Annotated in this window: 106 protein-coding genes, 3 tRNA genes and 2 pseudogenes (1 of these 111 cut by a window edge); 68 read left to right on the top strand and 43 right to left on the bottom strand. The window is 70.8% G+C overall.

Annotated elements, in window-relative coordinates:
- The 3 genes from DVK07_RS07475 to DVK07_RS07485 all read left to right on the top strand — a co-directional run.
- Positions 1-573, top strand: the final stretch of a protein-coding gene (locus DVK07_RS07475) for a heme o synthase (protein WP_121596469.1). It extends 849 nt beyond the left edge of the window; the window shows 573 of its 1,422 coding nt (coding positions 850-1,422); its start codon lies off the left edge, out of view; it ends in the stop codon at positions 571-573.
- 78 nt (positions 574-651) lie between these two features.
- A complete protein-coding gene (locus DVK07_RS07480) occupies positions 652-894 on the top strand; it encodes a SelT/SelW/SelH family protein (protein ID WP_121596470.1) in 243 nt (80 codons plus the stop codon).
- Between the two features lie 106 nt (positions 895-1,000).
- Entirely contained in the window at positions 1,001-1,594 is a 594-nt protein-coding gene (locus DVK07_RS07485; protein ID WP_121596471.1) for a hypothetical protein, read from the top strand.
- 53 nt (positions 1,595-1,647) lie between these two features.
- On the opposite strand, the gene DVK07_RS07490 is transcribed toward DVK07_RS07485, so the two are convergent.
- On the bottom strand, positions 1,648-4,080 hold the full coding sequence (locus DVK07_RS07490) for a cation-translocating P-type ATPase (protein WP_121596472.1): 2,433 nt from the start codon (positions 4,078-4,080) through the stop codon (positions 1,648-1,650).
- Between the two features lie 97 nt (positions 4,081-4,177).
- A complete protein-coding gene (locus tag DVK07_RS07495) occupies positions 4,178-4,378 on the bottom strand; it encodes a hypothetical protein (RefSeq protein ID WP_121596473.1) in 201 nt (66 codons plus the stop codon).
- 97 nt (positions 4,379-4,475) lie between these two features.
- Here DVK07_RS07495 and DVK07_RS23245 point away from each other — a divergent pair, with 97 nt between their 5' ends.
- From DVK07_RS23245 to DVK07_RS07525, 7 genes are all read left to right on the top strand, one after another.
- Positions 4,476-4,652: a hypothetical protein gene (locus DVK07_RS23245; RefSeq protein ID WP_199719435.1), complete on the top strand. Its 177-nt coding sequence runs from the start codon at positions 4,476-4,478 to the stop codon at positions 4,650-4,652.
- Between the two features lie 6 nt (positions 4,653-4,658).
- A complete protein-coding gene (locus tag DVK07_RS07500; RefSeq protein ID WP_121596474.1) occupies positions 4,659-5,168 on the top strand; it encodes a cytochrome c oxidase subunit II in 510 nt (169 codons plus the stop codon).
- Positions 5,165-6,955: a b(o/a)3-type cytochrome-c oxidase subunit 1 gene (locus DVK07_RS07505; RefSeq protein WP_121596475.1), complete on the top strand. Its 1,791-nt coding sequence runs from the start codon at positions 5,165-5,167 to the stop codon at positions 6,953-6,955. The genes DVK07_RS07500 and DVK07_RS07505 overlap by 4 nt, the downstream gene beginning before the upstream one ends.
- The gene (locus DVK07_RS07510; protein WP_086220076.1) at positions 6,952-7,167 is read left to right on the top strand and encodes a CbaC protein; all 216 of its coding nucleotides are present in this window, start codon (positions 6,952-6,954) and stop codon (positions 7,165-7,167) included. Before DVK07_RS07505 ends, DVK07_RS07510 begins: the two co-directional genes overlap by 4 nt.
- 102 nt (positions 7,168-7,269) lie before the next feature.
- Positions 7,270-7,656 (top strand): co-chaperone YbbN, encoded by a 387-nt coding sequence (locus DVK07_RS07515; RefSeq protein ID WP_121596476.1) that lies wholly within the window; start codon positions 7,270-7,272, stop codon positions 7,654-7,656.
- Positions 7,657-8,428: 772 nt separating this feature from the next.
- Entirely contained in the window at positions 8,429-8,854 is a 426-nt protein-coding gene (gene sufU, locus DVK07_RS07520) for a Fe-S cluster assembly sulfur transfer protein SufU (protein ID WP_121596477.1), read from the top strand.
- Positions 8,855-8,964: 110 nt separating this feature from the next.
- Complete coding sequence (locus DVK07_RS07525) at positions 8,965-9,630, top strand: Sjogren's syndrome/scleroderma autoantigen 1 family protein (RefSeq protein ID WP_121596478.1); 666 nt, start codon at positions 8,965-8,967, stop codon at positions 9,628-9,630.
- A gap of 88 nt (positions 9,631-9,718) precedes the next feature.
- Here the strand turns inward: DVK07_RS07525 and DVK07_RS07530 are convergent, their stop codons facing one another.
- Together DVK07_RS07530 and glmM are read right to left on the bottom strand one after the other, a co-directional pair.
- On the bottom strand, positions 9,719-10,006 hold the full coding sequence (locus tag DVK07_RS07530; protein ID WP_121596479.1) for a hypothetical protein: 288 nt from the start codon (positions 10,004-10,006) through the stop codon (positions 9,719-9,721).
- A 542-nt stretch (positions 10,007-10,548) separates the two neighbouring features.
- Positions 10,549-11,913 (bottom strand): phosphoglucosamine mutase, encoded by a 1,365-nt coding sequence (gene glmM / locus DVK07_RS07540; protein ID WP_121596481.1) that lies wholly within the window; start codon positions 11,911-11,913, stop codon positions 10,549-10,551.
- A 129-nt stretch (positions 11,914-12,042) separates the two neighbouring features.
- On the opposite strand from glmM, the gene DVK07_RS07545 reads away from it, so the two are divergent.
- On the top strand, positions 12,043-12,633 hold the full coding sequence (locus DVK07_RS07545; RefSeq protein ID WP_121596482.1) for a DUF6517 family protein: 591 nt from the start codon (positions 12,043-12,045) through the stop codon (positions 12,631-12,633).
- A gap of 28 nt (positions 12,634-12,661) precedes the next feature.
- Here the strand turns inward: DVK07_RS07545 and DVK07_RS07550 are convergent, their stop codons facing one another.
- The 4 genes from DVK07_RS07550 to DVK07_RS07565 form a co-directional block, all read right to left on the bottom strand.
- Entirely contained in the window at positions 12,662-13,270 is a 609-nt protein-coding gene (locus DVK07_RS07550; protein WP_121596483.1) for a hypothetical protein, read from the bottom strand.
- Positions 13,271-13,313: 43 nt separating this feature from the next.
- Positions 13,314-13,706 carry a hypothetical protein gene (locus DVK07_RS07555; RefSeq protein WP_121596484.1) on the bottom strand — a complete coding sequence of 131 codons (393 nt, stop codon included), beginning with the start codon at positions 13,704-13,706 and terminating at the stop codon, positions 13,314-13,316.
- A complete protein-coding gene (locus DVK07_RS07560) occupies positions 13,706-14,401 on the bottom strand; it encodes an RAD55 family ATPase (RefSeq protein ID WP_017343945.1) in 696 nt (231 codons plus the stop codon). The genes DVK07_RS07555 and DVK07_RS07560 overlap by 1 nt, the downstream gene beginning before the upstream one ends.
- Positions 14,402-14,514: 113 nt before the next feature.
- Positions 14,515-14,988, bottom strand: a complete 474-nt coding sequence (locus tag DVK07_RS07565; RefSeq protein ID WP_121596485.1) for a chemotaxis protein CheW — start codon at positions 14,986-14,988, stop codon at positions 14,515-14,517.
- Between the two features lie 102 nt (positions 14,989-15,090).
- On the opposite strand from DVK07_RS07565, the gene cheB reads away from it, so the two are divergent.
- From cheB to DVK07_RS07610, 9 genes are all read left to right on the top strand, one after another.
- Positions 15,091-16,197, top strand: coding sequence for a chemotaxis-specific protein-glutamate methyltransferase CheB (gene cheB / locus DVK07_RS07570; protein WP_121596486.1), 1,107 nt, complete (start codon positions 15,091-15,093; stop codon positions 16,195-16,197).
- Positions 16,197-18,527: a chemotaxis protein CheA gene (locus tag DVK07_RS07575; RefSeq protein WP_121596487.1), complete on the top strand. Its 2,331-nt coding sequence runs from the start codon at positions 16,197-16,199 to the stop codon at positions 18,525-18,527. The genes cheB and DVK07_RS07575 overlap by 1 nt, the downstream gene beginning before the upstream one ends.
- Positions 18,524-19,342, top strand: a complete 819-nt coding sequence (locus DVK07_RS07580) for a protein-glutamate O-methyltransferase CheR (protein ID WP_121596488.1) — start codon at positions 18,524-18,526, stop codon at positions 19,340-19,342. Before DVK07_RS07575 ends, DVK07_RS07580 begins: the two co-directional genes overlap by 4 nt.
- The gene (locus DVK07_RS07585) at positions 19,342-20,556 is read left to right on the top strand and encodes a HEAT repeat domain-containing protein (RefSeq protein ID WP_121596489.1); all 1,215 of its coding nucleotides are present in this window, start codon (positions 19,342-19,344) and stop codon (positions 20,554-20,556) included. Before DVK07_RS07580 ends, DVK07_RS07585 begins: the two co-directional genes overlap by 1 nt.
- On the top strand, positions 20,557-21,429 hold the full coding sequence (locus tag DVK07_RS07590; protein ID WP_121596490.1) for a CheF family chemotaxis protein: 873 nt from the start codon (positions 20,557-20,559) through the stop codon (positions 21,427-21,429).
- Between the two features lie 84 nt (positions 21,430-21,513).
- Positions 21,514-22,227, top strand: coding sequence for an HAD family hydrolase (locus tag DVK07_RS07595; RefSeq protein ID WP_121596491.1), 714 nt, complete (start codon positions 21,514-21,516; stop codon positions 22,225-22,227).
- A complete protein-coding gene (locus tag DVK07_RS07600) occupies positions 22,224-22,919 on the top strand; it encodes a class II aldolase/adducin family protein (protein WP_121596492.1) in 696 nt (231 codons plus the stop codon). Before DVK07_RS07595 ends, DVK07_RS07600 begins: the two co-directional genes overlap by 4 nt.
- 60 nt (positions 22,920-22,979) lie before the next feature.
- On the top strand, positions 22,980-23,951 hold the full coding sequence (locus DVK07_RS07605) for a ribose 1,5-bisphosphate isomerase (protein WP_121596493.1): 972 nt from the start codon (positions 22,980-22,982) through the stop codon (positions 23,949-23,951).
- Positions 23,948-25,228, top strand: coding sequence for a carbohydrate kinase family protein (locus tag DVK07_RS07610; RefSeq protein ID WP_121596494.1), 1,281 nt, complete (start codon positions 23,948-23,950; stop codon positions 25,226-25,228). Before DVK07_RS07605 ends, DVK07_RS07610 begins: the two co-directional genes overlap by 4 nt.
- On the opposite strand, the pseudogene DVK07_RS07615 reads toward DVK07_RS07610, so the two are convergent.
- Together DVK07_RS07615 and DVK07_RS07620 are read right to left on the bottom strand one after the other, a co-directional pair.
- Positions 25,205-25,962: pseudogene (locus DVK07_RS07615) on the bottom strand (hypothetical protein); the annotation flags it as partial. The gene DVK07_RS07610 and the pseudogene DVK07_RS07615 overlap by 24 nt on opposite strands.
- A gap of 107 nt (positions 25,963-26,069) precedes the next feature.
- A complete protein-coding gene (locus DVK07_RS07620) occupies positions 26,070-27,167 on the bottom strand; it encodes an asparaginase (protein WP_121596496.1) in 1,098 nt (365 codons plus the stop codon).
- Positions 27,168-27,481: 314 nt separating this feature from the next.
- Between DVK07_RS07620 and DVK07_RS07625 the strand changes: the two genes are divergently transcribed.
- The 3 genes from DVK07_RS07625 to DVK07_RS07635 all read left to right on the top strand — a co-directional run bounded on the left by DVK07_RS07625 (position 27,482) and on the right by DVK07_RS07635 (position 30,570).
- Complete coding sequence (locus DVK07_RS07625; protein WP_121596566.1) at positions 27,482-27,703, top strand: hypothetical protein; 222 nt, start codon at positions 27,482-27,484, stop codon at positions 27,701-27,703.
- Positions 27,704-27,903: 200 nt separating this feature from the next.
- Positions 27,904-29,562 carry a DUF255 domain-containing protein gene (locus tag DVK07_RS07630; protein ID WP_121596497.1) on the top strand — a complete coding sequence of 553 codons (1,659 nt, stop codon included), beginning with the start codon at positions 27,904-27,906 and terminating at the stop codon, positions 29,560-29,562.
- Between the two features lie 201 nt (positions 29,563-29,763).
- Positions 29,764-30,570: a TrmB family transcriptional regulator gene (locus DVK07_RS07635; RefSeq protein ID WP_121596498.1), complete on the top strand. Its 807-nt coding sequence runs from the start codon at positions 29,764-29,766 to the stop codon at positions 30,568-30,570.
- A 489-nt stretch (positions 30,571-31,059) separates the two neighbouring features.
- Here DVK07_RS07635 and mptA read toward each other — a convergent pair whose 3' ends face one another.
- Positions 31,060-31,986: a GTP cyclohydrolase MptA gene (gene mptA, locus DVK07_RS07640; RefSeq protein ID WP_121596499.1), complete on the bottom strand. Its 927-nt coding sequence runs from the start codon at positions 31,984-31,986 to the stop codon at positions 31,060-31,062.
- 194 nt (positions 31,987-32,180) lie between these two features.
- On the opposite strand from mptA, the gene DVK07_RS07645 reads away from it, so the two are divergent.
- The 9 genes from DVK07_RS07645 to DVK07_RS07690 all read left to right on the top strand — a co-directional run bounded on the left by DVK07_RS07645 (position 32,181) and on the right by DVK07_RS07690 (position 39,934).
- Entirely contained in the window at positions 32,181-32,474 is a 294-nt protein-coding gene (locus DVK07_RS07645) for a 50S ribosomal protein L21e (RefSeq protein ID WP_004597168.1), read from the top strand.
- A gap of 1 nt (position 32,475) precedes the next feature.
- Positions 32,476-32,832: an RNA polymerase Rpb4 family protein gene (locus DVK07_RS07650; protein ID WP_121596500.1), complete on the top strand. Its 357-nt coding sequence runs from the start codon at positions 32,476-32,478 to the stop codon at positions 32,830-32,832.
- Positions 32,833-32,981: 149 nt separating this feature from the next.
- A complete protein-coding gene (locus DVK07_RS07655; RefSeq protein WP_121596501.1) occupies positions 32,982-33,605 on the top strand; it encodes a DUF655 domain-containing protein in 624 nt (207 codons plus the stop codon).
- 77 nt (positions 33,606-33,682) lie between these two features.
- Positions 33,683-34,570: a 16S ribosomal RNA methyltransferase A gene (locus DVK07_RS07660; RefSeq protein WP_121596502.1), complete on the top strand. Its 888-nt coding sequence runs from the start codon at positions 33,683-33,685 to the stop codon at positions 34,568-34,570.
- A gap of 2 nt (positions 34,571-34,572) precedes the next feature.
- Entirely contained in the window at positions 34,573-35,772 is a 1,200-nt protein-coding gene (locus DVK07_RS07665; protein ID WP_199719436.1) for a mechanosensitive ion channel family protein, read from the top strand.
- A complete protein-coding gene (locus tag DVK07_RS07670; RefSeq protein WP_121596504.1) occupies positions 35,772-36,365 on the top strand; it encodes a HemK2/MTQ2 family protein methyltransferase in 594 nt (197 codons plus the stop codon). Before DVK07_RS07665 ends, DVK07_RS07670 begins: the two co-directional genes overlap by 1 nt.
- 94 nt (positions 36,366-36,459) lie before the next feature.
- The gene (locus tag DVK07_RS07675; protein ID WP_121596505.1) at positions 36,460-37,476 is read left to right on the top strand and encodes a 5-methyltetrahydropteroyltriglutamate--homocysteine methyltransferase; all 1,017 of its coding nucleotides are present in this window, start codon (positions 36,460-36,462) and stop codon (positions 37,474-37,476) included.
- A complete protein-coding gene (locus tag DVK07_RS07680) occupies positions 37,476-38,546 on the top strand; it encodes a methionine synthase (protein WP_121596506.1) in 1,071 nt (356 codons plus the stop codon). Before DVK07_RS07675 ends, DVK07_RS07680 begins: the two co-directional genes overlap by 1 nt.
- A 638-nt stretch (positions 38,547-39,184) precedes the next feature.
- Complete coding sequence (locus tag DVK07_RS07690; RefSeq protein ID WP_121596508.1) at positions 39,185-39,934, top strand: sugar phosphate isomerase/epimerase; 750 nt, start codon at positions 39,185-39,187, stop codon at positions 39,932-39,934.
- A 13-nt stretch (positions 39,935-39,947) separates the two neighbouring features.
- Here the strand turns inward: DVK07_RS07690 and DVK07_RS07695 are convergent, their stop codons facing one another.
- The 3 genes from DVK07_RS07695 to DVK07_RS07705 form a co-directional block, all read right to left on the bottom strand.
- Positions 39,948-40,805 (bottom strand): hypothetical protein, encoded by an 858-nt coding sequence (locus DVK07_RS07695; protein WP_121596509.1) that lies wholly within the window; start codon positions 40,803-40,805, stop codon positions 39,948-39,950.
- Positions 40,806-40,878: 73 nt separating this feature from the next.
- Complete coding sequence (gene eis / locus DVK07_RS07700; protein ID WP_121596510.1) at positions 40,879-42,144, bottom strand: enhanced intracellular survival protein Eis; 1,266 nt, start codon at positions 42,142-42,144, stop codon at positions 40,879-40,881.
- A gap of 92 nt (positions 42,145-42,236) precedes the next feature.
- Positions 42,237-43,337, bottom strand: a complete 1,101-nt coding sequence (locus DVK07_RS07705; protein ID WP_121596511.1) for an NADH:flavin oxidoreductase/NADH oxidase — start codon at positions 43,335-43,337, stop codon at positions 42,237-42,239.
- Between the two features lie 113 nt (positions 43,338-43,450).
- Here DVK07_RS07705 and DVK07_RS23250 point away from each other — a divergent pair, with 113 nt between their 5' ends.
- The gene (locus DVK07_RS23250) at positions 43,451-43,618 is read left to right on the top strand and encodes a hypothetical protein (protein ID WP_017343975.1); all 168 of its coding nucleotides are present in this window, start codon (positions 43,451-43,453) and stop codon (positions 43,616-43,618) included.
- A 67-nt stretch (positions 43,619-43,685) separates the two neighbouring features.
- Here the strand turns inward: DVK07_RS23250 and DVK07_RS07710 are convergent, their stop codons facing one another.
- The 5 genes from DVK07_RS07710 to tbsP form a co-directional block, all read right to left on the bottom strand.
- Positions 43,686-44,276 (bottom strand): response regulator, encoded by a 591-nt coding sequence (locus DVK07_RS07710; RefSeq protein WP_121596512.1) that lies wholly within the window; start codon positions 44,274-44,276, stop codon positions 43,686-43,688.
- A gap of 234 nt (positions 44,277-44,510) precedes the next feature.
- Positions 44,511-45,788 carry an aminotransferase class V-fold PLP-dependent enzyme gene (locus DVK07_RS07715; protein ID WP_121596513.1) on the bottom strand — a complete coding sequence of 426 codons (1,278 nt, stop codon included), beginning with the start codon at positions 45,786-45,788 and terminating at the stop codon, positions 44,511-44,513.
- Positions 45,789-45,930: 142 nt separating this feature from the next.
- A complete protein-coding gene (locus DVK07_RS07720) occupies positions 45,931-46,269 on the bottom strand; it encodes a cupin domain-containing protein (protein WP_121596514.1) in 339 nt (112 codons plus the stop codon).
- Between the two features lie 99 nt (positions 46,270-46,368).
- The gene (locus DVK07_RS07725) at positions 46,369-48,060 is read right to left on the bottom strand and encodes a YcaO-like family protein (protein ID WP_121596515.1); all 1,692 of its coding nucleotides are present in this window, start codon (positions 48,058-48,060) and stop codon (positions 46,369-46,371) included.
- Positions 48,061-48,165: 105 nt separating this feature from the next.
- Complete coding sequence (gene tbsP / locus DVK07_RS07730) at positions 48,166-48,987, bottom strand: transcriptional regulator TbsP (protein WP_121596516.1); 822 nt, start codon at positions 48,985-48,987, stop codon at positions 48,166-48,168.
- Positions 48,988-49,227: 240 nt separating this feature from the next.
- Here tbsP and glyA point away from each other — a divergent pair, with 240 nt between their 5' ends.
- The 8 genes from glyA (at position 49,228) to DVK07_RS07770 (ending at position 56,059) form a co-directional block, all read left to right on the top strand.
- A complete protein-coding gene (gene glyA, locus DVK07_RS07735; RefSeq protein WP_121596517.1) occupies positions 49,228-50,475 on the top strand; it encodes a serine hydroxymethyltransferase in 1,248 nt (415 codons plus the stop codon).
- Between the two features lie 92 nt (positions 50,476-50,567).
- Positions 50,568-50,978 carry a DUF3054 domain-containing protein gene (locus DVK07_RS07740; protein ID WP_121596518.1) on the top strand — a complete coding sequence of 137 codons (411 nt, stop codon included), beginning with the start codon at positions 50,568-50,570 and terminating at the stop codon, positions 50,976-50,978.
- Between the two features lie 192 nt (positions 50,979-51,170).
- The gene (locus DVK07_RS07745; RefSeq protein WP_121596567.1) at positions 51,171-51,410 is read left to right on the top strand and encodes a hypothetical protein; all 240 of its coding nucleotides are present in this window, start codon (positions 51,171-51,173) and stop codon (positions 51,408-51,410) included.
- A gap of 58 nt (positions 51,411-51,468) precedes the next feature.
- A complete protein-coding gene (locus DVK07_RS07750) occupies positions 51,469-52,470 on the top strand; it encodes an ornithine cyclodeaminase family protein (RefSeq protein WP_121596519.1) in 1,002 nt (333 codons plus the stop codon).
- Between the two features lie 60 nt (positions 52,471-52,530).
- Positions 52,531-53,058: a metallophosphoesterase gene (locus DVK07_RS07755; RefSeq protein ID WP_121596520.1), complete on the top strand. Its 528-nt coding sequence runs from the start codon at positions 52,531-52,533 to the stop codon at positions 53,056-53,058.
- A 92-nt stretch (positions 53,059-53,150) separates the two neighbouring features.
- Positions 53,151-53,396, top strand: coding sequence for an AbrB/MazE/SpoVT family DNA-binding domain-containing protein (locus DVK07_RS07760; protein ID WP_121596521.1), 246 nt, complete (start codon positions 53,151-53,153; stop codon positions 53,394-53,396).
- The gene (locus tag DVK07_RS07765) at positions 53,396-53,824 is read left to right on the top strand and encodes a type II toxin-antitoxin system VapC family toxin (protein ID WP_121596522.1); all 429 of its coding nucleotides are present in this window, start codon (positions 53,396-53,398) and stop codon (positions 53,822-53,824) included. The genes DVK07_RS07760 and DVK07_RS07765 overlap by 1 nt, the downstream gene beginning before the upstream one ends.
- Positions 53,825-54,337: 513 nt before the next feature.
- Positions 54,338-56,059 (top strand): aldehyde ferredoxin oxidoreductase family protein, encoded by a 1,722-nt coding sequence (locus DVK07_RS07770; protein WP_121596523.1) that lies wholly within the window; start codon positions 54,338-54,340, stop codon positions 56,057-56,059.
- Positions 56,060-56,083: 24 nt separating this feature from the next.
- On the opposite strand, the gene DVK07_RS07775 is transcribed toward DVK07_RS07770, so the two are convergent.
- Both DVK07_RS07775 and DVK07_RS07780 read right to left on the bottom strand, forming a co-directional pair.
- Positions 56,084-57,730 (bottom strand): ATP-binding protein, encoded by a 1,647-nt coding sequence (locus DVK07_RS07775; RefSeq protein WP_394338879.1) that lies wholly within the window; start codon positions 57,728-57,730, stop codon positions 56,084-56,086.
- 2 nt (positions 57,731-57,732) lie between these two features.
- Entirely contained in the window at positions 57,733-58,509 is a 777-nt protein-coding gene (locus DVK07_RS07780) for a DUF5806 family protein (RefSeq protein WP_121596525.1), read from the bottom strand.
- Between the two features lie 90 nt (positions 58,510-58,599).
- Between DVK07_RS07780 and DVK07_RS07785 the strand changes: the two genes are divergently transcribed.
- The 4 genes from DVK07_RS07785 (at position 58,600) to DVK07_RS07800 (ending at position 61,227) form a co-directional block, all read left to right on the top strand.
- Positions 58,600-58,968 (top strand): universal stress protein, encoded by a 369-nt coding sequence (locus DVK07_RS07785; RefSeq protein ID WP_017343991.1) that lies wholly within the window; start codon positions 58,600-58,602, stop codon positions 58,966-58,968.
- The gene (locus tag DVK07_RS07790) at positions 58,965-59,543 is read left to right on the top strand and encodes a GNAT family N-acetyltransferase (protein WP_121596526.1); all 579 of its coding nucleotides are present in this window, start codon (positions 58,965-58,967) and stop codon (positions 59,541-59,543) included. Before DVK07_RS07785 ends, DVK07_RS07790 begins: the two co-directional genes overlap by 4 nt.
- Before the next feature lie 50 nt (positions 59,544-59,593).
- Entirely contained in the window at positions 59,594-60,217 is a 624-nt protein-coding gene (locus DVK07_RS07795) for an adenylate kinase (protein WP_121596527.1), read from the top strand.
- Positions 60,218-60,318: 101 nt separating this feature from the next.
- Positions 60,319-61,227 (top strand): DUF106 domain-containing protein, encoded by a 909-nt coding sequence (locus DVK07_RS07800; RefSeq protein ID WP_121596528.1) that lies wholly within the window; start codon positions 60,319-60,321, stop codon positions 61,225-61,227.
- Positions 61,228-61,261: 34 nt separating this feature from the next.
- Here the strand turns inward: DVK07_RS07800 and DVK07_RS07805 are convergent, their stop codons facing one another.
- The 3 genes from DVK07_RS07805 to DVK07_RS07815 form a co-directional block, all read right to left on the bottom strand.
- Positions 61,262-62,521 (bottom strand): DHH family phosphoesterase, encoded by a 1,260-nt coding sequence (locus tag DVK07_RS07805; RefSeq protein ID WP_121596529.1) that lies wholly within the window; start codon positions 62,519-62,521, stop codon positions 61,262-61,264.
- A gap of 91 nt (positions 62,522-62,612) precedes the next feature.
- Positions 62,613-63,077: a universal stress protein gene (locus tag DVK07_RS07810; RefSeq protein ID WP_121596530.1), complete on the bottom strand. Its 465-nt coding sequence runs from the start codon at positions 63,075-63,077 to the stop codon at positions 62,613-62,615.
- 469 nt (positions 63,078-63,546) lie between these two features.
- Positions 63,547-65,157, bottom strand: a complete 1,611-nt coding sequence (locus tag DVK07_RS07815; RefSeq protein WP_121596531.1) for a heme-binding protein — start codon at positions 65,155-65,157, stop codon at positions 63,547-63,549.
- Between the two features lie 160 nt (positions 65,158-65,317).
- On the opposite strand from DVK07_RS07815, the gene DVK07_RS07820 reads away from it, so the two are divergent.
- The 3 genes from DVK07_RS07820 to DVK07_RS07830 all read left to right on the top strand — a co-directional run bounded on the left by DVK07_RS07820 (position 65,318) and on the right by DVK07_RS07830 (position 67,854).
- On the top strand, positions 65,318-66,328 hold the full coding sequence (locus tag DVK07_RS07820; RefSeq protein ID WP_121596532.1) for an ABC transporter ATP-binding protein: 1,011 nt from the start codon (positions 65,318-65,320) through the stop codon (positions 66,326-66,328).
- A complete protein-coding gene (locus DVK07_RS07825) occupies positions 66,325-67,164 on the top strand; it encodes an ABC transporter permease subunit (protein WP_121596533.1) in 840 nt (279 codons plus the stop codon). Before DVK07_RS07820 ends, DVK07_RS07825 begins: the two co-directional genes overlap by 4 nt.
- Before the next feature lie 105 nt (positions 67,165-67,269).
- Complete coding sequence (locus DVK07_RS07830; protein WP_121596568.1) at positions 67,270-67,854, top strand: PadR family transcriptional regulator; 585 nt, start codon at positions 67,270-67,272, stop codon at positions 67,852-67,854.
- A gap of 34 nt (positions 67,855-67,888) precedes the next feature.
- On the opposite strand, the gene DVK07_RS07835 is transcribed toward DVK07_RS07830, so the two are convergent.
- Entirely contained in the window at positions 67,889-68,707 is an 819-nt protein-coding gene (locus DVK07_RS07835) for an SDR family oxidoreductase (RefSeq protein WP_199719437.1), read from the bottom strand.
- Positions 68,708-68,867: 160 nt separating this feature from the next.
- Between DVK07_RS07835 and DVK07_RS07840 the strand changes: the two genes are divergently transcribed.
- The 4 genes from DVK07_RS07840 to DVK07_RS07855 all read left to right on the top strand — a co-directional run bounded on the left by DVK07_RS07840 (position 68,868) and on the right by DVK07_RS07855 (position 71,958).
- A complete protein-coding gene (locus tag DVK07_RS07840) occupies positions 68,868-69,089 on the top strand; it encodes a hypothetical protein (RefSeq protein ID WP_017344002.1) in 222 nt (73 codons plus the stop codon).
- 258 nt (positions 69,090-69,347) lie between these two features.
- Positions 69,348-70,373 (top strand): ABC transporter substrate-binding protein, encoded by a 1,026-nt coding sequence (locus DVK07_RS07845; protein WP_121596534.1) that lies wholly within the window; start codon positions 69,348-69,350, stop codon positions 70,371-70,373.
- Positions 70,373-71,176 carry an ABC transporter permease gene (locus DVK07_RS07850; protein ID WP_121596535.1) on the top strand — a complete coding sequence of 268 codons (804 nt, stop codon included), beginning with the start codon at positions 70,373-70,375 and terminating at the stop codon, positions 71,174-71,176. Before DVK07_RS07845 ends, DVK07_RS07850 begins: the two co-directional genes overlap by 1 nt.
- Positions 71,164-71,958 carry an ABC transporter ATP-binding protein gene (locus DVK07_RS07855; RefSeq protein ID WP_121596536.1) on the top strand — a complete coding sequence of 265 codons (795 nt, stop codon included), beginning with the start codon at positions 71,164-71,166 and terminating at the stop codon, positions 71,956-71,958. Before DVK07_RS07850 ends, DVK07_RS07855 begins: the two co-directional genes overlap by 13 nt.
- Positions 71,959-71,992: 34 nt before the next feature.
- Here DVK07_RS07855 and DVK07_RS23255 read toward each other — a convergent pair whose 3' ends face one another.
- The 3 genes from DVK07_RS23255 to deoC form a co-directional block, all read right to left on the bottom strand.
- The gene (locus DVK07_RS23255) at positions 71,993-72,169 is read right to left on the bottom strand and encodes a hypothetical protein (protein ID WP_199719438.1); all 177 of its coding nucleotides are present in this window, start codon (positions 72,167-72,169) and stop codon (positions 71,993-71,995) included.
- Between the two features lie 71 nt (positions 72,170-72,240).
- On the bottom strand, positions 72,241-72,468 hold the full coding sequence (locus tag DVK07_RS07860; protein WP_121596537.1) for a hypothetical protein: 228 nt from the start codon (positions 72,466-72,468) through the stop codon (positions 72,241-72,243).
- A gap of 74 nt (positions 72,469-72,542) precedes the next feature.
- On the bottom strand, positions 72,543-73,181 hold the full coding sequence (gene deoC / locus DVK07_RS07865; RefSeq protein ID WP_121596538.1) for a deoxyribose-phosphate aldolase: 639 nt from the start codon (positions 73,179-73,181) through the stop codon (positions 72,543-72,545).
- A 188-nt stretch (positions 73,182-73,369) separates the two neighbouring features.
- Between deoC and DVK07_RS07870 the strand changes: the two genes are divergently transcribed.
- Positions 73,370-74,710 (top strand): aminotransferase class III-fold pyridoxal phosphate-dependent enzyme, encoded by a 1,341-nt coding sequence (locus DVK07_RS07870; protein WP_121596539.1) that lies wholly within the window; start codon positions 73,370-73,372, stop codon positions 74,708-74,710.
- 18 nt (positions 74,711-74,728) lie between these two features.
- On the opposite strand, the gene DVK07_RS07875 is transcribed toward DVK07_RS07870, so the two are convergent.
- Entirely contained in the window at positions 74,729-75,367 is a 639-nt protein-coding gene (locus DVK07_RS07875) for a non-canonical purine NTP pyrophosphatase (RefSeq protein ID WP_121596540.1), read from the bottom strand.
- A gap of 108 nt (positions 75,368-75,475) precedes the next feature.
- Between DVK07_RS07875 and DVK07_RS07880 the strand changes: the two genes are divergently transcribed.
- Complete coding sequence (locus DVK07_RS07880; protein ID WP_121596541.1) at positions 75,476-75,883, top strand: SHOCT domain-containing protein; 408 nt, start codon at positions 75,476-75,478, stop codon at positions 75,881-75,883.
- A 22-nt stretch (positions 75,884-75,905) separates the two neighbouring features.
- Here the strand turns inward: DVK07_RS07880 and DVK07_RS07885 are convergent, their stop codons facing one another.
- On the bottom strand, positions 75,906-77,024 hold the full coding sequence (locus DVK07_RS07885; protein WP_121596542.1) for a zinc-dependent metalloprotease: 1,119 nt from the start codon (positions 77,022-77,024) through the stop codon (positions 75,906-75,908).
- Between the two features lie 130 nt (positions 77,025-77,154).
- Here DVK07_RS07885 and DVK07_RS07890 point away from each other — a divergent pair, with 130 nt between their 5' ends.
- From DVK07_RS07890 to DVK07_RS07905, 4 genes are all read left to right on the top strand, one after another.
- On the top strand, positions 77,155-78,231 hold the full coding sequence (locus tag DVK07_RS07890; RefSeq protein ID WP_121596543.1) for a M20/M25/M40 family metallo-hydrolase: 1,077 nt from the start codon (positions 77,155-77,157) through the stop codon (positions 78,229-78,231).
- A gap of 94 nt (positions 78,232-78,325) precedes the next feature.
- Positions 78,326-78,400, top strand: a tRNA-Glu gene (locus DVK07_RS07895).
- A gap of 137 nt (positions 78,401-78,537) precedes the next feature.
- Positions 78,538-79,962 carry an APC family permease gene (locus DVK07_RS07900; protein WP_121596544.1) on the top strand — a complete coding sequence of 475 codons (1,425 nt, stop codon included), beginning with the start codon at positions 78,538-78,540 and terminating at the stop codon, positions 79,960-79,962.
- Positions 79,962-80,777, top strand: coding sequence for a universal stress protein (locus tag DVK07_RS07905; RefSeq protein WP_121596545.1), 816 nt, complete (start codon positions 79,962-79,964; stop codon positions 80,775-80,777). The genes DVK07_RS07900 and DVK07_RS07905 overlap by 1 nt, the downstream gene beginning before the upstream one ends.
- A 30-nt stretch (positions 80,778-80,807) precedes the next feature.
- On the opposite strand, the gene DVK07_RS07910 is transcribed toward DVK07_RS07905, so the two are convergent.
- Together DVK07_RS07910 and DVK07_RS07915 are read right to left on the bottom strand one after the other, a co-directional pair.
- On the bottom strand, positions 80,808-81,236 hold the full coding sequence (locus DVK07_RS07910; RefSeq protein WP_121596546.1) for a desampylase: 429 nt from the start codon (positions 81,234-81,236) through the stop codon (positions 80,808-80,810).
- 124 nt (positions 81,237-81,360) lie between these two features.
- A complete protein-coding gene (locus tag DVK07_RS07915; protein ID WP_121596547.1) occupies positions 81,361-81,591 on the bottom strand; it encodes a hypothetical protein in 231 nt (76 codons plus the stop codon).
- A 92-nt stretch (positions 81,592-81,683) separates the two neighbouring features.
- Between DVK07_RS07915 and DVK07_RS07920 the strand changes: the two genes are divergently transcribed.
- Positions 81,684-83,588, top strand: coding sequence for a helicase C-terminal domain-containing protein (locus tag DVK07_RS07920; protein ID WP_121596548.1), 1,905 nt, complete (start codon positions 81,684-81,686; stop codon positions 83,586-83,588).
- Between the two features lie 275 nt (positions 83,589-83,863).
- The gene (locus tag DVK07_RS07925) at positions 83,864-84,055 is read left to right on the top strand and encodes a UPF0175 family protein (RefSeq protein ID WP_017344020.1); all 192 of its coding nucleotides are present in this window, start codon (positions 83,864-83,866) and stop codon (positions 84,053-84,055) included.
- Between the two features lie 101 nt (positions 84,056-84,156).
- Here the strand turns inward: DVK07_RS07925 and DVK07_RS07930 are convergent, their stop codons facing one another.
- On the bottom strand, positions 84,157-85,302 hold the full coding sequence (locus tag DVK07_RS07930) for a 60S ribosomal export protein NMD3 (protein ID WP_121596549.1): 1,146 nt from the start codon (positions 85,300-85,302) through the stop codon (positions 84,157-84,159).
- Positions 85,303-85,443: 141 nt separating this feature from the next.
- On the opposite strand from DVK07_RS07930, the gene DVK07_RS07935 reads away from it, so the two are divergent.
- The 5 genes from DVK07_RS07935 to DVK07_RS07955 all read left to right on the top strand — a co-directional run bounded on the left by DVK07_RS07935 (position 85,444) and on the right by DVK07_RS07955 (position 89,503).
- A complete protein-coding gene (locus DVK07_RS07935) occupies positions 85,444-85,797 on the top strand; it encodes a DNA-binding protein (protein WP_121596550.1) in 354 nt (117 codons plus the stop codon).
- A complete protein-coding gene (locus tag DVK07_RS07940; RefSeq protein ID WP_121596551.1) occupies positions 85,798-86,391 on the top strand; it encodes an asparagine synthase-related protein in 594 nt (197 codons plus the stop codon).
- Between the two features lie 93 nt (positions 86,392-86,484).
- Positions 86,485-86,940, top strand: coding sequence for a DUF892 family protein (locus tag DVK07_RS07945; RefSeq protein WP_121596552.1), 456 nt, complete (start codon positions 86,485-86,487; stop codon positions 86,938-86,940).
- A 104-nt stretch (positions 86,941-87,044) separates the two neighbouring features.
- On the top strand, positions 87,045-88,367 hold the full coding sequence (gene hisS / locus DVK07_RS07950) for a histidine--tRNA ligase (RefSeq protein WP_121596553.1): 1,323 nt from the start codon (positions 87,045-87,047) through the stop codon (positions 88,365-88,367).
- Positions 88,368-88,426: 59 nt separating this feature from the next.
- Positions 88,427-89,503 (top strand): CNNM domain-containing protein, encoded by a 1,077-nt coding sequence (locus tag DVK07_RS07955; RefSeq protein WP_121596554.1) that lies wholly within the window; start codon positions 88,427-88,429, stop codon positions 89,501-89,503.
- A 33-nt stretch (positions 89,504-89,536) separates the two neighbouring features.
- On the opposite strand, the gene DVK07_RS07960 is transcribed toward DVK07_RS07955, so the two are convergent.
- From DVK07_RS07960 to DVK07_RS07985, 6 genes are all read right to left on the bottom strand, one after another.
- Positions 89,537-90,379: an ABC transporter ATP-binding protein gene (locus DVK07_RS07960; protein WP_233565389.1), complete on the bottom strand. Its 843-nt coding sequence runs from the start codon at positions 90,377-90,379 to the stop codon at positions 89,537-89,539.
- Complete coding sequence (locus DVK07_RS07965) at positions 90,376-91,287, bottom strand: ABC transporter ATP-binding protein (protein ID WP_121596555.1); 912 nt, start codon at positions 91,285-91,287, stop codon at positions 90,376-90,378. Before DVK07_RS07965 ends, DVK07_RS07960 begins: the two co-directional genes overlap by 4 nt.
- Positions 91,280-92,629, bottom strand: coding sequence for a branched-chain amino acid ABC transporter permease (locus DVK07_RS07970; RefSeq protein WP_121596556.1), 1,350 nt, complete (start codon positions 92,627-92,629; stop codon positions 91,280-91,282). Before DVK07_RS07970 ends, DVK07_RS07965 begins: the two co-directional genes overlap by 8 nt.
- Positions 92,626-93,747, bottom strand: coding sequence for a branched-chain amino acid ABC transporter permease (locus DVK07_RS07975; protein ID WP_121596557.1), 1,122 nt, complete (start codon positions 93,745-93,747; stop codon positions 92,626-92,628). Before DVK07_RS07975 ends, DVK07_RS07970 begins: the two co-directional genes overlap by 4 nt.
- Before the next feature lie 144 nt (positions 93,748-93,891).
- Positions 93,892-94,830, bottom strand: a complete 939-nt coding sequence (lipA, locus tag DVK07_RS07980) for a lipoyl synthase (protein ID WP_121596558.1) — start codon at positions 94,828-94,830, stop codon at positions 93,892-93,894.
- A gap of 78 nt (positions 94,831-94,908) precedes the next feature.
- Complete coding sequence (locus DVK07_RS07985) at positions 94,909-95,913, bottom strand: hypothetical protein (protein WP_121596559.1); 1,005 nt, start codon at positions 95,911-95,913, stop codon at positions 94,909-94,911.
- 135 nt (positions 95,914-96,048) lie between these two features.
- Between DVK07_RS07985 and DVK07_RS07990 the strand changes: the two genes are divergently transcribed.
- Entirely contained in the window at positions 96,049-96,465 is a 417-nt protein-coding gene (locus DVK07_RS07990; protein WP_121596560.1) for a dual specificity protein phosphatase, read from the top strand.
- Between the two features lie 57 nt (positions 96,466-96,522).
- Here the strand turns inward: DVK07_RS07990 and DVK07_RS07995 are convergent.
- From DVK07_RS07995 to DVK07_RS08010, 4 genes and pseudogenes are all read right to left on the bottom strand, one after another.
- A pseudogene (locus tag DVK07_RS07995) lies at positions 96,523-96,606 on the bottom strand (type II toxin-antitoxin system RelE/ParE family toxin); the annotation flags it as partial.
- Between the two features lie 21 nt (positions 96,607-96,627).
- Positions 96,628-96,909, bottom strand: a complete 282-nt coding sequence (locus tag DVK07_RS08000; protein ID WP_008307424.1) for a ribbon-helix-helix domain-containing protein — start codon at positions 96,907-96,909, stop codon at positions 96,628-96,630.
- A gap of 355 nt (positions 96,910-97,264) precedes the next feature.
- Positions 97,265-97,336 (bottom strand) — tRNA-Thr (locus DVK07_RS08005).
- 98 nt (positions 97,337-97,434) lie between these two features.
- Positions 97,435-98,100 (bottom strand): hypothetical protein, encoded by a 666-nt coding sequence (locus DVK07_RS08010; protein ID WP_121596561.1) that lies wholly within the window; start codon positions 98,098-98,100, stop codon positions 97,435-97,437.
- A 59-nt stretch (positions 98,101-98,159) separates the two neighbouring features.
- On the opposite strand from DVK07_RS08010, the gene DVK07_RS08015 reads away from it, so the two are divergent.
- Both DVK07_RS08015 and DVK07_RS08020 read left to right on the top strand, forming a co-directional pair.
- On the top strand, positions 98,160-98,867 hold the full coding sequence (locus DVK07_RS08015; protein ID WP_121596562.1) for an enoyl-CoA hydratase/isomerase family protein: 708 nt from the start codon (positions 98,160-98,162) through the stop codon (positions 98,865-98,867).
- A gap of 89 nt (positions 98,868-98,956) precedes the next feature.
- Positions 98,957-99,027, top strand: a tRNA-Gly gene (locus DVK07_RS08020).
- Positions 99,028-99,802 lie beyond the last annotated feature (775 nt).

The following is a 99,802-nucleotide window of genomic DNA, read 5'->3' on the forward strand; positions in this document are numbered from 1 at the left end:
GTCTCGCTCGCGCTGTTCTGGACGGTGAACCCGCTGACGGCGGCGCTCGGGCTGGTGGCGATCCTGTTTTACAGCGTCGTGTACACGCTCGTCCTCAAGCCGAACACGGTCCAGAACACCGTTATCGGCGGCGCGGCCGGCGCGCTCCCGGCGCTCATCGGCTGGGCCGCGGTCACGGGCGAGGTCGGCGGCGGCGGGCTGCTGCTCGCCCTCGTCATCTTCCTGTGGACGCCCGCGCACTTCTACAACCTCGCGTTGGCGTACAAGGACGACTACGAGCGCGGCGGCTTCCCGATGATGCCAGTCGTGCGCGGCGAGACGACGACCCGCCGCCACATCCTCTGGTACCTCGGCGCGACGCTGGTCGCCGCGGTCGCGCTCGCGGCGGCCGCCGACCCGCTCGGCGCGCTGTACGCCGTCGTCGGCGTCGGCGTCGGCGCCGTCTTCCTCTGGGCGGTCGTCCGGCTCCACTACGAGCAGACGGAGAGCGCGGCGTTCCGCGCGTTCCACGCCTCGAACGCCTACCTCGGGCTGCTGCTGTTCGCCGTCGTCTTCGACGCGCTGGTGGTGTGAGGGGGTCGGCGGCGTCGCGGTTCGTCGCGACCGCCCGCGACCCGCCCTTTTAATCCGGTTCGCGTCCTACCTCGCGGTATGACACGCGTCGAAGTCGAGTACTGCGTTCCCTGTGGCATGTTGAACCGCGCGCAGGACGTCTCGGAGGCGATCCTCAAACAGTTCGGCGAGGGAATCGACGAGGTCGCGCTGGTAACCGGTGACGACGGCGTGTTCGTCGTCCGGGTCGGCGACGAGACCGTCTTCGACAAGACGGAAGACGAGTACGACGTCGACGCCATCGTCCGCGCGGTCAGGCCGCACGTCGGCGCGACGGCGTAGCCGCCGGCTCCGGCGTCGCCCCCTTCCTCGGCGAACGCCCCGCGATTCCTGACTCTCGTTCACACGGCACAAGCTAATTGTCCCTCGGCCGCGAACCGCCCCGACGATGTCGGACTCATCGAAACGGGCGCGAGGCGGGCCTCCGGCCGACGATCCGACGCGTGAGTCGGACGATCCGACGTTCGGCGGCGACGCCGCGCCCGCCGCTGACGACCGGCCGCAGCTCGCGCGGACCTGGTATCGGTCCCGGCTCGGGACCGCCGTCGTCGCCGTCGACGTCCTCCTCACCGCCGTCCTCGCGGCCGCGGCGTCCGTGGCGATCGACGCGCCGTTCGCCGGGATCGCCGGTCTCGCTCCGGGGGTCGTCCCGCCGTTCGTTCCGCTGTTCAGCCTGCTCGGCGCGCTGGGGTTCGTGTTCACGGCCTTAGTCGAGCGCTTCGACGCGTCGGTCGGCACGCTGGTCCGGTACAACCTCCGGCTGCCGGCCGCGCTCCCGCTCGGGGTCGGGGTCTACCTGCTCTCGGACCTCGTCCTCGGGCAGGGCGTCGACGAGGTGCCGCTCGTCGTCGGGACCGTCTTCCTCTCGGGGCTGTACGTGAACCTCGCGTACAAGCGCAAGCGCCTCGGCGCGCTGGCGCGCCGGCTCCTCCCCCCGGGCCGCGGCGGGAGCGAGGACCGCTCGGGACGCGGCGGGAACTGACGGAGCGCGTGAGCGTCGGTCGCTCGCGTGAGCGTCGGTCGCTCGCGTGAGCGTCAGTCGGGGTCGAACACCGCGCGCGCGGAGTTCGTCACCACGAGGATGCTGCTCGACGCCATCGCGAGCGCGGCCAACAGGGGGTTGAGGAGGCCGGACAGGGCCAACGGGATCGCGACCGCGTTGTAGACGAACGCCCAGCCGAGGTTCTGCTTCAGCCGCCGGTTCGTCCCACGCGTGACCGCGAACAGCTCCGGGACCGCCGAGAGCCGGTCCTCGAGGAGGACCGCGTCCGCGGCGTCCGCCGCGAGGTCCGTCCCGGAGGCGATCGAGATACCCAGGTCGGCCGCGGCGAGCGCGGGCGCGTCGTTGCTCCCGTCGCCCACCATCGCGACCGACCGGTCGGCGCCGAGCCGCCGGACCGTCTCGGCCTTCGCCTCCGGCGGCACCTCGGCGAACACCTCGTCGATCGCGGGGTGCTCCGCGAACCGCGTCGCGGCCGCGGGCGCGTCGCCGGTGAGTACGACCACGCGCCGCCCGTCCGCGTCGAGGTCGCTGACGACCGCCTCCCACCCGTCGCGCACCTCGTCGCCGACGGTCAGGACCCCGCGCACGCGGCCGTCCCAGCCGACGTAGACGGGAACGTTCCCGCGGTCGCGGGCGGCCGCCCCCGCCTCGCGGAGCCGGTCTGCGACCGGCCAGCCGCGCTCGGCGAACAGGTCGGGGTGGCCGACGACGACCTCCTCGCCGTCGACGCGCCCCGCCACCCCGCGGTCGAAGACGTCGACGTCGGTCGCGGCGGGGGCGTCGAGCGCGTCGACCTCGGCCGGCGGGCCGTCGCTCGGGTCCGCGGCGGCCGCGGCGCCGCCGTCGGTGGCCGGTCGCTCGCCCGCCGTCTCTCCGGCATCTCCCAGCACACCCGCGACGATCGCCTCGGCGACCGGGTGGATCGAGGCGCGCTCGACGGCCGCCGCCCGTTCGCGGACGCGGTCGACCGAGGTTCCGTCCTCGACGGTCGCGTCGAGCAGCCGCATCTCGCCGTCGGTGAGCGTCCCGGTCTTGTCGAAGACGACCGTGTCGACGTCGGCGGCCGCCTCGAAGACGGCGTCCGAGACGACGACGATGCCGCGCTTCGCCGCGTCGCGGATCCCGGCGGCGACCGCGAGCGGGGTGGCGAGCCCGAGCGCGCACGGACACGAGACGATCAGCACCGTCAGCCCGACGAGCGCGGCGTCGATCGGCGCCGAGCCGAGGGCGAGGGTGGCGGCGGCGCCGACGGTCGCGACCGCGACGACGAGGGGGACGAACACCGTCGCCAGCCGGTCGACGAGGCGCTGGATCCCGGACCGCGAGCTCTGGATCTCCCAGAGCAGTCGCACGAGGGTGTCGAGCGTGTTCGCCGCGTCCTCGCCGACCTCGATCACGACGGGCGAGTCGGTGACGACGGTGCCCCCGCGGACCGGGTCGCCCTCGCGTTTCGTCGCCGGCAGCGACTCGCCGGTGACGAGGGCCTCGTCGACCGCGGCGGTCCCCTCCGCGACGGTCCCGTCGAACGGCACGCGCTCGCCGGGGCGCACGAGGAGGCGCTCGCCGGGGGCGACCGCGTCGGCCGCGACGGTCTCGCCGGCCTCGGTCCGCACCGTGCGGTCATCGGCCGTCGTCAGGTCGGCCAGCATTCCGGTCGCCCGGCGCTTGATTATCGACTCGTAGTGGTTGCCCGCGGTGACGACCAGGATGACCGCGATGGTCACGTCGAAGTAGAGATCGGTCCGGCCGACGAGCAGCGCGAGCGTGCTGTACGCGTACGAGCTCGTCGCCGCGAGCGACACGAGCAGGTCCATGTTCGGCTGTCGCGCCCGGAGGCTCACGTACGCGCCGCGCAAGATTGGGTAGCCGGTGTAAAACAGCACAATTGAGGCGAACAGCCAGATCTGCGCGAAGAGGTAGGTCCCGGAGACGCCGCCGAGGTCGACTATCGGCTCGTACCCGAAGTAGGTCGGATACAAGAAGAGGACGTACCACAGCATCGCCATCATCCCGAAGAAGCCGCCGCCGATGAGGAACCGCACGACGGCGTCGTCGTCATCCGCGTCCGGGTCCGCGCGGTCGCTCGCCGAGTACCCCGCGACCGAGAGCCGGTCGGGCAGCTCGTCCGCGTCCACCGCGTCCGGGTCGTAGTCGACCCGGATCGTGTCGGTGGCGTAGCTCGCCTCGGCGGCCGCGACCCCGTCCTGCTCGCCCGCAGTCATCTCGAGGAACGACTCGCAGGTCGCGCAGTGCATCCCATCGACGTGGAGGAACGTCGTCTCGCCGTCGAACTCCTCGCCCGGCGTCGCGTTCGGACGCCGCGCGTCGAGGTCGTCGAGGTCCTCGACGTCGTCGAGCGAGCGCGCGACGGTCAGACAGCCCCGACAGCAGAACTCGCCGTCGACGTCGGGGGCCGTGTGCGGGTCGTCCCCGGTCGGGAGGTCACAGAGTGTACAGCCTGTCATGCGTGGTCCGTTCGGATTCTCTCCGGGCGGTCAGTTCGGGTTCCCTCCGGGTGGCCAGTCGGCCGCATCTGGCGGTCCAGCGGTGCGTTCGGGCCGGTTACGCGTGGTCCGGCTCGTCTGCGTCACCGGTGAATCCCGGCAGGCTCCCGCCGGTCGCGATCCGGAGGCTCCCCCAGATGAGCAGGACGTTCACAAGCGTGACCGCCACGACGAACTCCGCCCGGTCGGCGATGAACACCACCGCGGGGACGAGCCCGCCGAGGACGAGGAGCACGGCCTGTTGGATCGAGAAGTTCATACCCGACACAAGGCTTCCCTGAGCATATATAATGCCCGTGTTTTCACGGTTCGAGAACGGGTAGGTGTTATATGTTCCCCTGACCATAACCGGACCTATGGGCCAAAATGAGGCCGTACACGCCGGCACGGAGGACGGGGGCGGCGACGCCGAGGAGTTCGACCCGATCGGCACGCTCACGCTGATCGGGATCTACTTCGTGATACTGGTGCTCGCATGGGTGTATATATACTTCGTGGAGTTCCTCGGGCGAGACCTCGTCATCGTGGGGTGATCAGACATGCACATCCACGCGTACGAAAAACTCTGGCTCGCGCTTTCGATCGTGTTGATCCTCGCCCTTATCGGGACCGTGACGTACGGCGCCGTCGGTCCGGGGGTGGCGATGGTCGCCGACTCGCAGTCGACGATCGATGCGGGGGGGATCGACGAGGACGAGCGGTTCTCGGAACCCCGGGTCGAGCAGGTCGGTGAAAACGAGTACGAGGCGTACGTCGTCGCCTACCAGTTCGGCTTCGAACCGACCCCGATCGTCGTGCCGGCGAACAGCACCGTGACGTTACAGGTGACTTCTCGGGACGTGATCCACGGCTTCGAGGTGGCCGGCACGAGCGCGAACACGATGGTCGTTCCCGGCGAGGTCTCGGAGATCACGGTCGAGACCGACGAGCCCACCGAGTACGGGATCGTCTGTAACGAGTACTGCGGCGCGGGCCACCACGTCATGGAGGGGAAGCTCCACGTCGTCAGCCAGTCGGAGTTCGAGAACCGAGGAGGTGACTCGGAGTGAGCACTGCCCTCGAGTCCGAGCGGACGTTCGTCGACAAGTTCCCGGACGAGGCGCGCGTCGTCCGCGCGGCCTTCCTGAGCTCCTTCTTCGCGCTGTTCCTCGGCGCGGTGTTCGGGATCATCCAGACGCTCCACCGGACCGACGTCGCGCGGATCATCCCTTCGACGGACTACTACACCGTCCTCACGGCCCACGGCGTCTTCATGGTGATCAGCTTCACGATCTTCTTCCTCGTCGGGCTGTTCACCTGGGCGCTGACGCGGAGCCTTGACCGGCCGCTGTTGAACATCAAGATCACGTGGACGTGGTACGGGCTGATGGCGACCGGCATGACGCTCACCGGCATCTCGATTCTCGCCGGGTTCGTCGACTCCATCGACATGAGCGCGGACGTACTGTACACCTTCTACGCGCCGCTTCAGGCCCACCCGCTGTTCTACGCCGGACTCGCGGTGTTCATCGTCGGCACGTGGATCGCGGGCGCGGACTGGTTCCGGACGTTCCTCGCGTGGCGGCGCGACCACCCCGACGAGCGGATCCCGCTCCAGACGTTCATGGTGTTGACGACGATGACGATGTGGTACATCGCCTCGTCCGCCGTCGCGGCCTCCGTGCTGCTGTTCCTCCTGCCGTGGTCGCTCGGCTTCATCGAGCAGGTGAACCCGACGCTCACCCGGACGCTGTTCTGGTTCTTCGGCCACCCGGTCGTCTACTTCTGGCTCATGCCGGCGTACATGCTCTGGTACACCGTCCTCCCGAAGATCGCCGGCGGACGGCTGTTCAGCGACCCGCTCGCTCGGGTCGTGTTCGTGCTGTTCGTCCTCCTCTCGACGCCGGTCGGGATCCACCACCAGTACCTCGACCCCGGCATCGCGGAGGGGTTCAAGTTCATCTCCATGACGAACACGATGTTCCTGCTGTTGCCCAGCCTGCTCACCGCGTTCACCGTCGTCGCGAGCGTCGAGTACGGCGCTCGGAAGAACGGCGGCAGCGGACTGCTCGGCTGGCTCACGAACCTCCCGTGGCGGAAGCCGGAGTTCACCGGCATGATGCTCGCCGGGCTGATGTTCGCGGCCGGCGGCTTCTCCGGGATGGTCAACGCGGGGATGAACATCAACTACCTCATCCACAACACGCTGTGGGTGCCCGGGCACTTCCACCTCACCGTCGGGACCGCGGTGGCGCTGACGATGATGGCCGGAATCTACTGGCTCTGGCCGCAGATCAGCAACAAGCCGATCTACAGCAGTCAGATCGGGCTGTTCCAGGTCGTGCTCTGGTTCATCGGCATGGCGCTGATGTCGAACGCGATGCACGCGCAGGGCCTGCTCGGCGTGCCGCGGCGGACCGCCGAACCGGAGTACTCCGGCTTCGACTACCCGACGATGTTCGGCGGCTTCGAGGAGCTGAACATCCAGATCGCGATCGGCGGGACGCTGCTTTTCGTCTCGACGATCCTGTTCCTCGGGAACCTCGCGTTGACGATGGGGAACCCGAAGGTCTCCGGGCTCGCGGAGCCGCTTCCGAGCCCGGTCTCCGGCGCGGAGGACGCCCCGAAGGTACTCGATAACCTCCGCCTGTGGGTGAGCATCGCGCTCGTCCTCGTCGTCCTCGCGTACGCGCTGCCGATCGCGGCGATCATCCAGCGCGGCGGGCTGCTCGGGCCCGGAGTCGGCACGTACCCGGTGTGGCTCGCGCCGCTGCTCGACGCGCTGGCCGACGCCGCCGCGCCGCTCGTCGGCGCGGTCACCGACGCGTCGGGCTCGCTCGCCGAGGTGGTCCGATGACTGTCGACGTGAGCCGCGGCGGCCTGCTCGTGACGCTCGCCATCTTCGGCGTGATCGTCTACGAGCTCCGGACCGTGCTCGACTTCGTCGGGGTCGAGCTGCCGATCATCCCGTACATGGCGGCCGTCTTCGTCCTCGCCGGCCTCTCGATCTGGTTCGTCACGCTGAAGGGCGGGTGGCGCACCGAGCCCGAGGGCGACGAGCCGGCGTAGCGGCGCGATATCCGACACGCGGAGTTTTTATTCGTCTCTCGCCTTCCGTCGTGGCCGACACCCGACAGAAGCAGTTATTACCCTTCGGCGACAATAATGCGTATGAATTCCAATACTGTATCGAGCGAGGCCGAGACGGCAGACGGCGGATCGTCCGGCGCGAACCGTCCAGTCTCGCTGTCGGACGAGGACGACCTCGACGCCTTCGTCGCGGACGCCGACGCCGCGCTCGTGGAGTTCTACACCGACGGCTGCGGCATCTGCGCGAGCATGGAACCGGTGATCGGCAACGTGGCCCGCGGCGCCGACGCCGATCTGGCGGTCGGCATGGTGAACCCCCGCGACGACCCGCCGCTGGTCGAGCGGTTCGACGTGCGGAGCGTCCCGCTGTTCGTCCTCTTCGTCGACGGCGAGCCGGTCGCGCGGCGCGCCGAGGGGTTCATCCCGGGCGACGAGCTGACGGCGTGGGTCGACGAACACGCGGCCTGAGCGAGAGCGATACGTCGGTCTGAACTCGTTTCGGCAAGTCACCGCGACGGCGATCACCACCGGAGCCCCAGCCGCTCGGCTGTACGCATCTGCTTATAAATCGTCGATCGGCACGACCACCACCGAAGCCCCAGCCGCTCGGCTGTACGCATCTGCTTATAAATCGTCGATCGGCACGACCACCACCGAAGCCCCAGCCGCTCGGCTGTACGCATCTGCTTATAAATCGTCGATCGGCACGACCACCACCGAAGCCCCAGCCGCTCGGCTGTACGCATCTGCTTATAAATCGTCGATCGGCACGACCACCACCGAAGCCCCAGCCGCTCGGCTGTACGCATCTGCTTATAAATCGTCGATCGGCACGACCACCACCGAAGCCCCAGCCGCTCGGCTGTACGCATCTGCTTATAAATCGTCGATCGGCACGACCACCACCGAAGCCCCAGCCGCGAGGCCGCAGTACGCTCGCTGCGCTCCTCGGTCGCTCACTCCGTTCGCTCCCTGCGGTGCTTACGTCGCCTACGACGCCCTCACGGTTGCCCCTTTGAGTCCCGCCCACACAGCGACCGCACCTCACGCCTCCCCAGCCTCGGCGGACGGCCCGGCGCGGGCAGAGCCGCCCCGGACCGCCGCCTCCCTCGCGCGTGCTCCTCGCGGCCGCCGGTGGCGGCCGCTCGCAGGCACGCGCCACCGCAGTGCCGCTGTTCATTTATAAGTGGCTGCGCTCGACGGAACCCTTTTGAGCCGGAGCGGCGTACCTGTGTCCGATATGGGACTGGGCTCGGACATGTACCGACAGCAGATCCTCGACCACTACAAGAACCCGCGCAACTACGGGGAACTCGAGGATCCGGACTTCACGCACGTCGGCGAGAACCCCTCCTGCGGCGACACGATCCGGATGGACGTCGACCTCGACGACGACGGGGAGACGATCGAGGCGGTGCGGTTCACCGGCGACGGCTGCGCCATCTCGATGGCCTCCGCGAGCATGCTCTCCGAGCGGCTCCACGGGATGCCCGTCGACGAGCTCGACGCGCTCGACACCGACGACGTCACGGAGATGCTCGGCGTCGACATCTCACCGATGCGCGTCAAGTGCGCGGTGCTGGGCCGGCAGGTCGCACAGGACGGCGCGAAGATCCACCGCGGCGAGCTCGACCCGGACGAGGACCGCACGGTCACCGAGGAGTAGCCGCTCGGCTCTCGTTGCGGCCGCGTTCCCGCGCCGCGGCCGGCTCGCACCGCGGACGCGCCCGTCCCGAGCCCACCGGACTTTTGCCCGCGAACCACGTTCGTCCGCCCATGAGCGACGGCTTCGACAAGGAGGCGGAACGAGAGAAGCTCCGCGAGAAGTTCGCGGAAGACGAGGAGAAGCGCGAGCATACCCAGCAGATGTCCGAACTCCTCCTGAAGGGCGCGACGATGACGAACCGCCACTGCGGGGAGTGCGGTGACCCCATCTTCCGGTACGACGGCCGCGAGTTCTGTCCCACCTGCGGGAACGAGGCCGGGGGCGCGGCCGAGGCGAACGAGGCTCCGGCCGAGGTAAGTCGGAATTCGGCCGAGGCGGACGGGGCTTCGGCCGACTCGGGCGACGCTCCCGCCGTCGAGTCCGGAACGTCGGCCGACGCGGACGCCGAGAGCGTCGACGGCGCGGTCGACGCCGGCGCGAACGAATCGGTCCGGTCGCAGTCGTCCCCGCCGACCGCGGCCCCGCAGGGATCGACACCGTCGCAGGAGTCGGCGTCGCCACGGAGGTCGTCGTCGCAGCGGTCCGGGTCGCAGCAGTCGGTCCCGTCGCGGTCGGCCGACGACGCCGAGGGCGTCGACGTCGCTCACGCGTCGCTCACGCGGACGCTGACGCGCTTCGCCCGCGCCGCCGAGGAGACGGACGACCCGCGGCGCGCCCGTGACCACCTCGAAGCGGCCCGCGAGGCGGCCGAGGCGCTCGCGGCGCTGAATCGGTAATCGGCGGCGGGGCGGCGCCTGGAACATAATCGGGAGACGGAAAAGACAGAAAACGAGAGACGGCAGACTCGCTTCGGTCGCGGCGGCGTCAGGCCCGAACCGGCGAGCCGGCCGGCTCCATGTTCGCCCAGCTCGGCTCGTCGCGTAACAGCGCGTGGACGATCCGGACGACCGCGTCGAGGTTCGCCTCGCTGTCGATCTCGCCGCGCTCCGCGCGCCGGACGAACTGATCGACTTCCTCCAGCGTCACGGTCCCGGCGGCGATAGCGCCGGTGACCGTCTCCGTATCGCTTTCGAGCGCGTTCAGGAGTTCGGGCGACGGGTCCGGATCGGTCTGGGCGAGGGACGACGAGCGGTCAGGCTTCGCGGTGGTCACGATGACAGTTACTACATATCGAGTTAATATATTAGTATCGGTACGTATAAATTTCCTGTCAGTCTCGTGCTGCCCGCCGAGCGAGGTGAACTGATCCGTCGGCACACGAACCGGACACGCCGAGAGAATGATCGAATTCTCAACTGATTGCTTATAAACGACTGAGTCGGATCGCCGGTGAACGCCGCCAAAGCCACAGCCACTCGCTTATAAACGGCTAACTGTGGATCGACAGAGAACACCGCCAAAGCCCCAGCCGGGAGGCGGGCGCACGCTCGCTGCGCTCCTCGGTCGCTCACTTCGTTCGCTCCCTGCGGTGCTTGCGTCGCCTGCGCCCGCCTCCCGGCTGCCCCTTTGAGCCCCGCCCGACCGCGACCGCACCGCAGCCTCACGCCTCCCCAGCCTCGTCGGGCGCGTCCTTCGGGCTCCCTTCGGTCGCCCTCGGAGCGCCCGACTCCCTCGCGCGTGCTGACTCGCGGCCGCCGAAGGCGGCCGCTCGCAGGCACGCGCCACCGCACCGGTTATTTATAAATAGGTCGGCGCTATCGTCCGCTCTCGACGGCGACGCGCATGTCTTGGGCGAGCCGCTCGGCGCGCTCGGCGTCGGCGGACTCGGCGTAGATCCGGATCTTCGGCTCGGTGCCGGAGGGGCGGACGAGCACCCACGCGTCGCCGTAGTCGAGGCGGTAGCCGTCGGTCGTGTTCGGCTCCGCGTCGGCGGTCTCGACGTAGGCGCGGGCCGCCGAGAGCATCTCGTCGCGCTCGTCGTCGTCCGCGTACTCCACGTTCGCCCGCACGAAGTGGTAGTCGCTGTACGGCGCGACGACCTCGCTGACGGGCGCGCCGCCGGCGTCGGCGAGCAGTTCGAGGAACCGCGCGCCGATGTACGCGCCGTCGCGCGAGAGCCGGTACGGCGGGAAGAAGACGCCGCCGTTGCCCTCGCCCGCGACCGGGACGTTGACTCCCTCCTCGTGGAACTCGCGGGTGCGGGTGATGATGTTCGTCGCGCCGATGGGCGTCAGTTCGAGGTCGGCGTCGTTGGCGGCGCAGACGTCGACGAGCCGCTGGGAGACGTTGACCGCGCTGACGACCGCGTCGCCCGGTTCGAGGCAGGCGTCGGCCATCGCGGCGAAGGAGGTGTCGCCGTCGACGAACTCGCCGTCCTCGTCGACGAAGACCGCGCGGTCGGCGTCGCCGTCGTGCGCGATCCCCACGTCGGCGTCGGAGGTCGCGACGAGCCGCCGGAGGTCCGCGAGGTTCTCCGGGACCGGCTCCGAGTCGCGGCCGGGGAAGTGGCCGTCCGGCGTCGCGTTCACCGTCAGCACCTCGCAGCCGAGTTCGCGGTAGATCCGGGGGGACGCGACCGAGGCCGCGCCGTGGCCGGGGTCGACCGCGACCGTGAGGTCGGCGTCGGCGATCGCCCCGCGGTCGACCGCGGCGATCAGCTGGTCGACGTAGTCGTCGACGGCGCCCTCGACGGGCGTCGTCGCGCCGGCCGCCCGCCAGTCGGCGTGGTCGTACTCGTCGTCGAGGACGCGCCGCTCGATCCGCTCCAACACGTCGACGGAGAGTTCCACGCCGTCGTCGCCGACGAGCTTGATCCCGTTGAACTCCGGCGGGTTGTGCGACGCGGTGACGAGGACGGCGGGCACCCCCGCCGACTCGCAGTAGTTTCCGACCGCGGGCGTGGGGACGACGCCGAGTCGGTCGACGTCGCAGCCGACCGCGGCGAGCCCGCTCGCGGCGGCGTTCGCGAACAGCTCGCCGGTCGTTCGCGTGTCGCGAGCGACGGCGACGCGGTCGGCGTCCCACACCGTCCCGGCCGCCTTCGCGATGTCGAGGACGAGCGCGGGCGTGAGGTACCGCAGCGCGACCCCGCGGATGCCGCTCGATCCGAACAGCTCCATGCGAGGCCATCCGCCGGCCGAGGGGAAAGCGGTTCCGAACCGCTCGGCGACGTGTCGGCGGAGGGACACGCCCGCGCCGGGCCCGCGACGACGCGTGCGGTTCATGCCGGTGGCGCCCGTTCGCCCCGTATGGACCACACGCGACGCGACGCGCTCGCCGGGGGCGCGCTCGCCCTCTCGGTCGCGGCGGCGGGCTGCCTCGACTTCGCCGCGGGCGACGGGCCGCAGGGCCCCGAGGGGACGCCGGCGACGCTGACCTGCGAGGACGAGGGGTTCGTCCGCCTCGATCGGCCGTTCGAGGCGTCGGTCACGGAGACCCGCGTCGAGACGGGCGAGACGACCGTGGAGCTCTCCACCGAGGGGACGAGCGAGACGTACGGCCAGTCGCTCCGACTCGTCCTCCGGAACACCGGCGGCGCCCCGACGCCCACGCTCGGGGAGTCCGCCTACTCGCTCCAGCGCGAGACGGGCGAGGGGTGGCTCGACGTCCGCGGGTCGACGACCGGCGAGGCCGTCGAACTCCCCCGGGAAGAGGCGTCGCTCGGCACGAGCTCGGCGTACTCGTGGGACATCACGCTGACCGAGTCGGGGATCGCCGACGCGGTCGACGGCGTCGACCTGTCGGTCTGCCCGCCGCTCGGCGCCGGGACCTACCGGTTCGTCTACTGGGGGCTCGTCGACGCGCCGCCGATCGGCGCGGAGTTCGAACTGGTCGGGTGAGCAGCCGTCTCGCGCCGCGCGCGAGGACTCAGAACGGCTGCCAGTCGGAGGGCTGTCCGACGCGGCCGCGGACCCGGAACTCCCGGTCGTCGTCGTCGACGCGCGTCTCGACGACGACCTCGAACGGCTCGTGGAGCGTGTGGACGACCTGCTCGTCGTGGGCGGTCGAGCCGACGACGCCGACGAACGGCCACCCCTCGCCGGATGTCTGGGAGGTCATCACGCGGGTGAACCGGTAGATGCGCTCGGGGTCCCAGTACATCAGCAGCTGCGAGAGCGAGTAGACGCCGACCGCGCGGTCCCGGCCGGCGGATGACTCGACGATGTCGGTGAACTTGATCCCGATGTCGGTGAGGTTGCCCGCGCTGGCGACGTACTTGGTCGTCGGCGTGTCCTCGCGCTTGTCGCCCTGCTCGTGGGTGACGCAGTCGATGACGACGACGTCGTCGCCGTCGCCGCCCGTCAGCTCCTCGTAGTCGCCGCGGACCTTCTCCGCGGTCCGGCCCGTCGAGATGACGACCGGGCCGTCGGACCACGCCGCGAGCAGCCGGTTGAACAGGTCGTACTTCCCGCTCATCGGGGGACCGCTGATGAGGACGCTGTCGGCACCGCGGACAGCGTCGGGAAGCGCGGTCATGGTGAAAACGTGAGAGGGTGTCGGGTAAAACCCTTCCGAGGGATCACTTTCGGAGCATGGAGGGGAGGTCGAGCGACGACGGCGGCCCCTCCCGCGGCCCGTCGGTCAGTGTCAGTTCGCGTATCGCACCGGGGAGCGCGGCGGGCACCGGGGACTCGCGCGGCTCCCCGGCGCCGTCGACGAGCGAGGACCAGACCTCGTCGTCGTCGGGGTCGTCGCGCTCCGCCTTCGCCTCCAGCGCCTTCGTCCGCCCCTCGTCGTACGCCAGCTCCACGATGCTCCGGTCGTAGCTCCCCGGGAACGCCTCCAGCACGCGGTCGAGCTCATCCGGCCGGGCGCTGTCGACGCCGGCCGCGACGCCGAGCGCGAAGGCGCGCTCGACGGCCTCCTCGCGGGTGAGGTCGTCCCACTCCGTGCCGAACGTGCGGTCGTACATCAGTGCGTCACCGTCGCGGCCGAGCCGACGCGGAGCCCGCCGTCGGTGAACTCCACGTCTTGGATGTCGGTGTCGACGTTCGTCCCCCGCATCTTCAGCACCTGAACCCCGCGCTGCATCCCCTCGTCTTCGAGGTAGTTGTGCATAAAGACGACGCCGTGTGCGAGGTAGTGCTCCTCGGAGTAGGCGCTCGGGTCGGTCATCTCGGAGATCAGGAGCGTCGTGGCGTCGGTCCGCTTCAGCGAGGAGAGCAGCTGGATCATCGTGTCCTCGTCGTCGTCGAGGAGGAACCGCAACAGCATCGTCGAGTCGAAGACGACCCGGTCGATGTCGCGGGAGTTGATGAACCCGGTGAGGCGGTTGGTGACGCCCGAGCGGTCGCGGCGGTCGCCCGGGAGCCCGAAGAAGCGCCGGCCGTCCGACGAGAAGGAGTCGAGGAAGGTGACGCGGTCGGAGTCGAGCGCGCGGTCGAACCCGAAGTCGTAGCCGCTCATGTCCTCGCGGATCCCCTCCTTGGTCTCGTGCATGCTGATGTAGAGGACGTCCTCCCCGTTCCGGGCGCCCTGGGCCGCGAACTGCGAACAGAAGGTCGTTTTGCCGCTCCCGGGCGGACCGCTGACCACGTAGAGGCGGTTCTCGGGGAACCCGCCGTCGACGAGGCCGTCGAACCCCGGGACGCCGCTTGAGACGCGCATACGTGGGAAACCCGTCGGACGGCTGATAAGCGTTGGCACCCGGTTCTCACGGGTGAGAACCGACGCGGTCCGCGAGCGTCCCGCGCCGAACCGGAGGCGGCCCCTCCTCCCGACTACGCCTCCGCGGCCTCGACGTCGTCGAGTTCGGCGGCGAGCGCGTCGTCGACGTCGGGCGAGACCCAGACGACGAACCGGTCGTCGGACTTGACGATGCCGCGGACGCCCTCGTCCTCGACCGTCGTGCCCTGGTCGACGTCCTCGGGCGAGACGTCGCGGACCTGGAACACCTCGTCGACCATCCAGCCGACCGTTCCGCCCTCGTCGATCTCGGCGTCGTCGAAGACGACGATCCGCTCGCGCGGGCCGTCCTCGTCGATGTCGAACACCGTCTTCGGGTCGACGATCGTCGTCGTCCGGCCGCGGAGGTCCATCACGCCCTCGACGTGGTCCGGCGAGTTGGGGATCCGCGTGAGCTCGCCGGCGTCGACGATCTCGTCGATGACGCCGATGTCCAGACAGTACGTCCCGTCGCCCAGCCCGAACTCCAGCACCTTGGTCGGCTCGGCCTCCGCCTCTGTTGCTGCCATGCCCGTAGCTGCGGCGAACCGACAAATAATCGTGTCCCCTGAATTATCAGGGGTGATTACTGGGTCCGTGGATTTATGCTGATTCTGCGCCCGCCGTGAGACATGAGCAGGACGACGGATCGGCGCGGCGGTCGGGACGGGTCGCCGCGGGTGGTGGTCGTCGACGACTCGCCGTTCATGCGGGGACTGATAGGCGACCTCCTGAGCGACGCCGGGGTCACGGTCGTCGGCGAGGCGGGGGACGGGGAGGAGGCGCTCTCGGTGGTCGCCGAGACGCGCCCCGACGTCGTGACGATGGACGTCGAGATGCCCGGGATGGGCGGGCTCGAAGCCGTCGAGCGACTGATGGAGGAGACGCCGACGCCGGTGTTGATGCTGTCGGCGCACACCGACGAGGGCGCGGAGGTCACCTTCGAGGCGCTGGACCGCGGGGCGGTCGACTTCTTCGCGAAGCCCGGCGGCGAGGTGTCGACCGGCGTCTCGCGGGAGTCGGAGCGCCTCGTCGAGGCGGTGCGCTCGGTCGCGGGCGCCGACCTCGACGCCGCGACCCGCGAGCGCGACGACCCGAGCGCCGCGGCGTCGCGGTCGAGCGAGTCCGGCGGCGACCCCGGTGCCGGCGCGGACGCGGCGGACGTCGACGGGCCGCTGACCGTCGTGATCGCGGCGTCGACCGGCGGGCCGAACGCGGTCGAGCGCGTGCTGTCGGCGCTGCCGATGGCGGACTGCCGCGTGGTGGTCGTCCAGCACATGCCGGAGGCGTTCACCTCGCGGTTCGCGGACCGGCTCGACGCCGCCTCCGCGTACGACGTGCGCGAGGCGAGCGACGGCGCGCGGATCGGCGCGGGGGAGGTGCTCGTCGCCCGCGGCGGGAGCCACACGCTGATCGACAGCTACCGTTCGGGGCGGCTCCGGGTGAAGCTCGACGAGGACGACGACTCCCACACGGTCACCCCCGCCGCCGACGTGACGATGCGCTCGGCGGCCGAGGTGATCGACGACCCGCTCGTCGGCGTCGTGTTGACCGGGATGGGCTCGGACGCCGCCGAGGGGATCCGCGCGATGGCCGACGCCGGGGCGCGCACGCTGGCGCAGAGCGAGGACACCTGCGTCATCTACGGGATGCCGAAACGCGCGGTCGAGACCGGCGGGGTCGACGCGGTGTACGACCTCGACGACGTCGCCGGCGCGATAGTGGGGGGTGAGGCCTGATGGACTCCCACCGCGCCGCGTTCGTCGCCGAGGCGGAAGACGGGATCACCGACCTCAACAACGCCCTGCTCGCCTTAGAGGCCGACCCCGAGGACACCGAGGCGATGGACGACGTGTTCCGCGTCGCCCACACCCTGAAGGGGAACGCCGCGGCGATGGGGTACGAGGACGTCTCCGACTTCGGGCACGCGCTCGAAGACCTGCTGGACGCGGTCCGGCAGGGCGACCGGGAAGTGACGCCCGAGCTGATGGACCTCCTCTTCGAGGGGGTCGACACCGTCGAGGCGATGGTCGAGGAGATCGCCGACACCGGCGAGGTGTCGACCGACCCCTCCGATCTGGAATCGCGACTGCGCGAGATGGAGGAGCACGGCACCGTCGGGGGCGACTCCGCGGACGAGGCTGCCGCCGACCCGGACGACGAATCCGCCGACGATAGCCCCGAGGAAGGGGATCGCGACGACGCAGACGCGGACGAGGACGACGTCTCCGTCCCCGAGCCGCCCGCGGCGGCTGCCGACCTCCCGGACCCGGTCGCGTACGCGGACGTGACGATCGGCGACGCGCAGATGCCGGGGGTCGACGCGGCGCTCGTCCTCCAGGCGCTCGACGAGCAGTTCGACGGCCACGCGACCGACCCCGCGCCGGAGGCCTTAGAGGACGGCGAGTACGACGAGTCGTTCGACGCCTTCGTCGGCGGCGCCGACCCCGAGGTCGTCGCCGAGGGGCTCCGGGCGCTCACGCAGGTCGAAGCGGTCTCTGCGGTCGCGGTCGGCGGCGGTGACGACGCCGCGGCCGCGGAACCGAGCGACGAGGGCGCCGAGTCGGGCGATGCGGACGCGGCGTTCGACGACGAGTCCGCCGAACCCGCGGACCCCGAGCGCGCCGAGCCGGAGCCGGCCGACGACGCGGCCGACGCACCCGAGCCGTCGGACGCCGACTCCGACGCCGCCGACTCCGACGGTTCGGACTCGGGGTCGACCGATTCGGACTCGGGGTCGACCGATTCGGACCAGAAGTCGAACGACTCCGGCTCGAAGTCGGAGTCGAAGTCCGGCGACGAGATCAAGTCGATCCGCGTCGACGTCGACCAGGTCGACGAGCTGTACGGGCTCGTCGAGCAGCTGGTGACGAGCCGGATCAAGCTCCGTCGGGAGATAGAGGGAACGGACGCGGAATCGGACGCCTTAGACGAGCTCGACAAGCTCGCTTCCAGCCTGCAGGACACGGCGATGGACATGCGGCTCATCCCGTTCTCGCAGGTCTCGGACTCGTTCCCGCGGCTCGTCCGCGACATCTCGCGGGACCTCGACAAGCGGATCGACTTCGAGATCGAGGGCGACGACGTGGAGCTCGACCGCACGATCCTCACGGAGATGCGCGACCCGCTCGTGCACGTCCTGCGGAACGCGGTCGACCACGGGATCGAGCCGCCCGAGGAGCGCGAGGCCGCGGGGAAGGACCCGACCGGGCACGTCAAGCTCTCGGCCGAGCGCGAGCGCGACCACGTTATCATCGAGGTCGCCGACGACGGCGGCGGGCTCGACCCGGACCAGCTCCGCGAGAAGGCGGTCGACGAGGGCGTCAAGAGCCGCGAGGCGGTCGACGCGATGGAGGACGACGAGGTGTACGACCTCGTGTTCCACCCCGGCTTCTCCACCGCCGAGGAGGTCACGGACGTCTCCGGCCGCGGCGTCGGGATGGACGTGGTCCGGACGACCGCGCGCGACCTCGACGGCTCCGTGTCCGTCGAGAGCGAGCCCGGCGAGGGGACGACGGTCCGGTTCCGGCTCCCCGTCACCGTCGCCATCGTGAAGGTGATGTTCGTCGACGTCGGCGGCACGGAGTACGGCATTCCGATAAAATCGATCGCGGAGGTCGCCCGCGCCGACGACGTGGAGGAGGTCCACGGCGACGAGGTCGTCAGACACGAGGACGACCTCTACCCGGTGATCCGGCTGAACGAGCGCCTCGGCGAGATAGACGCGGGCGCGGCGGAGGCGTCCGCTGCCGAGGCGGCCGCCGACGAGACTCCCGCCGCCGACGGCGGCGTCGCGACCGACGAGCCGGGTGACGACGGGTTCGTCCCGGCGGACCCGACGAGCGACGCCACCGACGAGTCCGGCGGGGACTCGACCGACAACGGGATGCTCGTCCGGATCCGCGAGGAGACGCGGCAGGTCGCGCTCCACTGCGACGCCGTGCTCGACCAGGAGGAAGTGGTGGTCAAACCCCTCGACGGCCCGCTCTCGGGGACGCCGGGCCTCAGCGGCACGGCCGTCCTCGGCGACGGGGACGTCGTGGCCGTGCTCGACGTGGTGAGCCTATGAGCGGGTCGGCGGACGACGGCGAGACGGCGTTCGAAGGCGTCCTCCGGCAGATCGACGACACGGTCCCGTTCGAGCCGGGGTACTACAACGAGTCGTACCTCGACCGCCGGATCACGGCGCGGATGCGCCGGCGCGACACCGAGTCGCACGCGGAGTACGAGCGCATCCTCCGCGAGGACGCCGACGAGCGGCAGGCGCTGATGGACGCGCTCACGATCAACGTGACCGAGTTCTTCCGCAACCCGGAGATGTGGGACGTGCTCCGGGACGTGCTGCGCGAGCGGACCGCGGAGCAGCGGCGCGTCCGCGTCTGGTCGGCCCCGTCGGCGGACGGCCGCGAGCCGTACTCCGTCGCGATGTTGGCCTGCGACGACCCCGAGATAGACGAGTCGCGCGTGGAGGTGCTCGGCTCCGACATCAGCGAGGAGGCGCTCGACAACGCCCGCAAGGGCGTCTACCACACGACGCGGACGACCGACATCGCCGAGGAGCTGGAGCCGCTCTCAGACCCCGACCGCTACGTCGAGCGCGACGGGGACACGTTCCGCGTCAGGGACGCGCCCCGCCGGCTCGTCGAGTTCGAGACCCACGACCTGATCCGCGACGGCGCCCGCGACCCCTTCGACGTGGTGTTGTGTCGGAACCTGCTGATCTACATCGACGTCGACCACAAGGCCGCCCTCTTCGACACGCTGGAGGCGTCGCTCGCGGACGACGGCGTCCTCGTGTTGGGGATGACCGAGAGCGTTCCGCCGGACCGCTCCGACCGCTACGAACCGATCGACAAGCGACGGCGGGTGTTCGGGAGGCGCTGATGTCGCTGTACCAGCACGCTCGGGACGGGAACGCGGAGCGCCTCCGGGACGCGCTCGGCAGCGACAGCGCGGCCGTCCGGCGGCGCGCCGCGGAGTTCCTCGGCGAGATCGGCGAGGAGGGCGACCAGCCGACGGTCGACGGGCTGCTCCGCGCGGCGACGACGGACGACGACCCCGAGGTCCGCGGCGCGGCGGTCGACGCGCTCGACGAGATCGGCGAGGCGGCGCTCGAACAGCTCCTCGAGGAGCTCACCGGCGGCGGGGGCGACTCCGAGGCCGAGTGGGTCACCGCGCGCAAGTTCGCCCGCGCGCTGGAGGCCGACCGACCGGAGCTCCGGATGGCGGCGGCGAACGCGCTCGGGCGCCTCGACGACGCGAGCGGTCTCCAACCCCTGGTCGGCGCGCTCGACGACGAGGACCCCCGCGTCCGGCTCCGCGCGGCGCAGGCCTGCGGGACCTACGCCGACGCGCGGGCGGTTCCGGGGCTGCGCGAGCGGCTCGACGACGAGGAGCCGCGGGTGCGCCGCGCCGCCGCGAACGCGCTGGGAACGATCGGGACCGACGAGGCCCTCTCCCCGCTGCTCGAACTGCTCGGTGACGGCGACGAGTCGATCCGGCGGATCGCGGCCGGCGCGCTCGGGAAGGCGAGCACGCCGGAGCCGGTCGAGCCGCTCGCGCGGGCGCTCGGCGACGAGAGCGCGGTCGTGCGCAACGCGGCCGTGTACTCGGTGATCGAGCTGCTCTCGAACGTGCCGACCCAGCAGAGCCACGCGGTCCGCGACCAGGTGGTCTCGGAGCTGAAGGCGGCCGACGACGCGACCGTCGTCGAGCCGCTCGTCGAAATCCTCACCGACGGCCAGCAGTCCCGCCAGCGCCGGAACGCGGCGTGGATCCTCGGCCGAGTGGCGGACCCGGATACGGCGACCGCGGTGGAGGCGCTCGCGGACGCGCTCGCGGACGACGACCCGCAGACCGCGCAGTTCGCGGCCACGAGCCTCAAGAGCCTCGGCGGCCCCGTCGTCGAGGACCGCCTGCTCGACAAGCTGGGCCCCGAACACCCGGAGGACGCCCGCGCGAAGGCGGTGTTCGTCCTCGGGCAGATCGGCGGGCAGGAGACGCTGAACCGCCTCGAAGAGTACGCCGACGACGACAGCCAGGCCGTCAGAAAGCGCGTGTTCTCGGCCGTCTCGAAGCTGCGCGCGGGGGGTCCGTAAATGGCGCAAGAGGAGGGCGAGTACAAGATCACCGACACGCAGGCGAAGTTCGCGGTCGCGGTCCGCGAGGGCCGGAAGGTGAGCGACGTCTCGTGGACGCCCGGCCGCGTCCTGCTCTCGAACCGACGGCTCATCCTCGCCGGCAACGACGGGAAGCGGACCGTCCCGCTGTCGAAACTGGAACGGCTCGGCGGCCGTCACGACGCCAACCAGTCGGTCGCGCGCGTCTCCAACTACGTGAGCTTCGATTTGGGCGAGCAGGTGCTGCTCGTCGCCGCCAAGGACCACGAGCCGTTCGAGCGCGACGTCTACCGCGCGCTGCTCGACCAGAAGACGGTGATGGCGAAACACCCCGCGATCGAGGGCGGCGTCGTCCAGGACACCGAGTGGGAGCAGGCCCGCGTGAAGATCGACGAGAACGGGCTCAACGCCGCCCTGGAGCGCGGCGCGTTCGTGAAGTTCGACCTCGACGACATCAGCGGGCTCGACGCCGCGAAGCGCACGGTGAACGGCGAGAAGAAGCCCGTCATCGAGGTGTCGCACACCGACGACGAGGGGACGAGCATCGAGACGCACGTCGCGGGCGACCCGAGCCGGATGCGGTTCGTCGAGTCGTGGCTGCGAAAGGGCGAGGAGCGCAGTTCGACGAACGTCGACCTCTCCAGCCGCGACCGGGAGGTGCTGATGGCGCTGTACTCCGGCGTCTCGCCGTTCGAGATCCCCTCGTTCCTCGGGATGGACGTCGACGACGTCGAGGAGACGTTCGAGCGGCTGGTCGACCTCGAGGTGGTCGAGGAGGTGCGGATCCGCCGCGAGGTGGCGCTCAACTCCCGCGGCCGCAACATCGCCAGCGAGGCGATGAACGAGCAGTAGGGCGGCCTCGCTCCCCGAAGGCAACCCCGCGCCGGCGTCGGCGCGTCGAATCACGCTTAAGTCGGTGCCGCGCCGAGTCGGTTCATGAGCTACGAGGCGGTGCTTTTCGACCTCGACAACACGCTGTACCCGTACGCCCCCTGTAACGAGGCGGGCAAGCGGGCCGCGCTCGACGCACTCCGCGAGCGCGGGTACGACTTAGACCGCGCGGCGTTCGACGACCTGTACGCGACCGGGCGGCGGGAGACGAAGCGCGAGACCGGCGGCACTGCGGCCTCCCACAACCGCCACGTCTACTTCAAACGCGGGCTGGACCGGCGACTCGGCGAGCCGGACGTCGCGGGCGCGCTGGCGGCCGGCGACGCCTACTGGAACGGCTACCTCGCGGAGATGTCGCTCTGCGACGGCGTCGAGGCGGTCCTCGACGCCCTCGACGCGGCCGGCACCGACGTCGCGGTCGTGACGAACCTCACGACGCGGGTCCAGCTGCGGAAGCTCGTGCGCCTCGGGATCGACGACCGGATCGACCTGCTCGTCACCTCCGAGGAGGTGGGCCGCGAGAAGCCGAGCGCGCTCCCGTTCACGAGCGCCCTCGCCGAGCTGGACCGCCGCCCGAGCGAGGCGCTGGCGGTCGGCGACAACGTCGAGACCGACGTCGCCGGCGCGAACGCCGTCGGGCTCGACTCGGCGCTGTTCGTCGCCGACGGGGAGGCGCCGGCGGACGCGGAGCTCTCCGAGGAGCAGCGGCCGGACCGCCGGCTCGACGCGCTCGCCGACCTGACGGAGGTGGCGGCGTGACCCGCGACGACGCACGGGGCGACGGAACCGGCAGCGACGCGAACCCCGACCTCCTCCGGGAGGCGCGCGAGGCGGTCGTCGAGTACGCCCCCGCGCTCGCGGACCTGACGCCCGCCCGGACCGGGAACCTGAGCGTCCGCGACGGCGACGCGGTCGCGGTCACGCCCACCGGCGTCCCCTACGACTCCTTCGACGCCGCCGACGTGCCCGTGGTGTCGCTGGAGGGCGAGCGGCTCGCCGGGCGGATGGCGCCGTCGAGCGAGGTGCCGATGCACACGGGCATTTATCAACACGACCGGCCGGGCGCGATCGTCCACACCCACTCGCCGTGGGCGACGACGATGGCGACGCTTCATCAGAAGCTTCCCCCGATCCACTACATGATCGCCGCCGTGGGGCGGGAGGTCCCCTTAGCGGACTACGCGCCGTACGGCACCGAGGAGCTGGCGGCGAACGTCGTGGCCGCGATGGCCGAGGCGGGCTCCGACGCCGCGATCCTCGCGAACCACGGGCTCGTGGTGACCGGCCCCGATATCGAGACGGCGGTGGAGAACACCCGCCACGTCGAGGACATCTGCCGCCTCTACCTGCGCGCGTCCGCCGTCGGCGAGCCGCACGTCCTCACCGACGAGCAGATGGCGACGGTGGAGGAGCGGTTCGAGAGCTACGGCCAGCAGCCCGACGCGGAGTGAGGAGGGGAATCGCCGACAGTCGGCCGGTTTTATAAATACACGGGCGGCTACCGGATCGGTATGACAGACACCGAGCCGGCGCCGGCGGTCCGCGAGACCGCCGAGTCGATCGCGACCATGGAGATCCGCGGCGCGGCCACCATCGCCTCCGCGGCCGCCGAGGCGCTCGCCGAGCAGGCGGAGGCGGCGGCCGAGGCGGACGCGACCGCGAGCGACCCCGAGGCGTTCCGCGCGTCGATGCGCGCCGCGGCGCGGACCCTCCGCGAGACGCGCCCGACCGCGGTGTCGCTGCCGAACGCCCTCCGCTACGTCCTCCAGCGGATGGAGGGCGACTCCGTCGATCGGCTCCGGCGGAGCGTCGTCGACGCGAGCGAGGCGTTCGTCGAACAGCTCGACCGCGCGCAGGAGGACCTCGGGCAGGTGGGCGCGAACCGCCTCGCCGACGGAGACACAGTGATGACCCACTGCCACTCCACCGACGCCCTCGCGTGCATCGAGGCCGCCGTCGAGCAGGGGAAGTCGATCTCGGCGGTCGTCAAGGAGACGCGCCCGCGCCAGCAGGGCCACATCACCGCCGAACAGCTCCGCGAGGCCGGGGTACCGGTCACGCTGATCGTCGACTCCGCGGCGCGGCGCTACCTCGACGAGGTCGACCACGTCGTCGTCGGCGCCGACTCGATCGCCGCCGACGGCGGCGTGATCAACAAGATCGGCACCTCGGGGCTCGCGGTCAACGCCCGCGAGCGCGGCGTCCCGATCATGACCGCGGCCCAGACGATCAAGCTCCATCCCGAGACGCTGACGGGCCACACCGTCGAGATCGAGATGCGCGACGAGGCCGAGGTGATCGACCCCGAGGCCCGCGAGGAGATCGGCGACATCGCGGTCGAGAACCCCGCGTTCGACGTGACGCCGCCGCGGTACATGGACGCGATCGTCACCGAGCAGGGGCAGTTCCCCCCGGAGAGTATCGTGACGCTGATGCGCGAGCTGTTCGGCGAGGGCGCCGCCGAGCCGTGGGCGGAGCCATGAGCGGGCGCGACGGCGCTCCGGAGGACAGCGCGTCGGGCGACGGCGCCTCGGTCGACGGCGACCCCGGAGACGAGGGCGTCGACGACTGGGACGAGACCGTCGCGGCGTGGGACCGCGAGGTCGACGAGTGGGAGGGAGACGCCCCCGACGACGGGAGCGACGCGGACGCGGACGGCGGGAACGATGCGGGCGAGGACGGCGCCGCCGCCGCCCGAGGGACCGTCGCCGACGACCCCGGCGACGGGGCCGACGACGGCGGCAACGACGACGAGGTCGACCCCGCGGTCGACCGCGACCCCGACCTGACCCCCGACGAGGCCGACCGCGTGCCGAAGGTCGTCTCGGCGGGCCACATCAACTGGGACGTGACGATCCACGTCGACAGCCTGCCCGAGCCGGACGGCGAGACGCGGATCGAGCGGCTCGAACAGTCCGGCGGGGGCAGCGCCGCGAACGTCGCGGTCGGGCTCGTCGACCTCGGCGGCCAGTCGGTCGTCTACGGCAGCGTCGGCGGCGACGAGTCGGGCGCGCTGGCGCTGCGCGAGCTGTCGAAGGCGGGCGTCGACCCCGGACAGGTGCTCGTCGACGCGAGCGAGCCCACCTCGGTGAAGTACGTGATCGTCGACGGCGGGGGGGAGCTGCTCATGCTCGCGAACGACGGCGCAAACGAGTCGTTCTCCGCGGCGGGGCTCGACCGCGACACGCTCGCGGCCGCCGATCACCTCCACCTCACCGGGCAGCAGCCCGAGACCGCGGCGGCGCTCGCGACCGCGGCCGCCGAGGCGGGCGCGACGCGGAGCTTCGACCCCGGGCGCCGCGTCGCCGACCGGGAGTTCGACGCCGCGCTCCACGCGAGCGACGTGCTCTTCCTCAACGACCGCGAGGCCGACGCGCTCGCGGCGGCGACGGACGTGGACCCGTGGGAGCCGGACGACCGCGTCGTCGCGATCAAGCTCGGCGACGAGGGCGCGACGGTGCGGACGCCGCACGGCAGCGTCTCGCACCCGGGGTTCGACGTCGACCCGGTCGACACGGCCGGCGCGGGCGACGCCTTCGCGGCCGGGTTCCTCGCCGCCGCGCTCCGGGAGCCGGAGATCACCGGCGACGGGTTCTCGCACGACCCGCGCGACTACCAGGTGCCGATCCTCGTCGGCAACGCCTGTGGCGCGGTCGCCACGGAGTCGGTCACCGCGCGCACCGACCTCTCGTGGGACCGCGTCCGCGAGACGATGGGCGAGTCGCCCGAGACGGACCTCCTCATCGAGGTCCGGGCCTGAAGCGTTCGACGAGGGGATCGATCGCGGGTGCTCGGGCTCGCAAACGCCGCGCTCCGTCACTCGATATCGTCGCCGTCGCGCACCGTCCCGGTCTCACCCCAGCCGTCGGTGACCGAGAGCCGCGCCGCGTCGGGGAGCGGGTCGCTCGTGACGCGGAGCAGCGCGGCCGGGTAGGTGATCGCCTGTCCGCAGGCGACGTCCTCGCCCTCGGCGCCCGGCACGGTCGCGTCCGCGACCAGGGTCCCGTCCTCGGTCCCGACGTCCTCGAACGCGATCTCGTCGTGGCAGGTGTCGGGGCCGACGGACTCGACGTAACAGAGGACCGACTCCGAGAAGTCCGTCTCCTCGACGAACGCGCGGACCGCTTCCGGGGCGTCGTCGAACAGCGATCCCCCGTCGCCCTCCTCGGTGAGAAGCACGCAGATCCCGCGCCGCTCGGTTCGGTCCCACGACGGACCCGAGAGGGCCGAACCGACCTGCTGGACGGCCGTCGTCACTCCGTCTGCGGTGCCGTCACCGTCGGCGCCGTCGGCGCCGTCTTCGCCGTCGGTTCCGCCGCTGCCGTCGCCATCGTTGCCGTTTTCGTCGCCCCCGTCGCTGTCGCCGCCGTCTCCGTCGCCACCGTCGGTTCCGTTTTCGTCCGTGGGGACGCCGGCCTCGGTACACCCCGCGAGCGCGGCGGCGGTGCCGGCGGCGACGCCGTGGAGGGCCGCTCGTCGCGTGAGACGCGTCATACCTCCCGGTACGCGGTCGATATAAAAGGGTCTCCTGTAGACGCAAACGCGCGTCTCACCAATCGCGCCGCGGCCGGTCCGGGGGAATCCGGCGCGTTTGCGGCCGGCTACGCCGGCGGCGCGAACAGCGCCTCGATCGCCTCGCCGTCGAGGCCGGCGGCGAGGCCGAGCGCGAGCGCGACGCGCGCCTTCGCGGCCGGCAGGTCACCGGCGAACGTCACGCCGTGGTCCGCGAGCGTGACCGCGCCGCCCGGCGTCCCGTACACCGGCTCCGTCGGTCCGGCGGGCGGGCGGCCGGCGACGACGACCGGCACGGACTCGACCGCCTCGCCGATCGCGTCGCCGAGCGCGCCGGCGACGTTGCCGAGGCCGGTCCCCTCGACGACGACTCCGCCGACGCCCGCGTCGAGCGCGCGGTCGAGCGTCCCCGCGCCGACGCCGGTCCCCGAGTGGACCACCGGGACTTCGGGCACGTCCGCGGGGCCTTCGATCGCGTCCGCGAGCGGGTCGACCGCGACGCCGCGCTCGGGCGCGCGGACGAGCCGCGAGGCGGCGCGGGTGAACGTCGCCACCGGTCCCGTCCCCGGCGAGGTCATCGTCGACAGCGCGTTGCTGTGGCCCTTCACGACGTCGCGTGCGGCGTGGAGCTCGTCGTCGAACGCGACGTGAACCCCCCGAGAGAACCGGTCGTCCGCGGCCGCCCGGACGGCGAGTGCGAGGTTCGCGGGCACGTCGCTGGAGGGCTCGTCGAGCCGACGCTGTGCCCCCGTCACGACGATCGGGGCGTCGAGGTCGGTGAGCAGGTCCAGCGCGAACGCGGTGTCCGCGAGCGTGTCCGTCCCGTGAGTGACGACGACGCCGTCGGCCGCCCCCTCGGCGCTCTCGCTCACCTCGTCCGGGGCCTCCCCCACCGCGTCGCGCACGGCGGCCGCGGTCGCGAGCACGTCCCGCCACCGCACGTCGAAGCCGGGCTGCGAGCACACCTCGCTGGTCGTCACCCGCGCGTGGTCGCTCACGGCCGGCACCGCCTCGACGAGGTCGTCGCCTGTCTTCTCGGGGGCCGCGCCGTCGTCGCCCGGCTCCGAGGCGATTGTGCCGCCGCAGGCGACGACCGCCACCCGGGGTTTCCCGCCGTCGGCGCGCGGGACGGCGCCGTCTCGGTCCCTCCGGTCTTCGCGTCGGTCGCGGCGATCGGTCTCGGTCATGTGCCTCCTTCGCCGCCCGACGGACAAAGCGGTTGGTGCCGCGGCAGTCGTTCCGCGCCGCGCCCGTCGGTCTCCGACCGTCGCCCGCCTCCATCGTCGGCGGTCCGCAGCGGTCTGGTCGCTCCCGATGGGTCGAATCGCCCCGCGGCCGCCGGATCGCCGCTGATCCCGAAACAAAGGATTAGCGGACTCGATAAACAGTTAAAATGTCTTTGCGGCCGTTTTAAAACGACCCGACCGGTCGAGAAATGTGGTAAAATTCGTCGAACCCTCGGCGGGGTATATGTGGTCCCTCGTTGTACGGAGAAGTGTCCATGTCAACCCCCGCTCCCACGCAGATCGCCTCCGGCGAACGGCTCGCCGGGCTGATGACCGGCACCGTCAAGGCCGCCGCCTTCTGGGCGGCCATCGCCATCCCCGCAACGTACCCTGCCCTGCTGTACTCGGGCCTTGACGGCGGTACCGGGCAGCTGTTCGTCGCCCTGCTGTTCGCGAACGCCCTCGCGCTCGCGCTCGGCCACGACTACAAGCGCTGATCGTCGGCGCCTGACCGCTCGCCGAAGCCCGACTCGAACCGCCCGGCCGAACGCCGACGCGTCGCGTGGACACCGGCGCTTCGCCCTCCCGCCCTCCTCCCGTCGTTTTCCCCTTACAGTCCCCGCTCCGCGGCCCTTCGCTTCCCGTCCCGGCGGTCCGCTCTCGAAGCGCTTACCCTCGCCCCGGTCCGACTGCGGGTATGAGCGACGAGACCCGCGTCGAGTGGCGCGACTGGGGCCCCGAGGCGTTCGCCGAGGCCGACGAGCGCGACCGCCCGGTGCTGCTCTCGCTGTCGGCCACCTGGTGCGAGGGCTGTCACGAGATGGACGCGATCACCTACGCGGAGCCGCGGATCGCGGCCAACGTCAACGAGGGGTTCGTCCCCGTCCGCGTCGACGTCGACCGCCGCCCGCGGGTGCGCGAGCGGTACAACATGGGCGGGTTCCCGACGACCGCCTTCCTCACCCCCGAGGGGAAACTGCTGACGGGCGCGGGCTACCTCGACGTCGACGGGATGCGGCAGGTCCTCGAATCGGTCCGAGAGATGTGGGTCGACAAGGGCCGCGAGGCCGGGCGCGTCCCCCGCGCGCTCGACGCTGACCTGCCGCCCCGCGGCGAGCTGACGGACGGGATCGAGAGCCACCTGGCGGGCCAGCTGGAGGCGAAGTACGACGCCGAGCACGCCGGCTGGGGGACGGACGCGAAGTTCCCGCTCTCCCGCACCGTCGAGTTCGCGCTGAAGCGCGACCGGAGCCGCGCGCTCCGGACGCTCGACGCGGTCCGCGACCACCTCACCGACGACGTCGACGGCGGGTTCTTCCGGTACGCGGGCACGTCGGACTGGGGCGACGTCGCCTACGAGAAGCCGCTCGACACGAACGCGGCCGTCACCCGCGCGTTCGCCAACGCCTTCCTCTACACCGGCGACGAGGCCTACCTCGACCCCGCGCTCGACGCCGTCTCCTTCCTCACCGACGAGCTCTGGACCGGCTACGGCGTCGGCGGCAGCCTCGGGCCCGGGCTCGGCCGGGCGTACTACGCGGCGCCCGCCGAGGACCGCGCGGACCTGGACGAGCCGCGACGCGACCTCACCGTGTTCGCAGGCGGCAACGCGCTCGCCGCGGACGCGCTGCTCGCGGTGGCCGCCTACACCGACGACGAGCGCGCCCGCGAGTATGCCGACCGGATCCTCGACGGGCTGGAACGCGATCTGATCGACGCGGCGAGCGGCGCGGTGACCCATTACCGCGGCAGCGACGACGCCGGCGAGACCGACCTGCTGGAGGACGCCGCCCGCGTCGTCGGGGCGTACGTCCGCGCGGCCGGCGTGCGCGGCGAGGGCGCCGACGTCGCCCGCGCGGTCGCGGACCGGGCGATCGACCGGCTCCGCGTCGACGGCTCCTTCGTTGACGGGCCGCGCTCGGGCCCGGGGCTGCTCGACCGGTCGTTCCGCCCGCTCGACGCCAACGTCGAGATGGCGTCGTCGCTGCTCGACTTGGCGGCGCTCACCGGCGAGGAGCGCTACCGCGAGGTCGCCCGCGAGACCGCCGAGGCGTTCGCCGGGGCCACCGACCGGCTGAGCGTTCAGGTCGCCGACTACGGGAGCCTCGCGGGGCGGCTCCTCCGCGGGACGACCGTCATCGCGGTCGGGACCGAGCCCGGGAGCGACCTCCACCGCGCCGCGTGGCGGGTCGCCGACCACGAGAAGGTGATCGCGCCGAACGCCCACGAGCCCGACGCGCCCGCGCCGCGCACGGTCCCGGAGGGGACGGCGGTCGTCCTCGCCGGCGACGGCGCCTCGGAGCCGGCGGAAACGCCGGACGAGTTGATGGAGCGCGTCGGGGACGTCCTCGCCTGAGCCTCGCCGATCCCTCGCCCGAGCGTCCGGAGCGCGTCGGGGACGTCCTCGCCTGAGCCTCGCCGATCCCTCGCCCGAGCGTCCGGAGCGTGTCGGGGCGGACGCCGTCGCATCGCGTCGGCGTCGGCGCGTGCGCCGAGCGCGGTGATCCGAATCGTAAACGTGCGACGCGTTTATACGGATGCCGCGGCATCCCCGGGTATGGCATCTCTCCGCGATCTGGGCCTCTCCGAGTACGAGGCCCGGGCGTACCGCGCGCTCCTCCGGACCGGGCCGACGACGGCGAAGGACCTCTCGCGGGCCAGCGAGGTCCCGATGGGACGGATCTACGACGTGCTCAACAGCTTGGAGCAGCACAATCTCGTCCGCAGTCAGGCGGCGAGCCGGCCGAAGAAGTACGTCGCGGTCGAGCCGGACGCGGCGCTCGACCGCCTGCTCGACGAGAAGAAGGAGGAGCTCCGGACGCAGGCGGAGCAGTACGAGTCGGTCGTCGACGACCTCTCGACCGAGCTCGACGCCGGCGAGCCGGTCGACGGCCAGTTCTGGACCGCGGCGGTCGGCGCCGAGGAGGCGACGGACCTCCTCTTAGAGCGGATCGCCGCCTCGGAGCGCCGGGTCGTCGTGGTCGCGGGCGCGCCCGCGACCGGCTTCGACCTCGGCACGATCGGCGAGCGCGTGACCGCCGAGCTGGAAGCCGCGCTCGACCGCGGCGTGGAGATCCGGGTGCTGCTGTCGCCGGCGACGGTCGACGAGCTCCCCCGGAGCGTCGGTCGTCGGTACACGTCGGAGCTGGCCGACATGGAGGGGTTCGAGGTTCGGACAATCCCGGGAATCGACGGGACGTTCAACGTGTTCGACGAGATCGAGGTGTGTATCGAGGTGCCCCACCCGCTGTCGGCGGACGAGCCGTTCGCGATGATCGACGTGAAGGACATCGAGTTCGCGACGAGCGTCAAAGACCAGTTCGAGCCGCGCTGGGCGGAGGCGGAGCCGCTGACGTTCGGATAAGCGGCTGACAACATCTGCTTATAAACGGTAGTGCGGTGGCGCGTGCCGACGAGCGCCCGTAGGGCGCGAGTCGCACGCGCGAGGGAGTCGGTCGCCGAGCGGAGCGACGGCGACCGACGAGGCTGGGGAGGCGTGAGGTGCGGTTGCGGTGCTGTGCGGGGCGGGACTCAAAGGGGCAGTCGCGAGGCCACCGTAGGCGACCCAAGCACCGCAGCGAAGGAACGGAGTGACTGAGCGAGGAGCGCAGCGAGCGTACGGTGGCCTCGCGGCTGGGGCTTTGGAAGTGTTCGCAGTCGATCTGTAATCAGCAATTTATAAGCGAGCGGCTGGGGCTTTGGAAGTGTTCGCAGTCGATCTGTAATCAGCAATTTATAAGCGAGCGGCTGGGGCTTTGGAAATGTTCGCTGCCGCGCCGCTAACTACTTATAAACAATCGACAGCAACGCCCGGACTTATTTAAAATGGCTTGGAGACCACGTCTACACGCTCTTATCGGTCGAGTTCGTCCCGCAGGTCGCCTAAGCGGACCTCGCGCTCGGCGTGGGCGTTGTGCTGGTGGATCGACTCGTCGTTCGACTGCTTCATGTGGATCACGGCGTCGTCCGAGAGGTGCGGGAACTCCTCGACGGTGCCCTCGGCGAGCGCGCGGACGCAGTCCTCGACGAACTTCGCGTCGGCGTGGGCCTCGTAGGTCATGTGGTCCTCGTCGGGCCGCTTCGCCATGTTGTAGATGCGGGCGCTCATCGAGTCGCGGGCGACGTCGATCACGTCCCGGAGGTCCACGTCCGGGTGGCCGTCGGTCGTGATCGTCAGGGTCGCGTGGCCGCGCTGGGAGTGGCCCGGCTGCGGGACGGCGTCTAAGAACTCCTCTGTCGTCTCCTCGTCGACGCCCAGCTCGGCGAGCTTGTCGCGGGCCCGCGACTCGCTCATGCCCTGCGAACAGGGGCAGACGGTCATGCCCGTCACCTCGGCGCCGATCTCCTCGCGGGTGCCGTCCTCGGTCGCCTCGGCGCTGGCGACGATCGTCGCCGTGCTCTGCGTCTCGATGTCGGAGGCCGGGGTGTTCTCGCGGGTGACCAGCTCCGCCGACATCGACACCTCGGCGGTGGTGGTGTAGTCGTGTTTCTCGAGGAGTCGCTCGGCGGCGTCGCCGCAGACGTCCTCGACGCGGTACGCCTCCTCGCGGGTGATGTCCTCTAAGATTTCGTCGACCGTCGCGAGGTTCCGCGACATGTCGATCCCCTTTCGGCCACTCGGGAGGTCGACGAACACCTCGAACTCGGCCATGAGGACGATGGGCCGTTTGTCGCCGCGCGCCAGCTTGACGAGCTTCTCCACGCCGGTGACGCCGACCTGCGAGAGCCCGACGGTGACGTCGGGGGCCGAAGCCTGTACGTCCGGCAGCTGATGACTCATTACGAACATGATAGGGACTGCCGGGATTAGCCCTTTCGGAAGGGGGAGGTGCGTCTGGTAGTCGCCCGCGTGCGACCCGACCGCGCGAACGGGCGGCGCGGCGCTCGCCGTCGACTCGCGCGTGTGAGACGCCCACGTCCCGCGGGTCGTAACGCACGATTTATAACGGCGGCAGCGGAAGGTGTCCCAAGACCATGCCGAGTTCCAATGGGCCGCAGAAGGCGACTCGCGACAAGCTCTCGAACAAACCCCGAAACCGCGGGACCTCCCCGCCGCAGCGAGCGATCCAGGAGTTCGAGGAGGGGTCGCAGGTCCACCTCAAGATCGACCCGAGCGTCCCCAAGGGACGCTTCCACCCGCGGTTCGACGGCCGTACCGGGACCGTCGTCGGCAAGCAGGGCTCCGCGTTCAAAGTCGAGATCCCGGACGGCGGCAAGACGAAGACGCTCATCGTCACCGCCGCCCACATGAGCGCGCAGCAGAACTGAGATGACCATCTTCAAAGAGAAGCTCGACGAGGAGTACGTCACCACCTCCGAGGCGAAGGAGATCCTCGTGGAGATCGAAGACGAGCGCGCGGAAGACGAGGACCGCGACCTCCGCTACGAGCTGGCTCGCGCGATCGAGCACGTCAACCGGTTCGCGGAGCTCGACGCCGACGAGTCCCGCGAGCTCGTCGAGGAGCTGGCCGAGCTCGAACAGATCGACGTGCCGACCGCGGTGAAGATCGCGGACCTGCTCCCCGAGGACCGCACGGAGCTCCGCTCGGTGTTCGCCCAGGAGCGCTACTCGCTCGACGGCGAGGAGCTCGACGAGATCCTCGACGTCGTCGCGAAGTACGCCTGAGCGCGGCTCGCGCCGATTCGCACGACCTTCTCTCCTTCCCGCTCCTCCCCTTCCGCGCCCTGCCCTTCCGTTCTCGACTCGCCAGATTCTCCGCCGCGACGTCCCGCCTCGCCAGCGGTTTTTTCACCGCTCGGAGCGATAAACGATACATGGACAACGCCGACGGCGACGGGACGCCGGCCGACGATCGGAGCGGGGGCGACGCCGCCGCGGACGCCGCCGCCGGGGACGACGGCCCGACCGCCGTCCTGCTCGACGTGCTGCCGAACGGGCGGCCGGACGACGACCGCCCGCAGTCCAGTAAGTCGCCGGTGGCGTACGGGCTCGGCGTCGGTTCGTTCGCGCTGTACGAGCTGACGCTCGCCGACGACGCGGACGCCTCGGTGGGCGACCGGATCGCGCTGGACGGGCCGACCGTCGGCCGCTACCGCGAGGTCTCGTTCGACGACCTCACGCGGAACGCGGCCGCGGAGATCGAGTACGCCGCCGAGGCGATCGTCGAGGCCGACGAGGAGCGGTTCGTCGACTTCTACAACGAGGCGGGGCCGATCACCCTCCGGCTCCACCAGCTGAACCTGCTTCCCGGAATCGGCAAGAAGCTGCGGAACGACCTCCTCGACGAGCGGAAGCGCGGGCCCTTCGAGAGCTTCGCCGACGTCGAGGAGCGCATCTCCGGGCTCCACCGCCCGCGGGAGGTGATCTTAGAACGGATCGTCGAGGAGATCCGCGAGGACGACCTGAAGTACCGGACGTTCGTCGGCCGCGAGGAGTAAGGCGGCGCCCTCCCTCGGAGGCCGCTCCGGTGACCCCGAAACGAGGCTTTTACCCGAACACCGCGTGTACCCCGGCTATGACCGACTCATCGACGGGTGAGGGCGCCGCGTACGGGAGCCGCGATCCCGACGCGCTCGCGAGGCGGGCCGGCGCGCGCGCCGACCCCGGCCGCGACCAGCACTTCCTCGTCGACGACCGGGTCCTCGACCGGATCCCGGGGTACCTCCCGGACGACGCCGACCGGAGCCACCTCCTGGAGATCGGCGGCGGCGCGGGCGCGCTCACCGACCGGCTGCTGGCGACGGCGAGCGACTCCTCGGGGCGCCTGACGGTGATCGAGCGCGACGGCGCGTTCGCCGACTTCCTCCGCGAGGAGTTCGCGGCCGCGGTCGCCGACGGCCTGCTCGACGTGGTCGAGGGGGACGCGCTCGACGTCGACCTCCCGCCGTTCACCGCCTGCGTCGCCAACCTCCCGTACGGGGTCTCCTCGGAGATCGCCTTCCGCTTGCTCCCTGAGAAGAAACCGCTCGTGTTGATGTTCCAGGCCGAGTTCGCCGACCGGATGGTGGCGTCGGCCGGCGAGTCCGAGTACGGCCGGCTCTCGGTGTCGGCGCAGCACTACGCCGACGTGGAGATCGTCGAGCGCGTCCCGAAGGAGGCGTTCGACCCCCAGCCCGCCGTCGAGAGCGCCGTCGTGCGCTGTATCCCTCGCGACCCGGAGTACGCCGTCGGCGACGAGGCGTTCTTCCTCCGGTTCGTGAAGGCGCTGTTCACCCAGCGACGCAAGACGGTGCGGAACGCGGTGCGGAACACGGCGCACATCTCGGGGCTCGACGACCCGGACGCGGTCGTCGACGCCGCCGACGAGGAGCTCATGAGCAGCCGGCCGGGTACGCTGGAACCGGCGGCGTTCGCCGCGTTGGCGGAGCTGGCCCGCGAGCGCGGCGCCCCGACGGAGACGTGACTATGACGAGCTGGATCGGCGTCGTGACGGAGCTCCAGCGCGCGCTCGCGGGCAACTTCGAGCGGTTCGCCGCCTCGGTCGGGATCGTCGCCGCGGTGGTGACGGTCCGGTTCCTGACGGGGCGACTGAAGCACGGGGACCGGGACCTCAGCTCCACGCAGCGGCTCCTGCTGTCGGCGGCGGTCGGCGTCGCGACCGCGGCCGGCGCGCTCACGCTGATCGCGGTGTGGGACCGGAGCGGCGCCCTCTTCGAGACGGCGCGCTCGGCGCTGAGCGCGAACCAGCTGTCGAACGTCGTCCTCGCCGTGATCCTCCTCGCGATCGCGTACGCGCTCACGGACTTCCTCGGCGGCGTCGTCCGCGAGGTCGGCGCCGAGAGCGCGTCGATCTCCAAACACCAGCAGGAGGTGATCCTCCGGATCACGCAGTTGACCGTCTACACGTCGGCGATCCTCGCGGTCGTCGGGCTGTTCACCGAGAACGTCGGCAGCCTCCTCGTCGGCGCGGGATTCTTAGGGATCGTGATCGGGATGGCGGCCCGGCAGACGCTCGGCGCGATCCTCGCGGGGTTCGTGCTGATGTTCTCGCGCCCCTTCGAGGTCGGCGACTGGGTGGAGATCGGCGACCACGAGGGGACCGTGACCGAGATATCGATCATGAGCACCCGCCTCCGGTCGTTCGACGGCGAGGTGATCACGATGCCGAACGACGACGTCCGCTCGGGGTCGATCGTCGACCGCTCGCGGCGGAACCGGCTGCGGATCGAAATCGAGGTCGGCGTCGACTACGACACCGACGTCGAGCGCGCGGCCGCCGTCGTCGAGGAGGCGGTCGCGGACGTCGAGGACGTCGCCGAGATGCCGGAGCCGAACGCCGTGACGAAGCGGTTCGACGACTCGGCGGTCGTGTTGGGGCTCCGCTACTGGATCCGGAACCCGAGCATGCGGAAGCGCTGGCGGACCCAGACGGCGGCCATGAACGCGATGAAGGGCGCGCTCGAAGACGACGGGATCGTCATCCCGTTCCCGCAGCAGACGCTCTCCGCCCGCGCGGAGGACGCCTCAGGGCCGCAGTTGGACGCGGCGGTCGAGGACCGGGCGGCGACGCGCGGCGGGTCTGAAAGCTCCGGCGACGGCGACGCTGACGACTCCGAGGCGGAGGGCGACGACGCTGACGACTCCGAGGCGGAGGGTGACGACTGATGACCGCGGACGAGCGCGACGCCGACCTCGCGCAGCGACGCGGCCTCGACGACGTCACGGTCTACCAGCCCGCCGAGGACTCCGGGCTGCTCGCTGAGGCGGCGATCGAAGAGGCGCACGGGCGGGTGCTGGAGGTCGGGACGGGCTCGGGGTGGGTCGCCGAGCGGGTCGCGACCGAGCGCGACCTCGACGTGGTCGGCAGCGACCTCAATCCGCACGCGGCGCGGCAGGCCCGCGAGCGCGGGGTCGAGGCCGTCGTCGCCGACCTGCTCTCGCCGTTCCGCGCGGACGCGTTCGACGCGGTGTGTTTCAATCCGCCGTACCTGCCGACCGACCCCGAAAACGAGTGGGACGACTGGATGGAACACGCCCTCTCCGGCGGCGAGTCGGGCCGCGAACTCATCGAACCGTTCCTCGCGGACGTGGGGCGCGTGCTCGCGCCCGACGGCGTCGTCCTTCTCTTGGTCTCCTCGCTCACCGGGTACGACGAGGTGCTCGCCCTGGTCGAGGACGCGGGGTTCGACCACGAGGTCGTCGTCGAGGAGTCGTTCCCCTTCGAGACGCTCACGGTGCTGGCGCTCCGGCGGGCGTGACGCTCTCCCCTCGTCGCCGCCCTCGCAGTAGTATTATTATAGGGCATATCACACATTAGCAAATATTATACGACGGTATATCTAACGGACGGTGATGACCGAACGTGTCGCGGCGACGCCGGGGCTGTACCCGCTCCCGGACCGGGCGAAAGAGACGCTCTCAGACCTGAAGGGCCACCAGAAGGGAGATCTACTGAGCGGCGACGAGAGCGAGTCGATCGCGGCGGAGTACGGCGAGGTGCGCGCCGAGTACGTCGACGACCAGCTGGACGCCGGCCTCGACCTGATCAGTGAGGGGCAGGGCCGCTGGGACGACATGATCGCGCACCCGCTGACGGTCCACGACAGCGTCGAGACCGGCGGGATCGTGCGGTACTACGACAACAACAACTTCTACCGCGACCCGCGCGTCGTCGACGACATCGGCGCCTCCGGCGACGTGGCCGGCGAACTGGAGAAGGCCGCGGACCTGCTCGACGACGCCGACGGCGCCGCCGACGCGTCGCTCGCGACGACGCTCCCCGGGCCGTACTCGCTGGCGGACCTCGCGACGGACGAGTACTACGGCGACGAGGCGGAGTTCCAGGCGGCGATCGCGGAGTTCCTCGCGGGCGAGGTCGCGGCGTTCCCCGACCACGAGACGCTGTTCCTCCTCGAACCGTCGCTCGTCACGAACCCGCCCGCCGAGGGCGACGAGGGGCGCGCGACCGACGCGATCGCGACGGTCGCGGCCGAGACCGACGCCGACGTGGTCGTCCAGACGTTTTACGGCGCGCTCGGCGAGAAGCTGTACGCCCACCTCGTCGACGAGGCGGGCGCGGACGCGCTCGGCCTCGACCTCGTCGCCGGCGACCGCGACGACACCGTCTACAACGTCCAGGAGTTCGGCTCCACCGACTCGCTGTCGCTCGGCCTCGTCGACGGGCAGAACACGCTCGTCGAGGACGCGGAGACGGTCGCGGAGCGCGTCGAGTGGTTCGAGGAACAGATCCCCCTTGAGGGGTTCGACCGGACCTACCTCACGCCGAACACCGAGCTGTTCTACCTGCCGACGAACAAGTACCGCGAGAAGCTGAACGCGCTCGCCGCCGCCGCGGAGGTGCTCGACTGATGGTCCGAAACCCAGCCGCCAACCGCGACCAGTTCCGCCCGCACGACCACCCGAACGAGACGTTCCTGCTCTCGACCGTCGTCGGCTCCTACCCGAAGCCGAAGTGGCTCAACCGGGCCGACGAGCTGGTCGACGACCCCGACTCGAAGTTCGACGCGTCGGACCTCGAAGAGGCCCACGACGACGCCTGCCGGCTCATCACGCACGAGCACGAGCGCGCCGGGCTCGACACGGTCGTCGACGGCGAGATGCGCCGCAACGAGATGGTGGAGTTCTTCGCCGACCGCATCGACGGCTACGAGTTCAACGGCCCCGTGAAGGTGTGGGGCCACAACTACTTCGACAAGCCGAGCGTGGTCGAGGAGGTCGAGTACGACGAGCCGTGGCTCGTCGACGAGTTCGAGTTCACCTCGAACGCCGCCGAGCGCCCGGTGAAGGTCCCGATCACGGGCCCGTACACGCTCGGCTTCTGGGCGTTCAACGAGGCGTACCCCTCCACCGAGGAGCTCGTCTACGACCTCGCGGACCTCGTCAACGAGGAGGTCGAGAAGCTCGTCGAGGCGGGCGCGCGCTACATCCAGATCGACGAGCCCGCCTTAGCGACGACCCCGGAGGACCACGCCATCGTCGGCGAGGCCCTCGAACGCATCGCCGCGGGCATCCCCGAGGAGGTCCGCATCGGCCTCCACGTCTGTTACGGCGACTACTCGCGGATCTACCCCGAGATCAACGACTACCCGATCGACGAGTTCGACGTGGAGCTGTGTAACGGTGACTTCGAGCAGATCCCGACGTTCACCGACCCCGAGTTCGAGCCCGACCTCGCGCTCGGCGTCGTCGACGCCCACACCGCCGAGGTCGAGTCGGTCGAAGAGATCAAGGAGAACATCCGCCAAGGCCTCCGCGTCGTCCCGCCGGAGAAGCTCACGATCTCGCCCGACTGCGGGCTGAAGCTCCTCCCGCGCGACATCGCGTACGGCAAGACGGAGAACATGGTCACCGCGGTCCGCGAGGTCGAAGCCGAGATCGACTCCGGCGAGATCGACCTCGACAACCCGCTCGACGACTGAGGCGGCGCTGTTTCGGGTTCCTCCGTCAGTCCGGTTCCCACTGAGACGACCGGGAGAACCGGAGCGCTTCCTGTTCGATAGCGGGAGTACGTGTAGTACATCGTGAGTGGAGTCGTTTATACAGAGAATTGGCGTGTTGCTGTCGGCTGTTTATAAGTGAGTGACGCTGCTGCGGCGAGTGCCTCCAAAGCCCCAGCCGTCGAGGCGGGCGGACGCTCGCTGCGCTCCTCGTCACTCGCTTCGCTCGTTCCTGCGGTGCTTACATCGCCTCCGCCCGCCTCGACGGCTGCCCCTTTGAGTCCCGCCCGCACCGCACAGCACCGCAGCCTCACACCTCCCCAGCCTCGCCGCTCACGCCCTGCGGGCGTTCGCGGCGTCCCTCGCGGGCTGGCTCGCGGCCGCCGATGGCGGCCGCTCGCAGGCGCGCCACCGCCTACCATTTATAAGCGCTCGAAGGCGTCGCTCACGGCTATTTAAAAACGACATCGCGATCGGCGATCTACGATACTCACTCCCGAAATCGCTCGTCGCTACGTCTGTACTGAGCGATCGAGGTATCGAAAACGGTCCACCGGATCGCAACAGAGCCATCGACCCGCCGGCACCATCTATACAAAGCCGCCGCACCCACCGCCGACATGGAGATCGGCCTCACCGTCGGCGACGACCTCGACCGACTCGCGGCGTCGCCCGCGCGGTTCGACTTCTGCGAACTCGGCGTCGGCGAGCCGACGCTCGTCCCGGGCGAGATCGACCCCGACCGGCTCGCCGACGCGCTCGGCGACCGCGACCTGCTCGTCCACCTCCCGTACAGCCAGCGGCTGGCGACGTACGTCCCCGAGGTGAACGACGCCATCGTCGACTACCAGCGCCGGCTTTTAAATGCGGCCGGCGACCTCGGCGCCGAGAAGGCGGTCCTCCACGCCACCTCCGCCGACCGCGACGACGTCGAGTTCCGCGAGACCGCCGGCGAGCAGCTCCGGCGAGTCGCCGACGCCGGCCGCGAGGCGGGCGTCGAGGTCGTCGTCGAGAACGTCGGCCACCAACACGCGGGGCTCCAGCTCTCCGTCCTCGGCGACCTCGCCCGCGAGACGGACACCCCGGTCTGCTTCGACCTCGGCCACGCGTACATGGAGGGCGGCAACAAGGCGATCAAGCGGTTCCTCAGGAGCCACGGCGACCGGGTCTCGCACCTCCACTGCCACGACGCCCGCCGCCGCGGCGACACGCACCTCCCCGTGGGCGCCGGCGAGGTCGACTACGACCTCGTCGAGTCCGAGCTCGCGGGCTTCGACGGCACGGTCGCGCTGGAGGTGTTCACCGACGACGAGGCGCTCCTCCTCGACTCCGCCGAGCGCGTCGCCGACCGGCTCGGCCTTTCATTTTAAAGAAAACTGCGGCTCAGTTCGCCCGGTCGTCCGAGCCGTCGGCGTCCGCGTCGTCCGCGTCGCGCGCGCCGTCCGCCTCGCTCTCCTCGTCCACGCCGCTCCCCGCGTCGTCGTCCTCGACGGGAGCGTTCTCGCCAGCGTCCGGTTCGGCCTCGTCGCCGTCGATCTGGCGCTTTATCGACTCCAGCTCGGACTCGACGTCGACCTCCGGCGGGTCGTCGGCGTCCTCGGCCGCCTCGCCCTCGGACGCGGCGTCCTCGGCGTCCGCGTCGGGATCGGTCACGTGAATCTGAACCGGGTCGGTGTCGTCGTCTCGGTCGGCGCCTCCCTCGTTCCGTGTTCGTCGCCCGTCGCTCCGGTCCCGGTCACGCTCCCGCCCCAGCCGCCGGTCACGTGCGGCGTCGGCCTCGCGGCGCCCCTCGTCGATCCGGGACTCGATCTCCGCGGTGAGGTCGCGCGCGTCGGCGATGATCGAGCGCGAGGCGGCGTCCTCGGGGAGGTCGGCCTCCGAGAGCGCGGTCCGGAGCTCCGAGAGCGACCGCGAGAGCCCGGCGGTCGCGCCGTCGCGCACGTCCGCGAGGCGGTCGCCCGCCCCCTCGGCGCCCTCGGCGACGCTCCGACCGGGGTCCGCGAGCCGGAGGGTGCCCTGAAGCAGTTCGAGCGACTTGATCGTCGTCTCCAGTAGGGCGATGAGCGTCGGAATCGTGTACTCCTCGGTGAATCGCACCAGCTCCGAGAGCCGGGGCGGCCGCGGGGGCCCGCGGCGGTCGCGCTCGGTCTCCCGGAGGTCGGCGCGGAGCTCGCTCAGCACGTCCTCGAGCTCGTCGAGCCGCTCCTCGAGGTCGTCGTCTCGCGGGTCGCGGGAACTCATGCCGCGTCGTAGGCGGTCCGCGAATAAAAAGCCCGGCAGCGCTCGGTGAGCGGAGTACGGCGCCCCGCTCCGCTCAGAACCCCTCGCGCAGGAACGTACGGCGCGGCGGGAAGAGGGCGGCGAGGTCGGCGGCGAGGCCGTCGGGCGCGCCGTCAGCGACGTCGAGCGCGGCGTGCGCGCGGAGGTCGTCGACGTCGCGGTAGCCGGCGTACAGCTGCGAGAGCGCGCCGACGCCGGCGGTCACGTCGGGGGCGGCAGCGGAACTCTCCTCTCCGGCGTCGACCCGCTCGGCGTCGACTTCGCCGTCCGCGACCGTCACTCGGACCGGTCGGTCGTGCCAGTCGACGAGGGGGTCCTCGACCGCGAGCGTGAACGCGGCGTCGAGGTCGGAGTCGGGCTCTAACGCCTCCAGCGCGGCGGCCGCGTCGACGAGCCGGAACATGGGGCCGGCGCGGACCTCCTCGGTCACCGCGCGGGGGTCGTCGACGCGGTCGAGGAGGCTCACGTCGGCCGGGAGCCGGAGCCGGACGCGCTCGACCTGCGAGTCGTGGTCCCGACAGAACCGGAAGACGCGGTCCCACTCGTCGGGGTCGGCGACCGCGGCGTCGGAGACGACCATCGCGCGCCCGTCGCCGTCGCGCTCCTCGAACGTGTACGATAGCAGCGCACGGAGGTCGCCGTCGCGCTCGAAGCCGTAGACGTAGGGGTCCGTCTTCCACCCGCGGAGGGTGCGCTCGCGCCACCACGCCTCGGTCCGCGCCATCGTGAAGTCGTAGCGCTCCGCGGTCGCGGCGAGGAGGCCGGCGGCCTCGTCGTGGTCGTCCTCGTCGAGCCGGCGGAAGCGACCCGGCTCGTCGCCATCGCCGTCGTCTCCTGCCGGGTCGGCGCTCCTCTCGGCCGCGAACGCTAACTGCTCCGGGGGCGCTTTCACCCATCGGTAGCGGTTCACCGTCGCCCAGCCGTAGCGCCGGTAGAACGGGTGCTCGAAGGGCCACAGCGCGGAGAAGCGCACGCCGTCGTCGCGGGACTCCGTCAGCGACTCGCGGAGGAGCCGCTCGATATGCCCCTGTCGCCGGTGTTCGGGCGGCGAGGCGACGGCGGAGAGGCCCGCAACGTCGCGGTCGCGCCCCCGGATCCGGAGCGAGAAGTCGTGGTGACCGCACACCGCGACCGGCTCCTCGCCGTCGAACAGCCCGCGGAACTCGGCGAGGTACTCGCGGTCCTCGTCGTCTGCCTCGGGGTCGTACGGCCCCTCCTCGGGGGAGAAGGCGTAGCGCATGAACGCGCTGAACTCGTCGCCGCGCTCCTCGGGGAAGGGTCGGTAGTCGAGGTCGCCCATACGCCGTCGGCGCCCGGGAGCCGGATAAGCCTTCCCGGCGCCTGCGTGTGTTTCTCACCCCTTCGGTGCCGGCGGTCGCCCGCCCGAACCGCTCAGTCGAAGCGCCCGCGCCGGTACTGGACCGGCCACTCGGCCTCCTCGCCGAGCTCGTGGGCGGCCTCCAGCGGCCAGTAGGGGTGTCGGAGCATCTCACGGCCGAGCGCGACGAGGTCGGCCCGCTCGTTCCGGACGAGGGCGTCGGCGTGGGTCGGCTCCGTGATCCCCCCGACCGCGGCGACGGGCACGTCGGTCCCCTCGCGGATCGCCTCGGCGTACGGGACCTGGTAGCCCGGGCCCGCGCTCGGAATCTCCTGATCCGGGTGGATCCCGCCGCCCGAGACGTCGATCAGGTCGGCGCCGGCCTCGGCCAGCAGGGGCGCCAGCCGCACCGAGTCGTCCACGTCCCACGAGTCGCGCTCGGGGAGCCAGTCCGTCGCGGAGATGCGGACGAAGACGGGCTTCCCGTCGGGCCATACCTCGCGCACGGACTCGACGACCTCGCGCACGAGCCGGGTCCGGTCCTCGAAGCTCCCGCCGTACTCGTCGTCGCGGTCGTTGGTGACCGGCGACAGGAACTGGTGGAGCAGGTAGCCGTGGGCGGCGTGGACCTCCGCGACCTCAAAGCCAATCTCGTGCGCGCGCTCCGCGGCGGCCGCGAACGAGTCGATCACCTCGTCGATCCCGTCGCCGTCGAGTCGCCGCGTCTCGGTCAGGTCCCCCTTGTCGACGTCCGGGTGCGGGTACGGCTCGTCGGTCGCGGAGACCGTCTCCCAGCCGTCGGCCTCGTCGACGGAGATGGGACCGCTCCCCTCGGCCGGCGGGCGGTGCGACGCCTTCCGGCCGGCGTGAGCCAGCTGGATCCCCGGCGTCGCGCCCTGCGAGCGGACGAACTCGATGATCGGTTCGATCGCCTCGGCGTGGTCGTCGGACCAGATCCCGAGGCAGTTCGGCGTGATGCGGCCGCGGTCCTCGACGGCGGTCGCCTCCGTCATCACGACGCCCGCGCCCCCGGCGGCGCGGGCGCCGAGGTGGACCCGGTGCCAGTCGTTCGCCAGCCCCTCGTCGGCGGAGTACTGGCACATCGGCGACAACATGACGCGGTTTCGGAACTCGGTGTCGCGAAGCGTAAGCGGCGTGAACAGCGTGTCGGTCACGTGCGGACGAACGACCGCCCCGAGGTAAGTCCCTCCGATCCCCCGCGCGGCTCGCCGCCGACGGTTTAGGCCGACCGAAATCTATAACACCACCGGTCCCTGAGCGGACGGTAATGACAACGGGAGACCGGATCGAGCGGGACGCCGACGCGGCGGCCGACGAGCGGCCGACCGTCGCCGCGACCCGCTGTTCCCAGGAGCGGACCGTCTTCGCCGAACAGGGCAACACCGACGCGTGGATCGCGACCGACCTCACGGTCGACCTCGACCGCGAGCGATAGGGAGCTTCACGGCGCCTCTCGCGGACGGCAGCGTCCGCGGCGTCCGCGGCGTGCGGCGCCGCCGCCCTCACTCCTCGGAGCGGAGCCGCTCCCCGGGCGAGCCGGGCGTCCGCGGCGTCTGCGCGACCGGCGGCTCGGCGCCTCCCGCGCGGCCGCCACGCTCCTCGACGAGCGCTCGGACCCGGTCCAACACTGCGTCGAACCGGCCGCGGTCGGCCCCCTTCTCGAAGTAGGCGTCCGCACCGGCGCCGAACGCCGCGGCCTCGCGCTCCTCGCTCGGACACGTGGTGTTGAAGACGACCGGCAGTCCGCTGCCCGCCCCGCGGAGCCGCTCCGTGAGCTCGATCCCGTCGCCGTCGGGCAGCAGCTGCTCGGTCACGACGCAGTCGACCGCGACGCGTTCCCCGTCCATTTCGACTCCGGCGTCGAGCGCGTCGAGCGCGTCCGCGAGGCGCTCCACGGAACGAACTCGCACGCGGTCAGTGAGCCGCGCCGCGAACGCCTCTAAGAGTTCGGCGGAGCGCGCGTCGGGCTCGACTTGGAGGACGGTGATCGGCGCTCCGCGGTCTCCCGCGTCGGCCTCGGGCGGCTCGGTTCGATCGGCGGCTGCGTTCGCGGCTGCGGACGTGTCGGACGGCGGTGTGGTGTGGTCGGTCATGCGTTGTGTGGCGGGCGACGTCTCGTCGGAGGACAACTTACTACGTCGGTAGTTACTTTCTTCGTACGTAATCGCCGCGGGGTCGTAATAATAATACCGCGATCACCGTTGTCACACCGCTTAGCGCCGACTATTCGGTGGTATCACTACGAAAACACCGGACGAGAACGGGACGGGTCACTCGATCGCGCGCCCGCCCCTCCGATCGCGGGGACGAGCCGCGGGAACGGCCGCTCAGGCGAACAGGTCGCGCGCCTCGCGGACCGCGTCGACGAGGGCGTCGACCTCCTCGACGGTGTTGTAGAAGTAGAAGGAGGCGCGCGCGGAGGCGGCGACGCCCATCTCGTCGTGGAGCGGCTGGGTGCAGTGGTCGCCGGCGCGGATCGCGACGCCGTAGTCGTTGAGGATGCTGGAGAGGTCGTGGGCGTGGACGCCCTCGACGTTGAACGCGACGAGGCCGCCGCGGTCGTCGCCGGGCGGGCCGTATATCTCGACGCCGCCGAGCGCCTCCAGCTCGTCGTAGGCGTACTCGGCCAGCAGGTCCTCGTGGGCCTCGATCCGGTCCATGCCGACCTCTTCGAGGTACTCTATCGCCGCCGCGAGGCCGATCCCCTGCGCGATGGAGGGCGTCCCGGCCTCGAACTTCCACGGGAGGTCCTCCCACGTGGAGTCCTCGAAGGAGACCCGGCGGATCATGTCGCCGCCGTAGAGGTACGGGCTCATCTCCTCGAGGATCTCCTCGCGGCCGTAGAGGGCGCCGATCCCGGTCGGGCCGCACATCTTGTGGCCGGAGAAGGCGAGGAAGTCGACGTCTAACTCCTCGACGTCGACCGGGCGCGTCGGCACGGACTGCGCGGCGTCGGCGAAGATGTAGGCGTCGCGCTCGTGGGCCATGTCGGCCAGCTCGCGGATCGGGTTCACGGTGCCGAGCGTGTTCGACACGTGGACGACGGACACCATCTCGGTGTCGTCGTCGATCAGCTCGGCGGCGTGGTCCATGTCGAGCCGCCCCTCGTCGGTGACGTCGACGAAGCGCACGTCGGCGCCCGTCCGCTTGCCGATCTGCTGCCAGGTGACGAGCGAGGCGTGGTGCTCCATCTCGGAGAGGACGACGTTGTCCCCGGGACCGAGCTCTTCGAGCCCCCACGCGTAGGCGACGAGGTTCATCGCCTCCGTCGTGTTCTTGGTGAAGACGATCTCCTCGCGACCCTGCGCGCCGATGAAGTCGGCGACCGCGTCGTGGGCCTCCTCGTAGGCGACGGAGGCCTCCTGGCTCAGCTGGTGGATCCCGCGGTGGACGTTGGCGTTGTAGCTCCGGTAGTAGTCCGAGATGGCGTCGACGACCGGGTCCGGCGTGTGCGAGGTCGCCGCGTTGTCGAGATAGACGAGCGGGGTGTCGTCGCCCTCGCCCTCCCCGGCCGTCTCCGGGTCCCCGCCGACCTTCCGATCGAGGATCGGGAAGTCGGCGCGGAGCGCCTCCACGTCGAACGGGTACTGTTCCTGAACTCCCATTACCCGTTATCGGGCCCCGAACACTAACACACCTTCGGTCCGGTACGTGTTGCGGGTATCGCTGACGCGCGGGATCGCGCGTTTCGCGGGGGTCCGCGACCCGAATTCGACTCGATCCGGCCCGCCCCGGGCTACCGCCCGCCTACTCGCCCCAGTCGGGATTCGCCCGCGGCGGCGCGAAGATGTCGAAGCCGACGACCGGCTCGTCGGTCCGATTCTCGGCCGCGTGCGGCTCGCCGCCGGGGATCACGTACGTGTCGTCGGGGCCGACGACGCGCTCTTCGCCGTCGACGAGGAACGTCAGCCGCCCGGCCGTGATCACGCCGATCTGCTCGTGCGGGTGGTCGTGTTCCGGGACCCCCTCGCCCGGGTCGATCTCGAACCGCTGGATGCTCATTCCCTCGCCGACGGCGCCCTGGGTGAGGAACGCGCCGTCGACCGCCTCGACCGCCTCCACGTCCGCGTCGGGTACGACGTCCATACGGTCTCCCGCGACCCGGAGGCACCTAAATCCGCGGGCGCGGGCAGTCGCCGCCGGAGCGAGCAGCCCGACCGGCGGGACGCTGCTCGGGCCGCCCCGTCACGGGAACGGATGGTACGGCCGGTCGAGCGCCGGCTCGAACCCCATCGAGCGCGGTACCTCGCGTGCGCGGTCGCCGAAGAACGGGTCGCCGGTGAACAGCGGCTGCGCGCCCGGCACCAGCACGCGGACGGCCTCGAACCCCAGTGCTTCGAGGTCGCGCGTCGTCACCCGCGCGACGTAGGGGTCGAGCCCGACGCTCTCGACGCGGTCGACGACGGCGTCGAGCTCCTCGGTCCCCGACAGCGCCGGCTCGCCGAGCCCCTCCGCCGCGACGGTCGCGTCCGGGTCGAAGAACGCCGCCGTCTCGGCGGGCAGGTCGGCGTGGTGACCGATCGCGGCGCCCTGCTCGTCGGCCGTCTCTCGGCCCATCGAACGGAGCTCCGTCCAGTTCTGGAGGGCCTCGGCGAGCGCGCTCCGCGCCGCCGCGGTCGGGTCGAGGTCGGCGCCCGACCCCGCGGCGAACCGCGGCCAGTCGCCCTCCCGACTCACGCCGACGGCGACGACCGGCACGTCCACGTCGGTCGTGACGAGCAGCGCCGTGGCCGACAGCGACTCCGCGCGCGCCCGCTTCTCCAGCTCGGCGAACCCGGGGTCGTCGACGTCGAGGCCGAGCGGCTCCGTCGTGGAGTACCAGCTGGTCATCGTCGCGTCGCGCTCGATCGCCTCGTACAGCCCCGAGAGCGCGGCGTCCGGTCCGGAGCTCCCGAGCCCGAGCCCGGTCGTGATCGGCGGGCGGTACCGGCGTTCCGGCGGCGGGAAGTGAACGAACTCCGCCGGGAGGCTCGCGGGGTCGCCGGTCCCGAGGCGCTCGCCGCGGGCCCACGGGAGCCGGTCGCCGCGGTCGTACGCCTCGGCGCCCTCCGGGCGGACGAACGCGTCCGGCGCGACCGGGTTCGGCACGTTCGCGGCCGGCGCGCGCGTGAACGACGCCCCGCGGTAGATCCCGGCCGCGTACCGCTCTAACCCCTCGCCGAGCGCCTTCATGAACGCGGCGTCCCAGTCGGCCGCCGCGCCCCCGCCGAAGTCGGCCGCGTCCGCGTCCGAGAACGGCGTCGTGTCCGCGACCCGCGCGACGTAGTACGGCAGCGGGAACGACTCCTGCTCGCCGACCTCGCTCAGCGCGCCGATCCGAGGGTCGACGGCGCGCTCCGCGCGGTCGATGGTCTCCGAGAGCCCGCGGTCGGCGTGGTCCCGCGGAAGCGCGTCGCCGGGATCGTCGCCGCAGCCGCAGCCCGGCGCGGGCAGCAGCGTCCGCTCGGGGCCCGGCACCTCGACGACGGTGTCGGCCACCGGGTCGCCGGCGAGGAGTCGAATCGTCCGTCGCCCGGCCACCGCGCCGGCGTAGCGCACGGCGGACCGGCGGCCGGCCGGCGCGTCCGCCGGCTCCGGGCCGCCGCTCTCGACGCGGGCGCGCAGGCAGTCGTAGCAGGCGTCGTCGAAGACGGTCACCGCGGCGTCGAGGTCGTCGAGGGGGACGCCGCCGAGCCCGCCCACCTCGACGGCGACCCACCGGTCGAGGAGCTCGTTCGCGGTCGCGAACGCCGACGACCCGGCGGTGTCGACGACGACCGCGAGGTCGAACCCGTCGAGCAGGTCGGCCTCGACGGGCATCGCGTTCACGTCGACGTCGCCGAGCGCGGCCTCGGTCGCCTCGACCGCGGGCCCGTCGCCGACAAGTCCGATATCCATACCCGGTCGACGCGAGGCGGCGAAAAAAAGGCGCGGGTCCGCGGCGGGCGGCGGCTCGCTCAGCGGTGCCGCGGCGAGAGTCGGAGCGGGCGTTCGCGAGTGCGCTCAGGCGGGCGTCGCGGCCATCATCTCGGCGGCCTCGGCGGCCAGCTCCGCGGCGTCGACGCCCTCGAGGCGCTCGTCGCCGAGCTTTAGGCGGAGCCGGGGGCGGCCGACGTCGATCGGAACCTTCTCGGTGTCGATGATCCCCAGGTCTTCGAGGCGGGTCTTCGTCCGGGAGAACGTCGCCTTCGAGGCGATGCCGACGTCCTCGCCCCACTTCGAGATGTCGTAGAGCAGCACGTCGTTCTTCGCCGCGACGAGCAGCGAGACGGTCACCTCGTCGAGGTCGGCGCCGCCGTCGCGCTCGGTCGCGTCGAGGACGGCGTCGAAGTCGGCGCGGGCCGCCTCGCCGATCTCCGCCTCCATCGTCTCGCGGACCCGACTGATGGCCGGCGTGCGGAGCGTGTACGGCTCCGCCTCGTCGAACGCGCCGCGGTGGGAGTCGTACACCTCGTCGACGAACTCGTCGTCGTCGGTCGAGAGCGCGGCGACGCCGTCTCCCGCGGTGACCAGGGCGACGACCCGGGACGGGGAGACGAACAGGGCGTTGTCGACCTCCCCGTCGAGCACCCGGAGGTCCAAGGCGCCGTCGGCGACGAGGTCGGCCGCCCGGGACGCGACGACGAAGTCGTCCATGACGTCCTTGAGGGTGCGCTCGTCGGCGAGCATCGACAGCTCCGGGAGGTCGTCCCGCCCGACCGCGGTCTCGACCAGCGATACGATCGTCTCCCCGGAGGGGTCAACGACGAGCAGCTCGTCGTCGTCCCCCGCGAAGGCCGCTTCGAGCGCGGCCTCGACGTCGGCCGCCAGTAAATTCGACACCATCTGTCTCTCGGTATGAAAGTCGGTTGCGTATTTAATATTAACGGGGTTAATGGATCGAACAACGCTCGTAGCGGGCCTCAAATAGCCGAAATCGGGGGATGAGTCGATTCGGGTATCGATCCGCGGATCGGGACGACGCCCCGGGATCGTCGGGCGACGCCGGACCGCGTTCGGGGGCGGAGCGACGGCAGTTCCGACGGCGACGGAAGGATTAATGCGCGGTCGCGCCCGCGTTCGCACATGGACTACGAGCACGTCCGGGAGGTCGACCCGGCGGTCGCCGACGCGCTGGCGGGCGAGCGCGACAGACAGGAGCAGACGCTCGCGATGATCGCGAGCGAGAACCACGTCAGCGAGGCGGTCTTAGAGGCGCAGGGGAGCGTCCTCACCAACAAGTACGCCGAGGGCTATCCCGGGTCGCGCTACTACGCCGGCTGCGAGTACGCCGACGAGGTCGAGGAGCTGGCGATCGAGCGCGCGAAGGAGCTGTGGGGCGCCGACCACGTCAACGTCCAGCCCCACTCCGGCACGCAGGCGAACCAGGCGGTGTACTACTCCGTCCTCGAACCGGGCGACAAGATCCTCTCTTTGGACCTCAACCACGGCGGGCACCTCTCGCACGGCCACCCCGCGAACTTCACGGGGCAGCTGTACGACGTCGAGCAGTACGAGGTCGACCCCGAGACGGGGTACATCGACTACGAGGGGCTCCGCGCCGCGGCCGAGTCGTTCGAGCCGGACATCATCGTCTCGGGCTACTCCGCGTACCCCCGCACCGTCGACTGGGAGGAGATCCAGGCGGCCGCCGACGCGGTCGACGCCTACCACCTCGCGGACATCGCGCACATCACCGGGCTCGTCGCCGCCGGCGTCCACCCGTCGCCGGTCGGCGTCGCCGACTTCGTCACCGGCTCGACGCACAAGACGATCCGCGCCGGCCGCGGCGGGATCGTGATGTGCGACGAGCAGTTCGCGGACGACGTCGACTCGGCCGTCTTCCCCGGCGGGCAGGGCGGCCCGCTGATGCACAACGTCGCCGGCAAGGCGGTCGGCTTCAAGGAGGCCCTCGACCCCGAGTTCGAGGAGTACGCCCGGAACGTGGTCGACAACGCCGAGGTGCTCGCCGAGACGCTGCAGGAACACGGCCTCTCCTTGGTCTCCGGCGGGACGGACAACCACCTCGTGCTGGCCGACCTGCGCGACTCGCACCCGGACCTCTCGGGCGGCGACGCGGAGGACGCGCTCGCGGCCGCGAACATCGTCCTCAACGGGAACACGGTCCCCGGCGAGACGCGGTCGCCGTTCGACCCCTCCGGGATTCGCGCGGGCACCGCCGGGCTGACGACGCGAGGCTTCGACGCCGACGCGATCGAGGAGGTCGGCGACCTGATCTACCGCGTCGTCGACAACGTCGACAGCGAGGACGTCATCTACGAGGTCGGCGAGCGCGTCGCCGAGCTCTGCGAGGCGCATCCGCTGTACGAGTAGCGGCACACCGGCCGGCGACGTCGCAGTCGGCGGTGCTCGACCGTCCGACCGAATCCGTGCGTACAAAGTAGGGGGGAGCCCGACGGGTCGGTATGGCCGACTCGTCGTTCCTCGCAACACGCCTCGACCGCGCCGCCGTCCCCCTCGCGGTCGGCGACCTGATCGCGCTGATCGTCCTGTTGACGATCGGTGCGATCAACCACAGCAGCGTCGAGTTCCTGTCGTCGAACCCGCTCTACCTGCTCGAAGTGTTCGCGCCGTTCCTGATCGCGTGGGCCCTGATCGCGCCGCTCGTGGGAGCCTATTCCGCCGGGGCCGTCGAGACCGCGAAGTCGTCGGTCCCGCTCGTGATCCGGTCGTGGATCCCGGCCGCCGTCGTCGGGCTGGCGCTCCGCGCGTTCGTCTTCCGAGGCGGCGCCGCGCCCGCGTTCGCCGTCGTCATGCTGGTGCTCGGCTCGGTCGCACTCGGTGGCTGGCGCGCGGTGTACTTCAAGCTCCGGTAGCGGTTTGATCCGATTCGCCCTCGAATTCGGCGCCTGAACGCTGTCTTCCGCCTTCTCGCCGGGGCCTCGATTCGTATCGACACGGCCACGGCCTTCATAAGTTACGAGTAACGTCTCCGTGTTCACGAACGAACTCTCACCGAACACCGAGAAAGATTTAATATGGATTTCCCACTAGTATTCAACGACAGCATGACTGGATACTACGACTACGTCCTCGGGCTCATCCCGGCAGCGTTGATCGGCGTGACCGCCTTCCTCAACCTTGTCGGGCTGTCGTTGATGTCGGCGTTGCCCGCGGGCGCGGTGGCCGCCGCCACCGTCGTGGCCCACGCGATATTCGTCAGGGCCCCGGTCACCGGCGACGCGCCGGCGGACGCGTCGCGCCCCGGTCGGGGAGATGGGGGACCGGGCGGCCGGTCGTCCGCGTGACGCGTCGCCGTTCGCCGCGTCCTGTACCGTTTAGTCCCCGCGCCCCGAGTGGGCGGGTATGACGGACGCCCTGTTCCTCACGAGTTCCGAGGTCGACGACCTCGCCGAGCCGGCCGACTACGTCGCCGCCGTGCGCGACGCGTACCGTCAGGTCGGCGAGGGAGCGCCGGCCGAGCCGCGGACGAAGCTGTACAACCGCGAGCCGCCGGGCATGTTGACCACCTACGCCGCCCTCCTCCCGGAGACGGGCGCGATGGGCGGGTACACGTACTCCGCCGGCTTCGGCGCGGAGGACGCGTGGTTCATGACCCCGCTGTTCGACGCCGAGTCGGGCGAGCCGCTCGCGCTGCTCGACGGCGCGTCGATGAACCCGTTTAAAACGGGTGCCGCCGGGGCGGTCGCGGTCGACGCGCTCGCCCGCGAGGACGCGACCGAGATCGCCGTGATCGGCAGCGGCGCGCAGGCGCGCGGGCAGCTCGCGACGACCGCGACCGTCCGCGAGTTCGAGGCGGTCCGCGTCTTCTCGCCGACCGCCGAGAACCGCGAGGCGTTCGCCGCCGACTTCGACGAGCGCCTCGACGCCGACGTGTCGGCCGTCGAGAGCGCGAGCGACGCGCTGGCGGGCGCCGACGTCGTGATCACCGCGACGACCGCGAGCGACCCCGTGATCGACGACGCCGACGTGGAGCCGGGGACGCACGTCACCGCGATGGGGCAGTACCATCCGGAGAAGAACGAGCTGCCCCCCGAACTCGTCGCGCGCGCCACCTACGTCCCCGACCTCCGAGCGCGCGCGACGCAGGACGCCGGCTCGTACCTCGCCGCGGTCGAGGCCGGACTGATCGCGGAGGGCGAGGGGATCGCGGCCGACCTCGGCGAGGTCGTCGCGGGCGATCACCCGGGCCGGACGAGCGACGAGGAGGTGACCGTCTTCGACTCCGGCGGGAGCGGGGTCGAGACGGTCGCGGCCGCGTACATGCTTTATAAGCGCGCGAGCGAGAAGGGGCGCGGACAGACCATCGACTTCGCGCCCGCGAGCGAGGCGCTGACGGGGGAGTAGTCGCGAGAGCCGCGAGGCGGTAGCCAGAGGTTCAAGTGCCGCGCCCGCCTCCCGGCAGACATGTTGATCGGAATCGTCTCCGACACGCACGACGACCTCGCCGCCGTCGAGGCGGCCGTCTCGCTGTTCGAGCGCGAGGGCGTCGACGTCGTCGTCCACTGCGGCGACTTCGTCGCGCCCTTCTCCGTGACGCCGTTCGACGGCGACTTCGACTTCCACGCGGTCCGCGGGAACAACGACGGCGAGTGGGCGGTCGCGTCGACGGTCGAGGCGTTCGGCGCGTACCACGGTGAGGCCGCCGCGCTCTCCTTTGATGGTGCGAGCGGAACCGACGGCGTCGATGTCGCGGTCACTCACGGGACCAGCGACCTCGTCGTCGACGCGCTCGTCGACTGCGGCGACTACGACTACGTGTTCCACGGTCACACCCACGCGCACGGCGTCGAGGAGCGCGACGGGACCGTCCGCGTGAATCCGGGCGGGCTTCCGATCCCGGTCGAGGGTGCGGACGATACGTTCCGGGTCGCGACGCTCGACACGGCGGAGTCCGGGGCGGACGCCGTGACGCACCACGTCCTCGACGGATAACTCCGGAAGCGACGGTGAAGACGCATCATCGACTGCCTACTTCTTCCACATGTGGAGAAACATGTATGAGAGTCGAACCGGAATATCCCGGTATGGCGACTGAGGAGAGGTCCGAAGAAACGACGGTCAGCGATCGGGGGATGGTCACGATCCCGGCAGACCTCCGCCAGCGACTTGACATCGAGCCGGGTGACAAGCTCCGGTGGACCACAGACGAAGACGGTGCGCTCTCGGTCGAGATCGTCCATCAACGCGAGGGCGTGTTCGACGATTTCGAACCCGTGGACTCCGGCGAGACGAACGCCGTCGAAGCGGAGGCCGAGTTCGGAGGCGAGTGATGGCAGTCGCCCTCTTGGACACGAACGTCCTCTTCGCCAGTGCTAGTGCCCGCGATGAGTACCACGACCGCGCTCGGGAGATCGTCCGCGGAATCGACCACGGGGAACTGCCGGACGCCGTCATAACGGACTACGTCGTCGCGGAGCTACTGAACCTCTCTCGCGAGAAACTCGGCCCAGATGCCGCGAACCGACTGCTGGATCGGCTTATCGAGGGCGCACATTTCGAGATTGTTCACTCCCCGCAGGTGGATTTCAACGCCGCACAGCCGCTTTTCCGCCAACACAACGAACTCTCGTTCGTGGACGCGACCATCGCCGCGTACCTGAATCGGGAAGGAGTTGAGTATCTCTATTCCTTTGACGACGACTTCGACGTGGTCGAGGGTTTCACACGCTTGGAGACCGCTGACAACCCTTTCAGTTAGCTGGTTCGGAGTGAGTGACTTTGTCACGAACTCTTCAATATCTCTGGGGTAGGACCGCCAAATCCCCGGTCCTCTGGCTATTTATCGCCGATAGCGGATAGACGGCAAACACCTCCAAAGCCCCAGCCGCTCGCTTATAAACGACTGATCGCGGATCGACGGCGAACACCACCAAAGCCCCAGCCGCGAGGACGGCGCACACTCGTTGCGCTCCTCGTCACTCGCTACGCTCGTTCCTGCGGTGCTTACGTCGTCTGCGCCGTCCTCGCGACTGCCCCTTTGAATCCCGCCCCGCACCGCACAGCACCTCACGCCTCCCCAGCCTCGTCAGCCGCCCTTCGCTTCGCTCCGGGCGGCTGACTCCCTCGCGGGCTCCTCGCGGCCGCCGCTGGCGGCCGCTCGCAGGCACGCGCCACCGCATTTTCTTTTATAAATGGTCACGGCACCGCGAACTGATATTTAAACCACGTTCTCACCCGGAGTTTTATCGCCGCTCGTTCGCTCTGTTCGTCCATGAGACACGCACAGGGACCGCTCCTCACGATCGACCTGACCGAGCGGACCGCGTCGACGACGCCGATCGACGACCGGCTCGCGTCGTTCGTCGGCGGCCGCGGGCTCAACACGTCGCTCGCGTACGACCGGATCCCGTTCGACGCCGACCCGCTCGGCCCGGAGAACCGACTCTACCTCTCGACCGGGCCGATGCAGTACTCGACGACCTCTTACACCGGTCGGATGGCGGCCACGGGCCTCTCGCCACTCACGAACGGCCTGCTGTCGTCGAACGCGGGCGGGTTCCTCTCGCGGAACTTCACCGGGGCGGGGTACGCCGCGGTCGAGCTCGTCGGCGCGAGCGACGACCTGCTCGCCGTCCACGTCCGCGAAATCGGTCCGGACGGCGAACCGGACGTGACCTTCGAGGAGGTCCCGGACTTGGAGCAGGCGGAGGTGTCCGCCGTCTCGGACCGGTTCGCGGAGAGCCACGACTTGGAGCCGGAACACGTCGCCTGCGTGGGTCCCGCTGGCGAGAACGAGGTCCGCTTCGCGTCGGTGATGACCTCGGACACGCGGGCGTTCGGGCGCGGTGGGCTGGGGGCCGTCCTCGGCTCGAAGGGCGTGAAGGCGCTCACCTTCGACGGCGATTCCGAGGCCGAGATCGACCTCGACTGGCCCGACGAGGCGGGCGAGGTCCACCGCGAGGCGGCCACCTCCGACTCGATCATGAAGCGGCAGGGGACGACGAGCGTGACGGAGCTCGCCAACGAGGTGGACGCGCTCCCCTCCTACTACTTCGCCGAGACCTCCTTCGAGGGGGTCGAGGGCATCTCCGGCGACCGCGTCGAGGAGAAGAAGTACAAGAAGGGGACCTGCTCGCAGTGCGCGTTCGCCTGTAAGCTCCCCACGCGCGACGAGGCGACGGGCGTCGAGACGGAGGGGCCCGAGTTCGAGACCGTGATGGCGTTCGGCTCCAACGCGGGCGTCGACGACGTCGTCGACGTGATGGCCGCGAACGAGCTGTGCGACGAGCTGGGGATGGACACCATCTCCTGTGGCGACGTCGTCTCCATGTTCCTCCAGAGCGAAGACGAGTTCGGCAACGCGGAGCTCGTCCGCTCGCTCGTCGAGCAGATCGCTTACCGCGAGGGCGTCGGCGACAAGCTCGCGGAGGGCGTCCACCGCGCCAGCGAGGAGTTCGGCGCCGAGGACTGGACGGTGAAGGGGATGGCGTTCTCCGGCCACGACGGCCGCGCGCTCAACGGGCAGGGGCTCGCCTTCGCGACCGCGAACCGCGGCGCAGACCACATGTACGGGGAGTTCTACCCCTACGAGTACCCGCTCGTCGACCCCGACGACGCGCTCGACCCGCAGGGGCTCGACGGGAAACCTCCGAAGCTCGTCGCGAAGGAGAACCGCAACGCGGTGCTGGACTCCGCCGTGATCTGTAAGTTCTCGCGGGGCGTCGTCACCGACGATCGGCTCGCCGCGCTGCTCGACGCCGACTACGACGACCTCCAGACGCTGGGCGCGCGGGTCGTCGAGTTGGAGCGCGCGTTCAACAACGCCCGCGGCTTCGACCGCGCCGACGACACGCTCCCGTACGCCGACGCGATCGACGGGTTCGACGACGCCCTCTCGGAGTACTACGCGCTCCGCGGCTGGAACGACGACGGAACCGTCCCGGGCCACGGCGACGACCTCGACGCCGGGAGCCGAGCGACGGCCGACGACTGAGCCGGAGTCGCTCCCGCCGCTCGCCTACTCGCCGCCCGACTCGACGTCGGCGCCGCGGAACTCGAATCGGGCGCCCCCGCCCTCGCCGTCGACCAGTTCGACCGCCCAGCCGTGCGCGTCCGCGACCTCGGCGACGATCTTCAGCCCGAACCCGGTGCCGTCGGGGTCGGTCGTCACGCCCGCCTCGAACACCTCTTCGCGGTCGGCCGGGTCGATCCCGGGGCCGTCGTCCTCGACGTAGAACCCGTCGCCGTCCGGGAGCGCGCCGACCGTGACCGTTACGTCGGGCCCCACGTGTTCGACCGCGTTGCCGAAGAGGTTCTCTATGGCCTGCCGCAGGCGGCTGCGGTCCGCCTCGACGACCGCGTCCGTCTCGACCGCGAGCGTCGCGGACTCGGTGTCGACGGTCTCCCAGCACTCCGCGGCGAGGTCGGCCAGCGGGACGGGCTCGGTCTCGTCGATCCCGGACCCCTGCCGCGCCAGCGCGAGCAGGTCCTCGATGAGGGCGTCCATCCGGTCGAGCGAGCGCTCGACCGCGCCGAGCTCCTCGACGTCTACCGACTCGTCCGCGAGCCGGTCGCTGACGATCTCGAGGTTCCCGGCCGCGACGTTGAGCGGGCTCCGCAGGTCGTGCGAGACGAGGCTGGCGAACTCCTCCAAGCGGTCGCGCTCGCGCGCCACCTCCTCCTCGCGGCGCCGGAGCTGCCGCTCCCGCTCGATGCGGACGAGCACCATCGTCACCGTCGCCGCCCAGATGCGCGCCACCGCGAGGTCGGAGTCGTCGAAGGCGTCGGGAACGGTCGCGCCGACGTTCAACGCGCCGTACCGCCCGAGCGGGACGACGAGCTCGCTCCGGATCGTCTCGCCGTCGTCGTAGCGGTCCGGGTCGTCGGCGACGTCGGCCACGTAGGTCGGCTCCCCGCTCTCGAACACGTCCCACGTAATGCTCCGCTCGTCGGCCGCGAACGTCGGGTGGTCGCCGACGACGGCGTCCGCCGTGTCGGTCCAGGCGATCGGTTCGAGGGCGTCTTCCCCCTCGTCGTACAGCCAGATCGCGGCGATCGGATGACCCAGCACGTCGTCGACGTACGCCACCGCCGCCTCGGCGGCCGCCTCCCTGTCGGTCGTCTTCAGCAGCTCCCGGGTCGCCTCGTGGAGGGATTCGAGCGTCTCCGTGCGGCGCTGGAGCGCCAGCCGCCGCGTCCGCTCGTTCGAGACGTCGATCGCGGTGACGACCGCGTACGGGTCGCCGTCGATCTCGAACGGGCCGACGCTGACCCGGACCGGGACGAGGACGCCGTCGCCGCGGCGGACGGCCAGCTCGAACCCGTCGGCGAGCGACCGCGTCTCGCCGGCGCGCGTCGTCTCGATGAGCGCCCGCACGTCGTGGCGAGAGTCCGCTGCCTCCCTCTCGCTCGGCTCGTCGCTCCCGAAACCACCGGCTCCGGTGCTGTCGTCGTCGACGCCGGAGGGCGGCGCCGACCCGCCGCCGCCCCAGTCCAGCTCGGTCGGGTCCTCGAACACGTCGCCGATCGACCGGCCCGCGAGGTCGTCCGGGTCGAGCCCGAACACCGCCTCGACGCTCGGCGTCCCGGCGTGGACGACGCCGTCGCCGTCGACGACCAGCGTCGGGTCCGGCGTGGCGTCGATCGCCTCGGGGAAGCGGTCCATGGTCACTCGTCCGCCGGCGTGTGAACGTGACCGCACTCGGGGCAGCGCACCTCCTCGCCCCGGAGGTCCGCGGAGGAGGCGCGCACCTCGCGCATCACCTCGCTGATCCGATCCTCGGCCTCTAACTCGTCGGCGACCGCGAGGTCGACGCCCTCCACTTCGAGGAGGAACTTCGCGACCTCCGTCACCTCGTACATCATCTCGTCTAAGTCCTCGGCGGTGAAGAAGCCGGACATCGCGCCGTAGAGGAACGTTGCGCCCGCCTTCGTCACCTTCTCCTCGAAGGAGTAGCGGGCCTGATTGACGGCCTGCGGGGTGTAGGTGTCGGTCATGAAGGGGACGAGCTCGGGGAGGTTCTCGCCGATCTTCGTCATCTCGACGCCGGTCTCCGTGCGGAAGTCCGCGCAGAGCCGCGCGATCGCCCACTCGCGGGCCGTGATGTACGTCCGGTCGCGGAGGAACTCGTTGACCCGCTCGTAGCGCGCGCCGTCCATCTTCTTGAACCGCTCGTACTTCCGGACGTCCCGCGGCACGTCGTCGTCGGAGTCGTCGTCGGTCGCGGTCGTATCCTGATCGCCACCGGTCGAATCCCGCTCGTCAGCGTCGGCCGCGTCCGGCCCCGCGGCCGGTGTCTCCTCGTCCGTTCCGTCGCCCGCTCGGGAGTCGGGTTCCCCGTCGTCGCCCTCGGAGGAGGATCGATCCTCGGGCGGGGACCGGTCCGCGGGGGCGTCGCCGGTCTCGTCGGGCGCGTCGGCCGACGAACCGGTGTGTTCGCTCATACTTTCGAAACCTCGCGGGCGGGCAAAAGCCTTGTCGGTGGTCGCCCGCTCGGAGATCCACTTTTGTACCGCCGCGTGGAGGGATGGGGCATGAAGGTGCTCTGCGGGATCGGCGGCAGCGACGACTCGTTCCGCGCGCTCGACCGGACGGTCGAACGCGCGGCGGTCGCGAACGACGACCTGACGATCGCCGTGGTCGACAACGAGGACTCCTCTGTGTCGCCCGACGAGGTCGTCGAACGCGCCGAGGCGGCGGCGGACGAGGCCGAAATCGACGCCGAGGTCCGACGGGTCGAGGGCGACCCGGGGAGCCGGCTGGTGGAGATCGCCGAGACCGAGGGGTTCGAGGAGATCGTCTTGGGCGGCGGTCACACGAGTCCGATGGGGAAGATCACGATCGGGTCGATCGCGGAGTTCGTTCTCCTGAACGCGAAGACGTCGGTCACGCTGGTCAGATGAGCGACCGAGGCTACCCGGACGCGGTGGCGGACGAGTTCCCGCCGCCGCCGACCGCGTTCACCGACCGCGAGGACCGCGCGATCGAGGTCCGGCCGTACGCGGGCGAGGAGGCGGTCCGCGAGGCGCTCGTCGAGATGTACGACGCCTTCGACCCGGCCGACCGCGCGCAGGGGATCCCGCCGGGCGGCGAGGAGCGCATCCGCGAGTGGCTCGACGCCATCCTCTGTGACGACTGCTACAACGTGATCGCCTGGTGCGGCGACGACGCGGCCGGCCACGCGACGCTCGTCCCCGACGGCGACGCCTACGAGCTGGCGATCTTCGTCCACCAGGAGTACCAGCGCGCCGGGATCGGCACCCACCTCATCCGCGGGCTGCTCGGGCACGGGCAGGCGAACGGCGTCGAGAAAGTGTGGCTCACGGTGGAGCGGTGGAACCGCGCCGCGGTCTCGCTGTACAAGAAGATCGGCTTCGAGACCTCCGACGCCGAGAGCTTCGAGCTGGAGATGGGGCTGCGGCTTCACGCGAGCGACGACGAGGACGTCGACCCCGATCCGGACGACGGCGACGAGTAGCGTTGGCCGGAATCTTCAAGCCTTTAGGGGCGGCCCGCGACCGCTCCGGTATGAGCCATCGAATTCTGCTGTTGGGGGCGCCCGGCGCCGGAAAGGGGACGCAGAGCGCGAAGCTGGCCGACGAGTACGGCGTCGAGCACGTCACGACCGGCGACGCGCTCCGCGCGAACAAGGAGATGGAGACGGAGTACGGCACGCCCAAGTCGTTCATGGACGCGGGCGAGCTCGTCCCCGACCCGGTCGTCAACGAGATCGTCGAGGCCGCGCTCGACGACGCCGACGGGTTCGTCCTCGACGGCTACCCGCGCAACATCGAGCAGGCGGAGTACCTCTCGGAGATTACGGACCTCGACGCCGTCATCCTGCTCGACGTCGACCAGGAGGTGCTCGTCGACCGGCTCACCGGCCGCCGCGTCTGCGACGACTGCGGCGCGAACTACCACGTCGACTTCCAGCCGCCCGAGGAGCCGGGCGTCTGCGACGAGTGCGGCGGCGAGCTGATCCAGCGCGAGGACGACACCGAGGAGACCGCCCGCGAGCGCTTGGAGGTCTTCTACGAGAACACCGAGCCCGTGATCGACCACTTCCGCGACGAGGGCGTCCTCGTCGAGGTCGACGGCGAGGCGACCCCGGACGAGGTCTTCGCCCGGATCCGCGACGTCGTCGAGAACTGACGCGATCGAGAACCGGTCTCCGTCCGTCGCGCGGTGACGGGCCGGACGCGCGGCCGACGATCCTACAAGGTTCTTAACCGTCGACCGCTAACCGGCCGGTAATGAGCAAAGTCGAACGGCGAGTCCGCTCGCTGGTCCGCGAGGACGGCGAGATGCGGGACGCCATTCAAGTCGTCCTCGACAACGCCAGCGGCGGCGAGGTGCGTTGGGTCGACGTTCGCGACGAAATCTCGAGCGGGCAGTGGGGCCGGCTCATCGAGAAGGAGATCCTCGTGGACGGCGAGGAGGGGTTCGCCTTAGCCGACCGCGAGGGGATCGAGGCCGGCTTGGAAGATGACGACGACTCCGGCGGGAGCGACGTCGAGACGCCCGAGACGACCTCCTGGTCGAAGTGGGACAAGCTCGCCGGGGTCGCGACGCTCGGCGCGTTCGTCGGGTACGCGGTCCCCCCGGTCCGGAACGCGATCGCCGGCGCCATCGACGTCGTTCTCGGCCCCCTCCTGAACGTGGTCCCGTTCTACGTCGTGATCATGGTCATCGCGCTCGGCACGGGGCTGTACTCGACGCTGCTGCGCGCCGGGCTCATGGACATGGAGAAGATGGGCGCGTACCAGGACCGGATGAAGGACATCCAGGAGCGCCGGAAAGAGGCCGAGAAGCGCGACGACGACGAGGCGCTCGACGAGATCCAAGAAGAGCAGATGGAGGCGATGGGCGACCAGCTCGGCATGTTCAAAGAGCAGTTCCGCCCGATGGTGTGGATCATGTTCCTCACCATCCCCGCGTTCCTCTGGATGTTCTGGGTGATCGGCTACCGCGGGTCGGAGGCCGCGTATCCGGCCGTCGCCGCCCAGGAGCTCGTCGTGCCGCTGGCGGGGACCGTCACCTGGGACACGGGGATCGTCGGCCCGATCCAGATGTGGATCCTCTGGTACTTCCTCTGCTCGATGGCGTTCACGCAGCTGGTCCAGAAGAGCCTCAACATCGAGATGTCGCCGTCCTCCTCGTAGGCGACGAGCGAACCCTCTCGGTTCCTCGCGGTCCCTACTCGTCGGCTTCGACCGCGTCGTCGCCGTCGCTCTCCTCGGCCGCGACCTCCTCGGCGACCGCTTCGAACGCCGCGAGGATGACGCGCTTGCACGCCTGCCCCTCGGTGCTCCAGTGGTGGGCGTAGTCGAGCATGTCGTCGTAGATGTCGGGCTTACAGCCCGCCGCCTGCGGGTGGCCGCCGCCGTTCACGCGACCGGCGACCTCGTGGGCGTGCCGGAAGTCGTCGGAGCCGCGGATGGAGGCGGACCCCGCGGGTTTGACGATCACCGCGGCGTCGGCGCCCGCCTCGCGGAGCCCCTCCGCGACCTCGTTCTGCGAGCAGCGGCCGTAGGTGACCGCGACGCGCCAGTCGCCGACCTCGTGGGTGACCGCGCGGTCGACCGCGAGGTCGATGCGGGCCTCCTTCTCCACGCGGCGGTCCTCGACGAACGAGCGCACCGTTTCGGGGAGGTCGACGCCGTACGCGCCGATCACGGCCGCGTACTCCTCGGCGCCGGCCCAGTAGGAGTAGTCGGCGAGGTCGTCGGAGCGCGGGTCCTCCTTGATCCAGAGGTCGTGGTCGCGCGTGACTTCCGCGAGCTCGGTCCAGCGGTCGTCGAACGCGTACTCCAGCGACCGGAGCGTCACGTCGGCGGTGCACTCCTCGTCGGAGTCGCCGACGACGAGGTCGACGCCGGCGTCGCGGACCGCGGCGGCGGTGTCGTCGTCCCACTGGTGGTGGTCGAACCAGCGGATCGCGTCGGTCGACGCCGCGAGCGCCTCAAGCGGCTCCGCGATCCACTCGTAGTCGTCGGGACAGAGGTCGCAGACGAAGAGGTCGATGCCGTCGTCGGCGTACGCCTCGACACGTTCGAGCGCGGTGTCGATCGAGTACGGGCCCGCCGAGAGCAGGCCGACCGGCGACTCGGCGTGCGCGTCGGCGAGGGGGTCGTCGTCGGACTCCTCGTCGCTCGCGTCGTCGTCCGCGTCGTCATCGGTCTCCTCCTCGTCGTCCGCCAGCCGCGCCGCGATGGCGTCCTCGAAGGGTTCGACGTCGAGCGCGGCGTCGTACGCCTCGCGGATCATCGCGGCGCAGGCGAGGCCGTCGGCGTCGCCGTCGGCGATCACGACCGCCTCGCAGCCCTCGATGGCCTCCCTCGCCCGTCGCTCCGCGCGCTCGTCGTCCAGCGAGTCGGGGTAGAAGAATCCCTTCCCCGGCAGCTTCGTGTACCGCGATCGGGGGGCCTCGCCCGTCTCGATGAGGTCGTCGTCCATACCGTCGAGGCGGGCGGCAGCCGGAAAACTCCGCCGCTCTCGGGCCGGTCGCGCGGCGTCGCGTTCGGCGGCCGCCGACCTCCGCGACCGCTCAGATCGTCGTCCGCCGCGGGTCCTCGTCGGTCAGCTGTCGCACCGTCAGCACCGGCACCGGGCAGGTCCGGACGACGCGCTCGGCGACGGAGCCGATGAGGAAGCGGTTCTCGCCGTGGCGCCCCCGAGTCCCCATCGCGACGAGGTCGGCGTCGACCGACCGGGCGTAGGAATCGATCTCCGAGGCCGGGCGCCCCTCGCGGACCTCGATCGTGACGTCGAGGTCGCGGTCGCGGTCGTGCGCGGCGTCCGCGACGCGGTCGAGCGCGTCACGTCCCTGGTCGTCGAGCGCGTCGCGGAGGTCCTCGCGGACCCTGTCCGGCGACGACTCGACCTCGCCGGCGTCGACGACGTACACCGCGTGGACCTCGGCGTCGAACCGCGCCGCCACGTCGACCGCGACCGAGACGGCCCGCTGAACGCTGTCGGAGCCGTCGGTCGCGACCACGATGGTGTCGAACATGGCCGTCCGTTCGCCGCAACGGCACCTAAAACCCGGCGGTCGGGGGAGGGGAGACGGCGCGAAGCGAGGCGAGCGCGACGACGTTCTATTTATAAATAGCCGGACTGGGCGGCGGCGCGTGCCGACGAGCGGCCGCCTGTGGCGGTCGCGAGTCGCACGCGCGAGGGAGTCGGTCGCCGAGCGAAGCGACGGCGACCGACGAGGCTGGGGAGGCGTGAGGGGGTGCTGTGCGGGGCGGGACTCAAAGGGGCAGTCGGCGAGGCGGGCGCAGGCGACGTAAGCACTGGAAGGAGCGAGCAACGCGAGCGACTGAAGCGCGCAACGAGCGTGCGCCCGCCTCGCCGGCTGGGGCTTTGGAGGCGTTCGCCGCCGATCTATTGTCGATTATTTATAAGCGAGCGGGTGGGGATTTGGAGGAATTCTCTGCCGACCCGTCGTATTTATAAAAGACTGCGCGCGTCCAGTCCCGTTACGCTAAGAAGACGTGCCGGGGACGGTCGGCGAGCACGTCGCGGCCCCACTGGACGGTCTCGGAGAACTCGTCGGAGCGGAAAAAGGCCATCGCGTCCTCCTTCGCGTTCCACTGGCTGGCGATGAACATGTCGTTCTCGTCTTCGGTGTTCACCATCAGGTCGGTCTCGACGTGGCCGTCCATCTCCCCCAGCAGGTCGCCGACGTCGTCGAAGGTCTCGACGAACTCCGACTGGTAGTCGGGCTTGACGGTGTAGAACATCCCCATCGTGCCGAAGCCGGACTCCTCGCCGGCGCGGGCGACGATGTCGGGCAGCTCCGAGAGGAACCCGGCCGCGGTCTCCGCGGCCGAGGCCGTGTCCCAGATGGAGACGACCGCGGCGCGGTCGGTGTGGCGCCCCTCGTACACCGCGGTCTTGACGTGGGTGCCGTAGTGGTCGAAGTTGCCGCGCAGGCCCTCGACCTCGTCGAACAGCTCGTCGACGTCGGCCTCGCTGTACAGCACCGTGGCGTACACGTCCTCGCCGTGGGGCTTCCCGGCGTAGATGTCGAGGTCCGCGAGCTCGCCGCGGATGTCCTCGCCGGAGGCTCCGTCGCCGGCCTCCTCCTCGCCGTGGGGATGGTCCCCCTCGCCGCCGGCCTCCTCGCCGTGCGGGTGATCGCCGTGCGCGGAGCCGCCGCCGGCGCCCGAGTGGTCGTGCCCCTCGCCGCGTCCGTGCGCGTCGTCGCCGTGGCCGCCGCCCTCGCCGTGATGGCTCCCCTCGTCGTCGCCGTGATGGCCGCCCTCACCGTGCGGGTGGCCGCCGCTGTCCTCCTCCGGAACGCGCCCGGTCGGAACCGTCTCGCCCGCGAGGAACGCGTCGAGGTCGGTCGGCGGGAACCGGCGGCCGACGTAGAAGTCGCCGAACTCGCCGTACCGCGAGGAGGCGGGGTCGAACCGCATCTCGTAGACGATGTCCTTGATGTCGGTCGGGTCCGCGCCGAACAGCGTGACGCCCCACTCGTGCTCGTCGAAGCCGACGGAGGAGGCGATCACCTGTTTGATCTTGCCGGCGTACTCCTTACCGACCTCGCCGTGGCCGGCCATCAGCTCGGCGCGCTCCTCGAACTCGAGGTCGTACCAGTTGTGCTCCTCGCCGCGGCGCTTGCTCATCGGGTAGAAGCTGACGTACTCCTCGTCCGGGATGTCGGGCTTCAGCTTCCCCTCGATGTAGCGGCGAAGCCCCTCGTCGACGGCGTCGGCGCCCTCCTCGAAATAGTCGTCCGAGACGTACCCGGACACCTCGGTGACGGAGACGTAGGAGGTCTCCCGCTCGGTGAACTTCGCGAGCGCGGTGTCCTCGAAGCGGCGCTCGATCGCGGAGAGGTCGTCGAGCGACGGCCGGAAGTGGAGACAGAGGAAGTCCGCCTTGTGCCCGAGCACCGAGAACAGCGCGGACTCGCCGTCGTCGGCGTCGGCGACCAGTTCGCGGTGTTTCAGGAAGGCCTCGCCCTCCTCGATCGCTCGTCGTCGCTCTGACTCGGGCGCCTCGCGCCACGCGTCCCAGTCGATCGAGCGGAAGTCGTGCAGCGAGAACCACCCTTCGGCGGTCTGTGGAGCCTCGACCATACGTCGGGTTCGGGCCGCGCGACTTAGGGGTTTGCGGGTCGTCCCGCGTGCCGGAAACGGAACCACGGTCGCGGGGCCCCGCGTGCCGGAAACGGAACCACGGCCGGGACGCCGGCGGCGCCCGCATAGCATTTTATGTCAGACTGACGTTTCGGGTCGTATGCCCGCTGAAACGTACCCCTCCGACGACCCGACCGCGTCGACCGACGACAGACCGGTCGCCGTTCGGACGACCGGCCTGACGAAACGCTACGGCGACGACGTGCTCGCGGTCGACGACCTCGATCTCACCGTGTACGAGGGCGAGATATTCGGCTTCCTCGGGCCGAACGGCGCGGGGAAGTCGACGACGATCGACGTGATCATGGACTACGTCCGCCCGTCCTCCGGGAGCGCGACCGTCCTCGGTCGCGACGCGCAGGCCGAGACGCGCGCGGTCCACGAGCGGGTCGGCATCCTCCCCGACGGGTACGGGCTCTACGAGCGGCTCACCGGGCGCAAGAACCTGGAGTACGCGGTGGCGTTGAAGGGCGCCGACGACGACGTCGACGACCTGCTCGACCGCGTCGGCCTCGAATCCGCCGCCGCCGACCGCGCCGTCGGCGGCTACTCGAAGGGGATGACCCAGCGGCTGGCGCTCGCGATCGCGCTCGTCGGCGACCCCGACGTGCTGATCCTCGACGAGCCCTCGTCGGGGCTCGACCCGAACGGCGTCCGCCTCGTCCGCGAGATCGCTCGCGACCACGCCGACCGCGGGAAGACGGTGTTCTTCTCCAGCCACATCCTCAGTCAGGTCGAGGCCGTCTGCGACCGCGTCGCGATCCTCGACCGGGGGCGACTCGTCGCCGTCGACACGATCGACGGGCTCCGCGAGGCGCTCGACACCGGCTCGACGGTGACGCTCACGGTCGACGCCGTCCCGGACCGGCTGACGCTCGGGGAACTCTCGGGCGTCGACGACGTCGCGGTCGACGGCCGGACGATCCGGGTGCGCGTCGGCGAGGCCGCCGCGAAGGTCGACGTCATCGACCGGGCCCGCGACGACGGGGCCGCGATCCTCGACGTCGCGATCGCGGAGTCGTCGCTGGAGGACCTGTTCAGCGCGTACACCGGCGGGTCGCCGCCGGATCGAGACGCTCCGGTCACCCGCGGCCCGGAGGCGGATCGATGACCCGGCGCGTCCAGCTGACGATCGCACGCAAGGAGTTCGGCGACGCCCTCCGATCGCGGGTGGTCTGGGCGATCGTCGCGGTCATCGCCGCGGTGTCGTCGCTGTCTGCGGCGCTCCCGCTGCTCGTCCCCGAGGCGGACGTGGGCGCCGGTCCCGAGGCGGCTATCGGCGGCGCGTCGCAGTTCGCCGGGCTGCTCGTCCCGATCATGGCGCTGATCGCGGCGTACCTCTCGGTCGCCGGTGAGCGGGAGTCGGGGAGCCTGAAGGTGTTGCTCGGGCTTCCGCCCTCGCGCGGCGAGGTGATCGTCGGCAAGTTCCTCGGGCGGGGCGTCGCGGTCGCCGGCGGGATCGCCGCTGGCTTCGCGATCTCGGGCGCGGTCACGGCCGCCCTCTACGGCAGGCTCCCGGTCGCCGCGTTCCTCGCGACGACGGCGCTGACGGTGCTGCTCGCGGTCTCGTTCCTCGGGATCGCGGTCGGGATCTCGGCGGTCACGGCGACGCGGGCCCGGGCGATGACGCTCGCTATCACGGCGTACCTCGGCCTGACGCTCCTCTGGGACCTCGCCCCGAACGGCGTCCACCTGCTGGTCACCGGCCGACTCCCCGGCGCCGGCGTGCCCGCGTGGTTCCTGCTCGTGCGCGGGCTCAGTCCGACCGGCGCGTACAACGCGCTCGTCCAGCGGACGCTGCTCGGCGACGCCGGCGTGGCGGCGGCGACCGGCGGCCCCGCGCCGGCGTTCCTCAGCCCCGTCGTGTTCCTCGCGGTCATGGTCGCGTGGGCCGCGGTTCCGCTCGCCGTCGGGTACCTCGGCTTCCGGCGCGCCGACCTGAGCTGATCCGGATCACCGTCGACATCGGCCGTCAAGCGCTCTCAGTCCGGTCGTTCGGCCGTGATCGCCGTGACCGAAACCCTTTCGACGCGACCCCGAAAAATCGGGACGATGCGGAAAAGCGGCCCGCCGAAAGGACTGATCTCGTACCTCGTGTTGGAGCTGCTGGACGAGCGCCCGCGGTACGGGTACGAGCTGCTCGGCGAGATCACGTCGATTAGCGGCGGCCACTGGGAGCCCTCCTACGGCTCCGTCTACCCGATCCTCTACAAGTTCGAGGAGGAGGGCGTCGCCGAGCGCGTCGAGCGCGACGACGAGCCCGACCGCAAGTACTTCGCGCTCACCGACGCGGGCCGCGAGGAGCTCGCCGAGAAGCGCCGCGAGATCGGCGGCGAGGCGAGCGACTTCGGCGACGTCGTCCTCGGCTTCTATCACCTGTACGCCGCGCTCGCGACCGACGACCGCTTCGAGGTGGACGACGCGGACGCCGACTGGGGGTTCTCGGAGCGGTACAGCGCGTGGATCGTCGAACAGATGATCCGCCACCACGAGCGGGACTTCGGCGAGTTCGAGCGGATCGACGCCTCCCCGGAGGAGTTCTACGCGGAGGCGGACGGCTCTGACGCCGCCGACGCGGAGGAGTCGGAGGGAGCGTCCGGCGCCGAGGAGTCCTCGTCCGGCGCGGCCGACGACTGACGCCGGAGGATCGGCCCGCGGCGGAACGAGCCTCTCACCGGTGGAGCAGCCGCCACAGGAGCCCGCCCGGGAGCCCCGCGCGCACGAGGCGGTCGTACAGCCGGTCGGGGAGGACGCTCGCGAGGCGCGGCAGCCACCGCGCCCGGCGGCTCACGCGGTAGCGCGTCCGCGGCCGGTCGGCGGTCGTCGCGGTCACCACGCGCTCGACGACCGTCTCGACGTCGGTGGCGGCCGGCGAGTACCCCTCGAACGCGCGGTAGGCGTCGGCGTAGGGGCTCTCGTCGCTCGCCCCCGCGCCGCCCGCGCCCCCGATCGCCGCAGCGGCCCGCTCGTTGAACCCGGTCCGGACGGGGCCGGGCTCGACGAGCGTCACGTCGACCCCGTGCGGCCCGACCTCGCGGCGCAGGGCGTCGACGTAGCCGTCGAGGCCCGCCTTCGCGGCGCTGTACGCGCCGTGGTACGGCAGCGCCACCGAGCCGACCATCGACCCGACGACGACGACCCGGCCGCCGCGCTCGCGCAGCGTCGGGAGCGCCGCGGCGACGGTCACGTGGACCGCGGTCAGGTTCGTCTCCAGCTGTCGCCGGAACGCCTCCGCGGAGGTGTCCTCGGCCGCCGCGATCTCGTAGCCCCCGATACAGGAGACGACCGCGTCGAGGGGGCGGTCCGCGAGCAGGTCGCGGACGGCCGCCTCGTCGCGGAGGTCGATCGCGGCGGTCTCGACCGCGTCGGACAGTCCCGCGAGCCCCGCCGCGTCGCGGTCTACCCCGAGGACGTCGTGACCGGCGGCCGCGAGCGAGCTCGCGACGCCCCCGCCGATCCCGCCGGCGGCTCCCGTCACGAGAACGTACATGACGGGAATTCGCGCCGCGACCAGTAGACGGTGGCGGTTCGGGGCGTCGGCGGGCGCTGACCGGAGCCCCGGCCCGGATCGGCGTCCCGGTTCGGAGCGCGGCGCCGACCTCGCTCCGACGCCCGAAGGCATATATCCGCCACGGGCGATTGTCGGCGTAATGTCCACCGACGAGCCGTCCGTCCCGATCGTGTGCGACGAGTGCGAGACGGAGACCCGCGTGCCGCTCGACGACCTCGCGGACGCGCTCGAGAAACACAACGCCCAGAAGCACGACGGCGAGTCCGTCGCCGAGGTCGACCCGGCGATCAAAGACCGCCTCGCCGACCTCGTCGCCGAGGATCTCGGGCTGTTCGACGAGGACGCGACCGAGCGGCCGTGAGACCGTACGCCGTCTGATTCGGGCGACCGGGTCGCCGCCGACAGACTCCCGCGTACGCGCCGCGCGATCGAGCGCCGGACACGGAGGGGAACACCAGCAACAATTGCGTCGTTCGATGACGAGCGCTGCTCCGAAATGTTTCTTAAAATCCGGTTTCAGTCCCGAGCGGCTCCGAATTTCGAATTCCTCGACGTCACCGGAACGCGCTTCCGTTGCTGGTGACGCGAGAGTGTTGCCCGCGGAGCCGCTTCCGTGCGTATGTACGAACCAACGCGGACAGCGTCGCGGCGGTCGTTCCTCGCGGCCGCGGGCGGAACCGCGACGGTCGGCCTCGCCGGCTGTCTCGGCGGCGGTGGTGGCGGACTCGACGAGCTGACGGTCGCGCACATGCCGATCTACCCAGACCTCCAGTGGTACGTGATGGAGGGCGAGGGGTACTTCTCGGAGATAGACGCCGAGGTCACCGGACAGGAGTTCGGCAACGGCCCGGACATCGTTCAGGCGCTCGGCGGCGGTGACATCGACATTGCGATGTTCGGGATCGTCCCCGCGATGATCGCCATCGACCGCGGTATCTCCGCGCAGGTGACCGCCGCGAACATCCAGGAGCCGATGGGTATCATGGCCGAGGAGTCGTTCCACGAGACGTTCGAGGCCGAGGGCGCCGACGCGTTCGCGACGTGGGAAGCAGAGCGGGGCGAACCGTTCACCTTCGGCACGTTCCCGCAGGGAAGCGTCCCCGACGTCCTCTTGCGCTATTGGCTCCGCGACGTCGGCGTCGACCCCGCCGAGAACGACGCGGTGGAGATCATCGAGATCAGCGGCGCGAGTTCGGTCTGGCAGGCGATCGCCAACGACGAGATCGACGGCACCTCGATCATGGAGCCGGTGCCGACGATCGCGCAGGCCGAGGACTCGTCCGTGACGATGCTCCGCACCGCCGCCGAGGTCCTCCCCGGCCAGCCCGCCGCGGTCACGCTGATGAGCGACGCGGTGCGCGACTCGCCGCTCGCGGCGCAGTTCCTCGAAGGGCACGTCCGCGCGACCGAGTTCATCGGCGAGAACCCGGACGCGACCGCCGCGCACGTCAACGAGGGGATCGGGATGCCGACCGACCGCGCGCGGGACGCGCTCGACTCGCCGCTGTCGAACTTCATCACCGACCCCGGCGAGATCGCGGACGCGACGCAGGTGTTCTCGGAGTTCGCGGCCGGGAACGGCCAGATCGACGAGCGGCTGTCGAACGACGCGATCTTCGATCTGGAGGTGTACGACTCCCTCTGATGGCGACCGAAACCGCATCGCCCGTCGGGGAGGGCGACGCGTTCGCGGGCGTCGGGCTCGGCGACGGGCGCCGCCTGCTCCGCGGGGCCGTCGGGGTCGCGGCGTTCCTCCTCGTCTGGCACGCCGTCTCGCTCACGCAGGACCCGTTCGTCCTCCCCTCGCCGGTCGCGGTCGCGGGGGCGTTCGCGAGCGAACTCGCCTCGGGCGACATGACGGCGGCGCTGTTCCAGAGCGTCCAGCACTGGATTCCGGGCACGCTCGCCGGGACCGGCCTCGGCGTGGCCGCCGGCGTCGCGTTCGGGTGGAGCCGACTGCTCGACGACCTGACGGCGCCGCTCGTCCGGACGCTGCGCCCGGTGCCGCCGCTCGCGCTGATCGGCTTCGCGATCGCGTGGTTCGGGATCAACGACTGGGGCGCCGCCTTCATCATCGCGGTCGGCGCGTTCTGGATCAACTTCTACGCGGCGTACGGCGCGGTCGAGGGCGTGAGCGAGGACCTCCTCGACGTGGGGCGGACGCTGGGCGTCCGCGGCGACCTCGACGCGGTCCGCTCGATCGTGCTGCCGGCGTCGATGCCGGGGATCCTGACCGGGATCCGAACCGGACTGGGACGGTGTTGGATGCTCGTCGTCGCCTCGGAGATCTTCGGCGTCCCCGGGGTCGGCCGCGAGATTATCCGCGCCAGCAACAACCTCCGCGTCGACCGGGCGATCGCGTACATCCTCGTGTTGAGCCTGATGTACCTGCTCGTCGACGTGGCGTTCCGCGCGGTCGAACGGAGGGCGTTAGCGTGGCGGGCGTGAACGGCGACTCCTCCCTCGCTCCCGCGGAGGCCAGCGTCGCCCTCGACGGGGTCGGCAAGACGTACCCCGGCGACGGGGACGGCGGCGCGGTGCGCGCGCTCGACGACGTCTCCTTCTCGGTCGCGGACGGCGAGTTCGTCTGCCTCGTCGGCCCGTCGGGCTGCGGGAAGACGACGCTGTTCCGGATCGCGGCCGGGCTCACCGAGGCGACCGACGGCCGCGTCCTGCTCGACGGCACCGAGGTCACCGGCCCGACGACGGACATGGGCGTGGTGTTCCAGGAGTACCACCTGTTCCCGTGGCTGACCGTCGCGGAGAACGTCGGGTTCGGCCTCGAACGGAGCGACCGCTCGCCCGCCGAGCAGGAGGCGCGCGTCGACGAGATGCTCGACCTCGTCGGGCTGACGGAGTTCCGCGACGCCTACCCGAAGTCGCTGTCGGGCGGGATGAAACAGCGCGTCGCGATCGCCCGGTCGCTCGCGGTCGACCCGAGCCTCCTGCTGCTGGACGAGCCGTTCGGCGCGGTCGACGCTCAGACCCGCGAGATGCTCCAGCGGGAGCTGCTCGACGTGTGGGCCTCGACGGGGAAGACGGTCCTCTTCGTCACGCACGACGTCGCGGAGGCGGTGACGCTGGCGGACCGGATCGTCGTGATGGCCGCCGACCCGGGGCGCGTCCGCGAGATCGTCGACGTCGACGTCGAGCGCCCGCGCGAGCGCGGCAACGCCGCCTTCGCGGAGTACGTGGGTCGCGTCCGGGAGCTGATCGGGGCCGGGCCGTAGTCGATCGGGTTACGCTTCCCCGCAGTCGATCGGGCTACGGCTCCCCGCCGTCCCCGCTGTCCTCGACGCTCTCTGACAGCTCGTCGACGTGGGTGCGGAGCGTCGCCAGCGTCGCGTCCGCGTCGGCGTACCCCTCGTCGTAGTCGTCGAGCGCGGCCGCAGCCCTGTCGAGAAAGCGTTCCACCGCCGGGTCGGTCGACTCGTCGGTCATGCGAAACCGTCCGCCCGCGAGCGGCTTATGTTTCTCGGCGACGCGGTCGAACGCCGGCAACGCGTGCCCGGCTACTGTCGCCGGCGGAGCGCGTACGTCGTGTAGCCGACCGCGGCGACGAGCGCGGCGGAGAGGAGGGTGCCGAAGACGGCGGGCGACGCGGTGACGTAGCTGCCGAACGGGTCGGTCAGCGCGAACACGCCCACGATGAGCGCGAGGGAGATGGCGATCCCGACCGCGCCGAACAGTTTGAACGCGGCGTCGAGGTCGAAGCGAGGCGATCCGGGTTGGTGGCTCATACCCTCTCGTACGCGCTCCAGTTATAAATCCGGGCGACCGGATTTTCAGTCCGAGAGAACGGCGACCGGGGAGTTCACTCGGGGAATCCCTCGACGATCTCGACGCCGGAGGAGGCGCCGATCCGGACCGCGCCCGCGTCGAGCATGGCCGCCGCCTCCTCGTAGGACCCCACGCCGCCGGAAGCCTTCACCGGGAGGTACTCGCTCATCAGTTCCACGTCGGGAACCGTCGCGCCGCCGTCGGCGAAGCCGGTCGAGGTCTTCACCATGTCGGCGTCGGCGGCGACCGCGGCCTCGCAGGCGCGGCGCTTCTCCGCGTTGTCGAGGAGGGCGGTCTCGATGATCACCTTCACCGGGACGGGGACGGCCGCGACGACGTCCGCGATCTCGTCGGCGACCGCGCCGTCGTCGCCCGCCTTCAGCCGCCCGACGTTGATGACGAGGTCGACCTCGTCGGCGCCCGCCTCCCACGCCGCGACCGCCTCGTCGCGCTTGACCTCGGGGGCGTGCTGGCCGTGCGGGAACCCGACCACGGTCGCGATCGCTTCGGGGTCGCTTTCGTGCGCGACCGCCTCGGGGAGGTAACAGGGCGGGATACAGGCGTTCATCCCGTGGGCGGCGGCCTCGTCGAGAACGGTCCGCACGTCGGCCGGGGTCGTCTCGGGGCCGAGAACGGTGTGGTCGATGCTGGCGGCGAACTCCTCGCGGTTCATGCCTTGCCCGTGGCGGCGGGCGATAAAAGGCGTGCGGGGTCGGCGCGGCCGGCAGCGCGGAGACTGACGCGCTCGTCGGACTCCCGCGTCGCACTCGCGCAGCGCGGCGTCGCCGACCGGAGTTGGATAAATATCCAATCATCCCGCGATCGCCCCGGATTTATTTCACCCGCGTGCCACCACGGCGCATGGATCGCGACACCGCCACGCCCGCCGTCGCCGACCTCCCCGGCGAGCGCGCTCGCGAGTGGGTCGAGTACCACCACGAGTCGGCCGCGCCGAGCACCTACGTCTACGAGTTCGTCTGGGACCGCACCGCCCCCGCCGAGGGCCCGTTCTGTACCGACGTCGACGGCAACGTCCTCATGGACTTCACGAGCCACGTCGCCGCCGCCCCGCTCGGGTACAACAACCCCCTCATAATGGACCGGCTCGCGGAGTTCGACCTCGTCGACCCGCTGAAGATCGCCGGCCAGGACTTCTACGCCGCGGGCGGCTCCTCTCCCGGGGACGGGATCCCCGGCTCGTCGGGGCTGATGGACCGCCTGACGGACCTGACGAGCCACTACGACATGGACTCCGTCTTCCTCTCGAACTCCGGCGCGGAGGCGGTCGAGAACGCGATCAAGATCGCCTACGACGCCTCGGACGGCGCGAAGTACGCGATCACCTTCGACGGGGCGTTCCACGGCCGGACGCTGGGCGCGCTCTCGCTCAACCGCTCGAAGTCCGTGTACCGCCGCGACTTCCCGGAGATCAGCGGCGTGACCGAGGTGCCGTACTGCGACGACCGCACCTGCTCGCCCGAGACCTGCTCGTGCGGCTTCTTCGCGGACGGCGTCTCGCGGCTCCGGAAGAAGCTCGACCCGGAGCGCGGCAACGTCCACCCGGACGACGTGGCGTACCTGATCATGGAGCCGATCCAGGGCGAGGGCGGCTACCGGTTCCCCTCGAAGGCGTTCACCGACGAGATCGCGGCGCTCGCCGAGGAACACGAGATCACGGTGATCGCCGACGAGATCCAGACCGGCGTCGGCCGCACCGGCGAGATGTGGGGCTCCGACCACTACGCGTACGACCCCGACGTGATCGCGAGCGGGAAGGGGCTCCGCGTGGGCGCGACCGTCTCGCGAAGCGACGTGTTCCCCGAGGAGACCGGCCGCCTCTCCTCGACGTGGGGCGCCGGCGACCTGATCGCCTCGGCGCAGGGCGCGCTCACGCTCGACGCCATCGAGGAGGCGGACCTCACCGACAACGCCGTCGTCCGCGGCCGACAGTTCAAAGAGACGATGCGCGACGCCGACCTCGACCCCGTCGAGGACGTCCGCGGGAAGGGGCTGCTGCTCGCGGTCGAGTTCGACACGAAGGAGCGCCGGGACGCGGTCGTCGAGAACGCCTTCGAGCGCGGCCTCCTGACGCTCGCGTGCGGCCACAAGGTCCTCCGGATCCTCCCGCCGCTCGACGTCACCGAACGCGAGATCGACCTCGGCGCCGACCTCCTCACCGACGCGATCGAAGCGGCGGCGTAGGTTCGCCGTCGTCGCTCGCTACCGGTCCGCGTACCACTCCGCGAACTTCTCCAAGGCGCGGCCGCGGTGCGACACCGCGTTCTTGCGGTCGGTGTCCATCTCCGCGAACGTCTCGCCGTCGTGTTCGAAGATCGGGTCGTAGCCGAACCCGCCGTCGCCCCGCGGCGCGACGATCCGCCCCGGCACGTACCCCTCGAACAGCTTGACCGGGAGCGGGTCGCTCCCGTCCGCCGCTTCGCCCGCCGCGTCCGGCCCCGCCGCCGCGGCCGCGTCGCGGTCGCCCCGGTCGACGGGGTCGGGGCTCGCGGCGAACCCCTCGCCGTCGCAGTAGCCGAGCGTACACCGGAAGGCGGCGCGGCGGTCGTCGAGGTCGGCGGCGATCTCGTGGACGCGCTCGATCCCGAGGGTGTCCTCCACGTACGAGGAGTACGGCCCCGGGAAGCCGTCGAGCCCCTCGACGAACAGCCCCGCGTCGTCGACGAGGACCGGGGCGTCCGCGTGGCGGTACGCCTCGCGGGCCCCCCGCGCCGCGATCGGGCCGAGCTCGTCGGCCTGGACCTCCGCGTAGTCGAAGTCGAGCCCCTCCACAGAGCCGTCCGGGAGGTACCGCTCCGCCTCGCGCACCTTCCCGGGGTTCGTCGTCACGTACCTGAGCACGGATCACCGTGGGCGCGCGCCCGACGAATAGGCGTCGGTCGCGGGCGACGGTGAAAATCCGCCCGACCCGGCAGTACGCTTTTGTCGACGCGACGGAATCCGTGGCGTATGGCCCTCCCCACGTTCGAGAAGAAACGGCTCATCGGACTGATCGCGATCCTCTCGTTCGGGCTCACGGCGCTTCTCGCCGTCCTCCTCCCGCCCGCGCTGGGACCGCTGATCCCCGCGGTGTTCATCACCGGGTACTTCATCCTCATCCCGCTGGCCGTAGTGCTCGGCGAGCAGTTCCCGCTCGTCGCGTCCGACGAGCCCGACGCGGCGACCGGGAGCGGTGCGACCGCCGACAACCCGATCGCGGCGCTGCGCGAGCGCTACGCGAGCGGCGAGATCGACGAGGCGGAGTTCGAACGGAAGCTCGACCGCCTGCTGGCGACCGAGGACCTCGACGAGCGGTTCGAACGGATGGAAGCCGACCGGGGTGAGAAAAGCCGCGAGCGCGACCTCGAACTGGAGTGAGCCGCCGCGCGTCGGTTCCGCCTCAGGGGTCGACGCGGACGAGCCACGCCTCGGGGTCGTCGATCTCTCCGGCGGTCGGCAGGTTCTCGGCGCGCTCCCAGACGGCGCCCGCGGCCTCGATGCCCCGCGCGTCGGCGACGTGTCGGAAGAAGGCGGCGCCGCGCTCGTACTGCCGGCGCTTGAGCCCGAGGCCGAGCAGGCGCTGCGCGAGCCGGCGCACGGGGCCGCCCCCGCCGCGGCGCTCGTCGAGCTTCCGTCGGAGGTCGGCGTACTCGCCGTCGAACGCGCGGTCCATCAGCACCTCGGCGTACCCCTCGACCGCGGTCATCGCGGCCTGAAGCTCCGCGAACGCGTCGGGGTCGAGCCCGCGACCGGCCGTTCCCCCGACGCCGCCCGCACCGCCGACCATCCCCTCGACGCCGCGCTCGACGCGCGACTCCAGGTACTCCGGCAGCCACGGCGCCGCGCCGAACTCCGCGGCGTGGGTCACCTCGTGGAACGCGATCCACCGGCGGAACCGCGGGTACTCGACGTCGAGCGCGGCCGCGACCGCGACGATGTTCGGATGGACGAAGTAGAGCCCGTGGTCGGCGTCCGGCTCGTCGGCGAGGAGCAGCGGGTCGTACTGGCCGAGGACGTTGCGCGCGAGGAAGCCGAGGGCGAACGCCATCGACCCCGTGTTGGCGACCCGAGAGAGGTCCTGCGCGAAGGCGGCGCCGGGCGCGGGTCCGACCGGTCCGGGCGCGCTGTCCGGCATCACGTCGATCGAGTCGGTTCCGGAGCCCCCGTTCCCGGCGTCGTCGCCGCCGGCGTCGTCGCCGATCGAACCGCCGGCGTCGCCGACCGCGGCCGCCTCGATCGGGTCCATCACGCGCCGGAAGGTACCGACGCTCGCGTCGATCCAGTGGTGGCGGTTCTGCACCTCGACGGTGTCGGGCACGTCGAACTCGATCCCGGCGACCTCGGCCAGCCGCGAGCGCGCGTCGCGGACGTCGGCGGCGTACCCCGCGCGCTCCGCGTCGGAGAGCGCGATCGATCCGGGGGCCGTGGCGTCCTTCGCGGCCGCCGCGGCCCGGTCCCAGTCGACGACGCCCGGCCCCTCGGCCTCGGCGACGGTCCGGACGCTTCGGAGGATGTCCATACGGATCCGACGGGCGGCCGCCCCAAAGCGCTTGTGTCGACCGGTCCCCGCGCCGGCAGCCCCAGCGTGAATTCCGGCGCCGAGCGCCGACACCGACGTTTTCTTGCTCGGCCGCCGCACAGCCACCGGCATGGACAACGCGCGCAGCGCGTTCCTCGACGACCTCCTCGCGACGCCGAGCCCCTCGGGGTTCGAGACGGCCGCCCAGCGGGTCTGGACCGACTACGTCCGCGAGTTCGCGGACCGGGTCGACACCGACGCGTACGGCAACGCCGTCGCGGTCCACGAGGGCGACCCCGACGCGCCGGCGATCGCCGTCACCGGCCACGCCGACGAGATCGGGTTCATCGTCCGCGACGTGCTCGACGACGGCTTCCTCCGGATCGGGCGGATCGGCGGCTCCGACCGCACCGTCTCGAAGGGCCAGCACGTCACGGTCCACGCCGACGAACCGGTCCAGGGGGTCGTCGGACAGACGGCGATCCACCTGCGGGACGAGGCCGACGACGAGTACGAGGACGTCGAGGCTCAGTTCGTCGACATCGGCGCCGAAGACGCGGACGACGCGCGCGACCACGTCGAGGTCGGCGACCCCGTCACGTTCTCGACGGGCCGCCGCGACCTCGTCGGGGACCGGATCGCCGCCCGCGGAGTCGACAACCGAGCCGGCGCGTGGGCGGCCGCGGAGGGGCTCCGCCGCGCCGCGGCGGCCGACGTCGACGCCACCGTCTACGCGGTCTCGACCGTCCAGGAGGAGGTCGGGCTTCAGGGCGCGCGGATGGTCGGGGTCGACCTCGACGAAGTGGACGCGTTCGTCGCGGTCGACGTCACCCACGCCACCGACAACCCGGACGTCGACCGCGAGCGGCGCGGCCCGGTCGAGCTCGGCGCGGGACCGGTGATCGGCCGCGGCAGCGCGAACCACCCGGTCCTCGTCGACCTCGCGCGCGACGCGGCCGACGAGGCCGGCGTCGAGGTCCAGCTCCAGGCGGCCGGCATCCGCACCGGCACCGACGCGGACGCGTTCTACACCGCCCGGGGCGGCGTGCCCGCGCTCAACGTCTCGATCCCGAACCGGTACATGCACACGCCGGTCGAGGTGATCGACACCGGGGACCTCGACGCGGTCGCCGACCTCCTCGCCGCGATCGGCGCGGCGGCGGGCGATCTCGACGCGGCGGAGTCGCCGTTCGCCGTCGACGTCTGAGCGCGCCTCGCCACGACAAACCGGGGCACGGCGGCGTCGAAACGGAACTGTTTTACTATCGTCTTTCCTACCGTAGATTGCGACGAACGGACGTGCTCTGGTGGTGTAGTCCGGCCAATCATATCACCCTCTCACGGTGATGACCTGGGTTCAAATCCCAGCCGGAGCACTTCTCTCACGACGCGACCAACCGATGAGGGTCTCCCTCGTCTCTTCGATCGCGCCCGCCGAACCGCGTCGCCCGGCTTCGGTCGGGTCGGTACGGCTCCCCACACTTATCGGGCGCCCCGTCCTCCTCGCGCACACATGCCCGACGAGCCGAGCGGCCGCAACCTCGACGGCGACGCTCCGGTCGCGGAGTCGGTCGTCGAGACCGAGTCGGCGACGATCACCGACGACGCCGAGCTCGAACGCACCATCGGGCTGACCGGCGGCCTCGCGATCGGGGTCGGGACGATGATCGGCGCCGGGATCTTCGTGTTCCCCGGGCTCGCGGGCGGGGAGATCGGGACCGCTGCGGCCGCCTCGTTCGCCGTCGGCGGGGTGATCGCCCTCCTCGTCGCGCTCCCGACCTCCGAGCTCGCGACGGCGATGCCGCGGAGCGGCGGCGGCTACTACTTCATCTCGCGGGGGCTCGGGACGCTCGCCGGGACCGTCATCGGGCTGTCGCTGTGGCTCGGGCTCGTGTTCGCGACCGCCTTCTACCTCGTCGGGCTCGGCTACTACGCGCTCGACGCGCTCGCGCAGGTCGGGCTCGCGGTCGGCGCCGGCTCGGACGCCGTCGTCTCCGTCATCGCCGTCCTCGCCGGGCTCGCGTTCACCGTCCTGAACGTCACGGGAACCGAGAACGCCGCCAAGCTCCAGAACGGGATCGTCGCGCTCCTGCTCTCGATGCTGGTCGCGTTCCTCGGGTTCGGCCTGCTGGAGGCGTTCGGGCTCGTCGCCGTCGACACGCCGCCCGGGCAGGCCGCGAACGTCTGGGGTGCCGGGCCGGTCCTCTCCGTCGCCGCGCTCGTGTTCACCTCCTACCTCGGGTTCGCGCAGGTGGCGACGGTAGCCGGGGAGATGAAAGACCCCGGGCGGAACCTCCCGCTGGCGATGGTCGGCTCGGTGGTGACGGTCACGGTCCTGTACGTGCTGGCCATCTTCGTCGCGACGAACATCTTCACGCGGGACGCGCTGCTTTCCGCCGGGGAGACCGCGATGGTCGAGGTCGGCCGGGCGCTGCTCGGGCCGGCCGGGGCGCTCGTGATCATCGTCGGCGGACTGCTCGCGACCATGTCGTCGGCGAACGCCTCGATCCTCAGCACCTCGCGGGCGATCTACGGCGTCTCGAAGGACGCGCTCCTCCCGCGGCGGGCGAGCCGGATCAACCTGCGGTACGGCACGCCGCACGTTGCCCTCGGCATGGCCGGCGGCCCCGTCGTCGTCCTCGCGGCGACCGGGCAGGTCCAGCTCCTCGCCGAGGTCGCCTCCTTCCTCCACCTGATCATGTACGGGCTGATGTGCGTCGCGCTCGTCGCCATCCGCCGGGACCGGCCCGCGTGGTACGACCCCGACTTCGTCGTGCCCGGCGGCTCGGTCGTCCCCGTCCTCGGCGCGCTCGCCAGCTTCGGGCTGATCGCGTTCATGGACCGGCTCTCGATCATCGTCGGGATCGCGGTCATCGCCGCCACGGCCGGGTGGTACTTCTATTACGCCCGCGACGTGTCGCTCAAGGGGGCCCTGTAATGACACGCGTACTCGTACCCGTCGCGGTGCTCGAGGGAGGGAGCGTCTCGCCCGGCCTGATATCGCTGCTCGGCGCCGTCGACGTGACCGTGCTCGGCTATCACGTCCTCCCGGAACAGACGCCGCCGGACCAGGCCCGGCTCCGGTTCGAGGAGCGCGCGACGTCCGCGCTGGAGGACGTGAGCCAGGAGTTCGCGGCCGCGGGCGGCGCGGCCGACCACCGGCTCGTGTTCACGCACGACCGCGAGCAGACGATCCGGCGGGTCGCGGGCGAGGTCGACGCCGACGCGTTCGCCGTCCCCGGAACGACCGGCGACGTCGACCGGATCTTAGTGTCGCTCTCGGGCGACGTCGACGCCGACCGGATCCTCTCGTTCGTCGAGGCGCTCGTCGGCGACCGCGACGTCGGCGTCACCCTGTTCCTCGCGGCGGGAGCCGGAATGGTCGGCGACGGCGCCGCAGACGCCGCCGCGTCCGAGCGCCCCGTTCCGACCGGCGCCGGCGACGGTGCCGACGCCCGGCTGGCGGCCGCGGCCGACCGCCTCCGCGAGGCGGGGCTCGACGTCGACGCGGCGACGGCGGCGGAGGGCTCGCCGTTCGACGCGCTGATCGACGCGGTGCCCGGCCACGACGCGGTCGTGATGGGCGAGCGCGCGCCCTCGTTCCGGTCGTTCGTGTTCGGCGAGGAGAGCGAGCGCGTCGCGGCCGCCTCGGTCGGTCCCGTCCTCGTCGTCCGCGACCGCCGAGCGGACGACGAGTCCGACGAGGACGTGGCGTCTGCCGCCGACGACACGGCACCTGCCGCCGACGAGTAGGGCGGGCCGGCGAGGCGTCGCTCGGAGATCCTACCGCTCGCCGCTGACCGACACCGTCTCCTGTTCGAACCCCGCCTCGTCGCCGCGCCAGCGCCACGAGCCGACGAACGGGGAGCCGTCGAGCGCACAGATCACGTACGAGTAGCCGGGCCACGTCGCCCGCGAGGCGTCCGTCTCGCTCGGGCGCGCCGGTCCCGCCGGGTGCGAGTGGTAGAAGCCGACCACCTCGCGGCCGTCGGCCTCGATCGCCTCGAACAGTTCGAGCTGCTCCTCGGGGTCGATCCGGTACCGGACCGCGGGCGCGTCGGCGACGTTCTCCGCCTCGTGGGCGCGCGCGACGACGCTCGGCTCGTCGCCGTCGCCGCGCGTCCCGGCCAGCACGCCACAGACCTCCTCGGCGCCGCCCGCGTCGGCGTGCCGGACCACGTCGTCGTAGGCCTCCCGAGCGAACTCGATCATACGCGGACAACGGAGGGGCGCCGGATAAGTCCGTCTCGACCGGGGGTCGGCGCGCCGCCGAAGGCCGCGAGGCGGAGCGACGTTGGGGCGGAGCGGCGGCGAGGTGTCGATGCGGTGGCCGTCGTCACCGGTTCAACCGCCAGCGGATCGCCGCGGCGGCGACGAGGACCGTCCCGAACGTGACGACCCCGGAGATCAGCGCGCCGCGCGCACTGGTCGCCCCGGTCGCGAACGCGCTCGCAGAGGCGGCGCCGCCGACCACCGCCGCCCCGCCGGCCAGCCCGCCGAACCCGATACAGCAGAGGCTCAGCAGGCCCACGGCGGACAGCGACCCGAGGATGCCGTCGTCGCCCATCGTCGCCTCGCCCTTCGCTCCCGAAGCACCAATAGGTGTCGCCCCCGTCGGCCAAGCGAGGGTTTAATTCCACCAGCGCGCGAGGGCGTCGTGTGGACCCGAGCCGGATCCCCGCCGAGTTCCCCGCGCCGAGCTTCCGCGGGGCACAGGAGCAGGCCCTCGCCGACATCCGCGACGCCTTCGCGGCCGGCAACCGGGTCGTGCTGGTGCGCGCGCCGACGGGCAGCGGCAAGTCGCTGCTCGCCCGCGCGATCATGGGCGCGGCCGAGACCGCGGGCGAGGCGGCCCCCAGCGAGGCGACCGGCGCCTACTACACGACCCCGCAGGTGTCGCAGATCGACGACGTCGAGGCCGACGACCTGCTCGACGACCTCGCGGTGATCCGCGGGAAGTCGAACTACGACTGCGTGCTGCCCGGCGAGCACGACACGCCCGTGAACCGCGCGCCCTGCGCGCGCCAGCAGGGGTTCGACTGCTCGATCCGGCACCGCTGCCCGTACTTCTCCGACCGCGCCATCGCCTCCGGCAACCGATTCGCCGCCATGACGCTGGCGTACTTCATGCGCACCGCCGGCTCCGAGGTGTTCCGGAAGCGCGACGCCGTCGTGATCGACGAGGCGCACGGGCTCGCGGAGTGGGCCGAGATGTACGCCACCATCGAGATATCGCCCGAGCGCGTGCCGGTGTGGGACGACGTGGGAGTACCCGACGTCGCGGCCGACGCCGGCCCCGAGGAGGACGCGGTCGACCGGACCGCGCGGTTCGTCGAGGCGCTCCGCGACGTATCGATCCGCGCGAAAGACGAGCTGGTCGGCCGCCCGGAGCTCGACCGCGAGGAGGTCGCCCGGCGCGACAGACTTCAGGAGCTCATAAGCGAGCTCGGCTGGTTCCTCGAGGATTACCGCGAGCCGGAGTCCCCGACCACGTGGGTCGTCGACCAGTCGGGCGGCGAGGGGTCCCCCATCGACATCAAGCCGCTCGACCCCGCGCGCTACCTCAGACACACGGTGTGGGACCGCGGGAACCGGTTCGCGCTGCTGTCCGCGACCATCCTCTCGAAGGACGCGTTCTGCCGCGGCGTCGGCCTCGACCCCGCCGACGTCGCCCTCGTCGACGTCGAACACACGTTCCCGCTCGCGAACCGCCCGCTCTACGACGTGACGCAGGGGTCGATGACGTACGAGGACCGCGACGAGACGGTGCCGAAGATCGCCCGCCTGATCGTCCGGCTGATGGCGGAGCACCCCGACGAGAAGGGGCTGATCCACGCGCACTCGTACGACATCGCCGAGCGGATCACGGAGCTGCTCGGCCAGTTCGGCGTCGCCGCGCGCGTCAGGCGCCACGACCGACAGAACCGCGACGCCGAGCTGGAGGCGTGGAAGGCGAGCGCCGACCCGGAGGTGTTCGTCTCCGTGAAGATGGAGGAGGCGCTGGACCTGAAGGGGGACCTCTGCCGCTGGCAGGTGGTGTGTAAGGCGCCGTACCGGAACACGAACGACTCGCGGGTCGCCCGGCGGCTGGAGGACGGCCAGTGGGCGTGGTACCACCGCACTGCGCTGCGCACGGTCATTCAGGCGTGCGGCCGGGTCGTCCGCGCGCCCGACGACCACGGCGCGACGTACCTCGCGGACGACTCCCTCCTCGACCTCTTCGAGCGCGCCGAGGCCGACACCCCCGACTGGTTCCGCGACCAGGTCGACGCGATGACGACCCCGTCGCTGCCGGCGTTCGACCCGGAGGCGGCGCTGGCCGGCATCGACGCGTCGCCGTCCGGCGGCGCCGGCGCGGGACGGCGGCGGAGCCGCCGCTCGGACGGGTCGGAGAGCGGGAACGCGGGTCACTCGTCCCGCGGGGAGGGCGGCTCGGAAGCCGGCGACGGCGACGCGACTGCCAACAGCGGAACGACCGGCGAGGAGTCGGTCAAGACCCGCTCCGAGCGGGACGCGGAGCGCCGGCGGGACCACCCGCTGTCGGACGTTTGGGGCGACGGCTGACGGAGGTTACCGCGAGGCGGGCCTCACAGCAGCGAGACGCCGTACGCGACCATGGAGCTCACCATGAGAAACGCGAAGAACAGCGCCATGACCTGTTGTCTGTCCATGTCGCCGTGTCGACCGCAGAAGCGTATAACTCCTGCGGGCGAGGTCGCCGAGCCCGGATCGTATTATGATCCCGGTCCCGATCATGCGTCAATATATATCGTATAAGGTGTATCAGGTCCCTCCATGAAGTAGTAACCTTCATAATCCCTCACGCGACTACTGGATGTATGGCCACGAACGGGCTGTCGAGTGCGCTGACGCTGTACGGTGCGCGAACCCTGACGCTGTCGCAGGCGGCCGCACAGGCAGGGCTCAGCGAGGCCGAATTCATCGAGCAGCTCGAACGCCGCGGCATCGAGGTAACCGAGTCCGAGCGCGCCGCAGCGCTCGGCCGCGAGCAGCCCGCCCGCGCCGACTGAGCGCCTCCTGACCCCGCTGACGACGCCGGCGCGCCGACCCGGCTCTTCGGCTCCCTTCCACGAACGATCAGTTCTTCTGCCGAACCGACCCGCGAGAAGCGTCAGTCTCGACTCGGCGCCGACTCCGCGGTCGGTTCGGTCCCCTCCTCGGGCACGAGGTGAACGTCGCCGCCGTGTTCGAACGCGAGGACCGCGTCGGCGTCGTCGTCGACGAACGCCGGATTCGGGACGGTCTTCGCCTCGTAGGTGACGGGGTCGAGCACCTGGATCGCGTTCTCGTCCTCGACGGTCACGACCGTCGTCTCCGCCGCGTCGTCGCGGGTGCCGAGCCGGGTCGCCTCGGGGGCCTCCCCGTCCGCGAACGCGGAGGTGTACGCCGCGCCCGTGGCGAGCCGGACCCCTTGGAGGCGACCGGAGACCCCTGTCACGAGGACGGGGCCGTCGCCGTCCTCCGGGTCGACGATCTCGCCCTCCGCGTACTTCGGGAGCCGGACCGCGAACGTGACGCGGTACACCTCGTTGCCGTCGCCGTCCTCGGTGACGAGCGTCGGGTACGACTCGAAGCTCCCGCCGAGCGACTCGGTGATCCGCGTCGCGACGTTCTGCGCGAGCCGGTTCGAGGAGAGCTTGATATTCGGCCCGTCGTCGGTCTCCTTGACCTCCGTGATGAACGCCTCGCGGTCGCCGTCGGCCTCCTGGTCGGCGACGTACGACTCCGCGATTTCGAGCGCCTCGGCGCGCTCGGCGGGCGTGAGGTCGCGCTCGTCGGCGCGGACCTGGACGATCCCGGCGTAGTAGCCGCCGGCGATGCGCCCGCAGCGGTCGCAGGTCCCCCGCGAGATCTTGACCGGGACCGTCACCTCCGCCGAGCGGAGCGTGCCGCGCACCACGCCCGAGAAGCGGCAGTGCATCCGCACGTTGTTCTCGTCGACCTGCTCGGGCTCGACGCCCCACTCGACGTCCTCGGCGTCGACGTGGACGCCGAGCGCCTCGGCGACCTCGTCGACGGCGACGTCGGTGTAGTCGCGCGCGCCGACGTCGCGCCACGACTCGCCGCGCCTGACGGCGCCGCAGCCGGAACACACCAGCACCTCGATCCGGTCGGGCGCGTCGACTAAATCGAAGTCCTCGAAGTAGCAGTCGTCGCAGAGCAGCGCGTCTCGCCCGCGCGGCTCGCCCGGAAGGGGGTCGCGCCGCTCGGGGACCGGGTCGCCGCAGCGCGGACAGAACTCCCGCGACTCGCTCATTGCCCGCGGCTACGCCGAGGATCCGTTTAAACCGCGCGGACCGCCCCCGTCGGCGTCGACGGGCGCGAGCGCGGTTCCGGCCGGGGCGCGCGGGTCGCGACCTCCGAAATGGTTTTTCGCACGGACCGAGAACGGACGCGTATGAGCGGCAACCCCGACGACGAACGGCTCGAGGAACTGCGCGAACAGAAGATGGAGGAGCTCCGCGAGCGACAGGGGGGCGAGGGCGACGCCGCCGAGGCCCAGCAGGAGGCCCAGGAGCGCGCCGAGGCCCAGCAGGAGGCGGTGTTGAAACAGTACCTCACCGACGGCGCCCGTCAGCGGCTCAACGCGGTCGAGATGTCGAAGCCGCAGTTCGGCGAGAAGGTGAAAAAACAGGTCGCCGCGCTGGCGCAGAGCGGACGAATCCAGGGACAGATCGACGAAGAGCAGATGCGAGACCTGCTCAAAGAGCTTCAGCCCGAGCAGAAGAGCTTCGACATCCGACACCGGTAGATGGAGCTCGCGCTGCTGTACAGCGGGGGGAAAGACTCCTCGCTCGCCGCCCACCTGCTCGACCGGTTCTACGACGTCCGCTGCGTCACCGGGAGCTTCGGGCTCACGGACGACTGGGAGTACGCCGAGCGGGCGGCCGCCGAGCTCGGGTTCCCGTTCGAGCGCGTCGACCTCGACCGCGACGTGGCCGAGAGCGCCGCCGAGACGATGGTCGCGGACGGCTACCCCCGTAACGGGATCCAGCGCGTCCACGAGCACGCCTTGGAGACCATCGCCGCGCTCGACGTCGACGCCATCGCCGACGGCACCCGCCGCGACGACCGCGTCCCCACGGTGTCGCGGGCGCAGGCGCAGAGCCTCGAAGACCGCAACGGGATCGACTACATCTCCCCGCTCTCCGGGTTCGGCCGCCACGCCGTCGACCAGCTCGTCGACGCCACCTTCGACGTCCAGCAGGGGCCGAGCGAGGAGGTTCCGAAGGCGGACTACGAGGACGAGCTCCGGACGCTCATCGCCGGCGAGTACGGCGAAGAGACCGTCGGAGACGTGTTCCCGGACCACGACCAGACGTACGTCCACGGCCGGAACGACTGATCGCCCGGTGCGGCGATCCGTCCGCGGTCGTCGACCTCCCGTTGGCCCGGAACCGCCGGAACTACTTTCGACCCCGAGGTCGTAGCGTCGAGTATGTCATCCGAACGAGTCGTCGACCTGCTCCGGACGGCGTACGCCGACGAGATCGAGACCGTGATGAACTACCAGACGAACGCGATCGTCCTCGACGGCGTCCGCGCCGAGGAGATCAAAGAGAGCCTCAAACAGGACGTCCAAGAGGAGCTCGGCCACGCCGAACAGCTCGGACAGCGGCTCAAACAGCTCGACGCGCGTCCGCCCGGCTCCGCCGAGTTCACGGCGAGACAGGAGTCGCTACAGCCCCCCGAGGACTCGACGGACGTGCTGGCCGTGATCAACGGCGTGCTCGACGCCGAGGAGGACGCGATCGCGACGTACCGCGAGCTGGTCGACGCCGCCGACGAGGCGGGCGACCCGGTCACCGAGGACCTCGCCGTGACGCTCCTCTCGGACGAGGAGGCCCACCGGACCGAGTTCCGCGGGTTCCAGAAGGAGTACCAGCGCGAGTAGGCGGAGCGAGGCGCTCCGGTCCCCGCCGGTAGGACCCGCATCGACGCCGGCGAGCCCGCCCCCGAAAGGATGCTTTCAAGCGGGCGCTCGTCGAACCGGCACGCATGTACGACGGCCTCAAGGGATTCCGAGATTTCTACCCCGGCGAGCAGTCCGCTCGCCGCGAGGTGACCGACGCGATCGAGGACGCGGCGAGCCGGCACGGCTTCCGCGAGATCGCCACGCCCGCCTTAGAGCGGACGGAGATGTACGTCGACAAGTCGGGCGAGGAGATCGTCGAGGAGCTGTACGCCTTCGACGACAAGGGCGGCCGCGGCGTCTCGATGACGCCGGAGCTCACGCCCACCGTCGCCCGGATGGTCGTCGCGAAGGGCCAGGAGCTGTCGAAGCCGATCAAGTGGATGTCCACCCGCCCGTTCTGGCGCTACGAGCAGGTCCAGCAGGGCCGCTTCCGCGAGTTCTACCAGACGAACATCGACGTGTTCGGCTCCTCGGCGCCCGAGGCCGACGCCGAGGTGCTCGCGGTCGCCGCCGACGCCCTCACCGACCTCGGGCTCACCGGCGACGACTTCGAGTTCCGGGTCTCCCACCGCGACATCCTCGGGGGCCTCGTCCGGTCGCTCGCGGCTGACCCCGACGCGGTCGACACCGCGGCCGCGATCCGCGCTGTCGACAAGCGCGCGAAGGTCGACGACGCCGAGTACGTCGGCCTCCTCTCCGACGCCGGGCTCGACCGCGACACCGCCAGGGAGTTCGACGACCTCATTTCGGGGGTCGACGCTCCCGCGGACCTCGACGCTGTCGCGGAGGCCGGCGACGAGGCGGTCGCGGACGCGGTCGAGAACCTCCGGAACGTCCTCGCCGCGGCCGACGACTTCGGCGCGGGCGAGTTCTGCGAGGTGTCCCTGACGACCGCCCGCGGCCTCGACTACTACACGGGCGTCGTCTTCGAGTGCTTCGACTCCACCGGCGAGGTCTCGCGCTCCGTCTTCGGCGGCGGGCGCTACGACGACCTCATCGAGTCCTTCGGCGGTCAGTCGACCCCCGCGGTCGGGGTCGCGCCCGGCCACGCCACGCTCAAGCTCCTCTGTCAGCGCGCCGGCGTCTGGCCCGACGAGGAGCTGACGACCGACTACTACGTCCTCTCGGTGGGCGACACGCGGAGCGAGGCGGCCGCGCTCGCGGGCGACCTCCGCGCGCTCGGCGACGACGTGGTCGTCGAGCAGGACGTCTCCGACCGCTCGTTCGGCGCCCAGCTCGGCTACGCCGACTCGATCAACGCCGAGACGGTCGTCGTCGTCGGCGAGCGCGACTTAGAGAACGGCGAGTACACGGTGAAGGACATGGCGAGCGGCGACGAGACGACGGTGCCGGTCGAGGAGTTCCCGCCCGAGGACGGGCTGCCGACGTACGAGGACTACGAGTAACGGGCGAACGCGGTCGCTTTCTCAACGCTTTTCAACTGCGCGTCGGCACGGTGGGAACGATGATCCCGCTCACGACCGCGATGCCCCCGACCGAGGTCGCCCTCCGCGTGGCCGCCGGCGTCGCCCTCATCCTGATCAACGCGTACTTCGTGGCGATCGAGTTCGGGCTGACGCGCCTGCGCCAGTACCCCGAGTCGGAGATGGACACCCCCGGACTGCGGCGGGCGTGGGAGATGACCGACGACTTAGAGTTCTACCTGACGACCTGTCAGGTGTGGATCTCCGGAACGTCCATCGCGCTCGGTATCGTCGCGGAGCCGGGGCTCGCGGCGCTTTTCGCCCCGCTCTTCGAGAACACGGCGCTCGCGTCCGCCGGCGCCGGCTCCCTGTTGGGCTTCTTCATCATCAACATGGTCCACCTGACCCACGGCGAGCAGACGCCGACGTACCTCGGCGTCGAGCGCTCGAAGCAGGTGGCCGGGTACGGCTCCCGACCCCTCTACTGGTTCGCGTGGCTCATCTCGCCGCTGATCAAGTTCGGGGACTGGATCGCGAAGGCGACGCTGGGGCTGTTCGGCGTCGAGATGACCGGATCGTGGACCGACGCCGAAGAGGAGGTGTTAGAGACCCGCGCCGAGCTCCGCAACCGCCTCGGCTCGATGATGGAAGAGGTCGAGCTCCCCGAGGAGCGCCGCGAGGAGGTCCTCAACGCGCTCGACGTCGACGCGCTCGCCGTGCGGGAGGTGCTGACGCCGGCCGACGAGGTGATCTCGCTGTCGACGACCGCCTCCGCCGAGGAGAACCTCGACCGGATCCGCGACACCCCGCACAGCCGCTTCCCGCTCGTCGGCGACGACCTGAACGAGTTCGAGGGGATCGTGTACGCCCCGTCGATCGTGAGCCGCTTCGACGAGCTCCGGGACGGCGACCTCGCGTTCGCGGACGTCGCGGCCCCGCCGATGACGGTGTCGGCGGACGCGAGCGTCAGCGACGCCTTCGACCAGTTTCAGGCGGAGTCGCAGGAGCTCGCCTTGGTCATCGAGGACGGCGAGGTCGTCGGGCTGCTCACCGCGACCGACGCGATGGAGGCGGTGATGGGCCAGTTAGAGGACCCGCTGGACGCGGGGGACATATAAGAGGCGCAGTGACGCCGGCGGCTCTGCGGCCGCCTACCCGCCGAGGAAGTCGCGCCGCACGTCCTCGTCGGCGAGCAGCACGTCGCCGCGGTCGGTGTACCGGTTCTCGCCGTTCACCAGCACGTAGCCGCGGTCGCATCGACGGAGCGCCTCCTTCGCGTTCTGCTCGACCATCAGCACCGCCGTCCCCGAGTCGTTGATGCGGTCGATGCGGTCGAACATATCGGCGACGAGGTCGGGGGCGAGCCCCGCCGAGGGCTCGTCGAGCAGCAGGAGGTCGGGGTCGAGCATGAGCGCCCGGCCCATCGCGACCATCTGTCGCTGGCCGCCGGAGAGGGTCCCAGCCTTCTGGTCGCTGCGTTCGCGGAGGATCGGGAACCGGTCGTAGATCGTCTCGATCTGGTCTTCGGGCACCTCGTCGAGGATGTACGCGCCCATCTCGAGGTTCTCGCGGACGCTGAGCCCGGGGAACACGTTGTCGTTCTGCGGGACGAACCCGATCCCCTCGCGGATGATCTGCTCGGGCGCGAGCCCGTGGATCGGCTCCCCCTCGAACTCGACGGTGCCGCCCATGTGGGTCGTGAGCCCGAAGACGGTCTTCATCACCGTCGACTTGCCGGCCCCGTTGGGGCCGACGATGGTGACGTACTCCTCGTCGGCGACGTCTAAGACCACGTCCGAGAGGATCTGGAGGTCACCGTAGCCGGCGTCGAGGTCGCGGATCCTGAGGATCGCGTCGCCGTCGATGGCGTGGCTCGTTCCGGCGTCCGCCTCGGCCTCGACCGCGTCCGAGTCGACGTCGACCGCGTCGTCGGCGTGCCCGTCCGTCGCCGAGGCGGCGTCGCCGGTCGCGTCGGCCTCTGCGTCGCCGATCATAGGTCCTCCCCCAGGTACGCCTCGATGACGCGCTCGTCGTTCCGTATCTCGTCGCCGGTCCCCTCGGCGAGAACGCCGCCCTGATGCATGACGATGACGCGTTCGCAGTTCTCCATGATGACGTCCATGTCGTGTTCGACGAGCAGGAAGGTGTAACCGTCCGCTCGCAGGTCGTGAATCCGCTCCAACAGCTTCTCCTCTAAGGTCGGGTTGACCCCGGCGAGCGGCTCGTCGAGCAGCACCATCTCGGGGTCGGTCATCAGCGCGCGGGCCATCTCCAGCAGCTTCCGCTGGCCGCCGGAGAGGTTCCCCGCGTGCTCGTGCGCGAGGTGGTCGATCTCGAAGAACTCCAGCGTCTCCCACGCCCGCTCGCGGAGCTCGGTCTCCTCCGCGACGACGGCGCCGCGGAGCCCGGGCGTCACCGCCCGGATCGCGGACTCGCCGAGCTGGCCCTGCGGCGCGAGCATGAGGTTCTCCAAGACGGTCATCTCGGAGAGCTCCCGGGCGATCTGGAACGTCCGGACGAGCCCCTTCCGCGCGATCTGATACGGCTTGAGGCCGGTGACGTCCTCGCCCTCGAAGTACACCTTCCCGGCGGTCGGCTCGTGGACGCCGGTGATGCAGTTGAACGTGGTCGACTTCCCGGCGCCGTTCGGTCCGATGAGCCCGGTCAGCGAGCCGGCCTCCACCTCGAAGGAGGCGCCGTCGACGGCGGTGACGCCGCCGAACCGCTTGACCAATCCCTCCACGCGGAGCGGGGGCCCCCCGGAGGGGACGTGTTTCGCCGCCTCCTCGACCGCGCTGTCGTTCGCCTCCGGTTCGTCGGCGGTCGCGTCCGTCGCGTCGACGGTGTCGGCGACATCCTCCGCGTCGGCCACGTCGCCCGCCTCCGGAACGTCGCTACTCATCGCTCTCACCTCCGGTCGGCCGCTCCGAGAGGTCGACGGCCGCGGCCGTCTCGATCCGGTCGCCGAGGATCCCCTCGGGCCGCCGGTGGATGATGAACACGAGCACCAGTCCGAGGAAGACGAACTGGAGCGGCGCGATGTTGTCGGTGGCGTACGCGAGGAACGTCACCGGGTCGAGCGAGACGAGCGCGTCGGCGAACGACGGCGGCGTCTGCGCGTCGATGAGCCCCCGGACCGTCCCGCCGACGCGCCGCGGCCCCTCGAACAGCACCGCGGCGAAGACGATGCCGCCGAGGACGGAGCCGGTGTTCGACCCGGACCCGCCGATGATCACCGCGATGAACACGTAGAACGTCAGGAGGGGGCGGAACTGCGGGGTCGGCGAGACGTTGCCCTGGCTGCCGAACCAGAGGATGCCGGCGAGCCCCATCAGCGCGCAGCCGATGACGAACACCTTGATCTTCACGAGGTTCACGTCCTTGCCGAGCGAGTTGGCGACGAGTTCGTCCTCGCGGATCGCCTTCATCGTCCGGCCGAACGGCGAGCGGCCGAGGCGTTCGAGTATGAGGTAGAACGCGACCAGGAACGCCGCGAGGACGGCGATGTACCCCCAGCCGATGAGGATCGGGTGCGAGATGCCGAGCCCGCCGTTCCCGAAGACGCCGAAGACGAGGTCGCCGAGCGCGGTCGGCGTCCCCGCCTGTCCGTCGACGAGGAACAGGTCGCGGACGGGGTTGTCCGGCATCCCCATCCCGCGGCCGCCGCCGGTCCCGGCGCCGATCGTGTCGCGCAGGAAGTTGTCGAAGGTACTCGACTGGAGCGACAGGCGGACGATCTCCGAGAGCCCGAGCGTCACGATGGCGAGGTAGTCGGCCTTGAGCCGGAGCGCCGGCAGGGCCGCGACGGCGCCGAGCAGCGCCGCCATCACCATGCCGGCGACGATCCCGACGGGGAGCGGCAGCCCGAGCCCGGGCGGGCCGAACGCCGGGTCCGGCGACCGGACGACCATCCCCATCGTGTACACGCCGACGGCCATGAAGCCGGCGACGCCGATGTTGAACAGGCCGGTGTACCCCCACTGGAGGTTTAAGGCGAGCGCGGTGAGCGCGTAGACGAGCCCGAGGAAGGTCAGCGTCTCCATGAGGCCGACGACGCTGTTGAGCCCGTCGGTGAACGTCAGCAGCGTCGCGGCCGCGTAGACGGCGAGCAGCGTCCCGACGACGAGCCCGAGGTCGCTCTCCCGGGCGGCCTCGACGACCGCCGCCGTCGCGCTCTCCGGCGCGTCGGGCGCGCCGTCGGACGGTCCGGACGCGGAGCCGTCGGGGGCGTTCGCGTCGCTCATGTGGTGGTCACCCCGCCGAAGAGCCCTTCAGGGCGTAACAGCAGCATGAGGATCATCACGCCGAACGCCGCGGCCTGGTTGAAGTCCGACGGGATCCAGATCGTGGAGGTGGTGAACACGACGCCGATGACGAGCCCCCCCGCGATGGCGCCGTAGACGGAGCCGATCCCGCCTAAGATTACGGCCGCGAAGATGAGCAGCAGCAGGAGCCAGCCGAAGTCGAACTGGATCGTCCCGCGGAGCAGGACGTAGAGGTAGCCGGACGCGCCCGCGAGCCCGCCGCCGATGATCCACGTCGCGGTGACGACGCGCTCGGCCGGAATGCCGGTGATGAGCGCGAGGTCCTTGTTGTCGGCCATCGCGCGCATCGCGGTCCCGAGCTTCGTGTGCTGGAGCATCCCGTGCATCGCGAGCATCAGCCCGACCGCGGCCACGAGGATGGTGAGCTCGTGGGCGTTCACCGAGAGCCCGAGCGGGTCGAACGCCAGGTTCGACGCGTCGACGCTGGCGGTGATCCCTCGGCGGTCGGAGCCGTAAACGAACTGGAGCAGGTAGCGCACGATGAGCGCCGCGCCGATGGAGGCGATGAGCAGCGCGATCCCGTCGCGGTCGCGCATCGGCTTGTAGAACGCGCGGTCGAGCGCCACCGCGAGCAGCGCGGTGACGGCGAACGCCGCGACCAGCCCGACGAGGATGGCGGCGGGCGTCGTGAGGATGTGCGCGCCGATGTCGCCCGGCGAGGCGTTGCCCGCGTCGCGGACGGTCAGGAGCGCGCGGGCCGGCACGTCGCCGAACCCCGCGATCAGGAACGCCACGCCCCAGCCGGAGAAGGCGCCGACGCTGACGAGGTCGCCGTGCGAGAAGTTCGCGAACGAGAGGATGCTGTACGTCATCGAGAGCCCGATGCCCGCGAGCCCGATGACGAGGCCGATGACGACGCCGTTCCAGAGGTTCGAGCCGAGCCGGTCGACCGAGATCGACCCCCCGATCGGGCCGAGGCCGACCCCCGCGAGCTTCGCCGCGAGGTCGACGAGGAGCAGGCCGCCGAGGAGGGCGACGAAGAGAAGCCCCGGCCGGGCCCGCGCCGAGTCGACGATCGACGAGTCAGTTGTTCCCATGTGTACGTCTCACTGACGCAGGGTGAGTCACCGAGCGGTAAATAACTCGCTGTTCGGACAAAAGTCGATACCTCGAAAGCGCCTGACAGCTGTGGCGGCCTCGCCGGAGTTCTCGGAGCCGCGCCTCAGTGTTTTATATCCCCGTCAGTCGCCGCCGGCGGCCCGCGCGTGGCGCCGCGCGTCCTCGGGCGACCGACCCTCGCGGAGCAGCGCCTCGACGAACAGCTCGCCGGCCTTGTACGACGACCGGACCATGGCGCCCGACGCGCAGTAGAGGAAGTCGAACTCCTCCTCGGCGACCCGTCGCCACGTCTTGAAGACGTCCGGGTGGACGTACTCGAACACGTCGAGGTGCGAGCGCGACGGCTGGAGGTACTGGCCGAAGGTGACCACGTCGACGCCGACCTCGCGGAGGTCGCCGAGCGTGCGGTACACCTCGTGGTCGTACTCGCCGACGCCGAGCATGAGGCTCGTCTTCGTGTGGATGTCGGACTCGCGGTCGACCCGGTCGAACACCGCGAGCGACTGCTCGTAGTTCGCGCGGCGGTCCCGGACCGGCCACTGGAGCCGCTCGACCGTCTCGACGTTGTGGGCGATCACGTCCGGCTCCGCGTCGACGATGCGGTCGATCGCCTCGGGGTCCCCCTGGAAGTCGGGGATGAGCGTCTCGACGATGATCTCCGGGTCGCGGCGCTTGATCGCGCGGATCGTCTCCGCGAAGTGCGCCGACCCGCCGTCCGCGAGGTCGTCGCGGTCGACGGACGTGAGGACGACGTAGTCGAGCCCGATCTCCGCGACCGCGTCCGCGACGTTCGCCGGCTCGTCCGGGTCGAGCGGCTCCATCCCGCCCGTCTCCACGTCACAGAAGTTACACCCGCGCGAGCAGCGGTCGCCCATCAGCATGAACGTCGCCGTGCCGGGGCCGTCCTCTCCCGACCAGCACTCGCCCATGTTCGGGCAGTTCGCCTCCTCGCAGACCGTGTGGAGGTCGCGGTCGCGGAGGGTGGACTTGATCTCGGTGAACCGACTCCCGGACGGCGGGCGCGACTTCAGCCAGTCCGGCTTCCGGCGGCCGCGTTGCATGGTCGACCCTTGGCGTCCGAGCGCAAAAGGGTGCGGGTCGGCGGGGGTCGCGCCGCGGGCTCGACTCCTCTCGACGACCTACGCCTCGGGCACGAAGACGTTCATCGACGGCGTCTGGATCCCCTGGAACTTGTTCTTCCAGTTGTACGCGATGTTCAGCACGCGGTGCCGGTTTCCGGGCGGGCCCGTCACCACGCTCACGGAGGTCCCGTCCTCCGGGATCTCGACGCGCGTGTCCTCCCACTCGAAGCCGGCGAGCAGCTCCGAGGGGTTCTCGACCGTCACCGCCCCGCTGTTCTTGTTCACCTCGTACAGGCGGTAGGAGTCCGTCTCCAGCAGCCGCTTGATCTCGTCGAGGTCGTCGTCGAAGTGCTCCCGCAGCGCGTCGGCGGTGTGGTAGCCGCAGACGATCAGGTGCGCGAACGTCTCGACGTTGCGCGGGTTCTGCTCGGCCTCGCGCAGGTGATCGAAGTACGCTAACTTCTCCTCCCGGTCGAGGTCGAGGATGGCGTTGACGATCCGCGCCGCCTCGCGCTGTGTCTCCGTCGAGTCCGGGTCGGCGAGCACTTCGTCGGCCCGCGAGCCGGTGTTCTGCCCCCGCGAGACGTCGAGGACGTTCTTGAGGTGTTTCGCGCGGTCGTACACCGCCGACTTGTACGACCAGTCGCGGACGTCGTCCGGGTAGCCGTCGAACTCCCGCAGCAGGGCCTCGCGGTCCTCCGGGAACCCGATCTCCTCACGGAAGTCGCTCCACGGCGTCGCGCCCTCGAACAGTTCGAACTGCGTCAGGGTGTCCTGCCCGAGGTTCGCCCGCGTCCCGCCGCTGGCGACGAACTTCGCTTCGAGGAACGTCTCGCTCCCGTCGGCGGACTCGACGACGAGGTCGCCGAGCGAGTCGTAGGAGTTGCCGGCGTGCCGCACCGCGGTCCGGTCCGGGAAGTCGGCCCGGATCCGGTCGGCGAGGGCCTCGGCGAGGTCGGGTCGGCCCTGCGCTTCGAGGTCCTCGTCCGGCTCCGCGTCGTTCGCGAGCCGCGCCGTCAGCCTTTCCGTGGCCTCGACCCAGCCGCGCTCGTGTTTGCCCATGTGTCGTGTCGGTCGGGCGGTGAGGGATAAAAAAGCGCCTACGACGGGGAAGATGTCCCCCTCACCGGGAGACGCGACGAGCGTGGACATTTACCTCAGTCGCGACCGTACGACCGTTCAACAGCGTGGTCCGAAATGAATGAGGTCGGCGACGGGATTCTCGTCGGGACCGTCTCGGACGCCGAGGACGAGTCGCTGCTCCGGGGCCGCGGCATCGACACCGTCGTCTCGCTCACGCACGACGATCCGGACACCGGACCCGTCGCTCGCGTCGACGTCCCAATGCTGGACGGGCCGCAAAATGAGTACCAGTCGTTCGTCGACGCCGTGGAGACGGTCGTGGCGCGGCGCGAAGCCGGGCAGCGAGTTCTCGTCCACTGCTCTGCGGGCGCCTCGCGCAGCCCGGCGGTCGCCGCGGCCGCGATGACGCGCCTGACGGACCGGGACCTCGGCGAGGCGTTCGAGCAGGTGTCCGCGCGGCGGTCGGCAGTCGACCCGCACGACGCGCTGATCCGGCGAGCGGCGACGTTCGCGACGCGGGATCAGGAGTGAGGCGTAACGCCGAAAAAAGAACCTAGGCGAGGTCTGGACTCGGGGTCCCGTCCCCACTCAGTCGCCGTCAGCGGTGTACGCGCCGCCACGACGCTTGATGCGTGCGACGACGAGCCGCCCGTCGTCCTGCCGGAAGCTCACGGGACCCACGTCCACTCCTCATCACTCATCGCTCGTGCCGAACCGCTCGCGGGCTTCCTCTGCGCTCGTCGTCCGTCCCTCACGGATGTCCTCCTCGGCTTCGAGCAGCGCGACGAGTTCGTCGCGGTCGAACGTCGGGAACTCGACGGCGTCTCGAAGCGTGTACCGGATGAACTCGCTCCGACTGTTGAACCCGCGCCCTTGCCACGTATCGTCTATCTGTTCGAGGAACGACTCGGTGAGTTTGAAGTTGACCGTGGCGATGTCGTCCCCGCCGTCATCATTCGTAGCTGCTTCGGACATATAGGCGTAATACACTGATCTTACCAATAGTCGTTTCGGCGGAGCTTCACTCACCGCGTAACCGACGTGGATAACCGCATCGAGGGTGTTCTATCACATTGCTGACTAAGCTTCAGTCATTCCTCTGTGAGCGTTGATTAGCGAAATCCGGGGTGTCGCTTGAGGGGACGCGCCCCCGGTCGATTTCGGGTCTAATCCGCCGCTGTCTGTGAATTAGTTTGTGTGTCCTGATACTTCACCGAATCGCATTACGGCGAGGGATGCCCCGTTTAGCGAGAGAAGCGAATCTTGAACGGGTTTCGTTCAGACGAGTATAGACAGAAAAGTATGCGCACAAGGAGTGTACGGCGGAAAGAGCCTGAGGGGGGATTTGAACCCCCGGTCTCGTCCTTACCAAGGACGCGCTTTACCGCTAAGCTACCCAGGCACGCAAACTGTCGTTGACCGGATTCGACTTTATGGGTTTCGATCCGACGGCGCGGCGTCGGTGGATCTGGAACGCTGCCACCGCCGTCAGCGCGACGGTCACCGATCCGTCGCGCTGACGGCCCGCTCCGAGATGTCCGCGATGCGGTCGGCGGTCGCGTCCGGCAGCGCGCGGCCCGCGGGCGGGAACTCGCCGTCGCAGTCGGCCGCGAGGTCGCGGGCGTATTCGAGCAGCTCCTCCGGCGGGTCGCCGCCGACCGCGGTGGTGCCGGCGACGACCGCGAGTTCGAGCGCGTCCACCTCCAGGTTCCGGTCGAGTCCGGCCGCCGTCTCGGCGTCCGTGCCCTCGCGGTCGCGGAGCGTCTGGTCGCGTCCGAACGCGCGCACCACGTCGACCGCGGGGCGGGCGGCGTCGGTACACGCTAAAAGCGAGAAGCCGCGGGAGACGAGCACGTCGGCGGCGAGGATCTCCATGTCCGCTTCGATGTCGGCCGCGGCGGTCGCCGCGGTCACCCACGGCTCGTCGCGGGCCACCGTGCGCGTGAGGCGTAACCCCTCGTAGATGAGCTGTACGCCCGCGGCGCGGTCGGCCACGTCGCCGAGGTCCACGTCGGGCTCCAGCGCGCGGGCGGTGACCAGCGCCAGCACGCCGGGGGTCACCGCCGCGTCGAGGAGCCGGTCGTCGAGGGCCTCGCGGAGCTGTTCGGGTTCGACGTCCGCGAGCGCATCGCGCGCGGCGTCACGCGCTCGCGCGGCATCGTCCATTGCCGTCCGGTAGACGAGCGAAGGGCAAAGACCTTTGGAAACGAACGGGATCCGGTACCGTGATCCGGACCCGAACCGACGGCGACGTGCGCGTCGTCACGCTCGACCGCCCCGAGGCGCGCAACGCGCTCCGGCCCGCGGACCTGACCGCCCTCCGCGAGGCGTTCGCGGAGCCGGAAGCCGAGGAAGGTCCGCCGGTGACGTACCTCCGCAGCGCGGGCGACGCGTTCTGTGCCGGCGCTGACCTCGACGCGGTCGCCGCGCTCGACGACCCGGCGGCGTTCGCGCGGCGCGGGCAGCGCGCCGCCGCCGCGATCGAGGCGTCGCCGTCGGCCGTCGTCTGCGGGATTGACGGACCGGCCCGCGGCGGCGGAGTGGAGTTGGCGCTGGCGGCCGACGTTCGCGTCGCGACCCCGCGGGCGACGCTGGCCGAGCCCGGCGTCTCCCTCGGGCTGTTCGGCGCCTGGGGCGGGACGGTCAGGCTCCCGCGCGTCATGGGCGAGGGCGACGCGCTCGACTTCGCGCTCTCGGGGCGGGTCCTCGACGCGGAGGCGGCGCTGCGGACCGGGCTCGTCTCGCGCGTCGTCGACGACCCGCGTTCGGTGGCCGACGAGATCGCAGCGGGCGAGGGCGACGCGCTCGCGGCGATCAAGCGCCGGATGCGTGACCGGCGAGAGAGCGGGACGCAGGAAGCTGCGGAGGCGACGGCGTTCGCCGATCTTCACGACGCGCACGCGGACGAGATCGCTCGACGGAGAGGGGAGTGAGTCTCCGCGTCGACGGCGGTCGCGCCGCCGCACCGTCCCGATGTGACAGGTTTAAGTGAGTCTCCGACCAACTGTGAGATGCGAAGCACGCACCGGTAGTGTAGTGGTATCACGCAACCTTGCCATGGTTGCAACCCGAGTTCAAATCTCGGCCGGTGCATTTTGCGAACGAAGTGAGCAAAATCACCGAGAGAGATTTGAACGCTATCAGTCGCGCGCAGCGAGCGGCGAGCGAAGCGAGCCGTGAGCGAGCACGTCTGATTCTGAGTTCAAATCTCGGCCGGTGCACTCCTTTCAGTCGTGGCCCGGCCTGACTCCCGCTCGCTGCGCTCGCGGGAGTCTCGGTCGGTGTATTTCTCGAACGTCGTGAGAGATATCTCTGCCAGATCTGAACGCTATCAATTATTTATAAATCGACGGTAGATCGGTGGAGCACACCTCCAAAGCCCCAGCCGCGAGGCCGCAGTACGCTCGTTGCGCTCCTCGCTCGCTCCGCTCGCTGCGGTGCTTACGTCGCCTACTGCGGCCTCGCGGCTGCCCCTTTGAGTCCCGCCCAGCACCACCGGAAGACGTTCCTGCTCGCTCCCTTCGGTCGCTGCGCGGGCTGCGACTTCCGTGCTCCCGCTCGCTTCGCTCGCGGGAACGCACCGCACAGCGCCTCACACCTCCCCAGCCTCGTCGCTGGCGGCCTTCGCTGCGCTCCGGCCGCCAGCGACTCCCTCGCGCGTGCTCCTCGCGGCCGCCTTCGGCGGCCACTCGGAGGCACGCGCCACCGCCTCGTTCCCTTATAAATAACTCAGAACTGGTCGGTCGCGTAAAGTTAGAGGATGAGGCGGTCGATTTCTGAGTGTCTATGCCAGAATTCGACCGCCTCAGCGAACGTATAGCGTGGATCGACTTGTCGTTTGTGGAGCGAGATCGAACTCCGCGTTGGG

Origin of the sequence: Halorubrum sp. Atlit-26R, from assembly GCF_003666015.1 — an archaeon.
GTDB lineage: Archaea > Halobacteriota > Halobacteria > Halobacteriales > Haloferacaceae > Halorubrum.

Excerpts from the sequence above, each read along its gene's own strand:
- sufU (WP_121596477.1), top strand. The coding sequence starts at position 8,429 with ATGGGACTGGGCTCGGACATGTACCGACAGCAGATCCTCGACCACTAC.
- DVK07_RS07610 (WP_121596494.1), top strand. The coding sequence starts at position 23,948 with ATGAGCGGGCGCGACGGCGCTCCGGAGGACAGCGCGTCGGGCGACGGC.
- DVK07_RS07670 (WP_121596504.1), top strand. The coding sequence starts at position 35,772 with ATGACCGCGGACGAGCGCGACGCCGACCTCGCGCAGCGACGCGGCCTC.
- DVK07_RS07555 (WP_121596484.1), bottom strand. The coding sequence starts at position 13,706 with ATGTACGACCGCACGTTCGGCACGGAGTGGGACGACCTCACCCGCGAG.
- DVK07_RS07635 (WP_121596498.1), top strand. The coding sequence starts at position 29,764 with ATGGCATCTCTCCGCGATCTGGGCCTCTCCGAGTACGAGGCCCGGGCG.
- DVK07_RS07695 (WP_121596509.1), bottom strand. The coding sequence starts at position 40,805 with ATGAGTTCCCGCGACCCGCGAGACGACGACCTCGAGGAGCGGCTCGAC.
- DVK07_RS07725 (WP_121596515.1), bottom strand. The coding sequence starts at position 48,060 with ATGGATATCGGACTTGTCGGCGACGGGCCCGCGGTCGAGGCGACCGAG.
- hisS (WP_121596553.1), top strand. The coding sequence starts at position 87,045 with ATGTACGACGGCCTCAAGGGATTCCGAGATTTCTACCCCGGCGAGCAG.
- DVK07_RS07960 (WP_233565389.1), bottom strand. The coding sequence starts at position 90,379 with ATGATCGGCGACGCAGAGGCCGACGCGACCGGCGACGCCGCCTCGGCG.
- DVK07_RS07545 (WP_121596482.1), top strand. The coding sequence starts at position 12,043 with ATGGACCACACGCGACGCGACGCGCTCGCCGGGGGCGCGCTCGCCCTC.
- glyA (WP_121596517.1), top strand. The coding sequence starts at position 49,228 with ATGGACTACGAGCACGTCCGGGAGGTCGACCCGGCGGTCGCCGACGCG.
- DVK07_RS07795 (WP_121596527.1), top strand. The coding sequence starts at position 59,594 with ATGAGCCATCGAATTCTGCTGTTGGGGGCGCCCGGCGCCGGAAAGGGG.
- DVK07_RS07800 (WP_121596528.1), top strand. The coding sequence starts at position 60,319 with ATGAGCAAAGTCGAACGGCGAGTCCGCTCGCTGGTCCGCGAGGACGGC.
- tbsP (WP_121596516.1), bottom strand. The coding sequence starts at position 48,987 with ATGGTGTCGAATTTACTGGCGGCCGACGTCGAGGCCGCGCTCGAAGCG.
- DVK07_RS07955 (WP_121596554.1), top strand. The coding sequence starts at position 88,427 with ATGATCCCGCTCACGACCGCGATGCCCCCGACCGAGGTCGCCCTCCGC.
- DVK07_RS07835 (WP_199719437.1), bottom strand. The coding sequence starts at position 68,707 with ATGTACGTTCTCGTGACGGGAGCCGCCGGCGGGATCGGCGGGGGCGTC.
- DVK07_RS07890 (WP_121596543.1), top strand. The coding sequence starts at position 77,155 with ATGGACAACGCGCGCAGCGCGTTCCTCGACGACCTCCTCGCGACGCCG.
- DVK07_RS07550 (WP_121596483.1), bottom strand. The coding sequence starts at position 13,270 with ATGACCGCGCTTCCCGACGCTGTCCGCGGTGCCGACAGCGTCCTCATC.
- DVK07_RS07985 (WP_121596559.1), bottom strand. The coding sequence starts at position 95,913 with ATGGGCAAACACGAGCGCGGCTGGGTCGAGGCCACGGAAAGGCTGACG.
- DVK07_RS07860 (WP_121596537.1), bottom strand. The coding sequence starts at position 72,468 with ATGAGCCACCAACCCGGATCGCCTCGCTTCGACCTCGACGCCGCGTTC.
- DVK07_RS07645 (WP_004597168.1), top strand. The coding sequence starts at position 32,181 with ATGCCGAGTTCCAATGGGCCGCAGAAGGCGACTCGCGACAAGCTCTCG.
- DVK07_RS07575 (WP_121596487.1), top strand. The coding sequence starts at position 16,197 with ATGGACTCCCACCGCGCCGCGTTCGTCGCCGAGGCGGAAGACGGGATC.
- glmM (WP_121596481.1), bottom strand. The coding sequence starts at position 11,913 with ATGGAGCTGTTCGGATCGAGCGGCATCCGCGGGGTCGCGCTGCGGTAC.
- DVK07_RS07965 (WP_121596555.1), bottom strand. The coding sequence starts at position 91,287 with ATGAGTAGCGACGTTCCGGAGGCGGGCGACGTGGCCGACGCGGAGGAT.
- DVK07_RS07515 (WP_121596476.1), top strand. The coding sequence starts at position 7,270 with ATGAATTCCAATACTGTATCGAGCGAGGCCGAGACGGCAGACGGCGGA.
- DVK07_RS07480 (WP_121596470.1), top strand. The coding sequence starts at position 652 with ATGACACGCGTCGAAGTCGAGTACTGCGTTCCCTGTGGCATGTTGAAC.
- DVK07_RS07990 (WP_121596560.1), top strand. The coding sequence starts at position 96,049 with ATGAATGAGGTCGGCGACGGGATTCTCGTCGGGACCGTCTCGGACGCC.
- DVK07_RS07560 (WP_017343945.1), bottom strand. The coding sequence starts at position 14,401 with ATGCGCGTCTCAAGCGGCGTCCCGGGGTTCGACGGCCTCGTCGACGGC.
- DVK07_RS07840 (WP_017344002.1), top strand. The coding sequence starts at position 68,868 with ATGTCCACCGACGAGCCGTCCGTCCCGATCGTGTGCGACGAGTGCGAG.
- DVK07_RS23250 (WP_017343975.1), top strand. The coding sequence starts at position 43,451 with ATGACAACGGGAGACCGGATCGAGCGGGACGCCGACGCGGCGGCCGAC.
- DVK07_RS07595 (WP_121596491.1), top strand. The coding sequence starts at position 21,514 with ATGAGCTACGAGGCGGTGCTTTTCGACCTCGACAACACGCTGTACCCG.
- DVK07_RS07630 (WP_121596497.1), top strand. The coding sequence starts at position 27,904 with ATGAGCGACGAGACCCGCGTCGAGTGGCGCGACTGGGGCCCCGAGGCG.
- DVK07_RS07510 (WP_086220076.1), top strand. The coding sequence starts at position 6,952 with ATGACTGTCGACGTGAGCCGCGGCGGCCTGCTCGTGACGCTCGCCATC.
- DVK07_RS07765 (WP_121596522.1), top strand. The coding sequence starts at position 53,396 with ATGGCAGTCGCCCTCTTGGACACGAACGTCCTCTTCGCCAGTGCTAGT.
- DVK07_RS07660 (WP_121596502.1), top strand. The coding sequence starts at position 33,683 with ATGACCGACTCATCGACGGGTGAGGGCGCCGCGTACGGGAGCCGCGAT.
- DVK07_RS07850 (WP_121596535.1), top strand. The coding sequence starts at position 70,373 with ATGGCGACCGAAACCGCATCGCCCGTCGGGGAGGGCGACGCGTTCGCG.
- DVK07_RS07900 (WP_121596544.1), top strand. The coding sequence starts at position 78,538 with ATGCCCGACGAGCCGAGCGGCCGCAACCTCGACGGCGACGCTCCGGTC.
- DVK07_RS07675 (WP_121596505.1), top strand. The coding sequence starts at position 36,460 with ATGACCGAACGTGTCGCGGCGACGCCGGGGCTGTACCCGCTCCCGGAC.
- DVK07_RS07625 (WP_121596566.1), top strand. The coding sequence starts at position 27,482 with ATGTCAACCCCCGCTCCCACGCAGATCGCCTCCGGCGAACGGCTCGCC.
- DVK07_RS07830 (WP_121596568.1), top strand. The coding sequence starts at position 67,270 with ATGCGGAAAAGCGGCCCGCCGAAAGGACTGATCTCGTACCTCGTGTTG.
- DVK07_RS07820 (WP_121596532.1), top strand. The coding sequence starts at position 65,318 with ATGCCCGCTGAAACGTACCCCTCCGACGACCCGACCGCGTCGACCGAC.
- DVK07_RS07935 (WP_121596550.1), top strand. The coding sequence starts at position 85,444 with ATGAGCGGCAACCCCGACGACGAACGGCTCGAGGAACTGCGCGAACAG.
- DVK07_RS07680 (WP_121596506.1), top strand. The coding sequence starts at position 37,476 with ATGGTCCGAAACCCAGCCGCCAACCGCGACCAGTTCCGCCCGCACGAC.
- DVK07_RS07565 (WP_121596485.1), bottom strand. The coding sequence starts at position 14,988 with ATGGCAGCAACAGAGGCGGAGGCCGAGCCGACCAAGGTGCTGGAGTTC.
- DVK07_RS07940 (WP_121596551.1), top strand. The coding sequence starts at position 85,798 with ATGGAGCTCGCGCTGCTGTACAGCGGGGGGAAAGACTCCTCGCTCGCC.
- DVK07_RS07750 (WP_121596519.1), top strand. The coding sequence starts at position 51,469 with ATGACGGACGCCCTGTTCCTCACGAGTTCCGAGGTCGACGACCTCGCC.
- DVK07_RS07780 (WP_121596525.1), bottom strand. The coding sequence starts at position 58,509 with ATGAGCGAACACACCGGTTCGTCGGCCGACGCGCCCGACGAGACCGGC.
- DVK07_RS07975 (WP_121596557.1), bottom strand. The coding sequence starts at position 93,747 with ATGGGAACAACTGACTCGTCGATCGTCGACTCGGCGCGGGCCCGGCCG.
- DVK07_RS07655 (WP_121596501.1), top strand. The coding sequence starts at position 32,982 with ATGGACAACGCCGACGGCGACGGGACGCCGGCCGACGATCGGAGCGGG.
- DVK07_RS07760 (WP_121596521.1), top strand. The coding sequence starts at position 53,151 with ATGGCGACTGAGGAGAGGTCCGAAGAAACGACGGTCAGCGATCGGGGG.
- DVK07_RS07590 (WP_121596490.1), top strand. The coding sequence starts at position 20,557 with ATGGCGCAAGAGGAGGGCGAGTACAAGATCACCGACACGCAGGCGAAG.
- DVK07_RS07880 (WP_121596541.1), top strand. The coding sequence starts at position 75,476 with ATGGCCCTCCCCACGTTCGAGAAGAAACGGCTCATCGGACTGATCGCG.
- DVK07_RS07665 (WP_199719436.1), top strand. The coding sequence starts at position 34,573 with ATGACGAGCTGGATCGGCGTCGTGACGGAGCTCCAGCGCGCGCTCGCG.
- DVK07_RS07720 (WP_121596514.1), bottom strand. The coding sequence starts at position 46,269 with ATGGACGTCGTACCCGACGCGGACGTGGAGGCGGTCGAGGCGGTCGAC.
- DVK07_RS07745 (WP_121596567.1), top strand. The coding sequence starts at position 51,171 with ATGACTGGATACTACGACTACGTCCTCGGGCTCATCCCGGCAGCGTTG.
- DVK07_RS07715 (WP_121596513.1), bottom strand. The coding sequence starts at position 45,788 with ATGGGAGTTCAGGAACAGTACCCGTTCGACGTGGAGGCGCTCCGCGCC.
- DVK07_RS07845 (WP_121596534.1), top strand. The coding sequence starts at position 69,348 with ATGTACGAACCAACGCGGACAGCGTCGCGGCGGTCGTTCCTCGCGGCC.
- DVK07_RS07885 (WP_121596542.1), bottom strand. The coding sequence starts at position 77,024 with ATGGACATCCTCCGAAGCGTCCGGACCGTCGCCGAGGCCGAGGGGCCG.
- DVK07_RS07485 (WP_121596471.1), top strand. The coding sequence starts at position 1,001 with ATGTCGGACTCATCGAAACGGGCGCGAGGCGGGCCTCCGGCCGACGAT.
- DVK07_RS07815 (WP_121596531.1), bottom strand. The coding sequence starts at position 65,157 with ATGGTCGAGGCTCCACAGACCGCCGAAGGGTGGTTCTCGCTGCACGAC.
- DVK07_RS07495 (WP_121596473.1), bottom strand. The coding sequence starts at position 4,378 with ATGAACTTCTCGATCCAACAGGCCGTGCTCCTCGTCCTCGGCGGGCTC.
- DVK07_RS07785 (WP_017343991.1), top strand. The coding sequence starts at position 58,600 with ATGAAGGTGCTCTGCGGGATCGGCGGCAGCGACGACTCGTTCCGCGCG.
- DVK07_RS07490 (WP_121596472.1), bottom strand. The coding sequence starts at position 4,080 with ATGACAGGCTGTACACTCTGTGACCTCCCGACCGGGGACGACCCGCAC.
- DVK07_RS08000 (WP_008307424.1), bottom strand. The coding sequence starts at position 96,909 with ATGTCCGAAGCAGCTACGAATGATGACGGCGGGGACGACATCGCCACG.
- cheB (WP_121596486.1), top strand. The coding sequence starts at position 15,091 with ATGAGCAGGACGACGGATCGGCGCGGCGGTCGGGACGGGTCGCCGCGG.
- mptA (WP_121596499.1), bottom strand. The coding sequence starts at position 31,986 with ATGAGTCATCAGCTGCCGGACGTACAGGCTTCGGCCCCCGACGTCACC.
- DVK07_RS07525 (WP_121596478.1), top strand. The coding sequence starts at position 8,965 with ATGAGCGACGGCTTCGACAAGGAGGCGGAACGAGAGAAGCTCCGCGAG.
- DVK07_RS07755 (WP_121596520.1), top strand. The coding sequence starts at position 52,531 with ATGTTGATCGGAATCGTCTCCGACACGCACGACGACCTCGCCGCCGTC.
- DVK07_RS07690 (WP_121596508.1), top strand. The coding sequence starts at position 39,185 with ATGGAGATCGGCCTCACCGTCGGCGACGACCTCGACCGACTCGCGGCG.
- DVK07_RS07770 (WP_121596523.1), top strand. The coding sequence starts at position 54,338 with ATGAGACACGCACAGGGACCGCTCCTCACGATCGACCTGACCGAGCGG.
- DVK07_RS08010 (WP_121596561.1), bottom strand. The coding sequence starts at position 98,100 with ATGGACGATGCCGCGCGAGCGCGTGACGCCGCGCGCGATGCGCTCGCG.
- DVK07_RS07710 (WP_121596512.1), bottom strand. The coding sequence starts at position 44,276 with ATGACCGACCACACCACACCGCCGTCCGACACGTCCGCAGCCGCGAAC.
- DVK07_RS07910 (WP_121596546.1), bottom strand. The coding sequence starts at position 81,236 with ATGATCGAGTTCGCTCGGGAGGCCTACGACGACGTGGTCCGGCACGCC.
- DVK07_RS07930 (WP_121596549.1), bottom strand. The coding sequence starts at position 85,302 with ATGAGCGAGTCGCGGGAGTTCTGTCCGCGCTGCGGCGACCCGGTCCCC.
- DVK07_RS07500 (WP_121596474.1), top strand. The coding sequence starts at position 4,659 with ATGCACATCCACGCGTACGAAAAACTCTGGCTCGCGCTTTCGATCGTG.
- DVK07_RS07810 (WP_121596530.1), bottom strand. The coding sequence starts at position 63,077 with ATGTTCGACACCATCGTGGTCGCGACCGACGGCTCCGACAGCGTTCAG.
- DVK07_RS07870 (WP_121596539.1), top strand. The coding sequence starts at position 73,370 with ATGGATCGCGACACCGCCACGCCCGCCGTCGCCGACCTCCCCGGCGAG.
- DVK07_RS07650 (WP_121596500.1), top strand. The coding sequence starts at position 32,476 with ATGACCATCTTCAAAGAGAAGCTCGACGAGGAGTACGTCACCACCTCC.
- DVK07_RS07620 (WP_121596496.1), bottom strand. The coding sequence starts at position 27,167 with ATGACCGAGACCGATCGCCGCGACCGACGCGAAGACCGGAGGGACCGA.
- DVK07_RS07915 (WP_121596547.1), bottom strand. The coding sequence starts at position 81,591 with ATGGGCGACGACGGCATCCTCGGGTCGCTGTCCGCCGTGGGCCTGCTG.
- eis (WP_121596510.1), bottom strand. The coding sequence starts at position 42,144 with ATGGGCGACCTCGACTACCGACCCTTCCCCGAGGAGCGCGGCGACGAG.
- lipA (WP_121596558.1), bottom strand. The coding sequence starts at position 94,830 with ATGCAACGCGGCCGCCGGAAGCCGGACTGGCTGAAGTCGCGCCCGCCG.
- DVK07_RS07970 (WP_121596556.1), bottom strand. The coding sequence starts at position 92,629 with ATGAGCGACGCGAACGCCCCCGACGGCTCCGCGTCCGGACCGTCCGAC.
- DVK07_RS07585 (WP_121596489.1), top strand. The coding sequence starts at position 19,342 with ATGTCGCTGTACCAGCACGCTCGGGACGGGAACGCGGAGCGCCTCCGG.
- DVK07_RS07775 (WP_394338879.1), bottom strand. The coding sequence starts at position 57,730 with ATGGACCGCTTCCCCGAGGCGATCGACGCCACGCCGGACCCGACGCTG.
- DVK07_RS07580 (WP_121596488.1), top strand. The coding sequence starts at position 18,524 with ATGAGCGGGTCGGCGGACGACGGCGAGACGGCGTTCGAAGGCGTCCTC.
- DVK07_RS07805 (WP_121596529.1), bottom strand. The coding sequence starts at position 62,521 with ATGGACGACGACCTCATCGAGACGGGCGAGGCCCCCCGATCGCGGTAC.
- DVK07_RS23245 (WP_199719435.1), top strand. The coding sequence starts at position 4,476 with ATGGGCCAAAATGAGGCCGTACACGCCGGCACGGAGGACGGGGGCGGC.
- DVK07_RS07740 (WP_121596518.1), top strand. The coding sequence starts at position 50,568 with ATGGCCGACTCGTCGTTCCTCGCAACACGCCTCGACCGCGCCGCCGTC.
- DVK07_RS23255 (WP_199719438.1), bottom strand. The coding sequence starts at position 72,169 with ATGACCGACGAGTCGACCGACCCGGCGGTGGAACGCTTTCTCGACAGG.
- DVK07_RS07945 (WP_121596552.1), top strand. The coding sequence starts at position 86,485 with ATGTCATCCGAACGAGTCGTCGACCTGCTCCGGACGGCGTACGCCGAC.
- deoC (WP_121596538.1), bottom strand. The coding sequence starts at position 73,181 with ATGAACCGCGAGGAGTTCGCCGCCAGCATCGACCACACCGTTCTCGGC.
- DVK07_RS07825 (WP_121596533.1), top strand. The coding sequence starts at position 66,325 with ATGACCCGGCGCGTCCAGCTGACGATCGCACGCAAGGAGTTCGGCGAC.
- DVK07_RS07925 (WP_017344020.1), top strand. The coding sequence starts at position 83,864 with ATGGCCACGAACGGGCTGTCGAGTGCGCTGACGCTGTACGGTGCGCGA.
- DVK07_RS07790 (WP_121596526.1), top strand. The coding sequence starts at position 58,965 with ATGAGCGACCGAGGCTACCCGGACGCGGTGGCGGACGAGTTCCCGCCG.
- DVK07_RS07605 (WP_121596493.1), top strand. The coding sequence starts at position 22,980 with ATGACAGACACCGAGCCGGCGCCGGCGGTCCGCGAGACCGCCGAGTCG.
- DVK07_RS07905 (WP_121596545.1), top strand. The coding sequence starts at position 79,962 with ATGACACGCGTACTCGTACCCGTCGCGGTGCTCGAGGGAGGGAGCGTC.